This window comes from Streptoverticillium reticulum (assembly GCF_047456005.1).
In the GTDB taxonomy this organism is placed as follows: domain Bacteria; phylum Actinomycetota; class Actinomycetes; order Streptomycetales; family Streptomycetaceae; genus Streptomyces; species Streptomyces reticulum.
This window is the reverse complement of record NZ_CP179755.1, coordinates 6,319,810-6,415,000: the sequence shown is the minus strand read 5'-3', so window position 1 is coordinate 6,415,000 and position 95,191 is coordinate 6,319,810. Positions and strand designations below refer to the sequence as shown.

General features: G+C 71.3%; 95 protein-coding genes, 1 pseudogene and 1 riboswitch (1 of these 97 cut by a window edge). Of the genes and pseudogenes, 39 read left to right on the top strand and 57 right to left on the bottom strand.

Annotated elements, in window-relative coordinates; translation table 11 throughout:
* Positions 1 to 380: 380 nt before the first annotated feature.
* The 3 genes from ACMATS_RS29570 to ACMATS_RS29560 all read right to left on the bottom strand — a co-directional run bounded on the left by ACMATS_RS29570 (position 381) and on the right by ACMATS_RS29560 (position 2,041).
* The gene (locus tag ACMATS_RS29570; RefSeq protein WP_414169625.1) at positions 381 to 1,079 is read right to left on the bottom strand and encodes a DNA-3-methyladenine glycosylase; all 699 of its coding nucleotides are present in this window, start codon (positions 1,077 to 1,079) and stop codon (positions 381 to 383) included.
* Positions 1,080 to 1,175: 96 nt separating this feature from the next.
* Positions 1,176 to 1,607, bottom strand: a complete 432-nt coding sequence (locus tag ACMATS_RS29565; protein ID WP_414169624.1) for a barstar family protein — start codon at positions 1,605 to 1,607, stop codon at positions 1,176 to 1,178.
* Positions 1,604 to 2,041: a ribonuclease domain-containing protein gene (locus ACMATS_RS29560; RefSeq protein ID WP_390777404.1), complete on the bottom strand. Its 438-nt coding sequence runs from the start codon at positions 2,039 to 2,041 to the stop codon at positions 1,604 to 1,606. The genes ACMATS_RS29565 and ACMATS_RS29560 overlap by 4 nt, the downstream gene beginning before the upstream one ends.
* A 110-nt stretch (positions 2,042 to 2,151) precedes the next feature.
* Between ACMATS_RS29560 and ACMATS_RS29555 the strand changes: the two genes are divergently transcribed.
* Positions 2,152 to 2,700 (top strand): YbhB/YbcL family Raf kinase inhibitor-like protein, encoded by a 549-nt coding sequence (locus ACMATS_RS29555; RefSeq protein ID WP_414169623.1) that lies wholly within the window; start codon positions 2,152 to 2,154, stop codon positions 2,698 to 2,700.
* 409 nt (positions 2,701 to 3,109) lie between these two features.
* On the top strand, positions 3,110 to 3,601 hold the full coding sequence (locus tag ACMATS_RS29550) for an HNH endonuclease (RefSeq protein WP_390777406.1): 492 nt from the start codon (positions 3,110 to 3,112) through the stop codon (positions 3,599 to 3,601).
* Positions 3,602 to 3,667: 66 nt separating this feature from the next.
* Here ACMATS_RS29550 and ACMATS_RS29545 read toward each other — a convergent pair whose 3' ends face one another.
* From ACMATS_RS29545 to ACMATS_RS29530, 4 genes are all read right to left on the bottom strand, one after another.
* Positions 3,668 to 4,435, bottom strand: coding sequence for a sulfite exporter TauE/SafE family protein (locus tag ACMATS_RS29545; RefSeq protein WP_414169622.1), 768 nt, complete (start codon positions 4,433 to 4,435; stop codon positions 3,668 to 3,670).
* Between the two features lie 103 nt (positions 4,436 to 4,538).
* Positions 4,539 to 5,471: an SPFH domain-containing protein gene (locus tag ACMATS_RS29540; protein WP_336412347.1), complete on the bottom strand. Its 933-nt coding sequence runs from the start codon at positions 5,469 to 5,471 to the stop codon at positions 4,539 to 4,541.
* A gap of 100 nt (positions 5,472 to 5,571) precedes the next feature.
* Positions 5,572 to 5,994, bottom strand: coding sequence for an NfeD family protein (locus tag ACMATS_RS29535; protein ID WP_390777408.1), 423 nt, complete (start codon positions 5,992 to 5,994; stop codon positions 5,572 to 5,574).
* A gap of 67 nt (positions 5,995 to 6,061) precedes the next feature.
* Entirely contained in the window at positions 6,062 to 6,853 is a 792-nt protein-coding gene (locus ACMATS_RS29530; RefSeq protein WP_390777409.1) for an ABC transporter ATP-binding protein, read from the bottom strand.
* Positions 6,854 to 6,962: 109 nt separating this feature from the next.
* Between ACMATS_RS29530 and ACMATS_RS29525 the strand changes: the two genes are divergently transcribed.
* Positions 6,963 to 7,769, top strand: a complete 807-nt coding sequence (locus ACMATS_RS29525; protein ID WP_390777410.1) for a hypothetical protein — start codon at positions 6,963 to 6,965, stop codon at positions 7,767 to 7,769.
* Between the two features lie 79 nt (positions 7,770 to 7,848).
* Here the strand turns inward: ACMATS_RS29525 and ACMATS_RS29520 are convergent, their stop codons facing one another.
* From ACMATS_RS29520 to ACMATS_RS29505, 4 genes are all read right to left on the bottom strand, one after another.
* A complete protein-coding gene (locus ACMATS_RS29520; RefSeq protein WP_390777411.1) occupies positions 7,849 to 8,205 on the bottom strand; it encodes a chaplin in 357 nt (118 codons plus the stop codon).
* Positions 8,206 to 8,406: 201 nt separating this feature from the next.
* Positions 8,407 to 8,658 (bottom strand): chaplin, encoded by a 252-nt coding sequence (locus ACMATS_RS29515; RefSeq protein ID WP_390777412.1) that lies wholly within the window; start codon positions 8,656 to 8,658, stop codon positions 8,407 to 8,409.
* Between the two features lie 155 nt (positions 8,659 to 8,813).
* Positions 8,814 to 9,434, bottom strand: coding sequence for a response regulator (locus tag ACMATS_RS29510; protein WP_391155573.1), 621 nt, complete (start codon positions 9,432 to 9,434; stop codon positions 8,814 to 8,816).
* Positions 9,435 to 9,495: 61 nt separating this feature from the next.
* Entirely contained in the window at positions 9,496 to 10,641 is a 1,146-nt protein-coding gene (locus tag ACMATS_RS29505) for a GAF domain-containing sensor histidine kinase (protein ID WP_390777414.1), read from the bottom strand.
* Positions 10,642 to 10,747: 106 nt separating this feature from the next.
* Here ACMATS_RS29505 and ACMATS_RS29500 point away from each other — a divergent pair, with 106 nt between their 5' ends.
* Entirely contained in the window at positions 10,748 to 11,446 is a 699-nt protein-coding gene (locus ACMATS_RS29500) for a nitroreductase family protein (protein ID WP_390777415.1), read from the top strand.
* Between the two features lie 339 nt (positions 11,447 to 11,785).
* A complete protein-coding gene (locus tag ACMATS_RS29495) occupies positions 11,786 to 12,487 on the top strand; it encodes a transglycosylase SLT domain-containing protein (RefSeq protein ID WP_414169621.1) in 702 nt (233 codons plus the stop codon).
* 91 nt (positions 12,488 to 12,578) lie between these two features.
* Here the strand turns inward: ACMATS_RS29495 and ACMATS_RS29490 are convergent, their stop codons facing one another.
* Positions 12,579 to 15,155: an FHA domain-containing protein gene (locus ACMATS_RS29490; RefSeq protein ID WP_390777417.1), complete on the bottom strand. Its 2,577-nt coding sequence runs from the start codon at positions 15,153 to 15,155 to the stop codon at positions 12,579 to 12,581.
* A gap of 284 nt (positions 15,156 to 15,439) precedes the next feature.
* On the opposite strand from ACMATS_RS29490, the gene ACMATS_RS29485 reads away from it, so the two are divergent.
* The gene (locus tag ACMATS_RS29485; protein ID WP_414169620.1) at positions 15,440 to 16,966 is read left to right on the top strand and encodes a streptophobe family protein; all 1,527 of its coding nucleotides are present in this window, start codon (positions 15,440 to 15,442) and stop codon (positions 16,964 to 16,966) included.
* Positions 16,967 to 17,110: 144 nt separating this feature from the next.
* Complete coding sequence (serB, locus tag ACMATS_RS29480; protein ID WP_414169619.1) at positions 17,111 to 18,343, top strand: phosphoserine phosphatase SerB; 1,233 nt, start codon at positions 17,111 to 17,113, stop codon at positions 18,341 to 18,343.
* A 40-nt stretch (positions 18,344 to 18,383) separates the two neighbouring features.
* Here serB and ACMATS_RS29475 read toward each other — a convergent pair whose 3' ends face one another.
* The 6 genes from ACMATS_RS29475 to fabG form a co-directional block, all read right to left on the bottom strand.
* Positions 18,384 to 18,905 (bottom strand): SixA phosphatase family protein, encoded by a 522-nt coding sequence (locus tag ACMATS_RS29475; RefSeq protein ID WP_414169618.1) that lies wholly within the window; start codon positions 18,903 to 18,905, stop codon positions 18,384 to 18,386.
* Positions 18,906 to 18,997: 92 nt separating this feature from the next.
* Positions 18,998 to 19,216, bottom strand: coding sequence for a hypothetical protein (locus ACMATS_RS29470; protein ID WP_414169617.1), 219 nt, complete (start codon positions 19,214 to 19,216; stop codon positions 18,998 to 19,000).
* A 182-nt stretch (positions 19,217 to 19,398) separates the two neighbouring features.
* Entirely contained in the window at positions 19,399 to 19,515 is a 117-nt protein-coding gene (locus ACMATS_RS29465) for an SGM_5486 family transporter-associated protein (RefSeq protein ID WP_336412363.1), read from the bottom strand.
* Between the two features lie 33 nt (positions 19,516 to 19,548).
* The gene (locus tag ACMATS_RS29460) at positions 19,549 to 19,956 is read right to left on the bottom strand and encodes a hypothetical protein (protein ID WP_414169616.1); all 408 of its coding nucleotides are present in this window, start codon (positions 19,954 to 19,956) and stop codon (positions 19,549 to 19,551) included.
* Positions 19,957 to 20,148: 192 nt separating this feature from the next.
* Positions 20,149 to 20,919: an enoyl-ACP reductase FabI gene (gene fabI / locus ACMATS_RS29455; protein WP_390777422.1), complete on the bottom strand. Its 771-nt coding sequence runs from the start codon at positions 20,917 to 20,919 to the stop codon at positions 20,149 to 20,151.
* Positions 20,920 to 20,924: 5 nt separating this feature from the next.
* On the bottom strand, positions 20,925 to 21,644 hold the full coding sequence (gene fabG, locus ACMATS_RS29450; RefSeq protein WP_390777423.1) for a 3-oxoacyl-[acyl-carrier-protein] reductase: 720 nt from the start codon (positions 21,642 to 21,644) through the stop codon (positions 20,925 to 20,927).
* 290 nt (positions 21,645 to 21,934) lie between these two features.
* On the opposite strand from fabG, the gene ACMATS_RS29445 reads away from it, so the two are divergent.
* From ACMATS_RS29445 to ACMATS_RS29430, 4 genes are read left to right on the top strand one after another with little or no spacing between them, the layout of a single operon-like run.
* Positions 21,935 to 22,354, top strand: a complete 420-nt coding sequence (locus ACMATS_RS29445; RefSeq protein ID WP_391155538.1) for an SseB family protein — start codon at positions 21,935 to 21,937, stop codon at positions 22,352 to 22,354.
* Positions 22,351 to 22,938, top strand: a complete 588-nt coding sequence (locus ACMATS_RS29440; RefSeq protein WP_390777425.1) for a hypothetical protein — start codon at positions 22,351 to 22,353, stop codon at positions 22,936 to 22,938. The genes ACMATS_RS29445 and ACMATS_RS29440 overlap by 4 nt, the downstream gene beginning before the upstream one ends.
* Positions 22,938 to 27,677 (top strand): putative T7SS-secreted protein, encoded by a 4,740-nt coding sequence (locus ACMATS_RS29435; RefSeq protein ID WP_414169615.1) that lies wholly within the window; start codon positions 22,938 to 22,940, stop codon positions 27,675 to 27,677. Before ACMATS_RS29440 ends, ACMATS_RS29435 begins: the two co-directional genes overlap by 1 nt.
* 1 nt (position 27,678) lies before the next feature.
* The gene (locus ACMATS_RS29430) at positions 27,679 to 28,038 is read left to right on the top strand and encodes a hypothetical protein (protein WP_336412370.1); all 360 of its coding nucleotides are present in this window, start codon (positions 27,679 to 27,681) and stop codon (positions 28,036 to 28,038) included.
* Positions 28,039 to 28,082: 44 nt separating this feature from the next.
* On the opposite strand, the gene mycP is transcribed toward ACMATS_RS29430, so the two are convergent.
* The 4 genes from mycP to ACMATS_RS29410 are packed head-to-tail and all read right to left on the bottom strand — an operon-like array spanning position 28,083 to position 31,818.
* Positions 28,083 to 29,240 (bottom strand): type VII secretion-associated serine protease mycosin, encoded by a 1,158-nt coding sequence (gene mycP, locus ACMATS_RS29425; RefSeq protein ID WP_414169614.1) that lies wholly within the window; start codon positions 29,238 to 29,240, stop codon positions 28,083 to 28,085.
* A gap of 45 nt (positions 29,241 to 29,285) precedes the next feature.
* The gene (locus tag ACMATS_RS29420) at positions 29,286 to 30,872 is read right to left on the bottom strand and encodes a hypothetical protein (RefSeq protein WP_414169613.1); all 1,587 of its coding nucleotides are present in this window, start codon (positions 30,870 to 30,872) and stop codon (positions 29,286 to 29,288) included.
* On the bottom strand, positions 30,872 to 31,339 hold the full coding sequence (locus ACMATS_RS29415; protein ID WP_414169612.1) for a hypothetical protein: 468 nt from the start codon (positions 31,337 to 31,339) through the stop codon (positions 30,872 to 30,874). The genes ACMATS_RS29420 and ACMATS_RS29415 overlap by 1 nt, the downstream gene beginning before the upstream one ends.
* 53 nt (positions 31,340 to 31,392) lie before the next feature.
* Positions 31,393 to 31,818 (bottom strand): DUF6415 family natural product biosynthesis protein, encoded by a 426-nt coding sequence (locus tag ACMATS_RS29410; RefSeq protein ID WP_414169611.1) that lies wholly within the window; start codon positions 31,816 to 31,818, stop codon positions 31,393 to 31,395.
* A gap of 145 nt (positions 31,819 to 31,963) precedes the next feature.
* Here ACMATS_RS29410 and ACMATS_RS29405 point away from each other — a divergent pair, with 145 nt between their 5' ends.
* The 7 genes from ACMATS_RS29405 (at position 31,964) to ACMATS_RS29375 (ending at position 38,906) form a co-directional block, all read left to right on the top strand.
* Positions 31,964 to 32,956 carry a helix-turn-helix domain-containing protein gene (locus tag ACMATS_RS29405; protein ID WP_414169610.1) on the top strand — a complete coding sequence of 331 codons (993 nt, stop codon included), beginning with the start codon at positions 31,964 to 31,966 and terminating at the stop codon, positions 32,954 to 32,956.
* Between the two features lie 30 nt (positions 32,957 to 32,986).
* On the top strand, positions 32,987 to 33,181 hold the full coding sequence (locus ACMATS_RS29400) for a DUF397 domain-containing protein (protein ID WP_414169609.1): 195 nt from the start codon (positions 32,987 to 32,989) through the stop codon (positions 33,179 to 33,181).
* Between the two features lie 157 nt (positions 33,182 to 33,338).
* Positions 33,339 to 34,862: a TldD/PmbA family protein gene (locus ACMATS_RS29395; RefSeq protein WP_414169608.1), complete on the top strand. Its 1,524-nt coding sequence runs from the start codon at positions 33,339 to 33,341 to the stop codon at positions 34,860 to 34,862.
* An 82-nt stretch (positions 34,863 to 34,944) separates the two neighbouring features.
* Positions 34,945 to 36,348, top strand: coding sequence for a metallopeptidase TldD-related protein (locus ACMATS_RS29390; protein WP_390777434.1), 1,404 nt, complete (start codon positions 34,945 to 34,947; stop codon positions 36,346 to 36,348).
* Positions 36,349 to 36,446: 98 nt separating this feature from the next.
* Positions 36,447 to 37,847: a tyrosine--tRNA ligase gene (gene tyrS / locus ACMATS_RS29385; protein WP_390777435.1), complete on the top strand. Its 1,401-nt coding sequence runs from the start codon at positions 36,447 to 36,449 to the stop codon at positions 37,845 to 37,847.
* 235 nt (positions 37,848 to 38,082) lie between these two features.
* Entirely contained in the window at positions 38,083 to 38,466 is a 384-nt protein-coding gene (locus ACMATS_RS29380) for a DUF3099 domain-containing protein (RefSeq protein ID WP_390777436.1), read from the top strand.
* Positions 38,467 to 38,681: 215 nt separating this feature from the next.
* A complete protein-coding gene (locus ACMATS_RS29375) occupies positions 38,682 to 38,906 on the top strand; it encodes a hypothetical protein (protein WP_414169607.1) in 225 nt (74 codons plus the stop codon).
* A 4-nt stretch (positions 38,907 to 38,910) separates the two neighbouring features.
* Here the strand turns inward: ACMATS_RS29375 and moaA are convergent, their stop codons facing one another.
* The 3 genes from moaA to ACMATS_RS29360 form a co-directional block, all read right to left on the bottom strand.
* Positions 38,911 to 39,900, bottom strand: a complete 990-nt coding sequence (moaA, locus tag ACMATS_RS29370) for a GTP 3',8-cyclase MoaA (protein WP_390777438.1) — start codon at positions 39,898 to 39,900, stop codon at positions 38,911 to 38,913.
* 115 nt (positions 39,901 to 40,015) lie between these two features.
* The gene (locus ACMATS_RS29365; protein ID WP_390777439.1) at positions 40,016 to 41,644 is read right to left on the bottom strand and encodes a cation acetate symporter; all 1,629 of its coding nucleotides are present in this window, start codon (positions 41,642 to 41,644) and stop codon (positions 40,016 to 40,018) included.
* Positions 41,641 to 41,958, bottom strand: coding sequence for a DUF485 domain-containing protein (locus tag ACMATS_RS29360; protein WP_390777945.1), 318 nt, complete (start codon positions 41,956 to 41,958; stop codon positions 41,641 to 41,643). The genes ACMATS_RS29365 and ACMATS_RS29360 overlap by 4 nt, the downstream gene beginning before the upstream one ends.
* 338 nt (positions 41,959 to 42,296) lie before the next feature.
* Between ACMATS_RS29360 and ACMATS_RS29355 the strand changes: the two genes are divergently transcribed.
* Positions 42,297 to 42,431 carry a hypothetical protein gene (locus tag ACMATS_RS29355; RefSeq protein WP_391155517.1) on the top strand — a complete coding sequence of 45 codons (135 nt, stop codon included), beginning with the start codon at positions 42,297 to 42,299 and terminating at the stop codon, positions 42,429 to 42,431.
* Between the two features lie 89 nt (positions 42,432 to 42,520).
* Positions 42,521 to 44,056, top strand: a complete 1,536-nt coding sequence (locus ACMATS_RS29350) for a S8 family peptidase (protein ID WP_414169606.1) — start codon at positions 42,521 to 42,523, stop codon at positions 44,054 to 44,056.
* A 55-nt stretch (positions 44,057 to 44,111) separates the two neighbouring features.
* Here the strand turns inward: ACMATS_RS29350 and ACMATS_RS29345 are convergent, their stop codons facing one another.
* The 5 genes from ACMATS_RS29345 to ACMATS_RS29325 form a co-directional block, all read right to left on the bottom strand.
* Positions 44,112 to 44,693, bottom strand: coding sequence for a lysoplasmalogenase (locus ACMATS_RS29345; protein ID WP_390777442.1), 582 nt, complete (start codon positions 44,691 to 44,693; stop codon positions 44,112 to 44,114).
* Positions 44,690 to 45,571, bottom strand: coding sequence for a sterol desaturase family protein (locus ACMATS_RS29340; RefSeq protein ID WP_391155511.1), 882 nt, complete (start codon positions 45,569 to 45,571; stop codon positions 44,690 to 44,692). Before ACMATS_RS29340 ends, ACMATS_RS29345 begins: the two co-directional genes overlap by 4 nt.
* Positions 45,572 to 45,667: 96 nt before the next feature.
* Positions 45,668 to 46,894, bottom strand: a complete 1,227-nt coding sequence (locus ACMATS_RS29335; protein WP_414169605.1) for an amidohydrolase family protein — start codon at positions 46,892 to 46,894, stop codon at positions 45,668 to 45,670.
* Positions 46,887 to 48,170, bottom strand: coding sequence for an amidohydrolase family protein (locus ACMATS_RS29330; RefSeq protein WP_414169604.1), 1,284 nt, complete (start codon positions 48,168 to 48,170; stop codon positions 46,887 to 46,889). Before ACMATS_RS29330 ends, ACMATS_RS29335 begins: the two co-directional genes overlap by 8 nt.
* Positions 48,167 to 48,967 (bottom strand): acetoacetate decarboxylase family protein, encoded by an 801-nt coding sequence (locus ACMATS_RS29325; RefSeq protein ID WP_414169603.1) that lies wholly within the window; start codon positions 48,965 to 48,967, stop codon positions 48,167 to 48,169. Before ACMATS_RS29325 ends, ACMATS_RS29330 begins: the two co-directional genes overlap by 4 nt.
* A gap of 111 nt (positions 48,968 to 49,078) precedes the next feature.
* Between ACMATS_RS29325 and ACMATS_RS29320 the strand changes: the two genes are divergently transcribed.
* The 4 genes from ACMATS_RS29320 (at position 49,079) to ACMATS_RS29305 (ending at position 52,455) form a co-directional block, all read left to right on the top strand.
* Entirely contained in the window at positions 49,079 to 49,690 is a 612-nt protein-coding gene (locus ACMATS_RS29320; RefSeq protein ID WP_414169602.1) for a TetR/AcrR family transcriptional regulator, read from the top strand.
* A 146-nt stretch (positions 49,691 to 49,836) separates the two neighbouring features.
* The gene (locus ACMATS_RS29315) at positions 49,837 to 50,844 is read left to right on the top strand and encodes a DEDDh family exonuclease (protein WP_414169601.1); all 1,008 of its coding nucleotides are present in this window, start codon (positions 49,837 to 49,839) and stop codon (positions 50,842 to 50,844) included.
* Positions 50,845 to 50,865: 21 nt separating this feature from the next.
* Positions 50,866 to 51,651 carry an SURF1 family protein gene (locus ACMATS_RS29310; RefSeq protein ID WP_414169600.1) on the top strand — a complete coding sequence of 262 codons (786 nt, stop codon included), beginning with the start codon at positions 50,866 to 50,868 and terminating at the stop codon, positions 51,649 to 51,651.
* A gap of 48 nt (positions 51,652 to 51,699) precedes the next feature.
* The gene (locus ACMATS_RS29305) at positions 51,700 to 52,455 is read left to right on the top strand and encodes an SDR family oxidoreductase (protein ID WP_414169599.1); all 756 of its coding nucleotides are present in this window, start codon (positions 51,700 to 51,702) and stop codon (positions 52,453 to 52,455) included.
* A 33-nt stretch (positions 52,456 to 52,488) separates the two neighbouring features.
* On the opposite strand, the gene amaP is transcribed toward ACMATS_RS29305, so the two are convergent.
* From amaP to abc-f, 8 genes are all read right to left on the bottom strand, one after another.
* Positions 52,489 to 53,028, bottom strand: a complete 540-nt coding sequence (amaP, locus tag ACMATS_RS29300; protein ID WP_414169598.1) for an alkaline shock response membrane anchor protein AmaP — start codon at positions 53,026 to 53,028, stop codon at positions 52,489 to 52,491.
* Complete coding sequence (locus ACMATS_RS29295; protein ID WP_390777451.1) at positions 53,022 to 53,618, bottom strand: DUF6286 domain-containing protein; 597 nt, start codon at positions 53,616 to 53,618, stop codon at positions 53,022 to 53,024. Before ACMATS_RS29295 ends, amaP begins: the two co-directional genes overlap by 7 nt.
* Entirely contained in the window at positions 53,615 to 53,947 is a 333-nt protein-coding gene (locus tag ACMATS_RS29290; protein WP_414169597.1) for an Asp23/Gls24 family envelope stress response protein, read from the bottom strand. Before ACMATS_RS29290 ends, ACMATS_RS29295 begins: the two co-directional genes overlap by 4 nt.
* Positions 53,948 to 53,949: 2 nt before the next feature.
* Positions 53,950 to 54,141: a hypothetical protein gene (locus ACMATS_RS29285; RefSeq protein WP_414169596.1), complete on the bottom strand. Its 192-nt coding sequence runs from the start codon at positions 54,139 to 54,141 to the stop codon at positions 53,950 to 53,952.
* Between the two features lie 10 nt (positions 54,142 to 54,151).
* A complete protein-coding gene (locus ACMATS_RS29280) occupies positions 54,152 to 54,589 on the bottom strand; it encodes an Asp23/Gls24 family envelope stress response protein (RefSeq protein ID WP_414169595.1) in 438 nt (145 codons plus the stop codon).
* Between the two features lie 207 nt (positions 54,590 to 54,796).
* On the bottom strand, positions 54,797 to 55,594 hold the full coding sequence (locus ACMATS_RS29275) for an enoyl-CoA hydratase/isomerase family protein (protein ID WP_390777455.1): 798 nt from the start codon (positions 55,592 to 55,594) through the stop codon (positions 54,797 to 54,799).
* 109 nt (positions 55,595 to 55,703) lie between these two features.
* A complete protein-coding gene (locus ACMATS_RS29270) occupies positions 55,704 to 55,925 on the bottom strand; it encodes a helix-turn-helix domain-containing protein (RefSeq protein ID WP_043263790.1) in 222 nt (73 codons plus the stop codon).
* Between the two features lie 369 nt (positions 55,926 to 56,294).
* Positions 56,295 to 57,893, bottom strand: a complete 1,599-nt coding sequence (gene abc-f / locus ACMATS_RS29265; RefSeq protein ID WP_414169594.1) for a ribosomal protection-like ABC-F family protein — start codon at positions 57,891 to 57,893, stop codon at positions 56,295 to 56,297.
* 188 nt (positions 57,894 to 58,081) lie between these two features.
* Between abc-f and ACMATS_RS29260 the strand changes: the two genes are divergently transcribed.
* On the top strand, positions 58,082 to 58,972 hold the full coding sequence (locus ACMATS_RS29260; RefSeq protein WP_414169593.1) for a neutral zinc metallopeptidase: 891 nt from the start codon (positions 58,082 to 58,084) through the stop codon (positions 58,970 to 58,972).
* A 266-nt stretch (positions 58,973 to 59,238) separates the two neighbouring features.
* Here ACMATS_RS29260 and ACMATS_RS29255 read toward each other — a convergent pair whose 3' ends face one another.
* The 3 genes from ACMATS_RS29255 to ACMATS_RS29245 all read right to left on the bottom strand — a co-directional run bounded on the left by ACMATS_RS29255 (position 59,239) and on the right by ACMATS_RS29245 (position 62,740).
* Positions 59,239 to 60,627 carry a hypothetical protein gene (locus ACMATS_RS29255; RefSeq protein ID WP_390777458.1) on the bottom strand — a complete coding sequence of 463 codons (1,389 nt, stop codon included), beginning with the start codon at positions 60,625 to 60,627 and terminating at the stop codon, positions 59,239 to 59,241.
* Positions 60,628 to 60,726: 99 nt separating this feature from the next.
* Positions 60,727 to 61,848 carry an alpha/beta hydrolase gene (locus tag ACMATS_RS29250; protein WP_414169592.1) on the bottom strand — a complete coding sequence of 374 codons (1,122 nt, stop codon included), beginning with the start codon at positions 61,846 to 61,848 and terminating at the stop codon, positions 60,727 to 60,729.
* 208 nt (positions 61,849 to 62,056) lie between these two features.
* A complete protein-coding gene (locus ACMATS_RS29245; protein ID WP_390777460.1) occupies positions 62,057 to 62,740 on the bottom strand; it encodes a class II aldolase/adducin family protein in 684 nt (227 codons plus the stop codon).
* A 113-nt stretch (positions 62,741 to 62,853) separates the two neighbouring features.
* On the opposite strand from ACMATS_RS29245, the gene ACMATS_RS29240 reads away from it, so the two are divergent.
* The 8 genes from ACMATS_RS29240 to cobC all read left to right on the top strand — a co-directional run bounded on the left by ACMATS_RS29240 (position 62,854) and on the right by cobC (position 72,827).
* Entirely contained in the window at positions 62,854 to 64,116 is a 1,263-nt protein-coding gene (locus tag ACMATS_RS29240; protein WP_390777461.1) for an inorganic phosphate transporter, read from the top strand.
* Positions 64,117 to 64,129: 13 nt separating this feature from the next.
* Complete coding sequence (locus ACMATS_RS29235; protein ID WP_390777462.1) at positions 64,130 to 64,327, top strand: hypothetical protein; 198 nt, start codon at positions 64,130 to 64,132, stop codon at positions 64,325 to 64,327.
* A 115-nt stretch (positions 64,328 to 64,442) separates the two neighbouring features.
* Positions 64,443 to 64,531: riboswitch (cobalamin riboswitch) on the top strand.
* A gap of 116 nt (positions 64,532 to 64,647) precedes the next feature.
* Positions 64,648 to 65,625 carry a cobalamin biosynthesis protein gene (locus ACMATS_RS29230; protein ID WP_414169591.1) on the top strand — a complete coding sequence of 326 codons (978 nt, stop codon included), beginning with the start codon at positions 64,648 to 64,650 and terminating at the stop codon, positions 65,623 to 65,625.
* Entirely contained in the window at positions 65,618 to 67,171 is a 1,554-nt protein-coding gene (locus ACMATS_RS29225; protein WP_414169590.1) for a cobyric acid synthase, read from the top strand. Before ACMATS_RS29230 ends, ACMATS_RS29225 begins: the two co-directional genes overlap by 8 nt.
* Before the next feature lie 52 nt (positions 67,172 to 67,223).
* A complete protein-coding gene (locus ACMATS_RS29220) occupies positions 67,224 to 69,317 on the top strand; it encodes a putative cobaltochelatase (RefSeq protein ID WP_414169589.1) in 2,094 nt (697 codons plus the stop codon).
* Positions 69,317 to 69,913 carry a cob(I)yrinic acid a,c-diamide adenosyltransferase gene (cobO, locus tag ACMATS_RS29215; RefSeq protein ID WP_414169588.1) on the top strand — a complete coding sequence of 199 codons (597 nt, stop codon included), beginning with the start codon at positions 69,317 to 69,319 and terminating at the stop codon, positions 69,911 to 69,913. Before ACMATS_RS29220 ends, cobO begins: the two co-directional genes overlap by 1 nt.
* A 2-nt stretch (positions 69,914 to 69,915) precedes the next feature.
* Positions 69,916 to 71,382, top strand: coding sequence for a cobyrinate a,c-diamide synthase (locus tag ACMATS_RS29210; protein ID WP_414169587.1), 1,467 nt, complete (start codon positions 69,916 to 69,918; stop codon positions 71,380 to 71,382).
* A complete protein-coding gene (gene cobC, locus ACMATS_RS29205) occupies positions 71,379 to 72,827 on the top strand; it encodes an Rv2231c family pyridoxal phosphate-dependent protein CobC (RefSeq protein ID WP_414169586.1) in 1,449 nt (482 codons plus the stop codon). The genes ACMATS_RS29210 and cobC overlap by 4 nt, the downstream gene beginning before the upstream one ends.
* A 97-nt stretch (positions 72,828 to 72,924) precedes the next feature.
* Here cobC and ACMATS_RS29200 read toward each other — a convergent pair whose 3' ends face one another.
* Positions 72,925 to 74,025, bottom strand: coding sequence for an amidohydrolase family protein (locus ACMATS_RS29200; protein ID WP_414169585.1), 1,101 nt, complete (start codon positions 74,023 to 74,025; stop codon positions 72,925 to 72,927).
* A 344-nt stretch (positions 74,026 to 74,369) separates the two neighbouring features.
* Between ACMATS_RS29200 and ACMATS_RS29195 the strand changes: the two genes are divergently transcribed.
* A complete protein-coding gene (locus ACMATS_RS29195) occupies positions 74,370 to 75,599 on the top strand; it encodes a sensor histidine kinase (protein ID WP_414169584.1) in 1,230 nt (409 codons plus the stop codon).
* Between the two features lie 28 nt (positions 75,600 to 75,627).
* Complete coding sequence (locus tag ACMATS_RS29190) at positions 75,628 to 76,290, top strand: response regulator (RefSeq protein WP_414169583.1); 663 nt, start codon at positions 75,628 to 75,630, stop codon at positions 76,288 to 76,290.
* On the opposite strand, the gene ACMATS_RS29185 is transcribed toward ACMATS_RS29190, so the two are convergent.
* Entirely contained in the window at positions 76,277 to 77,470 is a 1,194-nt protein-coding gene (locus ACMATS_RS29185) for a serine hydrolase domain-containing protein (protein ID WP_390777471.1), read from the bottom strand. The two genes, ACMATS_RS29190 and ACMATS_RS29185, sit on opposite strands and share 14 nt — an antisense overlap.
* Positions 77,471 to 77,609: 139 nt before the next feature.
* Between ACMATS_RS29185 and ACMATS_RS29180 the strand changes: the two genes are divergently transcribed.
* A complete protein-coding gene (locus tag ACMATS_RS29180; RefSeq protein WP_414170818.1) occupies positions 77,610 to 78,809 on the top strand; it encodes a TerD family protein in 1,200 nt (399 codons plus the stop codon).
* Positions 78,810 to 78,893: 84 nt separating this feature from the next.
* On the opposite strand, the gene ACMATS_RS29175 is transcribed toward ACMATS_RS29180, so the two are convergent.
* Positions 78,894 to 80,381 carry a hypothetical protein gene (locus tag ACMATS_RS29175; protein ID WP_414169582.1) on the bottom strand — a complete coding sequence of 496 codons (1,488 nt, stop codon included), beginning with the start codon at positions 80,379 to 80,381 and terminating at the stop codon, positions 78,894 to 78,896.
* Positions 80,382 to 80,593: 212 nt separating this feature from the next.
* Between ACMATS_RS29175 and dapA the strand changes: the two genes are divergently transcribed.
* Entirely contained in the window at positions 80,594 to 81,505 is a 912-nt protein-coding gene (dapA, locus tag ACMATS_RS29170) for a 4-hydroxy-tetrahydrodipicolinate synthase (RefSeq protein ID WP_414169581.1), read from the top strand.
* A 149-nt stretch (positions 81,506 to 81,654) separates the two neighbouring features.
* Here dapA and ACMATS_RS29165 read toward each other — a convergent pair whose 3' ends face one another.
* The 5 genes and pseudogenes from ACMATS_RS29165 to dapD all read right to left on the bottom strand — a co-directional run bounded on the left by ACMATS_RS29165 (position 81,655) and on the right by dapD (position 87,060).
* Positions 81,655 to 82,311: a hypothetical protein gene (locus tag ACMATS_RS29165; protein ID WP_414169580.1), complete on the bottom strand. Its 657-nt coding sequence runs from the start codon at positions 82,309 to 82,311 to the stop codon at positions 81,655 to 81,657.
* Complete coding sequence (locus tag ACMATS_RS29160) at positions 82,308 to 82,472, bottom strand: hypothetical protein (protein WP_414169579.1); 165 nt, start codon at positions 82,470 to 82,472, stop codon at positions 82,308 to 82,310. The genes ACMATS_RS29165 and ACMATS_RS29160 overlap by 4 nt, the downstream gene beginning before the upstream one ends.
* A 182-nt stretch (positions 82,473 to 82,654) precedes the next feature.
* Positions 82,655 to 82,891: pseudogene (locus ACMATS_RS29155) on the bottom strand (tyrosine-type recombinase/integrase); the annotation flags it as partial.
* Positions 82,892 to 83,461: 570 nt separating this feature from the next.
* A complete protein-coding gene (locus tag ACMATS_RS29150) occupies positions 83,462 to 85,444 on the bottom strand; it encodes a hypothetical protein (protein WP_414169578.1) in 1,983 nt (660 codons plus the stop codon).
* A gap of 626 nt (positions 85,445 to 86,070) precedes the next feature.
* Positions 86,071 to 87,060 carry a 2,3,4,5-tetrahydropyridine-2,6-dicarboxylate N-succinyltransferase gene (gene dapD / locus ACMATS_RS29145; protein WP_414169577.1) on the bottom strand — a complete coding sequence of 330 codons (990 nt, stop codon included), beginning with the start codon at positions 87,058 to 87,060 and terminating at the stop codon, positions 86,071 to 86,073.
* 114 nt (positions 87,061 to 87,174) lie between these two features.
* On the opposite strand from dapD, the gene ACMATS_RS29140 reads away from it, so the two are divergent.
* Both ACMATS_RS29140 and ACMATS_RS29135 read left to right on the top strand, forming a co-directional pair.
* Complete coding sequence (locus ACMATS_RS29140) at positions 87,175 to 88,104, top strand: winged helix-turn-helix transcriptional regulator (RefSeq protein WP_414169576.1); 930 nt, start codon at positions 87,175 to 87,177, stop codon at positions 88,102 to 88,104.
* 59 nt (positions 88,105 to 88,163) lie between these two features.
* The gene (locus ACMATS_RS29135; RefSeq protein WP_414169575.1) at positions 88,164 to 88,826 is read left to right on the top strand and encodes a DUF6445 family protein; all 663 of its coding nucleotides are present in this window, start codon (positions 88,164 to 88,166) and stop codon (positions 88,824 to 88,826) included.
* A 67-nt stretch (positions 88,827 to 88,893) separates the two neighbouring features.
* Here ACMATS_RS29135 and ACMATS_RS29130 read toward each other — a convergent pair whose 3' ends face one another.
* The 8 genes from ACMATS_RS29130 to ACMATS_RS29095 form a co-directional block, all read right to left on the bottom strand.
* Entirely contained in the window at positions 88,894 to 89,256 is a 363-nt protein-coding gene (locus ACMATS_RS29130; RefSeq protein ID WP_390777478.1) for a metal-sulfur cluster assembly factor, read from the bottom strand.
* Positions 89,253 to 89,708, bottom strand: coding sequence for a Fe-S cluster assembly sulfur transfer protein SufU (sufU, locus tag ACMATS_RS29125; protein WP_336412424.1), 456 nt, complete (start codon positions 89,706 to 89,708; stop codon positions 89,253 to 89,255). Before sufU ends, ACMATS_RS29130 begins: the two co-directional genes overlap by 4 nt.
* A 14-nt stretch (positions 89,709 to 89,722) precedes the next feature.
* Positions 89,723 to 90,976: a cysteine desulfurase gene (locus ACMATS_RS29120; RefSeq protein ID WP_414170817.1), complete on the bottom strand. Its 1,254-nt coding sequence runs from the start codon at positions 90,974 to 90,976 to the stop codon at positions 89,723 to 89,725.
* A 2-nt stretch (positions 90,977 to 90,978) separates the two neighbouring features.
* Positions 90,979 to 91,743 (bottom strand): Fe-S cluster assembly ATPase SufC, encoded by a 765-nt coding sequence (gene sufC / locus ACMATS_RS29115; protein ID WP_390777479.1) that lies wholly within the window; start codon positions 91,741 to 91,743, stop codon positions 90,979 to 90,981.
* Between the two features lie 7 nt (positions 91,744 to 91,750).
* Positions 91,751 to 92,071, bottom strand: a complete 321-nt coding sequence (locus ACMATS_RS29110; protein ID WP_171080254.1) for a non-heme iron oxygenase ferredoxin subunit — start codon at positions 92,069 to 92,071, stop codon at positions 91,751 to 91,753.
* The gene (sufD, locus tag ACMATS_RS29105) at positions 92,068 to 93,246 is read right to left on the bottom strand and encodes a Fe-S cluster assembly protein SufD (RefSeq protein ID WP_414169573.1); all 1,179 of its coding nucleotides are present in this window, start codon (positions 93,244 to 93,246) and stop codon (positions 92,068 to 92,070) included. The genes ACMATS_RS29110 and sufD overlap by 4 nt, the downstream gene beginning before the upstream one ends.
* Positions 93,247 to 93,307: 61 nt before the next feature.
* Positions 93,308 to 94,729, bottom strand: a complete 1,422-nt coding sequence (sufB, locus tag ACMATS_RS29100) for a Fe-S cluster assembly protein SufB (protein WP_390777481.1) — start codon at positions 94,727 to 94,729, stop codon at positions 93,308 to 93,310.
* A protein-coding gene (locus tag ACMATS_RS29095) for a helix-turn-helix transcriptional regulator (RefSeq protein WP_390777482.1) crosses the window boundary here: on the bottom strand, positions 94,726 to 95,191 show its 3' portion. 338 nt of this gene lie beyond the right edge of the window; 466 of the gene's 804 nt are visible here — the last part of the coding sequence; the start codon falls outside the window, past its right edge; the stop codon is at positions 94,726 to 94,728. The genes sufB and ACMATS_RS29095 overlap by 4 nt, the downstream gene beginning before the upstream one ends.

Below are 95,191 nucleotides of genomic sequence, written 5' to 3'. Positions count from 1 at the left end.
ATAGTCTGGCGTTGACTTTTGGCACGCTGTTGAGTTCTCAAGGAACGGACGCTTCCTTTGTACTCACCCTCTCGGGCTTTCCTCCGGGCGCTTCCCTTCGTTGTTTCCGACTCTATCAGATCCTTTTCCGTGCCGTTCCCGGCTCGAATTCGTTTCCGATTCCCCGTCGGAGGGGGGTGGCCACTACGTTAGCGGATTTCCCGTCCCGCTCATAATCGAGCCGATCGAATCCCCATTTCGGCACAGCGAAACAGGACCCCGATCCGGGGAGTTCCTCGTGAGTAGTGATTGTGCCGCTCATCGGACACGCACGACGGCGCAGCCCGGCTCAAGCGGCTCGGGCTACGTTAGGCCCTCGTGGCCGCGGAGTCAAGCACCGCTCAAGCGCGGCTCGTCCGTGGCGTCTTCTCCGTCCTCTGCTCCGTCCCCTGCTCTGCCTTCTGGCCGCGGTTGCGCGGCACATGGGCCCGGTAGGGGCTGACCGTCGGGTCGCCGTCGGCCCAGAAGCGCCAGGGGTGTGCCGCGCCGTCGCCGCCGACCCCGGTGCGGGGACCGCTGCGGATGCGGGGGCGGGGAACGAGGTGGCCGGCGAGGATGCGGAGCGGGGCTCCCGGGCCTGCGCAGACGTCGGTGCCGTTGAGGGAGCGGTCGATGTCGAGTGCCGTGGCGAGGCGGGCCGGGCCCTGGGCGAGTTCTCGGTCGGCCCTGGCCTTGGGGCGGTGCTTGCGGGCGAGGTCCGCGCCCCGGATCACCTCGCCCCCGCGCAGCAGGACGCCGCTCGCAGTGCCCTCGGGGCCGCAGACGAGGTTGAGACTGAACCACATGCCGTAGATGAAGTAGACGTACGCATGGCCCGGGGGTCCGAACATCGATGCATTCCGCTCGGTACGGCCGCGGTAGGCGTGCGAGCCCGGGTCGGCCTCTCCCGCGTAGGCCTCGACCTCCGTGATGCGGAGCTCGATCGGCCCCTCGGGGGTCGTACGGACCAGAGTGCGGCCGAGCAGTTCCGGGGCGACCTCCAGGACGGGGCGGTCGAAGAAGTCCCGGTCGAGCGGCGTGCGGTCAGGCGCGGGGATCATGCCGCTCGAGCGTAGTGGACTCCGGTGACCCGGCGGGGCGCGCACGGCATCTGGATGCCGCGGAGGGCGCGCCCCGCCGGGTCGTCGTCGGAGCCGTCACGACAGGAGGACGGTCAGGGGCGCCTCCCGGTCCGCCCAGAAGTCCACCGCGTCGGCGAGCACCGATTCCGCCGTGCGGGCGGCGCCGGGGGCGGCCTTGGCGAAGGCGTCCCAGTCCTCGGCGATCAGCAGGTAGCCGCGGAACTTGCCGGTCTCGCGCCACCAGGACAGGTCCATCAGACAGTCGGCGAGGGCGTCCCAGTTGCGGCCGAACCATTCGGGGAGGTCGAGTTCGGCCGCGCACCGCTCGAGGAAGGCCGTCTTGTCCTGGACTCCTTCGAGGCGCAGGCGGGCCACCCGCCAGTCGGCCTCGGCGGCCGCCGCGGCGACGTGGGCGGGGGAATCGGAGGGCGGGAGCCGGTAGACGCCCGGCCGGGTGGGTCCGTTGAGGAGTGCGGGGAGCCCTGGAGCGGGCAGGGGGCCGGTCATTGCACCACCGCCTCGAAGGTTTTGTAGTGGTCGTCGGTGTAGTAGCGCTCGTCGTGGCTGCCGGTGATGATGCGGCGGGCACCGCGGTTGCCGGCGCCCGGGGTGGGGACCGTGTACTCGTGGTAGTAGCCGCGGGTCTGCTTGGGCAGCTGGTTCTCGTAGTTGCCGAAGACGATGCCGTCCCTGTCGTACGGGAAAGGGCCGCCCTTCTTGATGAGTTCGAGGGTACGGCGTGCCTCGGGGGGCAGCTTGTCCTCGGTGACGGTCTTCATGCCCTTGGCCCACGACGGCGTTCCGCCGGACGGCTGCTGAGGCGCCGTCGTACGGGAGTGGGACGCGGACGAGGACTTGTCCGCCTGGTGGCCGCTGTGGGAGGAGCAGGCGGGCAGGAGCAGCAGCACGGCTCCGGCGAGGAGCGCGGTCAGTGCGCGCATGACACTTCTATACACACTTCGATGCACACCTCGTATGGTCGCAGCCGTTACCGACATGCCCTCGTTAGGCTGGCACTCTCATCTACCCGCGCGTACAGGAGGTGTCCTGCGTGTCAGGCGTATCCGAGCAGAACCGGCGGCCGCTGCCCCACGATTTCCATCCGCCGGTGCCGTCGTTCACGGTGGTCAGTGATGACGTGAGCCCGGGGGCGACGCTCAGGAGCGATCAGGTCTTCAGCGGGGGCAACGTCTCGCCGCACCTGCGCTGGGAGGGCTTCCCGGAGGGCACGAAGAGCTTTGCGGTGACGTGTTTCGACCCGGACGCGCCGACCGGGAGCGGCTTCTGGCACTGGGTGCTCTTCGACGTCCCGGCGGACGTGACCGAACTGCCGGCGGGCGCCGGGAGCGGGGAGATGAAGGGGCTGCCGGCGGGCGCGGTGCACGTGCGGAACGACTACGGGACGCGGGACTTCGGCGGTGCCGCGCCGCCGCCCGGGGACGGTTCGCACCGCTATGTCTTCACGGTGTACGCGGTCGACAAGGAGAAGCTGGGGCCGGACGAGGCCGCCTCGCCGGCGGTCGTGGGCTTCAACCTGCGGTTCCATGCGCTGGCCCGGGCGCAGCTGATCGGCGAGTACGAGAACCCCGCGAACGGCTGACGGCCGTTCGCGGGCTGCGGCGACCGGAAATTCCGTTGCGCCCCGCTGCTCCGGATCGCACAGTGGTGCATGGCTGACGGCTTCTTTCCGGGCCGTCGGGCAGCGGACACCGCAGTGGCGGGGGCGGCGGGGCGCGCGCGTGCCGTGCGTCGGCCGTCTGCCGGAGGCCGGTTCTCCGGGACCGGGTGGCCGCGTCCGCTGCCGTGCGCTCCGGGCCCGCGTTTCGCACGGGGGAAGGGCCCGGAGCGTTCCCCCGTTTCCCCATGCGTCGCCGCCTCTTCACGTCGGCGTCCCGTGACGATCAACTTCCCTTTCCCGTAACGAAATTGCGTTGTTCCCGTCCCACTGCCCCGGCAGAGTTGAGCCATCTTTGCCGCGGGGGTGAAGAGCGGTCCGGGAGGTGGACGGGATGCGGGAGACGCTGGTGCTCAATGCGAGCTTCGAGCCGTTGGCGACGGTTTCACTGCGGCGTGCGGTGGTGCTCGTCCTGCAGGGCAAGGCCGTTGTGGAGCGGGCGCACCCCGGGCTGCGGGTGCGGGGGTCGGCGGTGGAGATACCGGTGCCCCAAGTGATCAGACTCTGCCGGTACGTACGAGTGCCGTTCCGACAACGGGCGCCGTGGTCGCGGCGCGGGGTGCTGGTGCGTGACCGGCACCGGTGCGCGTACTGCGGGCAGCGTGCGACCACGGTCGACCATGTGGTGCCGCGGTCGCACGGGGGCCAGGACACCTGGCTGAATACGGTCGCCGCCTGTGCGGCGGACAACCACCGCAAGGCGGACCGCACTCCGGAGCAGGCGGGGATGCGGCTGCTGAGCCGTCCGTTCGAGCCGACGCCCGCCGATGCGTTGGTGCTGGCGCTCGGCCTGCAGGAGGGGGACTGGCTTCCGGCCGTGGCGTGAGTGCTTCGGCTGCGGGCCGGTGGGGGTTTCTCGCGCAGTTCCCCGCGCCCCATCGGGGCGCTGCCCCTACCTGAGCAGCATCTGGGCGATTGCCACGATGCCCACCGCGACGATGACTCCGCGCAGCGCGGTGGGCGGGAGGCGGCGGCCGATCCTGGCGCCGAGCTGGCCGCCGAGCGTGGAGCCGGCGGCGATGAGCAGGACGGCCTGCCAGTCGAAGTGGGCGACGCAGAGGAAGAACAGCGCGGCCACGCCGTTGACGATGAGCGCGAGGACGTTCTTGAGGGCGTTGATGCGCTGCAGGTGGTCGCTGAGCAGCAGGCCCATGAGCGAGAGGTGCATGACGCCCTGGGCGGCCCCGAAGTAGCCGCCGTAGGCGCCGGCCAGCAGGAGGCCTATGAGCAGGGCGGGCCCGCCGTCGGTGGGGGCGGCGGTGCCGTTGCGCTCGTGGCGGCGGGCGAGGGCGCGGGCGAGGCGGGGCTGCAGGACGACGAGCACGAGGGCGAGGCCGATGAGGGCCGGCACGATGGTGTCGAAGGCCTTCGACGGCAGCGCGAGCAGCAGGACGGCGCCGGTGAGGCCGCCGACGAGTGCGGTGGTGCCGAAGAGCGCGATGCGGCGGCCCTGTCCGCGCAGTTCACGGCGGTAGCCGACGACGCCGCTGATGTTGCCGGTGACGAGGCCGAGGGTGTTGGAGACGTTGGCGGTGACCGGCGGCAGTCCGGTGGCGAGGAGCACCGGGAAGGTGAGGAGGGTGCCCGAGCCGACGATGACGTTGATGGTGCCCGCGCCGATACCGGCGGCGAAGACCGCGAGTGCTTCCCAGATGGACAAGGCCATCTCCTTCTGATCAGTGTGTCGCCTCCCCGCCGTGAGAGGTCGGGGGGCCGCACTGATCATGGATCAGGAAGGAGGCCGGGGGAAGCGCCTGCGCTGGTCAGTCGATCGGCGGCTCTTCGCGGCGCGGGGTCTCCTTGGTCAGCTTCGCGCCGCCCATCGGGCCGAAGTTGCCGACGGCGCCGCTGAGGCCCTTGAGGGCGTCGCCGATCTCGCTGGGCACGATCCAGAGCTTGTTGGCGTCGCCCTCGGCGATCTTGGGGAGCATCTGGAGGTACTGGTAGGAGAGCAGCTTCTCGTCGGGGTCGCCCGCGTGGATGGACTCGAAGACGGTGCGGATCGCCTGGGCCTCGCCCTCGGCGCGGAGTGCTGCGGCGCGGGCCTCGCCCTCGGCGCGCAGGATGGCGGACTGCTTCTCGCCCTCCGCGGTGAGGATCTGGGACTGGCGGATGCCCTCGGCGGTGAGGATGGCGGCGCGCTTGTCACGGTCGGCGCGCATCTGCTTCTCCATCGAGTCCTGGATGGAGGTGGGCGGCTCGATGGCCTTGAGCTCGACGCGGTTGACGCGGATGCCCCACTTGCCGGTGGCCTCGTCGAGGACGCCGCGCAGGGCGGCGTTGATCTCCTCGCGGGAGGTGAGGGTGCGCTCCAGGTCCATGCCGCCGATGATGTTGCGCAGGGTGGTGACGGTGAGCTGCTCGATGGCCTGGATGAAGCTGGAGACCTCGTAGGTGGCGGCCCGGGCGTCGGTCACCTGGTAGTAGATGACGGTGTCGATGTTGACGACCAGGTTGTCCTGGGTGATCACCGGCTGCGGGGGGAACGGGACGACCTGCTCGCGGAGGTCGATCCGGTTGCGGATGGAGTCGATGAAGGGGACGACGATGTTCAGGCCGGCGTTGAGGGTGCGCGTGTAGCGGCCGAAGCGCTCGACGATGGCGGCGCTGGCCTGCGGGATGACCTGGACCGTCTTCATGAGGGCGATGAAGACGAGCACCACCAGGATGATCAGGACGATGATGATCGGTTCCATCGAGGCTCCCCACGCCTTGGTCGTTGATCGCGGTCTTTGATCGTGATGCGGAGTCTTTCAGATCCGGTGCCCGTGTGCAGGCGTTGGGCTCACATCCCGGTCACATCACCACGGCTGTCGCACCGTCGATCTCGATGACGTCGACCTGCTGGCCCACCTCGTAGCTCCGCTCGGTGTCGAAGGAGCGGGCGGACCAGATCTCGCCCGCGAGCTTGATGCGGCCCCCGGCGCCGTCGACCCTTTCCAGCACGGTCGCCTGACGGCCCTTCAGGGCCTCGATGCCGGTCGCCAGCTCGGGCCGCCGGTCGCGGTGCCGGTTGGCGATGGGGCGGACGACGGCGATGAGGGCGACGGAGACGACCGCGAAGACCACGAACTGGATCACGGTGCCGCCGCCCAGCTTCGAGGTGACGGCGGCGGCGACGGCCCCGGCGGCCAGCATGCCGAACTCGGGCAGCGCGGTCACGATCAGCGGAATGCCCAGTCCGACGGCGGCCACGAGCCACCACACCCATGTGTCCACGTGGTCATGGTAGGCGTGCGGCCCGCGCCCGGGACAGAGCGCGGGCCGGTGGCCGGGCGGACGGGGGTCAGGAGAGCGGCAGGCCCCGGGCGGTCCAGCGGTCTCCGTTGCGCTCGACGACCAGCGGGAGGCCGAAGCAGTGGGAGAGGTTGCGGGAGGTGAGCTCGAGCTCGATGGGGCCGGCGGCGAGCACCTTGCCCTGACGGATCATCAGGACGTGGGTGAAGCCGGGGGCGATCTCCTCGACGTGGTGGGTGACCATGAGCATCGAGGGCGCGAGGGGGTCGCGGGCGAGGCGGCCGAGGCGGCGGACGAGGTCCTCGCGGCCGCCGAGGTCGAGGCCCGCGGCGGGCTCGTCGAGCATCAGCAGCTCGGGGTCGGTCATCATCGCGCGGGCGATCAGGGTGCGCTTGCGCTCGCCCTCGGAGAGGGTGCCGAACTTCCGGTCCAGGTGGTCCGTCATGCCGAGCACGTCGAGGAACGCGCGGGCGCGCCGCTCGTCGACCTCCTCGTAGTCCTCCTGCCAGGTGGCGGTCATGCCGTAGGCGGCGGTGAGGACCGTCTGCAGCACGGTCTGGCTGCGCGGCAGCTTGTCGGCGAGGGCGATGCCGGCCACGCCGATGCGCGGGCGCAGCTCGAAGACGTCGACGGAGCCGAGCCTCTCGCCGAGGATCGTGGCCGTGCCCTTGGTCGGGAAGAGGTAGCTGGAGGCGACATTGAGGAGGGTGGTCTTGCCGGCGCCGTTGGGGCCGAGGATGACCCAGCGCTCGCCCTCCTTGACCGACCAGGAGACCTGGTCCACCAGAGCCCGGCCCTCGCGGACCACGGATACGTCCACCAGTTCCAGCACTTCGCTCATGAGCGCGTTGTCTCCCATTGCAGTCTCGATCGTCGCTTGCGCCTGTGGACGCAGCCCCCGAGGAAAACCTACGCCACCGGTCGAGGGTGCCAGTCCTTAGGCTGGGGGCATGCTCGTCGAACATCGCTCAGGGCGGCTCGCCGCGTGGGGAAACGCCCTCCTTGCCGGGTTTGTCGCGCCCGATGATGCGGCACACCACATCACCGGGGACGACTCCGTCCACCGCGTCGCCGGACTGCCCGGGGAATCCGGCCCGGTCGGCCTGACCCTCGCGCTCGGCCGGCTGCGGGCGCTCGGCGCCACCGGGCTGCGCCTGGCGCTGCCGGTGCCGGGGCACCCGCTGGGGCTCAGCGGGCCGCCGGAGTTCAATGCCCGTGCCATGGAGGCCGAGGAGGCCGTCGTCGTCTCGGGCGTGGCGCTCGGGCTCGTGCCGGAGGTGTCCGAGGCCGGGCCCGCGGGCGATGTGCACGTGGAGGTGGTCTGGCACTGCCTGCCCGTGCGGGAGGCGCCCCCCGCGGACGTGCCCTCGCTCGGGGAGGCCGAGCGCGAGCTGGCCGAGGCGCTGCGCGAGGCGACCGAGGTGCTCACCCGGCTCGACGTCGCGGGCTCGGGGCCGGTCGCACAGGCCGCCCTGGAGGCCTACCGGGCGCGGGCGGAGGCGGGCCGCGAGGTGCTCGCCCCGGGCTATCCGCCGCGGGCGGTACGGGTGCTGGAGCTGGCGCAGCGGGTGAGCGCGCTGGTGTCCATCGCGTACGAGCCCGGCGACCGCGAGGGCCGGGAGCACGGCGGCGCGGTGAGCGCCTCGGAGATCGCGGCACGCGCCGCGGCGCTGCGACCGGTGGAGCGCACGGCCCGGCGGGCCCAGGTGGCCGCGTACAACGCGCCGGTGGAGGAGCGGGAGCGCGGGAGGCACTGACCACCCCGGAGACAGCGGAAGGCCCCGCGGACCGATGTCCGCGGGGCCTCTCCTGTGTGCCGACGGAGTGACGCGAGGGTCAGTCCTCGTGGTCCTCGCCCTCGTGGTGACGGCCCTCATGGTGATGGCCCTCGTGGTGGACGTGGATGTGGCGCACCTCGTGGTGCTCCTCCTCCATCTCCGCGTTGACGCACGTGTTGCCGAAGGTCGGGTTGAGCAGCCCCACGATGTCGATGCTGTTGCCGCACAGGTTGATCGGGATCTGGATCGGAAGCTGGATGACGTTGCCCGAGATGACACCGGGCGAGCCCTTCGCGACCCCGACTGCGCCCGCACCGCCGGGCCCGCCGCCGGTGGCAAAGGCTGCGCCGACGGAAGCGGTGACGGCAGCGCCTGCTGCGGCCAGAACGAGGGCGGCCTTCGTGGCTCTGTTCATAAGGTGTCTTCCTTTTGCTGAGACCTGTCGACCCCAGCCATGGGGGCCGTGCACTGATGAACGCCACTGTGCCGCCGACGGCACGGCCGTCGGCGGTATTTGCCCTCGTTCGGACGATTGACTCACCTCAGAATCCGCCGGTCGGCCCCGCCCTGGGAGGGAGCGGGGACGACCGGCGGACGAGCCGGGCCTCGGGGGGCCTTACTCGTTGACGCAGAGGTTGCCGTGCGCCGGGTTCAGCAGGCCGACCACGTTGATCGTGTTGCCGCAGACGTTCACCGGGACCTCGACGGGGGCCTGGAGGACGTTGCCCGAGACGACACCGGGGGAGTCCTTCGCCACGGCCTCGGCACCGACGTGCCCGGCGCCGTGGGCGGAGGCGATACCGGCACCCATGAGGGCAAGGCCGCCAGCAGCGATGGTGACAGCAGCGGCCTTCTTCATGTTCTTCACTCTTCCTGTGACCTTCCTGGAGCTTTCGCCACGGCCAGCCGCCGCGGTTACGCCATGGAGAACGGGCCGCCGCCGGTCGAGTTGCGCCCCCGGACGGGTTATCACACGACCGCATGAACCGCCGATCAGAACGTGACGTTCCGCTACGACCCCCGTCAGGCGCCCAGCCCCTGGCGGACGGCCCAGAGGGCCGCCTGTGTGCGGTCGGCGAGGTCGAGTTTCATGAGGATGTTGGAGACGTGCGTCTTGACGGTCTTCTCCGACAGCACCAGGGCCCGGGCGATCTCCCGGTTGGACCGGCCGTCCGCGATCAGGGCCAGCACCTCGCGCTCCCGTTCGGTGAGCGCATTGCCTCTCCCCTGCCCGTTGCCGCCCTCGTCCTGCGACAGCAGGGCCCCGGCCACCTCGGGCTGCAGCAGGACGTGCCCGGCGTGCACGGACCGGATGGCGCCGGCGAGCGCGTCGGGGTCCACGTCCTTGTAGACGTAGCCCGCCGCCCCGGCCCGCAGGGCGGGGATCACGGTGCGCTGCTCGGTGAAGCTGGTGACGACCAGCACCCGGGCCGGGTGCTCCAGCTCCCGCAGCCTGCGCAGCGCCTCGATGCCGTCCATGCCCGGCATCTTCACGTCCATGAGGACGACGTCGGGGCGCAGTTCCTCGGCGCGCTCCACACCCTCGGCGCCGTCGGCGGCCTCTCCGACCACCTCGATGTCGTCCTGGACCTCCAGGAACGTCCGCAGCCCCCGGCGGACCACCTGGTGGTCGTCCACCAGCAGTACACGGATGCTGCTTTTCTCCGGGGGGCAACCCCCGGACCCCCAGCCGGATGCACGGTCCTCAGCCACCGGGCACCTCCATTTCGATCGTGGTGCCCTTGCCGGGCTCCGAGACAACGGTCAGCCGGCCGCCGACCCCGCCCGCCCGGTCCCGCATGGAGACCAGGCCCAGGTGCCGTCCGGCCCGGCGGACGGCGGACGGGTCGAAGCCCTGCCCGTCGTCCGCCACCCGCAGGGCCGCGCCCTGGCCGCAGCGGGCCAGGGTGACCTCGACGGTGCCGGCGCCGGAGTGGCGCAGCGCGTTGTGCAGGGCCTCCTGGGCCACGCGCAGCAGTGCCTCCTCCTGGGCGGCCGGCAGGGCCCGTACGCCGCGGGAGGTGAAGGTGACGCGGGCGGTGTGGGCCCGGTCGAGGACCTTGATCTGGGTGCGCAGGGTGGCGACGAGTCCGTCCTCGTCCAGCCCGGCGGGGCGCAGTTCCACGACGGCGGCGCGCAGTTCGTCGGCCGCCTCGGCGGCGAGCCGGGCGACCTCGTGCAGCTCCTCCTTGGCACGGGCCGGGTCGCGGTCCACGAGGGCGGTGGCGGCCTGGGCGGTCAGCCGCAGGGAGAAGAGCTTCTGGGAGACGGCGTCGTGCAGCTCGTGCGCGAGGCGGGACCGTTCCCCGGCGATGGTCAGTTCGCGGCTGCGCTCGTAGAGGCGGGCGTTGGTGAGGGCTATGGCGGCGTGCTGGGCGAGGACGCGCAGCAGTTCCTCGTCCTCGGCGGTGAAGCCGCAGCCGCCGGCCGGCTTGGGGCAGCGCTTGTTCGCCAGGAAGATCGCGCCCAGGATCTCGTCGCCGTCGGCGACGGGCATGCCGAGGAAGTCGGACATGTCGGGGTGGGCGGCGGGCCAGCCCTCGAAGCGGGGGTCGAGGCGGACGTCCGCCAGGCGCTGCGGGGTGGCCTCCTGGAGCATGGCGGCGAGGATGCCGTGCTGGCGGGGCAGCGGGCCGATGGCCTTCCACTGCTCGTCGCTGATGCCGTCCACGACGAACTGGGCGAAGCCGCCGTGGTCGTCGGGGACGCCGAGCGCCGCGTACTCGGCGTCGAGGAGTTCGCGGGCCGAGGCGACGATCGTGTGCAGGACGTCGCGCACCTCCAGATGCCGGCTCATGGCGAGGAGGGCGCTGCTCACGGCGGTCAGTCCGGAGCGTGGGCCAGTGGTCATGGCCTCACCGTACCCACGGGTCACTCACGGCGGATCGGCCCGGCGGCGGCCTGCGGCCGGGACCCGGGGCCTAGGCCGAAAGGCCCGCGCGGGCCAGACTCGGGCCATGACGTCACCGATGCAGTGGACACCCATCCATGGCGAGCCCTACCGGCCGGTGCCCTACCGGCCCGCGCGGATGCCCGCCGCCGAGTCCCTCGTGCGGGCCGCGGAGCTGCGCGAGCGGATGGACCGGCGCAGGACCGTCCGGCGGTTCTCCGCCGACCCCGTGCCCGATCAGGTCGTGCGGGACGCGATCGCGTGCGCGGCCACGGCGCCGTCCGGAGCGCACCAGCAGCCGTGGACGTTCGTGCTGGTGAAGGACCCGGAGGTGCGGCGGCGGATCCGGGCGGCCGCCGAGGAGGAGGAACGCGTCTCCTACGAGGGGCGGCTGGGCGAGGAGTGGCTGGCGGCGCTGCGCCCGCTGGGCACGGACGAGGTCAAGCCGCACCTGACGGACGCCCCGGCGCTGATCGTGGTCTTCCAGCAGCGCTACTGGCTCGGCGCGGACGGCGAGCGGCGCAAGCACTACTACGTGGACGAGTCGGTCGGCATCGCGGTCGGGATGCTGCTCTCGGCGCTGCACCTGTCGGGGCTGGCGGCGCTGGTGCACACGCCGAGCCCGATGCGGTTCCTGGCGGAGGTGCTGGGGCGGCCGGTGAACGAGAAGGCCTTCGCGGTGATCCCCGTCGGCTATCCGGCGGCGGACTGCGAGGTGCCGGACCTGGTGCGCAAGAGCCTGGACCAGGTGCTGGTGGAGGTCTGAGCCCGTCCCCACGGAGTGCACCGCGGCGCTCACACCGGGTGATCCCCCAGGGGTCCCGGTGTGAGCCCGCTCATGGGACGCAGATCACTTACGAACCTGCCTAGTGGAGGCATAAGCCCGCCGTAAGCGGCGGCGCACACAGGGGCCGGACAGGTTTGCCGGGGCGTCGGCAGCCCCCTCTGCAACGAAGCGGGATAGTACGTCACACCTTTGCCACAGCATTTTGCGAGCGCTAAGAATTTCCCCCGTCGCACGGCGCCGTCGAGAGACGCGGCGCTGTTTTTTCAGCCCAAAAAACGGCCGCTGCGGCTCACGCGATCGGAAGAGGTTCAGCTCACTATGCGCTCCCCCATCTCTGGTTATACCCGCCTGACCAAGGTCCACAAGTTCTCCGCCGCCGGCGTCGCCGCCGCGGGCGCCGCCGCTCTGGCCTTCGCGCTCGTGCCGACCGCCGACGCCAAGAGCGACGCGCAGTCGATCGGCGTCAAGCAGGTCGCCTGGAACACCTCGGCCTTCGGCGAGACCCAGCAGGACGAGCTGAACAAGCAGTCGGACTCCGCCGCCGCGCAGGCCAAGACCGCCGCCGAGGCCAAGAAGAAGGCCGACGACGAGGCGAAGGCCAAGGCCGACAAGGAGCACGCCGAGCAGCAGGCCGCGAGCCGTTCCGAGGAGCGCAAGCCGGTCCAGGCCACGCCCGTCGCCCCGGCCCCCAAGGCCTACGCCAACAACCTGGACGGCTGGATCCGCGAGGCCCTGGACATCATGGCCGCCAAGGGCATCCCCGGCACCTACAACGGCATCTACCGCAATGTCATGCGGGAGTCGACGGGCAACCCCAACGCCGTCAACAACTGGGACTCCAACGCTGTCGCCGGCACCCCCTCGAAGGGCCTGCTGCAGGTGATCGACCCGACCTTCAAGGCGTACCACGTCGACGGCACGTCCTGGAACATCTACGACCCGGTCGCCAACATCACCGCCGCCTGCAATTACGCGGCCAAGGTCTACGGTTCGATGGACAACGTGAACTCGGCCTACTGATCCTTTTCTTCGGCACGGCCGCAGAAACGCCGGAGGGCGGTGTTCCCGATATTCGGGAACACCGCCCTCCGGCGTTATACGTGAGCAATCGTCACTTGCGCATGACTTCCGGCTCGTGACGGCGCAGCAGGCGCGAGACCGCGAATCCGCAGATCACTCCGAGCGCGATGAGCACGACCACGTCGATGCCCCACTGCGCGGCGCTGTGCGTCCAGAGCGGGTCGAGGTTGTCGTGGTTGCTCTTGTCCATCGGCGCCATGATGTGCGACAGGTCCAGCGTCGCGGCGGCGGCGCCGATCGCCCAGCGGGAGGGCATCAGCCAGGCGACCTGCTCGACGCCCGGCGAGTCGTAGATCTTGAACATGATGCCGGTGAACACCACCTGGACGATGGCGAACATGACCAGCAGCGGCATGGTCTTCTCGGCGGTCTTCACCAGCGAGGAGATCACGAGGCCGATCATCATCGACGTGAAGCCGAGCGCGATGATCACCAGGCACAGCTCGACGGCCGGAAGGCTCTTGAGGATCACGCCCTCCTTCGGCATCTTGCGGATCGAGAAGCCGATGGCGGAGATGATGACGCCCTGCAGGGCGGTGATCAGTCCGAGGACGATGACCTTGGACATCAGGTACGCGGAGCGGGAGAGGCCGACGGCCCGTTCCCGTTCGTAGATCACCCGTTCCTTGATCAGTTCTCGGACGGAGTTGGCGGCGCCCGAGAAGCACATGCCGACCGCGAGGATCAGCATGATCGTGCCGGCGTCCTGGTTGAAGTGCCGTGGGTCCGGGGCGCCGAGGCCGTAGTCGGAGGGGATCACACAGCTCACGCCGCCGAGCACCGCGGGGAGCACGAGCATCAGGCCGATGAAGCCGCGGTCGGAGGCGATGACCGAGACGTAGCGGCGCATCAGCGTCCACAGCTGCGAGCCCCAGCTCTGCGCCTTCGGCGGGCTCTGCGGCTGGACGTGCACGGACTGCGGGGCGACGGCGTCGATGTCGGCCGCGTACATCTGGTAGTGCTGCGAGCCCTTCCAGCGGCCCGCCCAGTCGTAGTCGCGGTAGTTCTCGAAGGCCGAGAAGACGTCGGCCCAGGTCTCGTAGCCGAAGAAGTTGAGCGCCTCCTCCGGCGGGCCGAAGTAGGCGACCGAACCGCCGGGCGCCATGACCAGCAGCTTGTCGCAGAGCGCCAGCTCCGCCACGGAGTGCGTGACCACCAGGACGGTGCGGCCGTCGTCGGCCAGGCCGCGCAGCAGCTGCATGACGTCGCGGTCCATGCCCGGGTCGAGGCCGGAGGTCGGCTCGTCCAGGAAGATCAGCGACGGCTTGGTCAGCAACTCCAGGGCGACCGAGACGCGCTTGCGCTGGCCGCCGGAGAGGGCGGTGACCTTCTTGTCCTTGTGGATGTCGAGCTTGAGCTCGCGCAGCACCTCGTCGATGCGGGCCTCGCGCTCGGCGGGCGCGGTGTCGCCGGGGAAGCGGAGCTTGGCCGCGTAGCGCAGCGCCTTCCGGACGGTGAGCTCCTTGTGCAGGATGTCGTCCTGCGGGACCAGACCGATGCGCTGGCGCAGCTCGGCGAACTGCTTGTAGAGGTTCCGGTTGTCGTAGAGGACGTCGCCCTGGTTGGCGGGGCGGTAGCCCGTGAGCGCCTTGAGCAGGGTGGACTTGCCGGAGCCGGACGGGCCGATGACGGCGATCAGCGACTTCTCCGGGACGCCGAAGGAGACGTCCTTGAGGATCTGCTTGCCGCCGTCGACCGTGACGGTCAGGTGGCGCGCGGAGAAGGAGACGTCGCCGGTGTCGACGAACTCCTCCAGCCGGTCGCCGACGAGGCGGAAGGTGGAGTGGCCGACGCCGACGGTGTCGTGGGGGCCGATGATCTGCCGGCTGACCGGCTGACCGTTGACGAAGGTGCCGTTGTGGCTGCCGAGGTCGACGATCTCGAAGCGGCCGTCGCTGGTGGCCCGGAACTCCGCGTGGTGGCGGGAGACCTGGAGGTCGGAGACGACCAGCTCGTTGTCCAGGGCACGACCGATGCGCATGACCCGGCCGACCGCCATCTGGTGGAAGCTGGTCGGGCTGCGGTCGCCGCCCTGCGCGGGCGCCGCGCCCGCGGCACCGGCGGACGGCTGCTGCGGCTGCACGGCCGGGGCCGCCTGCTGCTGCGGAACGTAGGCCTGCGGCTGCTGGTGCTGCTGGGCCTGCGGCTGCACCCAGCCGGACTGCTGCGGGTGCTGCGCCTGGTGGGACTGGGCGGCCCAGTCGTGACCCGGCTGCTGCACCGGCGTCTGGTACGCCTGGTGCTGCTGCGGCGCGGCCATGGCCGTCTGCGCGTTGTAGAGGTCCGCGGCCGGGGCCGCGGCCACTGCCGCGCTCAGGTGCATCACCGGACCGTCGGTGGCGTTGCCGAGGTGCACGGCGGAGCCGGGGCCGATCTCCATGTGATGGATGCGCTGGCCCTGCACATAGGTGCCGTTGGTGCTGCCCTGGTCCTCGATGACCCAACTGTGGCCGCCCCAGCGCACGGTGGCGTGCCGCCACGACACCCGGGCGTCCTCCAGCACCATGTCACCCTGCGGATCACGACCCAGGGTGTACGACCTGGACGGATCGAGCGTCCAGGTCTGTCCATTCAATTCCAGTACGAGTTCCGGCACTCCATGCCCCACTACTTGTCCCCCGATGAGCCCCCTGCACAGGGAGTCTAGGGATGGCGAACATCGGGAGGAACTATTTCAGGCACAGTCCCCCGACCGAAAGTCGGGGACTGAAGCAGCCGTGTAACAGGCACCGTTGACCGATCCGAAAGTCGCCCGGAGAGTAGTAACAGCCCATGGATGGTACGGATCACCAGCATCCGGGCAACTGGTATGGACCGGGGGGCGCAATGACCATCACCAGTGGCAGGCGCGCAGCTTTCGGCGCAGATCTGCTCCTTACTTCCATAGCGGCTGTGAGCTGGGCTTTTCTCGCCATGGCGGGAATTGCGGCACTCGGTCTGCATCTGCTCGGGGCGGACGCCGCGGGACGGCTGGGGCCGATGACCGCCGCCGTGGTCGTGCTGGCGGTCGGCGGCTCGGTCACTCCGTCGGGCTCGGTCGAGGCCTTCGGGCTGACCGGCACCGGTGCGCACACCACCATCGATTTCGCGCCACTGGGCGTGAGTCTGGTGGGGGCACTGCTGCTCGGCGGCATCTTCGCCCGCTCCCTGCGCCCGGCCGGGGCCGCCCTGCGCGGCACGGAACTGGCCGCGCGGGCGGGCGCGGTCGCCCTGCTGTTCGTCCTGCTGCTGGGCGGGCTGGCCTGGGCCGGATCGTCCACGGTCACCTTCGACGGCAGCAGCATGGGGCTGGGCTCCACGGGCGGCAGCGGGGGCCTGCAGATCCCGGGCCTGGGGGACATCGGGAACATCGGCGGCGGGCTGGCCGACCGCATCTCCGGGCTCGCCAAGGCCAAGGCCTCGGTCGGCTTCTCGGTGCGCACCGGGCCCTCGCTGCTCGGCGGTGCGGTGTGGGTGCTGGCCGTCCTGCTGATCGCCGTGCTGGCCTCCCGCCGGGCCCGGCTCCCGGTGGCCTGGTCCGCGCTGCACCGCAGCGTCCGCCCGGCGGCCTCGGCGGTGTGCACGGTGCTGGTGCTGGCGGTCGTGGCGGGCCTGGCCGCGGCGGTGGCCGCGGCCGCGGCCGACGGCCACCCCCGGCGGGTGCTGGGGGCCGCGCTGCTGGGGGCGCCGAACGGGGTGTGGACCGGGGTGCCCCTGGGCCTGCTCGTGCCCTGGCGCGGCACGGCGAGCGGATCGCTGCTGCAGCTGCTGCCCGACCCGCTGGACAAACTACTGAAGGGGCAGGCCGACGCGGCGATTTCGGTCGGCCGGCTCGCGGATCTGGATCCGCTGGTGTGGCTGCTGACCGTGGGGAGCGTGCTTCTGATGCTGACGGCCGGGGTGCTCACGGCCGTCCGCACCCCGCGCGACGGTGCACGGACCGCCGCCTTCGCGGGACGGTGCGCGCTGTCGCTCGGGGCGGCCACAGCCGTGGCCCTGCCGCTGCTGGTGCTGGCGACCCGGCTGACGGCGGACGCCGGTCTGTCGGTGCTGGGCATCGACGCCGCCGGGGCCGGCCTGGAGCTGGCCGGAAGTGTGCCGTCGGCGCTGCTGCTGGGGGCGTTCTGGGGGTGCGCCGCGGGGGCGGTCGGGGCGCTGCTGGCCTGCGTGACGGGCACGGCGGGCCGCAGGGCCGTACGTTCCGCGCCCGGGAGCCGTGCTGCACGGACGTACCCCGATCTGGCCCATCTGCCGGGCCCGTACCACCCGTCCTCGTCGTACCGCCCCTCAAGCGGCGACACCAACCCGTACCTGCATCCGCCCGGCGAGGCCCCGTCCGACCTCCCGACCCGCACGGGGCAGCCGATGCCCCCGCCCCGCAGGCCCCGCCGCCCACCGGGCGAAACCCCGCCGCCGTCGCCTCCACCGGGCGCCCCGTAAAACCGGGCCCCGTAAGGGCCGCGGGGCTGTCAGATGATGCGGCTCCGCCGCGTGGGCGCGAGCAACCACAGCCGACCTGCAGACGCAGTACAGGCGCTCCCGCTGCGCGGGGCCCGCTGGGGGCCGGATACCGTAGGGGGCACCATGAGCGCATCGCAGACACCGCCTGCCAACGCCGTCCCCGGTGACGACGCCCCCACTCTGCTCGTCAAGATCTTCGGCAAGGACCGGCCGGGCATCACCGCCGGCCTCTTCGACACCCTCGCCGCCTTCGCGGTGGACGTCGTCGACATCGAGCAGGTCGTGACCCGGGGCCGGATCACCCTGTGCGCCCTGGTCACCGCGCCGACGGCAGAGGGGGCGACGGAGGGCGAACTCCGTTCCACCGTGCACAGTTGGGCGGACTCGATGCGGCTGCAGACCGAGATCATCTCGGGCCGGGGCGACAACCGGCCGCGCGGCGTGGGCCGTTCCCACGTCACCGTGCTCGGGCACCCGCTCACCGCCGAGTCGACGGCCGCCATCGCGGCCTGCATCACCGGCACCGGCGGCAACATCGACCGTATCTTCCGGCTCGCCAAGTACCCGGTGACGGCCGTGGAGTTCGCGGTGTCCGGCACCGAGACCGAGGCCCTGCGCACCGTCCTGGCCCTGGAGGCCGCCAAGCTGGGCGTGGACGTGGCGGTCGTCGCGGCCGGGCTGCAGCGGCGCGCGCAGCGGCTGGTGGTGATGGACGTCGACTCGACGCTCATCCAGGACGAGGTCATCGAGCTGTTCGCGGCGCACGCGGGCTGCGAGGCCGAGGTCGCGGAGGTCACCGCGCGGGCGATGCGCGGCGAGCTGGACTTCGAGGAGTCGCTGCACGCCCGGGTGGCGCTGCTGGCCGGGCTGGACGAGTCGGTCGTGGACAAGGTGCGCGCCGAGGTGCGGCTCACCCCCGGCGCCCGGACGCTGATCCGCACGCTGAAGAAGCTCGGCTTCCAGGTGGGCGTGGTCTCGGGCGGCTTCACCCAGGTCACCGACGATCTGCGGGAGCGGCTGGGGCTGGACTTCGCGTCCGCCAACACCCTGGAGATAGTGGACGGGAAGCTGACCGGCCGGGTCACCGGGGAGATCGTGGACCGGGCCGGCAAGGCCCGGCTGCTGCGCCGGTTCGCGGCGGAGGCCGGGGTGCCGCTCGATCAGACCGTGGCCGTCGGCGACGGTGCGAACGACCTGGACATGCTCAACGCGGCAGGCCTGGGCGTGGCGTTCAACGCCAAGCCCGTGGTGCGGGAGGCGGCGCACACCGCGGTGAACGTGCCCTTCCTGGACACGGTGCTCTATCTGCTCGGCGTCACCCGCGAAGAGGTCGAGGCGGCCAACACCCACGAGTGAGGCCGCACGCGCAGCCGGGGCAGCGTCCTGCGGCGACGTCCTACTTGGGGTGCGGCGTCCAGAAGGAGACCAGGCGGGCGCTGCTGTGCTCCACGGACTTCCAGGAGCCGGTGACCGCGAGCACCGCGATGGCGGAGGTGGGGAAGCCCGAACGGTTCATCCGGGCCAGGGCGTCGCCCTCCGCGCTGCCGGCCAGGGCGTCGGCCACCGCGTGCATGCCGGGGTTGTGCCCGATGAGCAGGACGTCGCCGACCTCGTCGGGAATCTCGTTGACCAGGGCGATGAGCTCGCCCGCCGAGGCCTCGTAGATCCGCTCCTCGTAGACCGTGCGGGGGCGGCGCTCCAGCTCGTGGGCGGCGAGCTTCCAGGTCTCGCGGGTGCGGGCGGCGGTCGAACAGAGGGCCAGGTCGAGGGGGATGCCGGAACCGGCGAGCCAGCGTCCGGCGGCCGGGGCGTCCTTGCGGCCGCGCTCCGCGAGGGGGCGGTCGTGGTCGTCGACATCGGGCCAGTCGGCCTTGGCATGCCGGAGAAGGACGATCCTGCGGGTCGGTTCGGCGCTCATGGCGTCCAGCTTCGCACGAAACGGGCGGCGAGGCGCGGGGTGTTGGGAGGCTTGCCCCCACAGGGTGGCGAAGCGCCGCTGAGCGCCGGAGCTCACGGCGCGCGGTGTTCGACTGCGTGCTGTACGAGCTGGACGACGCGTATGAGCGAGCCGCTGCCCGGCCGGCCCGCCCCCTCCCCGGTGTTCGCCGAGGCGCTCGGGGCGAGCAGGGAGAACAGCGCCAGGAAGGCGACCGCGGGCAGCACCAGGGCCCACCACGGCAGTCCGGCCTGCGTCGTGCCGGGGGTGTGCGCCTGCCGTCCGGCAGCCATGGGATCGCCTCCGTGTGTTCGGTCCACCGCCGTGTCGCGGTGTACTACGAACCTACGGAGCGCCGCCTCGGTCTCCCATCCGGTACCCCACCCACTCGACCCTGGGGCTGTCCCCACCATCCCCTAGGGGATCAGGGCGACCGGGTCGGGGTCGGGGGCTCGGGGCCGGGCCGGCACCGGGGTCAGGGAGAGGCGAGCGTCGCGACGATGGCGATGACCACGGTGATGCCGAGCATCACGCCGAGGATGGTCAGCAGGGCCTTCTGGCCGTTCTGGGGATTGGGCTCGAGCACGGGCATGCGCACAGTGTCCCATCCCTTCGCGCGGGGTCCTCACCCGGGCAGGTGACTCACCCAGGCCTGGCGTATCTCCAGCCAGCACCGCTGTGCGAGGGAGACGTGCCGGGCGGGCTCCACGGTGACGGTGGCGGTGTCCATGCCGGGGTCCCACCACCGGGCGCACTGGACGTGCAGCTGGACCCGGTCGGGGGTGGCGTTGGCGTTGAAGCAGTCGGCGACGGCGCGGGAGCCGTCGATGCGTGCGCTGCACTCCGCCTCAAGTGGTTGCCCGGCCCGTACGGAGCGGTGCGGGGCGACGGGCACGGCGGCCGCGGCGCCGGAGCCGGCCACGGCCCAGGCCGCCAGCAGGAGCGCCGCCGTCCGGCGGAAGGGGAATGCGCAGGGGGATGCGGAGCGCGATGCGGAACGGGATGCGGAACGGGATGCGGAACGGGATGCCATGCCGCACCTCCTCGCCACGGATGCCCGTCGGAACCTTCCGGTCCCCCCAGTGTGCGGGCCGCGGGCGCAGTTCTCGACTCGAACGGCTCTCGAATCGAACACACGCAGCGGCAGCACGGTCTGCAACGGCCGCGGGGCCGTCCACCGAGCGGTGGACGGCCCCGCGGCCGTTGCAGACCTCCCCGGAGGGGGTCAGGCGCCCATCATGTGCACGCCGCCGTCGACGTGCACGATCTCGCCCGTCGTGCGCGGGAAGAAGTCGGACAGCATGCCGACCACGCCGCGGCCCGCCGGCTCCGGGTCGGCCAGGTCCCAGCCGATCGGGGCGCGGTGGTTCCACACGTCCGCGAGCTCCTCGAAGCCCGGGATGGACTTGGCGGCCATCGACTTGATCGGGCCGGCCGAGACCAGGTTGCAGCGGATGCCCTTGGGGCCGAGGTCGCGGGCCAGGTAGCGGTTGGTGGACTCCAGGGCCGCCTTGGCCACGCCCATCCAGTCGTACTTCGGCCAGGCGATCTGCGCGTCGAAGGTCAGGCCCACGATGGAGGCGCCCTCGCCCATCAGCGGCAGCAGGGCCATGGCCAGCGACTTGTAGGAGTACGCCGAGACCTGCACGGCCGTGGAGACGTCCTCCCAGGTGCCCTCGAGGAAGTTGAAGGCGCCCTGCGGGCCGAAGGCGATCGAGTGCACGATGCCGTCGAGGCGGGCGTCCTCGCCCAGGTGCTCGCGGACCTTGTCCGCCAGCCCGTCGAGGTGCTCCTGGTTGGTGACGTCCAGCTCGATCACCGGGGCCTCCTTGGGGAGGCGCTTGGCGATGCGCTCGACCAGGGAGAGCCGGCCGAAGCCGGTGAGGACGACCTCGGCGCCCTCGTTCTGGGCCACCTTGGCGGCCTGGAAGGCGATCGAGGACTCGGTGAGGACACCCGTGACGAGGATGCGCTTGCCTGCGAGGATTCCACTCATGTCGATCAGTGACCCATGCCCAATCCGCCGTCGACGGGAACGACGGCTCCGGTGATGTATGCGGCGTCCTCGGAGGCGAGGAAGCGGACCGAGGCGGCGATCTCCTCGGGCTGCGCGTAGCGCGCGAGCGGCACCTTGCTCGTGATGCTCTCCCGCTGCTCGTCGGTCAGCACACGGGTCATGTCCGTGTCGACGAAACCGGGGGCGACCACGTTGACGGTGATGTTGCGGGAGCCCAGCTCGCGCGCGAGCGAACGGGCGAAGCCGACCAGGCCGGCCTTGGAGGCGGCGTAGTTGGCCTGGCCCGCGGAGCCCATCAGGCCCACGACGGACGAGATCAGCACCACGCGTCCCTTGCGGGCCCGCAGCATGCCCTTCGACGCACGCTTGACGACCCGGAAGGTGCCGGTCAGGTTGGTCTCCAGCACCGAGGTGAAGTCCTCCTCGGACATCCGCAGCAGCAGCTGGTCGCGGGTGACGCCGGCGTTGGCCACCAGCACCTCGACCGCGCCCTGCTTCTCCTCGATCTCCTTGTAGGCCTGCTCGACCTGCTCGGGGTCGGTGATGTCGCACTTCACGGCGAGGCATCCCAGCTCCGTCAGGGCGGCCGGGGGCTCTCCCGAGCGGTACGTGAAGGCGACCTTGTCGCCCGCCTCGGCGAAGGCGCGGGCGATGGCGAGGCCGATGCCCCGGTTTCCTCCTGTGACGAGAACCGAGCGGCTCAAGGGATCACCCTTCCGTTTCGTTCGATCGGTAGTGCTGGATACAACGAATACAACGAAACGTATCGGGTGAGATCGCCGGAGAGACAATCGAGCAGCGACAGGGGCGCGCGGGGGATGCTGTTGGATCTCTACAGAAGCGCACCGGTCCACGCGCCGGTCCGGGGGAAGCGCCCCGCACACGACGGCCGCCGCTGCCTCGTTGTGTACGGTGCCGTGAGGCCGGAACGGGGGAAACGGGGGGAGAGCCGAACGTGTTGCCGTCACAGTCGCCGTCGCCACCGCGGACAGGGGTGCCGGCAGGGGCGCTCGTCGAGCAGGTTGCCGCAGTCCACGCCGGGCAGGGCCATCCGGCCGCCATGATCGGGGAGCTGCGGCGCACGGCCGTTCTCGTGCCGCTGGACGAGGCGGGCGGTCTGTGGTCCGTGGAGTTCGGCGGCATCCGCTGGATCTGCGCGTTCACGGACGAGACCGCCCTGGCACGCTTTGCCGCCGCACACGGCGCGGCTGCCGCGGGCACGCCCGCGGACCGGGAGTACCGCTCCGTCCTCGGCGCCCGCCTGCTCGACGTCGTCGTACCGGCGGTGGACGGCCCGGCCGGTGTGGCCTTGGACGTCGCCGGCGAACGCCCGATGCTGTTCCCGCCCGTGGCGGGCATCGTCCCCGAGCACGCGGCAGTGGACGGCGTGGACAGCCCGGAGGGCGCGCAGTGAGCGGGGACCTGGAAGCGAACAAGGAAGCTCTCGACGGCATCACACGCGGCATCAACGCGACGATCGGCGAGCTGAAGTCCATCGGCACGCCGGGCGAGGCGGCAGTGGGGCGCGGCTTCTCCGAACTCTCCCTGTCCGGTCTGGAGTCCGGCCACGAAGGTCTGACCTCCGCCCTCGACGACTTCTGCGACCGCTGGGAGTGGGGCATCCGGGCTCTGCTGCAGGACGCAAACGCATTCGCCGAGCGCGTGCACCTGTCGGCGGGCTATTACCACGAGGTCGACTCGTACCTCTCCGGCACGATGAAGGTCGTCGCCAACGCCGGTATGGGCAACCCCCACTTGAGCGAGGAGCAGGTGGAGAACATGTCCTGGGGCCAGGTGGCCTCGGACAACGCCTTCACGCAGGCCCGCGACGCCGACTTCAGTGCCGGTTCCGTCAAGCAACAGGCGCAGAACGCCGAACGGGTCTGGTCGCGCACGGCCGACGACCTCATGGACAGCGCCGAGACGGGCGGCGCGACGCCCATGGGCGTGGCGTTCCGCACGGCGAGGAAGCTGAACGGCGGCGGGGAACAGGGCTGATGGGCGTTTTCGACGGCATCGAGCACGGCATCGGGCACAGCGTCGACAAGGCGGGCGACTGGCTCGAGGACAAGTGGGACCGGGGCGGGAAGAAGGCCGGTGAGGCCGTCGAGTGGACCACCGACCATGCCGCCGAGGTCCTCGACAAGGCGGGCGCGCACTCCATGGCGCGCAAGGTCGAGAGCCTCGGCGATCACGTGGCCTCCGACCTGGGAGCGACGGTCGGCGAACAGGAGCTCGGCCGCACCGAGGACCCCAGACAACTCGTCCACGGCGACACGGCGAAGATCAACGCCACCGCGAAGCACCTGCGTTCGTTCCACACGTCCCTGGACTCCGTCCACGGAGGCCTGCAGAAGATCCGTGCCACGGGGTGGAAGGGCGAGGGCTCCGAGGCGTTCACGGCGAAGTTCGTGGAGCACTCCCAGCAGTGGGCGCACGCGGCCGACGCCTGCGAGACGGCGGCGGGGGCGCTGGAGGCGTACGCGCACACGGTCGAGTGGGCGCAGCGCCAGGCCGAGGAGGCGATTCGCCTCCACAAGAAGGGCCGCGAAGCGAACAAGAAGGCCGTTGACGACTACAACGCCAAGGCCGATGCGTACAACGCGAAGCTCGACGCGCACCAGGACCCCGGCCCCCGCCCGTCCGACCCCGGCAAGCCGGGCAAAGCGGACATGGCGGAGGCTCAGCGCATCCTGACCGAGGCGCGCAAGCAGCGCAATACGGCGGGTGCGGAGGCGCAGGCGAAGGTCCACGCCGCTGTCGGGCAGGCGCCGCGGAAGCCGGCTTTCACCCAGCGCATGAATGCGGATGCGCTGGATCTGAAGGACGGCGGTGCCATCGAGTACATGCACCTCGCAGGGGGCGTCGTGCGCTCGGGCACGGACATGGTGAAGTTCGCCCGTAGCCTCAACCCCACCGACCCCTATAACATCACCCACCCCGCGGAATTCCTGGGCACCGTCTCCAACGCAGCTGCGGGCATCCTCTCGTTGGCCTCCCATCCGGAACGCCTGCCTGCCACGCTCGTCGGGGACGGCTGGGGCAAGGACTCCTCAGAGGCCGGTGGCCGCCTGGTCGGCAACGTGGCCATGGCTTTCCTCAGCGGCGGCGGCAGCGCGGGCGCCTCGGCAGGCGAACGCGTCGCGATCAGCGCGGCCAAGCACGGAGGCGAGGAAGCGGCGGAGGCCGGTGCCCGGAAGGCCGCGCAGAACGCGGGGCGCGAGGGCGCGGAGAGCGGGGCGGCGCGCGGGCACGTATCGGACGGCCCGCACGGCGCGCGCGATGCCGGGCGCGAGGAGAAGGCCAAGTGCACCGACGGCACCGACCCGGTGGATCTCGCCACGGGCCGGATGTTCCTGCCGCAGACGGACGTCACGCTTCCGGGCGCGCTTCCCCTGCGTTTCCACCGCAGGGTCCAGTCCGGCTACCGGGCAGGCGTGTGGTTCGGCCCGAGCTGGTCGAGCACGGCGGACCAGCGGCTGGAGACCGACTCCGAGGGCGTCGTCTTCGTGGGCGAGGACGGCATGCTGCTGTCCTACCCGCACCCGGCGCCGGGCGTACCGGTGTTGCCGACGGCAGGCCCCCGCTGGCCGCTCACCCGGGAGGCGGACGGCAGCTCCGCCATCACCGACCCCTTGCGGGGTCTGACGTGGCACTTCATGCCGTACGACGACGAACTCGCGCTCCTGGAACAGATCTCGGACCGCAACGGCCACTGGATCTCCTTCGAGTACGCGGCGGACGGCACGCCGCTGGCCATCGCCCACGAGGCGGGCTACCGGATCCGCATCACGACGGACCGAGGCCGCATCACCGCCCTGCACTTGGTGGGCGGTGAGCCTGGTGGCGGCGGCGATGCCGAACTGATCCGCTACGAGTACACCGACGGCAACCTCACCGGAGTCGTCAACTCCTCGGGCGAGCCCCTGCGTTTCGCCTACGACGATCGCGGCCGCGTCGTGTCCTGGACCGACCGCAACGGCAGCCGTTACGACTACGCGTACGACGACCGCGACCGCTGCGTGTACGAGTCCGGCGTCGACAGCCACATGCGCTGCAGTATCGACTACGCCGAGCCGGACCCGGCAACGGGCCTGCGGGTCACCACCGTCACCGACGCGTTGGGTCACGCGACGCGCCACGTCTTCAACGACGCCCTGCAACTCGTCGGTCAGACCGACCCGTTGGGCGCCGTCACCCGCCTGCGCTGGGACCGTCACGACCGGCTGCTGTCCCGCACCGACGCGCTGGGCCGCACGACGGAGTACCGCTATGACGGCGACGGGCGGACAACGGCCGTCGTCCGCCCGGACGGCCGCGAGGCACAGGCGTCGTACAACGCGCTCGGCCTGCCGGAGACGGTGACGAATCCGGACGGATCGGTCTGGCGGCAGACGTACGACGAGGCGGGCCGCCGCACGACGGTGACGGACCCGGCGGGGGCCGTCACCCACTACGCGTACGACGACCGCGGCCGGCCGGCTGCTGTCACCGACGCGCTGGGCAACACGACGCGGCTGCGGTGCAACGCGGCGGGCCTGGTCATGGAGGTGACCGACCCGCTGGGCGGGGTGACCAGCTACCGCCGGGATCCGTGGGGCCGCGTGACGGCCGTCGTCGACCCGCTGGGCGCGACGACCCGCATGAAGTGGTCGGTGGAGGGCCGGCTGCTGCGCCGCGTCGCCCCCGACGGCGCGGAGGAGTCGTGGACGTACGACGGCGAGGGCAACTGCACTACGCACACCGATGCCATCGGCGGCGTGACGCGGTACGAATACACCCACTTCGACCTGCTCAGCGCCCGGACGGGCCCCGACGGCGTGCGCCACGAGTTCACGCACGATGCGCAACTCCGGCTCACGCGGGTCACCAACCCGCAGGGGCTGACGTGGTCGTACGCGTACGACCCGGCGGGACACCTCGCCTCCGAGACGGACTTCGACGGCCGCACGCTGACGTACGGGCGTGACGCGGCGGGCCAACTCACGGCCCGGACGAACGGGCTCGGTCAGACGACGACATACGAACACGACGTGCTGGGCCGCGTGGTGGCGAAGACCGCCGACGGTGCGGTGACGACGTACGTGCACGACGCGGCCGGGCGCCTGTTGGAGGCGACGGGCCCGGACGCGACCCTGGTCCACCGCCGCGACCGCCTGGGCCGCATCAAGTCGGAGACGACCAACGGCCGCACGCTCACGTTCACTTATGACGAGCTGGGCCGCCGCGCCCGACGTATCACGCCGAGCGGCGCAGTGAGCAGGTGGACGTATGACGCAGCAGGCCGCCCCACGTCCCTGACAGCGTCGGGCCACACCTTCGACATCGAACACGACGCGGCGGGCCGCGAGGTCGCTCGCCACTTCGGCGCGAACGTCACACTCACGCACTCGTGGGATGCGGCGGGCCGCGTGACGACGCAATCGCTGACGGCGGGGCTTCACCGCGCGTACACCTACCGCCGTGACGGCTACCTGACGACGGAGAACGACCGCCACTTCGAGCTGGACGCGGTGGGCCGGGTGACGTCGGTCGACGAGCCGGGCTGGCAGGAACGTTATGCGTACGATGCGGCGGGCAACCAGACGCAGGCGAGCTGGCCGGCCGCACACCCGGGCGCGGAGGCGCAGGGTACGCGCGCGTACTCCGGCACGCTCATCAAGCGCGCGGGAACGGTGCGCTACGAACACGACGCGCAGGGGCGGGTGATCCTGCGCCAGAAGGTCCGCCTGTCACGCAGGCCGGACACGTGGCGCTACGAGTGGGACGCGGAGGACCGCCTCCGCGCGGTGACCACACCGGACGGCACGCGCTGGCGCTACCTGTACGACCCGCTGGGCCGCCGAATATCGAAGCAGCGCCTGACGGATACGGGCGAGGTGGCGGAACAGGTGGACTTCACCTGGGACGGCCCGACGCTGACGGAACAGACTACGGTCTCCCGCGACTTCCCCAACCCGGTCACGCTGACGTGGGACCACGACGGCCTGCGCCCCGTCGCGCAGACGGAACGCATATCGGCTGCCGACGCCCCGCAACGCGAAATCGACAGCCGTTTCTTCGCGATCGTCACCGACTTGGTGGGCACCCCGAGCGAACTCGTCGACGAATCGGGCACGATCGCCTGGCACACCCGCACCACCCTCTGGGGCACGACGACTTGGGCCCGCGACAGCACGGCATACACGCCCCTGCGCTTCCCGGGCCAATACTTCGACCCGGAGACGGGACTCCACTACAACTTCCACCGCCACTACGACCCGGAGACGGGGCGGTATACGTCTCCGGATCCACTGGGGTTGGTGGCGGCGCCGAATCCGGTGTGGTATGTACACAATCCGCATACTTGGGCGGATCCGCTGGGGCTCTCGGCATGCCCACAAAACGTTGCGCTCGGAATCCGCGAGGAGGGCCTTCGCGATTTTGCCGACAGTAACGGATTCACACACTACCTCGACGACTGGCAGGGATTCGAGTCGCAGGTACGGGCTGCCGCACATGATCCGAACGTGCACCTGCACATCGTCATGGACGGATTCTCTGGGTCGACCCCTGCAGAGCGATTCATGAACGCTTACAAACAAGGCATGGGAGATAATTGGTTTGCAACAGAGCGAGAAATGTACCATGTCGGAAAGGCGGTACGCCTCCAAGACCGCACATGGGATAGCATCACGTTCTACGAGAACGGAAAACCGGTGAAGGTACCAGAGCCTGATCACTGGCCGAGGAGATAACATGCAAGAAATTGCTTCATGGAATCGAAAGTTTCAGGTGTGGCAGTACTCGGTGAGCCACTCCGTTCTCCTGCTGAGGAGCTACCACTCGCAACGCTATTCGACACGAATCGATGTCGCATTCCCTGCCGTCGACTTGATGCACCTCAAACCTAGCTACGAGCGACTGAGCATCCGTCATGCAACACAAGGGGAGCGCGACGAAATCCTGGGATCCGACGCCTCGCAACTTAAGCATGGTTCCCTGTTCCTGCTAAACGACGGTGAAGGATACGTACTCGCAGCACAATGCCTTTGGCACGAAGACACAGGAGACCATCACTCTCCCTCGCAGTTCGGACCGCTGCGCGGCACCAACTAGCTATTGAATCGGTCCGAGTCCAGTGGTTTCGACACATCTGGAGGTTATGATCGAGGTTTTCGGTTCCGTGCGATGAGTACGGAACCAGCAATGGCCAAGGCAGCCGCTACAGCGATTCCTGCCGCCAGGAGGTTTCGCCGCGACAACAGGCCATCATCCTCTGAACCGTTGGCCGCGGCGGACCGCTCATGCTTCGCACCGCCAGCACTGGTGCCGGGAATCACCGCGGAGGCGTCCGGCAACGGGCTCACATCGGGTGGTCCCGGGTCGCCCGGGTTTTGGAGGGCGATGCGGGGGCGGACTACGCCGTAGCCCAGGGTGTCGCTGCGCTTTTCGCCGCTCTTGGGGCCGCCGGCCGTGTTGATGAGGACACGGAGGACCTGGTTGCCGGTCCAGTTCGGGTGGGCGGACCAGATGAGGGCGGCGGAGGCGGCGGCGATGGCGCTGGCGCCGCTGGTGCCCTTGACGATGCAGACATCAGATGTCCCGTCAGCGCAGGGGGCCACCATTTCCGTGCCGGGAGCGGCAAGATCGACCTCCGGCCCGCTCTGCGACCATGACGCGGCTTTGATCTCTCGATCGACCGCGGCCACACCCACGACGCCGGGGTAGGCAGCCGGGTATTCTACAAGATTGCCCTTGTCCCCTGTGTTACCGACAGAGGCGAAAAGGAGCTTGCCCTTACCCAGAGCGTATTTAACGGCTTCCGCCACTGCAGGGTTGTAAGTCGGGCTCCCAAGGGACATGTTGATGATCTTTGCGTCCGAGTCGGCAGCGTAGCGGATGGAAGAAGCAAGCGCGGAATCTGTCTTGAAGATGTCGGAGCCCAGGGCGCGCACTGGAAGGATCCTTGCACCGGGTGCCAGACCGAGCGTCCCCGCACCCTTACCCGTACCCGCAACGAACAAGGCCATCTGCGAGCCGTGGCCGCTGGTATCGGTGTGTGCGTTGCCTGGCAGACCCGAAAAATCCTTACCGTCAAGGACTTGACCTCGTAGGTCGGGCAGATCAGCGTCGACGCCAGAATCGATCACTGCAACAGTGACTCCGGACCCCGTGCTTGTTTTCCACATCTCTTCCGCGTGCATCGCGTCGAGGTACCACTCCTTGGAGCGAATCGTGTCGGCCTGAGCTTGTGCACCAACTACGCCGACAAACAGCAGAGCCGTTCCCGCGACGAGCCAACTCCTGGTGTGCCTCATGGTGATGCTAAGCATGCAAGTCCTCATGGTGGCCCGTATTCAGGCTCAATCGATGACCGGTGGAACCGAGCGCCGGTCACCGCTCGCCCAAGTCTCTTCGTCTTCGACCAGGTAGTCAGGGCGTCGGCCTGTCCGCCCTTGCTGCTGTTTAGGCCGCCGGTCTCCTATCAAGCCCGTCCCGCCCGGAGTGAAGGCGCGGTTGTCGCCCTGGGCACGTTGCTGTTGCGGGCGACCGCCCACGATCCCGCCGGGCTCGCTTGCCAAACGCCTGCCCTCACGATTGGCAGCCCGGTTGCCCGCACTTCCTGATGCTGGAACCCCACCTGGTGCGTGCGGCACGGGGCCACGAGCCTGGCCTTTCCCTGCTCCCGGCACCGGTTCAGTACCGATGACCGTGCCTTTCGGCAGCGCTCCGCCCTGTTGCCCCGTCCCCCGAGGAGACGGACGGCCTCCGATGATGCCGTCGGCAGAGCCACCGGGAATACGGCTGATCGGTGCGCTGGGCAACGGCTGGCTTGGAGAAACACGTCCCAATGCACCACCCGGTTCAGCAATTGCTTTGCCCAGTGGCCCCGCCGCACCTTGGCCTGGTCGAACAGCTTCTGTCCCGCGGGCCCCTACGGGCGGCGGGGCAACTATGGGAGGCAACGGCGCCGTCCTGGGGGCAACGCCGCCAGGCAGTGGCGCCAGCACGGTGTCAGGAACGCCCGTTGGGGCGTGGGGCAAACTCGCTACGCTGTCGATACGACTAGAGCTCGGCTGATCAGGCATGCTGACGGCTGGCAGGGTCGCCCCGGCCTCATATCCCACGTGAGCTGGAGATGCATACCCCTGGCGCGCGGCAGGCATGTGCCCTCCTGTACTGGACAAGTCCCGGGTACCCATGGCCGAAGCCGCTGTCACCGTGCCCGCGCCTGTTTGAGCCGTGGCCGCCTCACCCTCACCCGATGGGATGCGTTGGACGTCGAAATTCCTCGACCATTCCCCCGGCATCGGCGGAAACGTAACCCCCGGCAACGACTGGATCTGGTGCGCCGACCACGCATACGACCCCGCCAGCTGTCGCATCAGCCGGGCCGCCTCCGCGCGGTCCGCGTCCAGGCGCTGCTGGGCCTGGTAGGCCTGCTGCTGGGTGGGGCCGCCGCGGTCCAGGCCGCCGGTCTGGTCGGACTGCGTCGGCACAGCGACACGATTGCCCGGCCCGGCCGGATTGCAGGTGAGGAAGGCGTCGAGAGTGGTGCGGGAGTCGGTCGAGACTGCCGGCATGGCCGAGTGGACGTGGCTCAGCGTGTCCGCTGCATGCCCCATCCATTCGCCCGACCCCCGGCTGAAGTTGCCCAGGCGCATGGTCGCGTTGCCCAGGTCGGCCATCCAGGTACGGAAGGCCTCGCCGCCCTCTCCCTCCCACGTCATGCTCAGGGCCTCGGTCTGCAGAAGCGTGCCGAATTCCTCGATGGCGGCGGCTGCCGTCTTCAGCTTCTCGGCCACTTCGGCAGCCCTCGCCGGCTGCGCGTGTTCGACCATGGCGCGCAGTTCTACGTGGGACTTCGCCTCGAAGTCGGACATGACCGTGAGGCCGCTCACCGGCTGGTTGACGAGCGGGGCAGGCAGAGCCGGAGGAGGAGTGGTCATCAGATGGCTCCTTCGCTGCTGCTGTCCGAACCGTGGGCCCCATGGGCTTCGTTGGACGTCGTCCCCTGCTGTTGGACGACCCGCTTCGGATGCGGGTCCAGTGCCGGGTTGTACAGCTCCTGCGTGCGGCGCTGGATCGCCACCAGACGGTCACGCAGGTCGGCGTCGACGTTCTCGTATCCGACGCCCGCGCCCAGAACGGCCGTCCCCAGGGCCTCGATCTGGTCGGCGAAGAGCTGGGAGAGGGCCTTCAGGCGTTCGTGGGCAGCGTTGTACGCGCCGTAGAGGGCAGTCACCTCGGCGAAGTTCTGCCCCATGTGTCCGGTTCCGGGAGTGGCCTCGGCGATGCGGCCAGGGGCGCCTTCCGAGTCCAGGTAGTTGGCGAGAATGGCGTCGGCACGACGCTTGAACGCCTTCAGCACCTCCGCTTCGGCATGCAGCTTCCCGCCCGGAGACTCCCCGCCCACGGCTCCCTCTCCCCCACCCTCGTTTCACCCTGCTTTGTCTTGGCCAAGATTACTCAGCGGGCCCGACCGCGTGTGGAACTGTCCTGGGCGAGCAGAATGAGCTGCTCCTCAAGGCCGCGCAGCTGCTGCGCGGCCTGGGCGAGGCTCCGGCAGTAAGCGAACGCGCTCAGCAATCCGCTGCCGGGATCGCCGTGCTCGGCCAAGTACAGGGCTTCGTCAACGGCCTTCGCTACAACGCATCGGCGTGCGTCGCCCTCGGGGAGCTGCTTGGCAGCGGCTCTGACGGCGCGAGCCGTCTTGCCGATGAAGCTTCTGAGCTTGTCGGTCGAGGAGCTGACCTGCCCAGGCGGCGGTGGGACGCGTCCGGCTTCCAGGATCACGCTGATGACATCCGCGATCTCGGACTCACCCTCCTTGCGCCGGTGCAGGGGAGAGCGGAGCCCTCCGTCGGTCATGCCGGTGTAAGGCCATACGGGCATGAAACAGCTCCTGGGGATGAGCAATGGGCGGCGGTCGGCTTGCAGTTCAACCACCGTCTTGCAGCGGCGACTTCCTTCGCAAGCTCAATAGACAGGTCGACAGAAATTGGCATATGACAAACATCGGCAGAGCTTGCCAGGAGATGTGCAAGCGGTGGAAGACTGCCGACATGCGAGCTCCGATCATCAACAAGGGCTTGCCAAGGGCCAACAGGGATGCGCCGACGGTGTACACACACGCATCAGCGGGGAACAAAGCTTCGAGGAGGGGTCAGTGGCAGCACGACGCGGTCCGACGTTCCGGCGGCGAGAGTTGGGCAAGGAACTCCGGCGCCTGCGGGAGAAGAGGGGTTACAGCGTCAAACAAGCCGCTGCTGCCATCGAAAGCTCCGAGTCGAAGCTCAACCGCGTCGAGACGGGTCACAACCAACTGCCCCGGGTCCGCGACCTGGAGGACCTGCTGGAGCTGTACGGCGTCACCGACAAGATCGACCGGGAACTCCTGCTGGCGCTCCACCGCGAGTCGCTCAGTCACGACTGGTACAGGCCCTACCGGAACGTGATGCCGTCAGGGGCGACGATGTACGCCGGGCTGGAGACCGACGCCCGCACGATGCGCGCCTGGCACTCGCAGGTTGTTTTCGGTCTCCTGCAGACCGAGGCATACGCCCGGGCGCTGTTCACGACTGCCAAACCAGTAGAGGAACGGACGACTGAGTTCGTCGACGAATCCGTCGCACTCCGCATGGAACGCAAGGGCATCCTCGAAGGAGACGACCCCATCGAACTGCGCGTGATCATGTGTGAGGCCGCGCTGCGCCGCATGATCGGCAACTCGGACATCATGCGTGACCAGTACCTGGAGATCGAGCGGATCGCGGAACTCGACCACGTGACCGTCCAGATCCTGCCGCTGAACATCGCCACCTTCAGAGCAAACGCAAACTTCGTACTCCTGGACTTCGACGACCGCCTCGACTCCGTGGCCATGGAAGACGGCCCACAGGTCATGACCGTGTCCGACAAACCCCGCGAGGTGGCGAAGTACGGCCGCCGGTTCGACGCGATGCGCGACGGCGCCTTGCGCCCGGCCAAAACACCAGAGTTTCTGCACCGGCTGACGAGAGAGATCGAATAACCCCCAGCCTCCACCCGGAAGGTCTTTGAAATGCCCGATGCCAAGCCCTGGTTCAAATCCTCCTACAGCGGTGACAACAACGGAGCCGGCTGCATCTCGATAGCAGCCCTCACCAGTCACGTCGGCATACGTGACTCCAAGGACACGGCCCGCCCCCCGTTCGCGGTGCCGATACCGTCCTGGGCCGCGTTCCTCACCGAGGTGAAGGCCGGCCGGCTGGACTGACAACGGCCATCCCCGGACCGCGACTGCGCCGCGCTGCTTCGCCAAGCACCCCGAAACGAGAAACCCCCTTCACCCACCGCGCCCCATGATTGACTTCCCCGTGGCGGTCATCACTCCTCGGTTACGAGGAAGCACACGGCAGAAGGGGAGGCCACTCGTGGCCCACGAAGTGGATCAATCGTTTCTTGCGCTGCCGCTGCGGGCGCTCGCCGACGCGGCGTTGGCCCGTGCCCGGGCGCTGGGCGCCGAGCACGCGGATTTCCGCCTCGAACGGGTGCGCAGCGCCTCGTGGCGGCTGCGCGACGCCCGTCCCTCGGGGTCGGCGGACACCACCGAGCTGGGGTACGCGGTGCGGGTCGTGCACGGCGGGACATGGGGCTTCGCCTCCGGAGTCGACCTGACGATGGACGCCGCCGCGCGGGTGGCCTCGCAGGCCGTCGCGATGGCGAAGCTCTCCGCCAAGGTGATTGCCGCCGCCGGGTCCGACGAGAGGGTCGAGCTCGCGGACGAGCCCGTGCACGCCGACCGCACCTGGGTGTCCGCCTACGACATCAATCCCTTCGACGTGCCCGACGCCGACAAGACCGCCCTGCTCACCGACTGGAGCGAACGCCTGCTGCAGGCAGCGGGCGTGGCGCATGTCGACGCCTCGCTGATGACCGTGCAGGAGAACAAGTTCTACGCGGACACCGCGGGCACCACGACCACCCAGCAGCGGGTGCGCGTGTACCCGCAGCTGACGGCCGTCGCCGTGGACGAGGGCACCGGCACCTTCGACTCGATGCGCACGCTCGCACCCCCCGCCGGCCGCGGCTGGGAGTACCTGACGGGCACCGGCTGGGACTGGGACGCCGAACTGGCGGAGATCCCCGCCCTGCTGGCGGAGAAGATGCGCGCGCCGAGCGTGCAGGCGGGCGCGTACGACCTGGTGGTCGACCCCTCCAACCTCTGGCTGACGATCCACGAGTCGATCGGCCACGCCACCGAACTGGACCGCGCGCTGGGCTACGAGGCCGCCTACGCGGGCACGTCCTTCGCCACCCCCGATCTGCTGGGCACCCTGAAGTACGGCTCGGAGATCATGAACGTGACCGGCGACCGCACGGCCGAGCACGGCCTGGCGACCGTGGGCTACGACGACGAGGGGGTGGCCGCCCAGTCCTGGGACCTGGTCCGGGACGGCGTGCTCGTCGGCTACCAACTGGACCGGCGCATGGCCCGGTTGACGGGCCGGGACCGCTCCAACGGCTGCGCCTTCGCGGACTCCCCCGACCACGTGCCGGTGCAGCGGATGGCGAACGTCTCGCTGCAGCCGGCCGCGGACGGCCCGTCCACCGAGGAGCTCATCTCGGGCGTGGAGCGCGGGATTTACGTGGTCGGCGACCGGTCGTGGTCGATCGACATGCAGCGCTATAACTTCCAGTTCACGGGTCAGCGCTTCTATCGCATCGAGAACGGCCGACTCGCCGGGCAGTTGCGCGATGTCGCCTACCAGGCGACCACGACGGACTTCTGGGGCTCGATGCGGGCCGTGGGCGGCCCGCAGACGTACGTGCTGGGCGGGGCGTTCAACTGCGGCAAGGCGCAGCCGGGGCAGATCGCGGCCGTTTCGCACGGGTGCCCGTCCGCGCTCTTCGAAGGGGTCAACATTCTGAACACGACGCAGGAGGCGGGGCGATGAGCGGTACGCACGCAACCGGCCGGGGGTCCGGGGGTTGTCCCCCGGGAAAGCACAGCCTGAACACGACGCAGGAGGCCGGGCGATGAGCTCTCGTACGACCAAGCCCTACGAGATCGTCGAGCGCGCCCTGGAGCTGTCCCGGGCCGACGGGTGTGTGGTGATCGCGGGTGAGCGGTCGACCGCCAATCTGCGCTGGGCCGGCAATGCGCTCACCACCAACGGTGTCACCCGGGGGCGCAGCGTCACCGTCGTCGCGACGGTGGACGGGGCCGAGGGGACGGCGTCCGGGGTCGTGTCGCGGTCGGCCGTGACGGCCGACGAGCTGGAGCCGCTGGTGCGGGCCGCCGAGGCCGCGGCCCGGGAGGCGGGGCCCGCCGAGGACGCGCAGCCGCTGGTGACGGGGGTGCCGCACTCCCCCGGGTTCGAGGGCGCCCCCGCCGAGACCTCGCCCGCGGTCTTCGACGCGTTCGCCCCCGCGCTGGGCGAGGCCTTCGCGCGGGCCCGTGCCGCGGGCCGGGAGCTGTACGGGTTCGCGCAGCACGAGGTGCTGTCGAGCTATCTGGGGACCTCCGCCGGGCTGCGGCTGCGGCACGACCAGCCCACCGGCACGCTGGAGATGAACGCCAAGTCCCCGGACCGCACGCGGTCCGCCTGGGCGGGGCGGGCCACCCGGGACTTCACCGACGTGGACCCGGGGGCGCTGGACGCGGAGCTGGCCGAGCGGCTCGGCTGGGCGGAGCGCAGGATCGAGCTGCCGGCGGGGCGGTACGAGACGCTGCTGCCGCCGACCGCGGTGGCGGACCTGCTGATCTACCAGCAGTGGTCGGCCACGGCGCGGGACGCGGCGGAGGGCCGTACGGTCTTCTCCCGGACGGGCGGCGGCACGCGGCTGGGCGAGAAGCTCTCGCAGCTGCCGCTGACGCTGCGCAGCGACCCGCACGCGCCGGGCCTGGAGTGCGCGCCGTTCGTGCTGGCGGGCAGCTCCGGCGACGACGCGTCGGTCTTCGACAACGGTCTGCCGCTGGCGGCCACGGACTGGATCCGCGAGGGCGTGCTGGAGCACCTGCTCACCACGCGGCACACCGCGGGGCTGACGGGCCTGCCGGTCGCCCCGTTCACGGACAACCTGATCCTGGAGGGCGGCGGCACCCGGTCGCTCGCGGAGATGGTGGCCGCGAGCGGGCACGACGGTCCCGTCCTGCTGCTGACGTGCCTGTGGTACATCCGCGAGGTGGACCCGGCGTCGCTGCTGCTGACCGGGCTGACCCGGGACGGCGTCTACCTGGTGGAGAAGGGCGAGGTCGTCGGCGAGGTCAACAACTTCCGCTTCAACGAGTCCCCGGTGGACCTGCTCTCCCGGGCCACCGAGGCGGGGCGCACCGAGCGCACCCTGCCGCGGGAGTGGAACGAGTACTTCACCCGGACCGCGATGCCGGCCCTGCGCATCCCGGACTTCAACATGAGTTCCGTGAGCCAGGGGGTCTGACCGGGCGGGATCGGGAGGGACGGACAGCGTGGGCGCGGGAGCAGGCCGAATAGACTGGTCGCGTCCATGTTGTCCGTCTCTCTTCCGTCAGGAACGCCATGACACGCCTCGGCGAATCCGTCGCCCGCGCCAGCGAGCTCCTCGCACAGGATCTCTCCTCCGACTCGACCGTGCAGCAGTTGCTCACCGAGACCAAGGCGCGTCGCTATCTGGACCTGTCGGACCTGGCGGCGAAGGAGCAGGCGGAGCTGATCGCCTCGCGCACGGTCGAGGTGCTGCCGGGCGTCGCCAAGCTGGCCGAGCGGATCGAGGCGCGGGCCGCCGAGGGCAAGGGCCTGCACATCAAGCTGGGCATCGACCCGACGGCCACGGACGTGCACCTCGGGCACGCCGTGCCGCTGATCATCCTCAGCCGGTTCCAGCGGCTGGGCCACGACGTCACGCTGATCATCGGCGACTTCACGGCCAAGATCGGCGACCCGTCGGGCCGCACGGCCGAGCGCCCGCCGCTGACCGACGAGGACATCGCGCAGAACCTGGCCACCTACCGCGAGCAGGTGCGCCCGTTCTTCGACTTCGAGAAGGTCAGCTTCCGGCAGAACAGCGAGTGGCTGGCGCCGTACACCTTCCCCGAGCTGCTGGGGCTGCTGTCCCAGGTGCCGGTCTCGCAGCTGCTGCAGCGCGACGACTTCCGCAACCGCCTCGCCTCCGGCTCCGGTCTGACCATGACGGAGCTGCTCTACCCGATCGCGCAGGGCCTGGACTCCGTGGCCCTGGAGTGCGACGTGGAGCTCGGCGGCGCGGACCAGCTGCTCAACCTGCAGATGGGCCGCAAGCTGATGGAGGTCCACCGGCAGAAGCCGCAGCTCGTGGTCACCATGCCGCTGATCGAGGGCACGGACGGCACGGGCGCGAAGATGTCCAAGTCCAAGGGCAACTACGTCGGCCTGTCGGCCCCGGCCGACGACGTCTTCGGCAAGATCATGTCGGTTCCGGACCGGCTGATGGAGCCGTACCTCAAGGCGTGGACGGAGTGGACGGACGCGGAGATCGCGCTCGTCGCCTCCCGCGTCGAGGACCGGTCGCTGCACCCGATGGACCTGAAGAAGGTGCTGGCGGGCGAGGTCGTGGCCGCGCTGTACGGCGTCGAGGCCGCGATGGCGGCGCGGGCCGGGTTCATCGCCCAGTTCTCCAAGAAGAACTTCACCGACGTCGAGACGCCGGTGGTGGAACTGTCCGAGCACGGTGCGGAGCCGGCCACGGCCGTGCTGAGCAAGGTGCTGGGCTTCCAGCCGAGCGCCTCGGCGGCGCGCCGGGTCGCCAAGCAGAACGGGCTGCGGCTCGTCATCGAGTCGGATGGCGGGCAGGAGGCCGTGGTTCTGCCGGAGGCGGAGGCGATCCGCCCGTTGGGCGAGGTCGTTGCCGAGGCGGTGGCCAAGGTGGACGGGGCCGCGCGGGTGTACCTGAAGGCCGGGCGCAAGCTCGCCGAGTTGCGCTGAGCTCGTTTGGCGGCTGCGGGTTCGTCCTGGGCTGATCGCGCAGTTCCCCGCGCCCCTGACGGGGCGCGGGTACGGCGCTCGGCGCAGCCTCGCGTACGCCGTTTACGCACGTCGGGCGCCTCTCCACGGACCACCCCGAGGGTGCCCCGGTCTCGTGCGGGGCCGGAGCCCGGCGTAACGTGGAATACGTCCCGGGGTACGGGGTTTCGGCTCGGCTGTCGGGTGGTGGAATGTGATGCGGAAGCACGGCGGTACGGAGACCTTCCGGATCACGGGGGCCCGGCATGGGCTGACCGAGGACGTGCGGGGGCGGCAGCGCCGGTACGTCATCTCGATGGGCATCCGCACGATCTCCGTGGTGCTGACCGTGGTGCTGTGGAACGTCGAGCGCTACGTGGCGATCGGCACGCTGATCCTGGGTGCGCTGCTGCCGTACGTGGCCGTCGTGATCGCCAACGCGGGCCGGGAGAACGCCCCTTCGCTGCCGGGGACCATCATTCCGCGGCCGATGCGGCCGATGCTGACGGAGGGTCACCACGGGCAGGGTCCGGGGATGGCGGAATCCTTCCCGGAAGCCGGGCAGCCCGAATCCGGCGATCAGCGCCGTGACCACGGCTGATGCACTGCTTCCGGCCAACGGGGGCGTCGGCAATCCGACAAGCTCAAGAAAACCTCAGATCAATCATGTGGTTCGGTGCCGCGCGCCGGGCCCCCCGTGACATACTTCGTAGGCGCTCCGCATCCCCCGTCGGAGCGACAGACCGACGCCGGGCGGCTCCCCCCGTGGCTGCCCGGCGTCGCCGTGTCTGCGGGCGCCTCCCGTAGGGTTCGGGTGTGAACTCCCCCGAAAATTCCGTGATCTGTTCCGCGAAGGGCTGCCGCGCGGCGGCCGTGTGGGTACTCGCCTGGAACAACCCGAAGTTGCACACCCCCGATCGCCGCAAGACGTGGCTCGCCTGCGGCGAGCATCGGGATCATCTGTCCAACTTCCTTGCGTTGCGGGGGTTTCTGAAGGAAGTGGTGACGCTGGAGGAGTGGGAGGGGCGCGACGCCCTGTAAGGGGCTAGCCGCCGATCGCCGACATCGGCCGGGCCGGCTGAAGGAACTCCGGGGCGTCCAGCCCCGACCCCGCCTTCTTGCCCCGCATCGCCGCGCGCCACAGGTGCGCCAGTTCCTCGTCGGACGCCCCGTCCCGCAGCGCGCCGCGCAGGTCCGTCTCCTCCGTCGCGAACAGGCACGTGCGCACCTGGCCGTCCGCCGTCAGGCGGGTGCGGTCGCAGGCCCGGCAGAAGGGGCGGGTGACGGAGGCGATGACGCCCACCCGGGCCGGGCCGCCGTCGACGAGCCAGCGTTCGGCGGGGGCCGAGCCCCGCTCCGCCGCCCCTTCCGGGGTGAGGGTGAAGCGCGTGCGCAGGCTCTCCAGGATCTGCTCGGCGGTGATCATTCCGTCCCGGCGCCAGCCGTGCTGCGCGTCGAGCGGCATCTGCTCGATGAAGCGCAGCTCGTAGTCGTTCGCCACGGCCCAGGCCAGCAGGTCGGGCGCCTCGTCCGCGTTGTGCCCGGGCATCAGCACGGAGTTGACCTTGACGGGCGCGAGTCCGGCGGCACGGGCCGCGGCCAGGCCGTCGAGGACGTCCTGGTGGCGGCGGCGCCGGGTGAGGGCCGCGAAGACCTCGGGGCGCAGGGTGTCCAGGGAGACGTTGACGCGGTCCAGGCCGGCGGCCTGCAGCGCCTGTGCCGTGCGGGCCAGGCCGATGCCGTTGGTGGTCAGCGAGAGGCGCGGGCGCGGCTCCAGGGCGGCGCAGCGCTCGACGACGGAGACGAGGCCGGGGCGCAGCAGCGGCTCGCCGCCCGTGAAGCGGACCTCGGTGACGCCGAGCAAGGTGACCGCGACCCGGACGAGGCGGACGATCTCGTCGTCCGTCAGCAACTCCGGCTTGGCGAGCCACTGGAGGCCCTCTTCGGGCATGCAGTAGGTGCAGCGGAGGTTGCAGCGGTCGGTGAGGGAGACGCGGAGGTCCGTGGCGACCCGGCCGTAGGTGTCGATGAGCACGGTGGGGCCCCCTCGCGGAACTGGAACGCTCGTTCGTTCACTCGTTTCGCAGCGTACGCGATGCCCGGAGGCTTCAACACTTCGTCGAAGAAGCCCCCGGGCTGCGGGGAGGGCCTCAGTGGGCCCCGTATCCGGTGAGGGCGCGGACCTCGAGCTCCGCGTACTTCCTGGCCACCGGCTCCTCGGCGGACAGCACCGAGCCGAGCCAGCCGAGGACGAAGCCCAGCGGGATGGAGACCAGACCGGGGTTGCCCAGCGGGAACCAGTCGAAGCTCATTCCGGGGAAGAGCGCCTTGGGGTTGCCGGAGACCACCGGCGAGAGGATCACCAGGGTGACGGACGAGATCAGGCCGCCGTAGATCGACCACAGCGCGCCACGGGTGGTGAAGCGCTTCCAGAAGAGGCTGTAGAGGATGGTCGGGAGGTTGGCCGAGGCGGCCACGGCGAAGGCGAGGGCCACCAGGGCGGCGGCGTTGAGGCGGTGGGCGAAGATGCCCAGCGCGATGGAGACCACGCCGATGACGACGGCCGCGATCTTGGCGGTGAGGACCTCCTCCTTCTCGGTCGTGCCGCCCTTCTTGATCACATTGGCCCACAGGTCGTGGGCGAAGGACGCGGAGGAGGCGAGGGTGAGGCCCGCGACCACGGCGAGGATCGTCGCGAAGGCCACGGCCGAGATCACCGCGAGGAGCACGGCCCCGCCCGTGGAGCCCGCTCCGCCGCCGACCTCCTGGGCGAGCAGCGGGGCCGCGGTGTTGCCGGACTCGTTCGACGCGATGATCGCCTTGGGCCCGACCAGGGCCGCGGCGCCGAAGCCCAGCGCGATGGTCATCAGGTAGAAGGCGCCGATGATGCCGATGGCCCAGTTCACGGACGTCCGGGCGGCCTTGGCGGTCGGCACGGTGTAGAAGCGGATCAGGATGTGCGGCAGGCCGGCCGTGCCGAGGACGAGCGCCAGGCCGAGCGAGACGAAGTTGAGCTTGGAGGTGCTGTCCTTGCCGTACTGCAGCCCGGGCTCCAGGAAGGCCCTGCCCTTGCCGCTCTTGTCGGCGGCGTGGCCGAGCAGGCCGGAGAGGCTCCAGCCGAACTTGTTCAGCACCAGGACGGTGATCAGCAGGGTGCCGGCGATGAGCAGCACGGCCTTGACGATCTGCACCCAGGTGGTGCCCTTCATCCCGCCGATGGTCACGTACAGCACCATCACCAGGCCGACCAGGACGATGATCCAGCGCCGGGAGGACTCGCCGCTCGCGCCGAGCAGCAGGGCGACGAGCGCGCCGGCGCCGACCATCTGCGCCAGCAGGTAGAAGATCGAGACGACGATGGTGGACGTGCCGGCCGCGGTCCGCACCGGCCGCTGCTGCAGGCGGTGGGCGAGGACGTCCGCCATGGTGAAGCGGCCGGAGTTGCGCAGGGGTTCGGCGACGAGCAGCAGGGCGACCAGCCAGGCGACGAGGAAGCCGATGGAGTAGAGGAAGCCGTCGTAGCCGAAGAGCGCGATGGCGCCCGCGATGCCCAGGAAGGACGCGGCGGACATGTAGTCGCCGGAGATGGCCAGGCCGTTCTGGAAGCCGGAGAACGAGCGGCCTCCGGCGTAGAAGTCGGTGGCGTCCTTGGTCTGCCGCCCGGCCCAGACGGTGATGCCGAGGGTGATGGCGACGAAGACCGAGAACAAGGTGATGATCAGGGTGCGGTGTTCGCCCGCACCGCCGGCGGCCAGGAAGGGGTGTGCTGCGATGTTCATTCCCCGGCCTCCAGCTGGGCCTTGAGGGCCTCCGCCCTGGGGTCGAGCTGCGCGGCGGCGTGCCGCGAGTACCACCAGGCGATGAGGAACGTGGTCAGGAACTGGGCCAGGCCGAGGACGAGGGCGACGTTGACGTTGCCCGCGACACGGGTGCCCATGAAGCCGCCCGCATAGTTGGACAGCAGGACGTACAGCAGGTACCAGGCGACGAAGGCCAGGGTGAGCGGGAAGGCGAAGGAGCGGTGGGCCCGGCGCAGTTCGCCGAACTCGGGGCTCTCCTGCACCTGGGTGAAGCGTTCGGCCTGGGCGGGGATGGCGGGGCGGGCGGCCTCGCCCTGTACCTTGCTCTTGGGCTTGGCCTCCTCCTGTGACTCGGGCGGCCTCTTGGGGGTGGTCGATGCCGCGTCGACGGCTTCTTCTGAGTCCACTGCCTCTCCTGTACGGGTGCGTGCGGTGGCGCGAACCGCATCTGTGACGCAGGTCACGCGCGTAGAGGGACACCGCAGTATGCGACAGAAAGCGGTTCTCCGAATGACGCAGCTCGGGCCCGAGGTGCACTACCGCCCGACCGCGGCCTCGTTGACCTGGTGTGAGCATCGAGCCACCGCTTTCACCGCCGTCCCCCGGCCGACGACCGTTCGGGGTCGTCAGGTTGACGGCGCCCGTCATCGCCGAGCGCACGGGGCGCCCGGCGGCCCTGCTCGCGGCGGGCCGCTGGTACGGGCCCAGGATCCCGCTGCAGCCGCTGAGCATCGACGCCCTGCGCCGGCCCGAAGTGCCCTCCTGAGAAGCTTTCTTGGGGAATTCATTGCCCGATTCCGGTGAACGGCGCTAGTTTCACTCGCCCGTGCGTTTTCCGGATGATGTGGAGACCCCATGGATCGTCTGCGTTCCAGACGTCGGCACGCCCTGCTGGCCGTGCCCGTCGGACTTGCGCTCACCGCCTCCCTCGGCCTGCTGCCCGCCGCCGCCTCGGCCGCGCCGCAGGGCCCCGGCGCGGCGAAGGCAGCGGCCGCTGAGGACGGCCCGCTGCTGTCGTACGTGGTCAACACCGACCGGGAGCGGGGCACGCTCGCCCGGGTGAAGAAGGCGATCACCGAGGCGCGTGGCACCGTCGTGGTCGCCTACGAGCAGATAGGCGTCGTCGTCGCCCACTCCGCGAACCCGGGCTTCGGCGCGGCCCTGCGCGCGGTGCCCGGGGTGCAGTCGGCCGGCGCCACCCGCACCGCGCCGATCACGCCCGCGGCCACCACGGACGTCGGCAAGCCCGAGAAGCTCAAGCTGTCCGGTCCCGCCGCGCTGGCCGCCGCCCGCTCGGCCGAGCCCGGCCAGGAGCCGCTGGAGGGCCTGCAGTGGGACCTCCGCGCCATCAAGGCCGACCAGGCCGCGAAGGTGAACCCGGGCAGCAGGGACGTCACGGTCGGCGTCATCGACACCGGTGTGGACGACACCCACCCGGACCTCGCCCCGAACTTCTCCCGCAGCCAGTCCGCGAGCTGTGTCACCGGCAAGGCCGACACCAGCCCCGGCGCCTGGCGCCCCTTCGACCCCGCGCAGGACTACCACGGCACGCACGTGGCCGGCACGATCGCGGCCGCCCGCAACGGCACCGGCATCGCCGGGGTGGCCCCGGAGGCGAAGGTCTCGGCCATCAAGGTCTCGACCGCGAAGGGCGCCTTCTTCTACGCCGAGAGCGTCGTCTGCGCGTTCGTCTTCGCCGCCGACCACCACATAGCCGTGACGAACAACAGCTACTACGTCGACCCGTGGCTGTTCAACTGCTCCGACGACCCCGACCAGAAGGCGATAGCCGACGCGGTCGGCCGGGCGGCCTCGTACGCCCAGCGCAGGGGCACGCTCAACATCGCCGCGGCCGGCAACTCGAGCATGGACCTGTCGGCCAAGCAGCTTCCCGACGCCTCCAGCCCCAACGACACCACGCCGAAGAACCGCACGATCGACCCGGCCAAGTGCCTGGACATCCCTGCGGAACTGCCCGGCGTGGTCGCCGTCTCCGCGACCGGCGTGAAGTCGCTGAAGTCGTTCTACTCCAACTACGGCCTCGGCCGCATCGACGTGGCCGCCCCCGGCGGCGACAACCGCCAGGTGCCCGACCTGCCCGCCAAGGACGGCCGCATCCTCTCCACGCTGCCCGGCGGCGACTACGGCTATCTGCAGGGCACGTCGATGGCGAGTCCGCATGTGGCCGGTGTGGCGGCGCTGTTGAAGAGCGCGCACCCCGACGCCAGTCCGCAAGAGCTGCGGTGGCTCTTGCGGGCGCAGGCGAGCAATCCGGGGTGCCCGGTGGCTCCCGCCGATGCCGCATGTACCGGTACGCAGCACGTCAACAGCTTCTACGGGTACGGCATCGTCGATGCGTTGGCTGCGGTGCAGGACTCCGACGACGACTGAGCGGTCTTTTCGGCTGCGGGTTCGTTGTGGCTGATCGCGCAGTTCCCCGCGCCCCTTACGGGGCGCGGGTTTCCGTAGCGTGCAACACGCCTTCTGCCAGCAGGTATTGGGCCGTCAGGTACGTGAGCATGATCCAGAACTGCTGTTGCGGCCGACTCGCGATGAGCGTGTCCGACAGGAGGAACAGCGCGCCGCCCACTGCCGGCCGCACCCCGGCGCGCGTCGCGCCCAGCGCCATCGTCGTCAGCAACAGGCTGTAGAGCGCCACCGGAACACGGAGTTCCGCGTCCAGGCCCGGCCATAGCAGGGCCAGCGTGCCTGCCCACGCCGTGCCGTAGACGGCGGTCAGGCGGCGGCTCGGTCTGCCGTGCTTCGCGAACTGGGCGAGGTAGCACAGGTGTCCGGCGGCGAACGCGCCCATGCCGAGCAGGAACGGCACGTCCCCGCCGGCCTGCAGCAGCGTGTCCCCCGCACACCCGAAGAGCAGCGCCAGCGCGAGCGGACGGGGGCCGCCGCGCAGCAGCACGTACTCGGCGAGCAGCGGCATCAGCACCGGCTTGGTGGCCCGTTCGATACGCGTCCGGCCGGTCAGCAGTGCGCCGAGGTGGACGCCTGCGGCCGCGGCGAACGCTCTCATGCGACCCGCTCCGGGGCCCTGCGCCGGCGTGCCGGTTTCACGGCCGCGGGGCCCGGCTGCCACCCCGGCCCGCGGAAGACCCGCCCGGCCCGTTCCCGCCAGCTGTGCGCGGCACGGATGTCGCGGGCGATGGCCGCGTACTCGTGGGTGGCCACGCGCAGCGGGTTGAAGGTGTCGATGTTCTTCGTCAGTCCGTAGACCGGGCGTTCGCCCTCCGGGACGAACGAGCCGAACATCCGGTCCCAGACGATCAGGATGCCGCCGAAGTTGCGGTCCAGGTATCCGCCCTGCGATGCGTGGTGCACCCGGTGATGGGAGGGGGTGTTGAGGACGTACTCCAGCGGCCGGGGCAGCCGGCGGACGCGCTCGGTGTGCACCCAGAACTGGTAGACGAGGTTCGTCCCCGAGCAGAAGGCCACCGCCGCCGGGTGCACGCCGGCCAGGATCATCGGGACGTAGAACGGCCAGACGGTCCAGGTGGTCCAGGGCTGGCGCAGCGCGGTGGTGAAGTTGAACTTGCGGCTGGAGTGGTGCACCACGTGGCAGGCCCACAGGATCCTGACGACGTGGTGGCCGCGGTGGGACCAGTAGTAGAAGAAGTCCTGGGCGAGCAGCATCAGCGGCAGCGTCCACCACAGCACGGGCACGCGCAGGGGCGTGAGTGCGTAGAGCGCGGCGTAGACCGCCACGATCGGTATCTTCCACAGCGCGTCGAAGACCAGGCTGCCCAGCCCCATGCCGATGCTGGTCGCCGCGTCCCGGGTCTCGTACCCCTCGGATTCCTCGTCGGGGTGCAGCCGGTAGCTCACCAGCTCCAGCACGGTGAGCACGGCGAAGGCCGGTACGGACCACAACACGACATCCGGAAGGTGCGGCATGGCGGCACCATAAACGCGGCAACCCGGCCGCGGCTAGGGGTTGTTACCGTCGGGTACTCGCCTGGGGTTACCTGGGGTTCCAAGGTCACCGGAGAGTCACCACGCCCGCACCGGTGCGTCGCGGACGAAGACGGGGCTGGTGGCGTCCGGCGGTACGGCCTCCAGGGGCTCGGCGATCTCCGCCGCCTCCGGGCCCACGCGGGCGGCGATCGTAGCGAGGAAGGCGAGGTCGAAGCCGTACACGCGGGCGGCGTTGCCGCCGAGCATGGCGGCGGTCTCCTCGGCGGGCAGCCCCGCGTAGGCCAGGCGCAGGGCCTCGCGGGAGTGGGGGTGGGTGCCCTCGTCGTGCGGGTAGTCGCTGCCCCACATGATCTTGTCGATGCCGATGCGGTGGCGCAGCGGCACCTCGTGCGGGCGCATGAAGCTGGCGCCCGCCGCGCAGTTGGCGTGCCAGTACGCGCTCGGGCGGCGGCGCACCGAAGTGGCCAGCCCGGCACCGAACTTGGCCTCGGCGGTGTCCGTGCGGCCGTCGCCGGAGACCAGGCGGGCGTAGTAGTGGTCGAGAGTGTCCAGGACGCCCGGGATCCAGGCCGTGCCCTGTTCGGTGAGGACGAGCCGCAGGTCCGGGTGGCGGTCGAAGGCTCCGCCGAGGATCAGGTGCCACAGGGCACGGTGGGAGAACCAGGTGGTCTCCACCATGAACACCGCGCGGGCCGCCGGGTCCTCGCCGAGCGGCGGCGAGGCGGAGCCGGCGTGGTGGTTGACGGGGACGCCGAGTTCGGCGCAGACGGCCCAGAGCGGGTCGTAGCAGGCGGAGTGGAGTTCGGGCAGGCCCGAGCCGGGCGGGGTGCCGGGCAGCAGGACGCCGCCGGTGAGTCCGGCCTCCTTGGTGCGGCGCACTTCGCGCACGGCCTCGTCCACGTCGTTCAGGAGGATCTGCGCGACGCCCGCGCGGCGGCCGGGGGCCGCGGCGCAGAAGTCGGCGAGCCAGCGGTTGTGGGCGCGCAGGCCGGCCCAGCGGAGCTCGTACTCCTCGCGGGTGGGAGCGGGGGCGACGAGGGAGGCGCTGGGGAAGAAGGGCGGGATGGTGTTGGGGAAGACGACTTCGGCGACGATGCCGTCGGCCTCCAGCTCGGCGAGCCGGAGGCCGGAGTTCCAGTTGCGTTCGGCGGCGTCGGCGAGCAGGTCCTCGTGCGGGTTGACGTACGCGGCCGCCCAGGCGTCGAAGGCCCCGTGGTGCCGGCGCTCCAAGTACGGCCGGTAGTCGAGGAGATCGGCGCCGGCGTGGCAGTCGGCCGAGACGACGGTGTGGCGGTCAGGCATCGTTCACCCCGGTGCGCGGGAAGTCCTCGCCGGTCAGCCAGTGCCGGCCGGTCTCCCGGGACCGGGCCCAGGAGGCCTCGACGGCCCGCTGGTCGGCGGGCTGGCCCAGGTCGTCCGGGGTGGGGCCGATGCGGGCGGCGAGCGGGGCGAGGGCGCGGGCGTCGAAGCCGAACGCCTCGGCGGCGGACAGGCCGAGCATCCGGCGGGTCTCGGCGACGGGGATGTCGTGGAAGGTGGTGCGCAGCCAGGCGCGAGTGTCGGGCCAGGTGCCCTCGGGGTGGGGGAAGTCGGAGCCCCACAGGATGTTGCCGACGCCGATCTCGTAGCGCTGGGCGAGCTCGCGGCGCTTGGTGTTGGTGGCGCAGACGAAGACGTTGCGGTCGAGGTACTCGTGGGGCGGGCGGGTCAGCCCGGCGAAGGGCGAGAGCTTCTTGCCGCCGTGGGCGCCGAAGTAGAGGCGGTCCATGAACCACAGCAGGTTGGGCAGCCACCAGCAGCCGGACTCGGCGATGCCGAAGCGCAGGTGCGGGTGGCGCTCGAAGACGCCGGACCACAGCAGGAACCACAGCGGGCGCGCGGGCCACCAGGTCACCTCGGTGACGAAGATCCCGAGATGGTCGCCGTACTCGTGGCGGGGCGTGGCCCCGGAGTGGGTGAGCACGGGCATCCCGGCCGCGGCGGCCGCCGCCCAGACGGGGTCGTAACTCCGGTCGTGGTACGGCTTCCCCTCCCCCCACATCGCCGGGATCATCAGCGCGCCCAGCCCGGACTCCTTCGCCCGGCCGATCTCCTCGACGACGCGCCCCACGGGGGCGGTGACGGGCAACAGGGCGACGCCGCAGTGCCGTTCGGGGTGCGCGGAGCAGAACTCGGCGAGCCAGCGGTTGTGGGCGCGGGCGCCCGCCATGCCGAGTTCGGGGTCGTGGTCGCCGGACAGGCCGAGGCCGACGCCGAAGGGCGCGGCGGTGCGGCTGTCCACGGCGTCCGCGTCGGGGAAGACGACCTCGGCCGCCACCCCGTCGCCGTCGAGCTCCTTGATCCGCTGCGCCGCGTCCCAGCCGCCGCGCAGCCCCTCCTCGTGCTCCTCGAACCACCGGGCGGCGAAGGTCTCGTTGCGCACGCCCAGGCGCGTCATCTCCTCCCGGCGCGCGGTGCGCTGGGCGAGGAAGTCGTCGAAGGCGCGGTGGAAGCGCCGTTCCAGGTACGGGCGGTACTCCTCGGTGGGGAGTCCGGCGTGGCAGTCGGAGGAGATGATCAGGTACGGGTCGCCGCTCATTGCGTACTCCCTTCCGGGGGGCCGTCGAGGATCTGGTGCGCGTCGTCGTAGCGCTGGTGGATGTACGGCAGCAGGGCCTCCGCGGGGACGCGGGCGACGACGCGGCCGTGCTGGGTGCCGGCCCGCTCCCCGAACGTGATCCCCGCCGGGCGCAGCACGGGCAGGTCGGCGACCGGGTCGTACGCCGACTCGCGCAGCACCACCTCGCCGGTGACCGCCTCCAGCCTGCGCACCCGCTCCGTGCGGGTGCAGTGCACCAGGACGGGGGCGGCGTCGAAGCCGGTGCCGTCCACGCCCGGCAGGAACTTGAAGTAGAAGTCCAGCCGCTCGCTCTCCGGCGGCAGCGGCAGGGCGCCGGAGACCGTGCCGCGCACGGCGAGGAAGTCGATGCCGTGCCGGGAGAGGCGGGCGCGGAGCGTCGCGCCCTCGCGCTCGATCACGACCTCGCCCAGCTTCTTCGGCTCGCCGAACACCTCGCGCCCGCCGGTCAGGGCGCGCTCGTGCGTCATCGGCATCACCAGCGGATACCAGCCGTCGCGCCCGTCGTGCCGCGCGGCGACCGCCACCGAGCCGGCGCCCAGGGGGTAGCCGCGCAGGGCGACGGTGCTGACGGCGGCCCGGACCAGCGGGCGGGCCGGCGGTTCGAGCGGGGGCGGCAGGACGGCCGCGACCGCGTCCGGGTCGGTCTCCCACAGGGCGGTGACCCCCGTGGACCAGATGTCGGGCAGCCGCGCCGCCGCCTCGCGGGCCGCTTTGATCTCCGTGTCGCTGCGGGGGCCGTAGCGGATGCGTGCCATGCCGTGCCGCCTCTCGGTCTGAGGAGCAGGTGCGTCAGCAGATCTGTAACAGGGTTACAGCGCGGGCGCCGCCGGGTAAAGGCCCCTGCACGGACGGGAGTTGGGGGGCATATGACGCAGAAGCTCACCCGCGAGCAGGTGCTGGGGACCGCGGCGCGGCTGGTGCGGGAGCGCGGCCCGCGGGCGCTGACGATGCGCGCCCTGGCCGCCGAGCTGGGCACGGCCGTCACGTCGATCTACTGGCACGTCGGCAGGCGCGAGGCGCTCGTGGACGCCCTCGTCGAGCGGACGCTGCACGAGTTCGCCGCGATCCGGCCGGCCGGGCGGACCCCGCGGACGCGCATCGTCTCCATCGCACGGGCGCTGCGCCGGGAGCTGCTCGCCCGGCCGCACCTGATCGCGATGGTGCACGAACGCGGGCTGTCGGAGCGGATGTTCCTGCCGGCCCAGCGGGCGCTGGTGCACGAGGTGCACGCGGCCGGGTTGCGCGGGGCGCGGGCGGCGGAGGCGGTGCAGGCCGTGCAGTTCCAGGTGGTGGGGCACGTGCTGGTGGAGCGGAGCCGGGAACGGGCGCCGGCGCCCGCTTCGGGCTCGGGCGAGGAACCGGGTTCGGGGCAGCCCCTCGACCGGGCCCTTGAGCGGGCCCTGGCTCGGCAGCCGGATACGGAGCGGTTGTTCGAGGTGGCGGTGCAGGCGCTGGTGGAGGGGTTGCTGCCCGGGTAGTCGGTCGGGTGCGGGTTTCGCCGTGGCTGGCCGCGCAGTTCCCCGCGCCCCTTCGGGGCGCACGTCCCACGTACGGGTGGCCGGATCATGTCCCCCCTGACGACCGGATCCCTCGTTGTCAGTGCGGGCCCGTATCCTCTGTGACCATGCTCGAAGACCGATCCGCCGCCGCACCGCCCAGCCCGTGGCCGGCCGCCTATCCGCAGGGATACGCGGTCGTCGACGTGGAGACCACGGGGCTCGCCCGCGACGACCGGATAGTGTCGGCCGCCGTCTACCAGCTGGACGCCCGGGGCGAGGTCGAGGACCAGTGGTACACGCTGGTCAACCCGCAGCGCGATCCCGGCCCGGTGTGGATCCACGGGCTCACGTCCGAAGTCCTCGCGGACGCACCGCTGTTCAAGGACATCGCGGAGCCCTTCGCCGAGCGGCTGGCCGGCCGGGTCCTCGTCGCGCACAACGCCGCCTTCGACTGGTCGATGATCTCCCGCGAGTACGCCCGCGCCCGGGCGGAGGTCCCCGTGCGGCAGCGGCTGTGCACGATCGCGCTCTCCAAGGAGCTGCGGCTGCCGCTGCCCAACCACAAGCTGGAGTCGCTCGCCGCGCACTACGGCGTCGTGCAGCAGCGCGCCCACCATGCGCTCGACGACGCCCGGGTGCTGGCCGAGGCGTTCCGGCCCAGCCTGCACCTGGCGGCCGAGGCGGGGGTGCGGCTGCCGCTGCTGGCCTGCCAGCCGCTGACGGAGTGGTCGGACGGCCCGGCGGCGGGCACCCGGTCGGCGACCATCGGATATCAGCCGTCCTCCTCCTACGGGTACCGGCCGCAGACCTGGCGGCCCAGCCGCAAGCGCCCGGCCTGCCCGTATCCGAACCCGGGGCGTTACGAACCGGGCGAACAGCTCATTCAGGGCATGCGGGTGGCGTTCTCCGGCGACACCTCCGTGGACCGCGAGCTCCTGGAGGACCGGGCCGTGGACGCCGGGCTGCACGTGGCCACCAGCGTCTCCCGGCTCACCAGCCTGCTGGTCACCAACGATCCCGGCTCCCCCACCTCCAAGACGGCCAAGGCCCGCTCCTTCGGCACCCCGGTCGTCGACGAGGCCGCCTTCATGCAGCTGCTGCTGCACGTGACCCCGGCGCAGAGCAGGGCCTAGCCACCGGGTACCGTCGAAGGCGTGTACCGCTTCCTGTTGTCCCGGCAGTGGGTGATCCTCACCCTCGTGGGGATCGTCCTCGTCCCGGTGATGGTGCGGCTGGGTTTCTGGCAGCTCCATCGTCACGAGCACAAGGTCGCGCAGAACAACCAGATCGCCCGCAGCCTGGCCGCCGACCCCGTGCCCGTGACCGGGCTCACGGCCCCCGGCCGTGAGGTGGCCGGCTCCGACGTGTGGCGCCGGGTCACCGCGAGCGGTACGTACGACACCAAGGACGAGGTCGTGGTCCGGCGCCGGACCGACGACAACGGCCACCAGGGCTACTTCGTCCTCACCCCGCTGCTGCTGGAGGACGGCCGGGCCGTCCTCGTCAACCGCGGCTGGGTCCCGGCCGGCGACGATCCGATGCGCTACCCGGACGTCCCCGCCGCCGACTCCGGCAAGGTCACCGTCACCGGCCGGCTCAAGCAGGACGAGACGACGGCCGCCAGCGGCATCAAGGACACCGCGGGCCTGCCGCCCCGCCAGGTGATGCTGATCAACAGCGAGCAGCGGTCCAAGGCCATGAACCGCCCGGTGCTGGCCGGCTACATCGAGCTCGTCGTCGACCCGGCCCCCAAGGGCGGGCCCAAGCCCGTGGCCGCCCCCGACCACAGCGACATCGGCCCGCACCTGGCGTACGCCATCCAGTGGTGGCTGTTCGCCGGAGGCGTCCCCGTCGGCTGGTTCATCCTGGTCCGCCGGGAACGCCGCGACCGCCTGGCGGCGGCAGCCGCCCCGGAGCCCGCCGCCGCAGGCGCCCCGTAGGCACCGCGCTCTGCTGCTGACGGGCCGGGGCACGGCAGACTGACGTCCATGGATCTCGGACTCAAGGACAAGGTGTACGTGCTCACCGGCGCAAGCCGCGGGCTGGGGTTCGCCGCCGCCCGTGAGCTCGCCGCCGACGGTGCCCGGCTGGTCGTCTCCGGCCGGGACGGCGATGCCGCGGCACGGGCGGCCGCGTCACTGGGCACGGACGCGGTCGGCGTCGCCGCCGACAATGCCGACCCCGCGGCGGCGGAGCGGCTCGTCGCCACCGCCCGCGAACGCTTCGGCCGCCTCGACGGCGTCCTCGTCAGCGTGGGCGGCCCGCCGCCCGGTTCGGCGGACGGCAACGACGACGACCAGTGGCGGGCGGCCTTCGAATCGGTCTTCCTCGGCGCGGTGCGGCTGGCGCGGACGGCGGCGGAGGCGCTGACCGAGGGCGGGGTGATCGGCTTCGTGCTGTCCTCGTCGGTGTACGAGCCGATCCCCGGGCTGACGATCTCCAACGGGCTGCGGCCCGGCCTCGCCGGGTTCGCCAAGTCCCTCTCCGTGGAGCTGGGGCCGCGCGGCATCCGCGTGATCGGGCTGCTGCCGGGGCGGATCGAGACGGACCGGCTGCGCGAACTCGACACGCTGTCCGGTGACGCGGAGGCGGCCCGTGCCCGGCACACGGCGCGGATTCCGCTGGGGCGGTACGGCACGCCGGAGGAGTTCGGCAAGGCGGCGGCCTTTCTGCTGTCGCCTGCGGCGTCGTACGTCACCGGTGTGATGGTGCCGGTGGATGGCGGGGCGCTGCACGGGATTTGAGACGGGGTGCGCCCCCGCGCCCCTTCCGGGGCGCTACTCCACCCGTTCCGCCCGGTGGCGTACCACGCGGAGTCTGATCTCCGCGCGGAAGTCGGTCAGGCCGGTCGACGTGCGCGCCGGGGCCAGCACCGCCTCGTGCAGCCGCTGCAGGGCCGTGACGGGTGTGGCGTGCGGGGCCAGGATCAGGGTGATCCTGGCCCCGGGGGCCGTGCGGTGGCCGGTGAGGGTCACCCGGGCCCGGTCCACCCCGTCCAGGGCCCCCGCCTCGGCCTCCAGCACCGCCTCCAGCGCCCGTCCCCGCACCACCGCCGTCCCGCCGTCGCCGCAGTCCACGACCACCTCGCGCAGCCGGCGCCGGTGCAGCTGTGCGAGCAGCCACCACAGCGCGAGCAGGACGAGTACGGACAGCACGGCGATGACCGTCGGCCACCACCAGCCGTGGGCACGCCACTTGTGGCGGTCGGCGGTGCTCAGCAGCACGCCGTGCGGGCGGCCGGCCAGGACGGCGGTGCCGAGGGCCAGCAGCACGAGGCCGGCCAGCCCGACCAGCACCCGGTTGACGGCGCTCAGCACCGGGCCCTCACCACCCGCACCGACAGTGCGGGCTGCCGGGCCAGGCCCAACTCCCGCACGCCGTCGGCCAGTACGGCGTCCATGTCCGCACGCACCTCGTCCAGGTCCCTGAAGTGCGCACGGGCGCGGGCCCGGACCCTGCGACGGCCGACGTCGACCCGTGCCCACTGCACGCCGGAGACCGCCATCGCCCGGTCGCGCAGCACCAGTTCGGCGGCCGTGCGGTCCAGCCCGGCCCGCATGTCCGGGATGTCGCGGCGCAGGGGAAGCAGCCCGCGCAGCCCGGGCGTGACGGCCAGGGCGATCAGCCAGCAGCCCGCCAGGACGGCGGCGGCCGCGCACCAGGTCGCCCAGGTGCCGTCGAGGGGGCGGGTGGCCAGCTCGTGCGCGAGCCGGCGGCGCCAGGGCACCGCGGGGCGGGACGCGCGGACGGCGACGATGTCGTGGAGCAGGATTCCCGAAGCCCCCAGCACGACGGCCGCGACGAGAGCGGCGGGCACCCGGCGGGCGGACCGGAAGCGCCGGGCGCGGTGGGGGTACCTCTGGGGGCACCACCAGCGGTAGCCGGGGGAGGTAGCTGGGGGAGTCATCGCACCCGCTCCCGGCCCTCGTCCAGGTGCGGCGAGCGCAGCCGCTCCACGGTGACCGCCACCTCCGGGACCTCCAGGCCGGCCAGCTCCGCGACCCGCTCGGCGATCCGGGTCCGCACGGCACGGCAGCGGGCGCCGATGTCCGTCGGGTACTCCAGCTCGACGGCCACCCGGACGCGGGCCGTCCGCCCGTGCACCGTCACCGTGGTGTGCGGAAGTGTGCCGTCGACGGCCTCGCGGGCCGCCTGTGCGGCGATCTTCGCGACGACACCGTCGGCGATGCGCGTCGCGCCGCGCTCGCCGGGTGCCACCGGCTGCCCGTCCCGCATGTCTACCGCCGCCGTCCGCCGCGGTCCCGGGTGCGGAAGAGGTCGCCCGGCTCCAGGTCGCCGTCCAGGAGCCGGCCCGCCACGAAGCCGACGGCGCCCAGGGCCGCCACCAGCAGAAAGGCCCCGAAACCGCCGAAGTATCCGGCGAATCCGAGCGCCATGCCGGCGATCAGGCCGGCCACGGCCATGCTCATCGTGCGCTCCCTACTGGATCCTGGGCTCCGGCTCTTCCTCGTCCTCGCGCTCGTCCGGCAGCTTGACGTCCGTCACGGCGATGTTGACCTCGACGACCTCCAGGCCCGTCATCCGCTCCACCGCTGCAATGACGTTTTCCCGCACCGAGCGGGCCACATCCGCGATGGCGACCCCGTAATCGACGACGATCTCCAGATCCAGCGCGGTCTGGACCTCGCCGACCTCCGCCTTCACCCCCCGGGTGAGGGACCGGCTGCTCCCGGGCACCCGGTCCCGCACCGCGCCGAAGGTGCGGGACAGCCCGCTGCCCATGGCGTGCACCCCGAGCACGTCCCGGGCGGCGAGCCCGGCGATCTTCTCGACGACGCCGTCCGCAATGGTGGTCCGGCCGCGCTCTGCGGGGTCGGCCGGCGCCTTGGCCTTGGCCTGGGGTGGTGTGTCGGCCATCACCGACCGCCTCTCGTCCGGGGGACGTCCAGCTGCCACCCTAGGGCGTGTCCGGTGGATCTGCGCCCCGTAAGGGGCACGGGGAACTGCGCGATCAGCCACCGCCGATCTGCAGTCGACGCACCACCCCGGGGTCCGGGGCAACTGCGGGCGCGTCGTGGTTGCTCGCGCAGTTCCCCGCGCCCCTTACGGGGCGCTGCGGCGCGGCTACTCCCCCAGCCCCGCCAGATCCCGCAAACGGCGCCCCTGCGCCGCCCGTTCGGCCGCGCGCTGCTGGTCGTACGTACGGCCGGCAGCGCCCCGCAGCAGGGCCTTGGTCTCGATGACCGCATCCCGCGGTGCGGCCAGCAGCGCTGCCGCCAAGTCGGCCGCGGCGGCGTCGAGTTCCGAGCCCGGGACGACGAGATTGGCCAGGCCGGTGCGCTCCGCCTCCTCCGCGTGGACGAAGCGGCCCGTGGCGCAGATCTCCAGCGCCCGGGCGTAGCCGACCAGTTCGACGAGCGGCTGCGTGCCGCCCAGGTCGGGGACCAGTCCCAGGCTGGTCTCGCGCATGGCGAACTGCACGTCGTCCGCGCAGACTCGCAGGTCGCAGGCGAGGGCGAGCTGGAAGCCCGCACCGATCGCATGGCCCTGCACGGCCGCTATGGAGACGAGGTCGGTGCGCCGCCACCAGGTGAACGCCTCCTGGTAGGAGGCGATTTCGGTGTCGAGCGCCTCGTCGGTGCCGTGCGCGAGGTCCAGGAAGGACGGCTCGCCGTCGAAGCCCTCGGGCGTGAACGCCTGCCGGTCGAGGCCCGCGGAGAAGGACTTGCCCTCGCCGCGGAGCAGCACGACGCGCACGCTGCCGGGCAGCTGCCGGCCCGCCGCGGTCAGGGCCCGCCACAGGGCGGGCGACTGGGCATTGCGCTTGGCGGGACGGTCGAGCGTGACCGTGGCAACGGCACCGGTGTCGTCGACGTCGAGCCGGACGCCGTCCTGGTCGAGCAGGGTCTTGCGAGCAGTCATGGGGGCCTCCGAGTGGCCGCAGTCGCATGGAAACGTACTGCACAGTAACCACCCGGCCGACGGGTCGGCCGACCGGGTGGGCTGCCCACAACTGACGTGTCGCGCGACCTCAGACCGAGGCGGCCTTCTTGCCGCGCGTGGCTCCGCCGCGGCCTCGCAGGACCACGCCGGATTCGCTGAGCATCCGGTGCACGAAGCCGTAGGAGCGACCGGTCTCTTCGGCCAGCGCCCTGATACTCGCACCAGCGTCGTACTTCTTCTTCAGGTCTGCCGCGAGCTTTTCGCGCGCGGCGCCGGTCACCCGGCTGCCCTTCTTCAGAGTCTCGGCCACCCGTGCCTCCTCAGGGGGAGATGCTCCTCTTGTCTCTCATGATCACCCCTAGGCGGCGTCCTGGCCACCCATTCGGCAAGGTCCATGGGAACTCCGCAGGAAACGGAACCCAAGATTCCCGCCCGTACCAGGGCCCGGAGCAGGCGATTCCGTCCGGATCCGGTCGTACGGCCGTCCGGGTGGCGGAGTGAAGAAGCAGGTCAGAGGGGGCACTGGAAGCACTCCCGGGGCGGGGGTCCGGGAGCCGGGGCGGCGCGTGCGCCGGAGCGCACCGCGACACCCCGGTACGAGCCGTCCTCACTCAGATGATGGATCACGCATCGGCCGAATGATCGGGACGGCCCCGATCACGGCCGGCGGGGCCCCGCGTCAGGCCAGGGCGACCAGGTCGGCGTAGTCGGGGCCCCAGAGGTCCTCGACGCCGTCCGGCAGCAGAATGATGCGCTCCGGCTGGAGGGCGTCGACGGCGCCCTCGTCGTGGGTGACCAGCACGACCGCGCCCTTGTAGGTGCGCAGGGCGCCGAGGATCTCCTCGCGGCTGGCGGGGTCGAGGTTGTTGGTGGGCTCGTCGAGCAGCAGCACGTTCGCCGAGGAGACCACCAGGGTGGCCAGGGCGAGACGGGTCTTCTCGCCGCCGGAGAGGACGCCCGCGGGCTTGTCCACGTCGTCGCCGGAGAACAGGAACGAGCCCAGCACCTTGCGCACCTCGACCAGGTCGAGGTCGGGCGCGGAGGACCGCATGTTCTCCAGGACCGTGCGGTCCGGGTCGAGCGTCTCGTGTTCCTGGGCGTAGTAGCCCAGCTTGAGGCCGTGGCCCTCGACGACCTCGCCGGTGTCGGCCTTCTCGACGCCCCCGAGCAGGCGCAGCAGGGTCGTCTTGCCGGCGCCGTTGAGGCCGAGGATGACGACGCGGGAGCCCTTGTCGATGGCCAGGTCGACGTCGGTGAAGATCTCCAGCGAGCCGTACGACTTCGACAGGCCCTCGGCCGTCAGCGGCGTCTTGCCGCAGGGCGCGGGCTCGGGGAAGCGCAGCTTGGCGACCTTGTCGGAGACCCGCTCGGCCTCCAGCCCGGCGAGCAGCTTCTCGGCGCGGCGGGCCATGTTCTGCGCGGCGACGGTCTTGGTGGCCTTCGCACGCATCTTGTCGGCCTGGGAGTTCAGGGCGGCGGCCTTCTTCTCCGCGTTCTGCCGCTCGCGCTTGCGGCGCTTCTCGTCGGCCTCGCGCTGCTGCTGGTAGAGCTTCCAGCCCATGTTGTAGACGTCGATGACCGAGCGGTTGGCGTCGAGGTAGAAGACCTTGTTGACGACGGTCTCGACGAGGTCGACGTCGTGGGAGATGACGATGAAGCCGCCGCGGTAGGTCTTGAGGTAGTCGCGCAGCCAGGCGATCGAGTCGGCGTCGAGGTGGTTCGTGGGCTCGTCGAGCAGCAGGGTGTCGGCGTCGGAGAACAGGATCCGGGCCAGCTCGACGCGGCGGCGCTGACCGCCGGAGAGGGTGTGCAGCGGCTGGCCGAGCACCCGGTCGGGCAGGCTGAGCGCGGCGGCGATGGTGGAGGCCTCGGACTCGGCGGCGTACCCGCCCTTGGTGAGGAACTCCGTCTCCAGGCGCTCGTACTTCTTCATCGCCTTCTCGCGGGTGGCGCCCTTGCCGTTCGCCATCCGGTCCTCGTTCTCCCGCATCTTGCGCAGCAGGACGTCGAGGCCGCGGGCGGAGAGGATGCGGTCGCGGGCCAGCACCTCGAGGTCGCCGGTGCGGGGGTCCTGCGGGAGGTAGCCGACCTCACCGGAGCGGGTGATGGTGCCGGCCGCCGGGATGCCCTCGCCCGCGAGGCACTTGGTGAGGGTGGTCTTGCCGGCGCCGTTGCGGCCGACGAGGCCGATGCGGTCGCCCTTGGCGATGCGGAAGGAGGCGGACTCGATGAGGATGCGCGCGCCGGCGCGCAGCTCGATACCGGAGGCGGTGATCACGGAAGGACTGCTCCTGGGCAGGTCGGACGGCGGACGGGACGGACTGCGGTCGTGCGACGCCGTCTAATGCACAGGGAGATATGCCATAGGGAGAAGTCTAGCGGTGACGGGCAAGTCGATTTCCGGGCCGCCGACCGCCGCTTCACGGATACTCGGGGTGACGGACCGGGTACGGAAGGCGGCGGGGCATGCAGTTCGACGACGACGCGGAGCTGGACACCTCCCAGGTGCAGGACCGGCGGGGCGGCGGGATCCCCGGCGGCGGGCTCACCATCGGCGGCGGGATCGTGGGCCTGCTGGCCCTGGTGCTGGGGCTGTTCTTCGGCATCGGCCCGCAGGAGCTGGGGCTGTCCTCGGGCGGCCAGTCCCCGACGGCCACGTCCAGTACGGACGCGCAGGTCGCGCAGCACTGCCGCACGGGCAAGGACGCCAACGCCCGCCAGGACTGCCGGATCGTCGCGGTCGTCAACAGCGCCCAGTCCTTCTGGAGCCAGGAGCTGGCGCGGCGGGGGAAGACCTACACCCCGGCGTCGACGGTCTTCTTCACGGGCCAGGTGCAGACCGCGTGCGGGGCCGCGACCTCGGCGGTCGGCCCGTTCTACTGCCCCGGCGACCGGAAGGTCTACCTGGACCTGGGCTTCTTCGACGAGCTCAAGACCAAGTTCGGGGCGAGCGGCGGCCCCTTCGCCCAGGCCTACGTCGTGGCGCACGAGTACGGGCACCACATCCAGAACCTGCAGGGCACCCTGGCCCGCACCCAGGGCGGCGAAAAGGGCGCCAACAGCGCGTCCGTGAAGGTCGAGCTGCAGGCCGACTGCTACGCCGGGGTGTGGGCGAAGCACGCGACGACGACACCGGAGAAGTCCACCGGCAAGCCGCTTGTCACTCAGCTGACGCAGAGTGACATCAAGGACGGGCTCTCGGCGGCCGCGGCGGTCGGGGACGACCGCATCCAGGAGAGGTTCCAGGGCCGGGTCACACCGGAGAGCTGGACGCACGGGTCTGCTGCGCAGCGGCAGCAGTGGTTCACGACGGGGTACTCGACGGGCGACATGGGGCGGTGCGACACGTTCCGGTGACAGTGCGCCCCGTAAGGGGCGCGGGGCTGTTCACTCCCCCAGCTACCGCTGGGAGGTACCCCCAGCGGCTCCGCCGCGTGGGCGCGACCAGGCGCCCCGTAAGGGGCGCGGGGAACTGCGCGACCAGCCCCCACCGGCCTGCAGCCGACGCACCACCCTGGGGTCCGGGGCGAAGCCCCGGGTCTTTCGACTGCAGGCGCGTCGTGGCCGGTCGCGCCCACGCGGCGGAGCCGCAAATCGATACAGCCCCGCGCCCCTTACGGGGCCTACGCCCCTCCCCGGTGCACCTGGAACGCCGCCCGCCGCACCGCCTTCGCCAAGGCAGGATCCGGATGCGCCGCAGCCAGTGCCACCAGCACCTGGACGGTGCGGGGATGCCCGACGGCGCGGACCTCCTCCAGAAGCCCCGGCACGGTCCCCTGTACCGCCGAGTCCAGGTGACGAACCAGCAGGCGGCTCTCGCCGTGGTCGGCGACGGCCGCCGCCGTGTCCACCCACAGCCAGGTGGCCTCCTCGCGGGTGAGCACCCCGGCCGCCTCCTCGGGGTCGCTGCCCTCGTGCTCGGCGATCCACAGCAGCGCATACGGGCGCAGGCACGGCTCCTCCGCCACCGTGCGCACCGCGCTCTCCGCGGGGGCACCGACGGCACGCAGGGCCTCGAAGGCCAGGCCCCGGACCATGGCGTCGTCGCCGCGGGCCGCATCGAGGAGCTCGGCGACCGCGCTGCGCACCGGCCTGGCGGCGAGCCAGGCCCGGTACTCGGCGCGGGCCGGGCCCGGGGTGAGGTCGGCGCAGCCGCGCAGCATGGCCTCGGCGCCCAGCTCGATGTTGCCCGCGGGACTCTGGGCGGCCACGCAGATCTGTTCGAGCTTGACCCACACCGCCCAGTTGCCGAGCGGGGTGAGCACGGCGGCGCCGTCGCGCACGACGAGCGCGCCGACCGAGGCGAGGGCCTCCAGGGCCCAGCCGAGCAGCCCGGGCAGCGGGTCGGGCCCGCCGGGGGCGGGGGCGGCGGGGACGGGCCGGCCGCCGTCGTAGGGGATCTCGCAGCGCTCGGCGCGGATCTCGGCGACGCGCTGCTGGAGCAGGTCGAGCAGCATCGCCTCGGCGACCGGTCCGGCCGACAGGTGCATGACGGACAGCAGTTGCGGCACCGCCTCGACGACCTCGGCGGCCACGGCCAGGTCGGTGCCGGCGGGCTCGGGGTGGGCCAGGGACCAGGCGTCGAAGAGCGCGACCCAGCCGCGCAGCACGGCGCTGTCGTCGCGGTCCCAGGCGGTCAGCCGCCAGCCGGGGCGGGCGGTGCCGCCGTGCAGCTCCAGGAGCCCGGCGAGCCGGGCCCGGTCCCAGTCGGAGCGCACCTGCCCGGCCGTCAGTCCCAGGGCGTCCGCGGCCTGCCCGGCGGCGTCGGCGAGTCCGCCGGGGCCCGCCACCGAGGCGCCGCGCAGGCACGCGTCGGCGGCCCAGCGGGCCAGCCGGACCGCGCCGGTGAGGCCGGCTCTGGCCTGCTGGGCGAGTTCCGCCCGGGCCGGTGTGCCCGCGGGCGGGCGGGGCGCCGGTCGGGAGCCTCGGTTCGCCACTGCCCGGCGGGCGGCGGCGATCGGCTGTCGGGGAACGAGTCTGAGCCGGGAGTCGCGCGGAGTACGGGACGTCACAGGAGCAGTCTTGCCGTTCACGCTCCGAAAACCCAATCGGAATCAACTATCCGGCCGCGCACGCCTGCTGACGGGAGGCTCCGGGCGCACGCGCGGAAGCTACATCAGGGGTGTCAGGAAGCGCCGCAGGGCCTCCTCGCAGCCCTGCGGGTCGGCGTTCCACGCCCCGGCGTGCCCGGCCCCGCGGACGGTGTGCAAGTGCATCAGATCGGGTCGGCGCGCGACGAGTTCGCGGGAGTGCCGCAGGGGTGCGACGGTGTCGTCGGTGCCGTGCAGGACAAGCGCCGGAACGGCGAGCCGGGTGGTGTCGGCGGCGGCGAAGAGCCCGTCGGCGGTCAGGCCCGTCCTGCCCTCGGCGGCACGCACGGCGAGGCCGAGGAGGGCGCCGCGGGCGCGGTGCCGGGCCAGGGAGCGCAGGGCGGCCTGCCAGTCCAGGACCGGGGAGTCGAGGACGAGGCCGCTGACGCGGTCGCCCACGGCGGAGTCGAGGGCGGTGAGCAGGGCCATGGTGGCGCCGGTCGACCAGCCGTAGAGCACCGTGCGCCGGGCGCCGCTGCGCACGGCGTGCCGGACGGCGGCATCGAGATCCCGCCATTCGACGGCGCCGAAGTGGCCGATTCCGTGCGGCGGCCGCGGGGCGCCCAGGTCACCGCGACAGGAGACGGAGAGCACGGGGAACCGCAGGCGCTGCAGGAACGGCAGCAGGTTCAGGGGGTGCGAGCGGGTCGTGCCCAGGCCGTGCGCGGCGATCACCCAGGTGTCGCGGACGCCGGGGACGAACCAGGCGGGCAGCGGCCCGAGCTCGCCCGCCACGTCCAGGTCGGTGTGGTGCATGCCGAGGGCCTCCTGCGGGCCGCCCGTGTAGAGCTGCGGGGTGAGCCAGACCCGGGCGCCGGGCTCCAGGGCGCCGTGCGCGACGCTCTCCAGGTGTCGTACGACGCAGTCGTGCGGGTGCGAGACGTCGGCGACGACGGGGCCGACGACGGCGTGCAGCCCGGGCCCGGCGAGTCCGTAGGTGCCGGGGCGGAGCGTGGCGGGGGTGCGGGTGAGGGTGACCGTCACCGCGTCGGCGGCGTGGACGGCCACGTGCTGCTCACCGGGCAGGGGGCCCGCGGAGACCTTGAGGGCAGCGTCGCCCGCGTACCGCCCGGCCGCCACCGCGGCCGCTCCGGCACCGATCAGGGTCGTGACGGCCGCGGCCGTCGCTCTGCGCAGGAGCATCCCTTCCAGTGTCGGCCGGGGCGACCGAAGCGGCCAGCGGGCCGGACGCGCCCCGTCAGGGGCGCGGGGAACTGCGCGACCAGCCACCCACGGCCCGCGGCCGAAGCACCACATCGGGGTCCGGGGCGAAGCCCCGGGGCAGCACGTCGACTGCGGGCGCGTCGTGGCTGGTCGCGCAGTTCCCCGCGCCCCTTATTGGGCGCCGTGCTCAGCCGGGCTGCCCGTACCCGGCGAGCCGACCACTGGCGGCAGCGAGCTGTTCCGGGTCCAGCAGCGTGGGGGTGCGGCCGGGGACGGAGGCGGCGGCGAGCCAGACGCGGCACATCCACTCCAGCTGGGCGGTGCGGTCGTAGGCCTGGTCGAGCGTGGCGCCGTGGGTGAGCGTGCCGTGGTTGCGCAGCAGGCAGCCGGTGCGGCCGTCGAGCGCCTGCAGTACGCCGCGGGCGAGTTCCTCGCTGCCGTAGAGGGCGTAGGGGGCGACCCGGGGCGGTCCGCCGAGGGCCCCGGCCATGTAGTGGACCGGGGGCAGTTCGTCGACGAGCGTGGAGACGGCCGTGGCGTGGACGGCGTGGGTGTGCACGATCGCGGCGGCGTCGGTGGCGCGGTAGACGGCGAGGTGCATGGGGAGTTCGCTCGTGGGTCTCAGCTCGCCGAGGACCTGTCGGCCGTCGAGGTCCACGCCCACGGCATCTTCGGGGCGAAGCCGGTCGTAAGGGACGCCCGTCGGCGTGACGAGCACCACATTTCCCACCCGCGCAGAGACGTTTCCGGACGTGCCCACAACCAGTCCGTCAGCAACGGTGCGCAGGGCCGCGGTCACCACGGCGGCCCAGGTCTCGGGGATTCCTGGGGGAATCCGGGTCGAACGGGCGTACTCCTCGCGATGCGTCATCGACATCACCCTCCGGTTGTGGCCGACACCCGTCCCTGTCCAGTTCACCTTCCGTTCACCCAGGATCCCTACGGTCCACCGCGTACTGACCATCGAGCTGATTGCCTGGGTGAATGGAACACATCACGCTTCTCATCGGGATCGTGATCGTCACGGCCTTGGTGTTCGACTTTACGAACGGTTTCCACGACACGGCCAACGCCATGGCCACCACCATCTCCACCGGGGCGCTCAAGCCCAAGGTGGCGGTGGCGATGTCGGCAGTGCTGAACCTCGTCGGCGCGTTCCTGTCCGTGGAGGTCGCCAAGACCATCTCCGGCGGCATCATCGACGAGAAGGCCGGAGTCAGGCCCGAGATCATATTCGCCGGCCTCGTCGGCGCGATCGTCTGGAACCTCCTGACCTGGCTGGCAGGTCTGCCCTCCAGCTCCTCGCACGCCCTCTTCGGCGGCCTGATCGGCGCCACGCTGGTCTCGGTCGGCTCCCACGGCGTCCACGCGGACGCCGTCGTCATGAAGGTCGTCATCCCGGCGGTCGCCGCACCGGTCGTGGCGGGCGTCGCGGCCATGGCCGCAACCCGGCTCACCTACCGCCTGGCGCGCGGCCGCGACGAGCAGGAGACCGCCAAGGGCTACCGCGCCGGGCAGATCGCCTCGGCCGCGCTGGTCTCCCTCGCCCACGGCACCAACGACGCCCAGAAGACGATGGGTGTCATCACCCTCGCGCTGGTCACCGGCGGCGTCGTCGCCCCGCACTCCGACCCGCCGCTGTGGGTCATCGTCTCGGCGGGCGTGGCCATCGCGCTCGGTACGTACCTGGGCGGCTGGCGCATCATCCAGACGCTCGGCAAGGGCCTCACCGACATCAAGCCGGCGCAGGGCTTCGCCGCCCAGACCGGCGCCGCGACGGTGATCCTCGCCTCCTCGCACATCGGCTTCGCCCTCTCCACCACCCAGGTCTGCTCCGGCTCGATCATGGGCGCGGGCCTCGGCCGCAAGGGCGCCGTGGTGCGCTGGTCGACCGCCGGGCGCATGGTCGCCGCCTGGTGCCTGACGCTGCCCGCCGCGGGCATCGTCGCCGGCGGCGCCGCGTTCCTCGCGGACCAGGGCGACTGGGGCATCACCGCGGTCGCGGTCCTGGCGCTGGCCGCCTGCGGCGCCATCTGGCTGGCCTCGCGCCGCAAGCCGGTCACCCACGACACCGTGGACGCGACCGCCACCGCGCCGCACGTCGGCCCCGCGGCGCCCGCCGCCTCCGAGCCGGCCGGTGTGGTCACCGCCGCCCTCCAGGCCGTCGCCCCGCCGCCGGCCGGACCGATCGCCCCGACCCCCGACGCCGGACGGCCCGCCGCCGCCCCGGCCGCTGCCGCGAGCTGAAGGACGACACACCATGCACATCGACTGGGCAGCTCTCGGCCAGGTCTTCGGCGTCAGCCTCGTGGTGACGGTGGCTCTGGTGGGCTTCTTCACCCTGGGTATCGTCGGCACGACGTCCCGCGCCACGGCGGCCGCACGCAGCGGCGCCTACGCCTGCTACGCACTGTGCGCGGCGGCCGTGGGGTACGGCATCTACCTGATCGTGGGATAGCACCCCCGTTCCGCGGACGGCGGGCGGACTGACAACGTCAGTCCGCCCGCCGTTTGTTCGAATTGACGCCCCTTCCCCGGGCGTGGTGGACTGCCCAACGCCAAACGGCGACAGCTACAGAGGAAGCCGGTGCGAATCCGGCGCGGTCCCGCCACTGTCACCGGAGAGCGCGCCGCGCAGCGCGCGCCCGGGAGCCAGGAACTCTGGTCGCCGGTCACGTCGAGCCAGGGCGCGGACCCTGAGTGAGGACACATCGCCATGCCCGGCTGCCGCCCACCTCGTCGTCCCGGACTCAGGTACCTCACCACGGCGGTCTGACCGTGCCCGTCGAAAGCCTCGGACTCGCGCTCGGCTGCCTCGGTGACCTCCTGTTCGGCGATCCGCAACGGGGCCATCCCGTGGCCGCGTTCGGCCGTGCCGCGCACGCCGTCGAACAGCGCCTGTGGCGCGACCACCGCGGCCGCGGAGCCCTGCACACCGTGCTCTGCGCGGGCGGCGCCGCAGCCGGTGCCGGACTGCTCGCCCGTACCGCCCGCCGCTCCCGTCACCACCGCACCGCCGGCGTCGCCCTGACCGCGGCCGCCACCTGGGCCGTCCTGGGCGGCACGTCGCTCGGCCGCGAGGCGCGGGCCGTCGGCGCCGCGCTCGATGCGGGCGATCTGGCCGCCGCCCGGGCGCGGTTGCCGCACCTGTGCGGGCGCGACCCGCAGGCCCTGGACGAGCAGCAGATCGCGCGGGCGGTCGTGGAGTCCGTCGCCGAGAACACCTCCGACGCGGTCGTCGGCGCCCTGGTGTGGGGTGCCCTCGCCGGGGTGCCCGGGCTGGTGGGCTTCCGTGCCGTGAACACCCTGGACGCCATGGTCGGCCACAAGTCCCCGCGGTACCGCCGCTTCGGCTGGGCCGCGGCCCGGCTCGACGACGTCGCCGGCTGGCCGGGCGCCCGGCTGACCGCCGCGCTCGCCGTCCTCGCCGGGCCCGACCCGCGCGGCGCCTGGCGGGTGGCCCGGCGCGACGCGTCCCGGCACCCGAGCCCCAACGCGGGCCCGGTGGAGGCCTCGTTCGCCGGGGCCCTCGGGGTGCGCCTCGGCGGCACCCTCGCCTATGCGGGACGCGTCGAGCACCGGCCGGTGCTGGGCGCGGAGAACCGCCCGGTGGAGACCGCCGACATCGAACGGGCCGTCCGGCTCTCGCGCCGGGTGTCGCTGCTGGCCCTCGCCATGGCTGTCGCCGGGCGCCACGTGGGCAGTGTGTTCGTGAACAGGACCGGGACCGTCAAGAGGAGCAGCACGGGTGGGTAAGCGGGGTGGGGGCCTGCTGGTCGCGGGGACGACCTCCGACGCGGGCAAGAGCGTGGTGACGGCCGGGATCTGCCGCTGGCTGGTCCGCAAGGGCGTCAAGGTCGCGCCGTTCAAGGCGCAGAACATGTCGCTCAACTCGTATGTGACGCGCGAGGGCGCCGAGATAGGCCGGGCGCAGGCCATGCAGGCGGCCGCGGCGCGCGTCGAGCCGAGCGCGCTGATGAATCCGGTGCTGCTCAAGCCCGGTGGCGACCGCAGCAGCCAAGTGGTGCTGATGGGAAAGCCGGTGGGCGAGCTGAGCGCCCGCGGGTACTTCGGGGGGTCTGGGGGGTCGTCCCCCGGGGAAAAGCAGTACCAGGGCCGCCAGGAGCAGCTGTTCGGCACCGTGACGGAGTGCCTGGAGGAGTTGCGCCGCACCCATGACGCGGTGATCTGCGAGGGCGCCGGCAGCCCCGCCGAGATCAACCTGCGCCGCACGGACATCGTCAACATGGGCATCGCGCGGGCCGCCCGGCTGCCCGTGGTGATCGTCGGCGACATCGACCGGGGCGGGGTGTTCGCCTCGTTCTTCGGCACGACGGCCCTGCTGTCCCCGGAGGACCAGCAGCTCGTGGCGGGCTACCTGGTCAACAAGTTCCGCGGCGACGTGTCGCTGCTGGAGCCCGGGCTGGAGATGCTGCGCGGCCTGACCGGCCGGGCCACGGTGGGCGTGCTGCCGTTCGCGCACGGCCTGGGCATCGACGAGGAGGACGGCCTGAGGGTCTCCCTGCGGGGGACGGTGCGGGAGTCGGTGGTGGCCCCGCCGCACGGGCGCGACGTGCTGCGGGTCGCGGTGTGCGCGGTCCCGCTGATGTCCAACTTCACGGACGTGGACGCGCTGACGGCCGAGCCGGGTGTGATCGTCCGCTTCGTCGACCGCCCGGAGGAACTCGCCGACGCCGACCTGGCCGTGGTGCCCGGCACCCGCGGCACGGTGCGCGCGCTGGCCTGGCTGCGCGAGCGCGGCCTGGCCGACGCCCTCGCACGGCGGGCGGCGGAGGGCCGCCCGGTGCTGGGGGTCTGCGGCGGCTTCCAGGCGCTGGGCGAACGCATCGAGGACGAGGTCGAGTCGAAGGCCGGCACGGTCGAGGGCCTGGGCCTGCTGCCGGTGCGGGTGCGGTTCGCCGTCGAGAAGACGCTGGCCCGCCCGGTGGGCGAGGCGCTGGGCGAACGGGTGGAGGGCTACGAGATCCACCACGGTGTCGCCGAAGTCCTCGACGGCGAACCCTTCCTGGACGGCTGCCGGGTGGGCTCGGTGTGGGGCACGCACTGGCACGGCTCGCTGGAGAGTGACGGCTTCCGCCGCGCGTTCCTCCGCGAGGTCGCCCGCGCGGCCGGACGGGACTTCGTCCCGGCACCGGACACGAGTTTCGCCGCGCTGCGCGAGGAACAGCTGGACCGCCTGGGCGACTTGATCGAACAGCACGCCGACACGGATGCGCTGCTGCGCCTCATCGAGGACGGCGCACCGGTGGGCGTGCCCTTCATACCGCCGGGGGCGCCGTGAGCGCCCCGCACCCGCAGCACCACCCGATCCATGCCCTTGAAGGGGGTACCTGATGGCCTCGCCCACCTACCCGTTCACCGCCATCGTCGGCATGGACGACATGCGACTCGGCCTCCTGCTCAACGCGATCTCGCCGTCCATCGGCGGCGTGCTCGTCCGCGGCGAGAAGGGCTCCGCCAAGTCCACGGCCGTGCGCGGCGTCGCGGCCCTGATGCCGTCGATCGACGTCGTCGCCGGCTGCCGCTTCTCGTGCGACCCGGCCGCGCCCGACACCGAGTGCCCGGACGGCCCGCACGGGACCGGGCCCGCGGGCACCCGCCCCGCCCGGGTGGTCGAGCTGCCCGTCGGCGCCTCCGAGGACCGTCTCGTCGGCGCGCTCGACATCGAACGCGCGCTGTCCGACGGCGTGAAGTCCTTCGAGCCCGGCCTGCTGGCCGACGCACACCGCGGCGTGCTGTACGTGGACGAGGTCAACCTCCTCCACGACCACCTGGTCGACCTCCTCCTCGACGCCGCCGCCATGGGCGCCTCCTACGTCGAGCGCGAGGGCGTCTCCGTACGCCACGCGTCCCGCTTCCTGCTCGTCGGCACCATGAACCCCGAAGAGGGCGAACTGCGCCCGCAGTTGCTCGACCGCTTCGGGCTGACGGTCGAGGTCGCGGCCTCCCGGGAGACCGACGAGCGCGTCGAGGTCGTGCGCCGCCGCCTCGCGTACGACGAGGACCCGGCGGCCTTCGCCGCCAAGTGGGCCGCGGAGGAGCACGCCCTGCGCGAGCGCATCGCCGCCGCGCGGGCGCTGCTGCCGGACGTACGGCTCGGGGACGGCGCCCTGCGCCGGATCGCGGCCGTGTGCGCCGGGTTCGAGGTGGACGGCATGCGCGCGGACATCGTGACCGCGCGGACCGCGACGGCGCTGGCCGCCTGGGCGGGGCGCACGGACGTGACGACCGAGGACGTGCGCCGGGCCGCGCTGCTGTCGCTGCCGCACCGCAGGCGGCGCAACCCGTTCGACGCGCCGGGCCTGGACGAGGACAAACTCGACGAGATCCTGCGGCAGTTCGAGGACGAGGACCCCGATCCGGAACCGGAGCCGGAGCCGGACCCGTCGGGCCCGGACGACGACCCGGACGGCAGCGGTCCGGACGGTGGCGGCCGCCCGGACGACGGCGGACAGCCCCCGCAGGACGTGCCGCCCCAGCGGCAGGACCCGGCGGCGGACGGCACCCCGCAGCCGCAGAACTCCCCGGCCGCACAGGAGGGTTCGGCACCGGAACCGGCACCCGGTGACGGCGGCGACACCGCCGAGGCCCCCGCCGTCGCCGCGGCGGAGCCGTTCCGCACCCGCCGGTTCGACGTGCCCGGCCTCGGCGAGGGCGCCGACGGGCGCCGTTCGCGCGCGCTCACCGCGCACGGCCGGACGACGGGGGCGCGCCGCCCGCGCGGCGCGCTGTCCCGGCTGCACCTGGCCGCGACCGTGCAGGCGGCCGCCCCGCACCAGCGGGCGCGCGGGCGCAGCGGCCCGGGTCTGGTGATCCGCCGCGACGACCTGCGGGAGGCGGTGCGCGAGGGGCGCGAGGGCAACCTGGTGCTGTTCGTGGTGGACGCCTCCGGCTCGATGGCGGCCCGGAAGCGGATGGGCGCGGTCAAGGGCGCGGTGCTGTCGCTGCTGATGGACGCCTACCAGCGCCGCGACAAGATCGGCATGATCACCTTCCGCGGCACGGAGGCGACGCTGGCGCTGCCCCCGACGTCGTCGGTGGAGGCGGGCGCCGCCCGGCTGGAGAAGCTGCCCACCGGTGGCCGCACCCCGCTGGCCGCGGGCCTGCTGCAGGCCCACGAGGTGCTGCGCGTGGAGCGGATGCGCGACCCGTCGCGGCGCCCGCTGCTGGTCGTGGTGACCGACGGCCGCGCGACGGGCGGCCCGGAACCGCTGCCGCGGGCGCGGCGCGCGGCCGGGCTGCTGGCGGCCGGGGGCACGGCCTCGGTGGTCGTGGACTGCGAGTCCGGGCCCGTACGGCTCGGTCTGGCGGGCGAGTTGGGCCGGGCCCTGTGCGGCCCGGTGGTCACCCTCGACGAGCTGCGCGCGGACAATGTCTCCGCACTCGTGCGGACCGTACGTACCGACAACAGCAGGAGGGCCGCGTAATGCCTCAGGGACAGCCGACCGTCGTGCCCGACGACGGGCTCACCACGCGCCAGCGCCGCAACCGGCCGCTGGTGTTCGTCCACACCGGCGTCGGCAAGGGCAAGTCCACCGCCGCCTTCGGGCTCGCGCTGCGCGCGTGGAACCAGGGGTGGCCCATCGGGGTGTTCCAGTTCGTGAAGTCCGCGAAGTGGCGCGTCGGCGAGGAGCGGGCGCTGCGCGTGCTCGGCGACTCGGGCGAGGGCGGCACCGTGGCCTGGCACAAGATGGGCGAGGGCTGGTCCTGGGTGCAGCGCGACCTCGCCGCCGGCGAGGAGGCGGCGCGCGAGGGCTGGGAGCAGGTCAAGCGGGACCTGGCGGCGGAGACGTACAAGCTGTACGTGCTCGACGAGTTCGCCTACCCGATGCACTGGGGCTGGGTCGACACCGACGAGGTGGTCTCCGTGCTGCGCGACCGCCCCGGCACCCAGCACGTGGTGATCACCGGGCGCAACGCCCCGCAGCAGCTGGTCGACTTCGCCGACCTCGTCACCGACATGTCCAAGGTCAAGCACCCGATGGACACGGGCCAGAAGGGCCAGAGGGGCATCGAGTGGTAAGTGTGAACGTCCCCCGGCTCGTCATCGCCGCCCCGGCGTCCGGCAGCGGCAAGACGACCGTGGCCACCGGCCTGATGCGGGCCTTCGCGGACGCCGGGCTCGCGGTGTCCCCGCACAAGGTGGGGCCGGACTACATCGACCCCGGCTACCACGCCCTGGCCACGGGCCGGCCAGGCCGCAACCTGGACGCGTACATGTGCGGCCCGGAGCGGATCGCCCCGCTGTTCCTGCACGGGGCCGCGGGCTGCGATCTCGCCCTCGTCGAGGGCGTGATGGGCCTGTACGACGGGGCGAGCGGGCAGGGCGAGCTGGCGTCGACGGCGCATGTGGCGAAGCTGCTGAAGGCGCCGGTGGTGCTGGTGGTGGACGCGTCGTCGCAGTCGCGGTCGGTGGCGGCGCTGGTGCACGGCTTCGCGTCCTGGGACCCGGAGGTCCGGGTGGCCGGGGTGATCCTCAACAAGGTCGGCTCGGACCGCCACGAGGCCGTTTTGCGCGAGGCGCTGGCGGAGTCGGGGGTGCCGGTGCTGGGTGCTCTGCGGCGGGTTGCGGGGTTGAACACCCCGAGCCGGCATCTGGGGCTGATCCCGGTGGCGGAGCGGCGCACGGAAGCGGTGGCCGCTGTCGCGGCTCAGGCGGCCCAGGTGCGGGAGGGGTGCGACCTGGAGGGGTTGCTGGCCTTGGCGCGGAGCGCGCCGCCGGTGCCGGGGGAGGCGTGGTCCGCCGACTGCGGGCCGTCCGTGGCTGATCGCGCAGTTCCCCGCGCCCCTTCGGGGCGCGTACCCGCACCCGGGTTGTGGGCAGGCGTTCCGCAGGGCGGAACGGGTGGGCACAACCCGACCACCGGCAGCAACCCGAACCGGCGCCCCGTGATCGCGATCGCCGGCGGTGCCGCGTTCACGTTCTCGTACACGGAGCACGCCGAGCTCCTCACCGCGGCCGGTGCCGACGTCGTCACGTTCGACCCGCTGCGGGACGAGTCCCTGCCCCCCGGCACCGACGGCCTGGTGATCGGCGGTGGCTTCCCCGAGGTCCACGTGGCGGACCTCTCCGCCAACGCCCCCCTCCGCAAGGAGGTCGCCGCCCTCGCGGCGACCGGCGCGCCCGTCGTCGCCGAATGCGCCGGCCTCCTCTACCTCTGCCGCACCCTCGACGGCAAGGAGATGTGCGGCGTCCTGCCCGCCGACGCCCGGATGTCCGAGCGCCTCGCGCTCGGCTACCGCGAGGCCGTGGCCCTCGCGGACAACTCCCTGGCCGCCGCGGGCACCCGCGTCCGCGGTCACGAGTTCCACCGCACGGTGGTCGAACCGGCGGCCTCGGCCGACACCCCGGCGTGGGGCATCACCCACCCCGCCCGCCGCCTCGAAGGATTCGTCCACGGCGGCGTCCACGCCTCGTACCTGCACACCCACTGGGCAGGCGCCCCGGCCATGGCCCACCGCCTCGTCGCACAGGCGGCGGCCCGCGCATGACCGCCGCCCTCTACCTCGGCGTCGGCGCCCGCCGCGGCACGACGGCCGACGAGATCCTCGCGCTCGCCGGGCGTACCCTGGCCGAGGCCGGCGACGGCGCCGGCACCGTCGCGGCCCTGGCCACCGTCGAGGCCAAGGCGGACGAGCCCGCCGTGCTCGCCGCCGCCGAGCGGCTCGGCGTGCCGCTCCGCGTCTACTCCCCCGACGAACTCGCCGCGCAGGCGACCCCGCACCCCTCGCGGACCGTCCTCTCCGCGGCCGGGACACCGTCCGTGGCCGAGGCCGCCGCGCTGCTGGGCGCAGGGCCCGGCGGCGTCCTGCTGGTCGGCAAGCGGAAGTCGGCGCGGGCGACCTGCGCCGTGGCCGTCGCCGCCCCCCGTACCGTCTCTCCGAAGGCCCCCATGCACGAACCCGACCTGCGGCACCACGGCGACGCGGAAGTACGCGGCGCGGGCGCCGAGTTGACCGACCTCGCGGTCAACGTGCGCTCCGGCACGCCCCCGCAGTGGCTGCGCGAGCGCATAGCCGACTCGCTCACGGGCCTGGCCTCCTACCCCGACGGGCGTGCCGCGCGGCGCGCCGTGGCCGCGCGGCACGGGCTGCCGGAGGAGCGGGTGCTGCTCACGGCGGGCGCCGCCGAGGCGTTCGTGCTGCTGGCCCGGGCGCTCGGCGTGCGCCGGGCCGTCGTCGTGCACCCGCAGTTCACCGAGCCGGAGGCGGCGCTGCGGGACGCCGGGCACGCGGTGGAGCGGGTGGTGCTCGACGCGGCGGACGGCTTCCGCCTGGACCCGCGGGCGGTGCCGGGGGACGCGGACCTGGTGGTCGTGGGCAACCCCACCAACCCCACCTCCGTGCTCCACCCGGCCGCGCTCCTGGCCCGGCTGGCCCGGCCGGGCCGGACCCTGGTCGTGGACGAGGCGTTCATGGACGCGGTGCCGGGCGAGCGTGAGTCGCTGGCGGCGCGGACGGATCTGCCCGGGCTGGTCGTGCTGCGCAGCCTCACGAAGACGTGGGGGCTGGCGGGCCTGCGCATCGGCTACGTGCTGGCCGCGCCGGACACGGTGGCCGCGCTGGAGCGGGCGCAGCCGTTGTGGCCGGTGTCGTCGCCGGCGTTGGTGGCGGCGGAGGCGTGTTGCCTGCCGGCGGCCGTGGCGGAATCGGGTCGGGCGGCGTGCGGGGTCGCCGCGGACCGGGCCTATCTGGAGGCCCGGTTGACCGAGTTCCCGACCGTGACGGTGTGCGGCCCGGCGGCGGGGCCGTTCCTGCTGCTTCGCCTGCCGGGCGCCTCGGCGGTACGGAACCGCCTGCGCAGTCTGGGTTTTGCCGTACGACGCGGGGACACGTTCCCGGGCCTGGGCCCGGAGTATCTCCGGATCGCGGTCCGCGACCGCGAGACGTCGGACCGTTTTGCGGAGGCGCTTGCGTTGGCCCTGGCAAAGGGGTGACCGCGCCCCGTCAGGGGCGCTGGGGGCACCTCTGGGGGTCCCCCCAGCGGTAGCTGGGGGAGGAACTGCGCGAGCAACCACAGCGGACCCGCACCCTCTAACCCACCACCCGCCCCCGCAGCACCACCCGGCGCGGAGCGCCCAACACCCGTACATCCGCGCGGGGATCCTCCTCGTACACGACGAAGTCGGCCGGCGCACCCTCCTCCAGCCCCGGCCGCCCCAGCCACTCCCGCGCCCCCCACGACGCCGCCGCCAAGGCGGCCCCCGCAGGGAGCCCCGCCTTCACCAGTTCCGCAACCTCCTGGGCCACCAGCCCGTGCGGCAGCGAACCGCCCGCGTCCGTGCCCACGTACACCGGGATCCCCGCGTCGTACGCCGCACCCACCGTCGCGTAGCGGCGCGCGTGCAGGGCCCGCATGTGCTCCGCCCAGCGCGGGAACTTCTGCTCGCCGCCCTCCGCCAGCCGCGGGAACGTCGCGATGTTGACCAGCGTGGGGACGATCGCCACGCCCCTCTCCGCGAAGAGCGGGATCGTCTCCTCGGTCAGCCCGGTGGCGTGCTCGATGCAGTCGATCCCGGCCTCGACCAGCGGCGCGAGCGTCTCCTCCGCGAAGCAGTGCGCGGTGACGCGCGCGCCCAGCCGGTGCGCCTCCGCGATCGCCGCCTCGACCGCCCCGCGCGGCCAGCAGGCGCCCAGGTCGCCGGTCTCGCGGTCGATCCAGTCGCCGACGAGCTTGACCCAGCCGTCCCCGCGCCGCGCCTCGTGCGCCACGTAGGCCACGAGGTCCTCCGGCTCGATCTCGTGGGCGTAGTTGCGGATGTAGCGGCGGGTACGGGCGATGTGGCGGCCGGCGCGGATGATGCGCGGGAGGTCCTCGCGGTCGTCGATCCAGCGGGTGTCGGAGGGCGAGCCGGCGTCGCGCAGCAGCAGCGCCCCGGCGTGCCGTTCGGTCAACGCCTGCTTCTCGGTGGTCGATTCGTCGACCGCGCCGTGCGCGTCGAGCCCCACGTGGCAGTGCGCGTCCACCAGCCCGGGCAGCACCCACCCGGTGATCGTCGTGACGTCCGCCGTCCCCGTCGGCCGGTCGAAGGTGATCCGTCCGCCGACCACCCACATCTCGTCGCGCACCCCGCTCAGGGGGTCCGGGCCGACCAGTATCCGTCCCTTGATGTGCAGCACCGCACTCGCGTCCATGCATGCACTGTACGAGGCGTGCGTCACCTGTCGGCGATCACCATCGATTCGGCCCCGGCCAGGTGCGCGACGCGGGGGACCGTTCAGTCCCACCCGGCCCGGCCCACGCCGACGCGGCTGGTGGGAGCGCCGGCGCCGAATGGTTGCGCGCCGGAGGGCGGATTCGGCGCTCCGCCCTGAGGACGGGGCACGGCAGGGGCGTCTCGGCCCTGCGGCCGAGAGGCTCCGCCGTCCAGGCCGACGCGCAGAAGCATGGAGCAGAGCAATTCTGTATGTATGAACTCGATTCAGGACGACCACGGCACCAAATGACGTGCCGAGCACGGCGGTTCTACGCTGTGATCATGAATTCACTGACCGGCAGGAGGGCGCGGCTGCGCTGGGCCCACCTGCTGCTCGGCGGTGCCCTGCTGATGCCGTACTACCTGCTGGCCAACGTCCTGGTGTCGTTCTTCGTCACCGGGCACGGGTTCTTCGCCTCGACCGGCACCACGTTTCTGACCTTCGCCGTGGCACTGCCCCTGGCCGCCGCCTCGACGGCGGTGTTCGCCCAGCTCCGCCCGCTGGAGTGCGCGGCGGCGCGCACCCTGCTCGGGGTGCCGGAGGCCGAACTGGCCACCGGTACGGCCGGGTCCTGGGGCTCGCGCGGGCGCACGGCCGCCTACTACGGCCTGCACCTCGCGGCCGGTGGCGTCGTCAGCGGCATGTCGCTGGCCACGCCGCCGTTCGCCGTGTTCCTGATGGCCCTGCCGTTCATCGGCGTGCACGCGCCGTGGGCCTGGCTCGGCACGTTCCGGCACACGCCGTGGATATGGCTGGCCCCGCTGGCCGGAGCGGCGCTGTTCCTGCTGATCCTCGTCACCTCGTGGGGCGCCGGCGCCCTGCTGACGCGCTGCGCGCCCGCATTGCTGGGCCCGTCGGCGGCCGAGCGGATCGCGGCGGCCGAGGAGCGGGCACTGCGCCTCGCGCTGCGCAACCGGCTCGCCCGCGAGCTGCACGACTCGGTCGGTCACGCGCTGAGCGCGGTGACCCTCCAGGCGGGCGCCGCCCGCAGGGTCTTCGACTCCGACCCCGGGTTCGCCCGGCAGGCGCTCGTCGCGATCGAGGAGACGGCACGGGACGCGGTCGGCGAACTGGACGCCGTCCTGGGCCTGCTGCGCGAGGACGGCCCCACGCCGACGGCACCGGCGCCCACGCTCGCCGGCCTCGGCGCACTCGTGGAACGCACCCGCGCGACGGGCGGCACGGTGACCCTCACCGCACCGGATACACCGACGCTGGAAGCGGTGCCGGCGACGGTCTCGCGGGAGGCGTACCGCATGGTGCAGGAGGGGCTGACGAATGCGGTGCGGCACGCGGGAGGTGTGCCGGTGAGGCTGCACCTCGCCCTGGACGAGGGGGCGTTGTGCGTCACGGTGGAGAACCCGGTGCCGGGGGGCACGACGCGGCGCACCGGGGGCGGCCGCGGCCTGCCGGGCATCGCCGAACGGGCCCGGCTGCTGCGGGGGCGTGCCGAGTGGGGCGAACGGGACGGGGTGTGGCGGCTGGTGGTGCGGCTGCCGCTGGGAGGCTGAGGTGGGACCGGCACCCTACCCTGACCCCATGTCATCCATACGCATCGTCCTCGCCGACGACGAACGCCTGGTCCGTACCGCCCTCCGTGCCGTCCTCGGCGCGGAACCCGGCATGGAGGTCGTCGGGGAGGCCGCCACGGGGGCCGAGGCCGTGCCCCTGGTACGGGAGTTGCGTCCCGACGTCGTCCTCATGGACGTCCGCATGCCCGAGATCGACGGGCTCCGCGCCACCGAGCAGATCCTGGCCGGCATGGAAGAGCCGCCCCGGATCGTCGTCCTCACCACCTTCGAGAACGACAGCTACGTCTACGACGCGCTCCGCGTCGGAGCCTCCGGCTTCCTCCTCAAGCGCTCCGGCGCCGACGAACTCGTCCAGGCCGTGCGGATGGTGGCGCGCAGCGACTCGCTGCTCTTCCCCGCCGCCGTCCGCGCCCTGGCCGCGGCCCACGCGGACGGCCGGGCCGGGCGCGGCACCGCGGACCGGCTGCGCGAGCGGCTGTCCGAGCGGGAGGCCGAGGTGCTGCGGCTGATGGCGGCCGGCCTGTCGAACGCCGAGATCGCCGAACGGCTGACCGTGGGCGCGGCGACGGTCAAGTCGCATGTGGCGGCGGTTCTGGCCAAGTTGGGGGTGCGGGACCGCACCCAGGCCGTCATCGCCGCCTACGAGTGCGGTTTCGTCAGCCCGCGCTGACGGCGGCCCGGCGCACCGCCTCGGCCAGCCGCCTCGACTGGGTCCGCGACGTCTCCGGGTAGCCGAAGCGGCGGCGCGTGTAGCCGAAGCCGAGGCCGGCGCTCGGGTCGGCGAAGGCCTGTGAACCGGCGGCGCCCCCGTGCCCGAAGGACCGCGACCCGAGGAACGGCATCGCGTCCGCGACGGCGATGAAGCCCACGCCGAAGGCGTAGTGCTCGCGGAAGACCAGGTCGTGGCCCTGCGAGTGGATCTGTGCGAACTCGGCGGCGGTCTCCGGTGTGAGCAGCGGTGCACGGCCGTCGACCTCGCCGATGGCGGCCGCGTACATCCGGGCCAGGCCACGGGCGGAGCCCACACCGGCCGCGGAGGCGTTCCCGCCCGCGCGCACGGCACGGGAGTTGGGGAAGGTCTCGAGGTCGGTGGGGTGCACGGGGTGGTTGCGGTTGAGGGCGATGCCGGGCAGGCTGTCCGGCCCGGCCGCCGCCTGCCGCATCAGCGCCTTCTGCTCCGGGGTCGGGTCCATGGGCTGGGTGCTGAGGAAGCGGTGCTCCTGCTCCTCGGGCAGGCCCATGTAGAGGTCGAGGCCGTACGGCGCGCGGATCCGGGACTCGTAGAGCTCGTGCATGGTCTGCCCGGTCGCGCGCAGGACGACCTCGCCGGTCAGGGCGGCGATCACGAGGCCGTGGTAGCCGAAGGCGCTGCCCGGGCGCCAGAAGGGGCGCTGTCCGGCGAGCCGGGCGGCGAGCGCGCGGTCGTCCGCCATCTCCTCCGGCGTGAAACCGCCCTCGACGCCGATCACGCCGGCGCGGTGGGACATCAGCTCGCGCAGCGTGATGTCCTCCTTGCCCGCGCTGCCGAACTCGGGCCAGTAGCGGGCGACTTTCTCGTCCAGCTTCAGGACGCCCTCCTGGACGAGGAGCGCGACGACGAGGTGGGCGGCGCCCTTCGTGGAGGAGTAGACGCCCACGAGCGAGTCCCCGGCGATGCCGGGCCCGCCCCACAGGTCCACGACCCGGCGGCCGTCGACGTAGGCCGCGAGCTGGGCGGAGTGCCCGGAGCGCTCCTCGGCGAGCGTCTCCTCGAACACCTCGCGCACCGCCTCGTAGCCCTCGGCCACGGTGCCCTGCGCGAGGGTCTCCGGCGATTCCGGCGTCTCGGGCGAGTTCGTCCCGCTGGACATGCGTCTTCCCCCTGTTCAAGATCACGTCTTGTGACGGGAGCTGCAGCAGCAATCCTCGGTTCGAATATTCCCGGCCACCTTCGGAAGTCAGGTCATGGAACCGTAAAGCCCGGCTGGTCGTTCATGGTGCATGACCGCTATGACACCCGGCTCGAACATCCCGCTCTCCGTCCCGCGCGTGACAGTGGACGTCACCGCTCCGGTGCGGCTCGACGTTTCGGGCCTGCTGCTCACCGCCGACGGCAAGGTGCGCTCGGACGCCGACTTCGTCTTCTACAACCAGCCCGCGGGACCGGGCGTCACCCACCGCGCCGCGGCCGCCGGCACGCCCGATGCCATCACGGTCGACACCGCCGCCGTCCCGGCGGACATCGACAAGGTCGTCGTCACCGCGAGCCTCGACGCGCAGGGCGCCACCTTCGCCGGCACCGAGCCGACCGCGACGGTGCGCGGCGCGGACGACGGCTGCGTGCTGGCCGTGTTCACGCCGCCGCAGCTGGGCGCGGAGACGGCGCTGATCGTCGTGGAGGTCTACCGGCGCAACGGCGCCTGGAAGGTCCGGGCGGTGGGCCAGGGGTATGCGGACGGACTGGCGGGCATCGCCACGGACTTCGGGGTGAGCGTGGAGGAGCCGGCGCAGCCCGCTCAGCCTGCGGCGCCGGCGCCCGTGATGGCCCCGCCGCCGGTGCCCCCGGTGCAGACGATGCCCCCGGCGCCCGTACCGCCCGTACCGGCGGTGCCGCCCGCCCCGCCCGCGGCCGGCAAGGTCAGCCTGGACAAGGGCCGGGTGAGCCTGCAGAAGAACCAGTCGGTGTCCCTCGTCAAGGGCGGGCAGCCGCTGCAGCATTCGGTGGTCATGGGCCTCGGCTGGGAGCCCGCCTTCCACCGCCGGGCGATCGACCTGGACGCCTCGGTCATCGCCTACGGTCCCGACCGCAGCATGGTCGACGCCTGCTACTTCGGCCGTCTGATGATCCTGAACGGCGCCGTCCAGCACTCCGGCGACAACCTCACCGGCGAGGGCTCCGGCGACGACGAGAGCATCACGGTGCACCTGGGCGGGCTGCCGCCGGAGGTCACCGGCCTTGTCTTCACGGTGAGTTCGTACAACGGCCAGAAGTTCACCGACGTCGCGAAGGCGTACTGCCGACTGCTCGACGCGCAGACCGGCGAGGAGCTGGTCCGCTTCGACCTGACCGGCTCGGAGCCGAAGACCGGTGTCCTGATGTGCAAGTTCGTCCGGCAGTACTCGGGCGAGTGGGAGATGACGGCCATCGGCGAGTACGTGAAGGCCAAGACGGTGCGGGACATGGTCAAGCCGGCGGCCGCTGCGCTGTAGCGCTTGTGCGGTTCTTCGGCTGCGGGTCGGCCGTGGCTGAGCGCGCAGTTCCCCGCGCCCCTTCGGGGCGCGGGGACACCAACCTCAGTGGCGTGAACGCGCCTTGAAGGCCGCCTTGCGGGCCTCCTTCGCCGCCTTCTTGTCCGGGTGCAGCCGGCCCATCGCCTCCAGGACCTCCGCCGTCGCCGGGTGGTCCACCCGCCACGCCGCGTCGAAGAAGCCGCTGTGCCCGCCGACCAGACCCTCGACGAGCGCGCGCAGCTCCTCGGAGTCGCCGTCGGCGGCCAGTTGCGCCGCGATCGTGTCGATCGTCAGCCAGAAGACCATCTCCTCGCCCGGCTCCGGAACGTCCGTCGCGCCGTGCTCGGCGAGCCAGACGCGGGCCAGGCCACCCAGCTGCGGGTCGTCGAGGACCTCGCGCAGCGCGGGCTCCGCCTCGGCGCCCAGCAGGGCGAGGGTCTGCTGGCAGGCCAGCCGCCGGGACGGCGCGTCCGCGTCGTTCCCGTGGGCGGCGGCGAGCAGTTCGCGGGCCGCGCCCGCCGGTTCCCGTCGGGCGAGCCAGAGTTCGGCCTCCGTGCGGGTGGTGTGCGCGGGGTGGCCGGGAAGGGCGGCGAGCAGGGTGGCCGCGTCCTCCTCGGCGAGGTCGCCGACGGCCGGGGCGTCGACCCCGGCGTCCAGCATCCGGGCCCGCACGCCGAAGAGGCCGAGCGGGGTGAGGGCGACCATGCCGTAGCGCGTGACGTCCTCCTCCTCGGGCAGCTCGGAGGCGAGGCCGTCGACGGACTCACGGATGCGGCCCTCGCCGTCGACCTCCTCGATGAGCGCCTCGTCGACGGGCTGGTACGCGACGAGCCCGGTCGGCGCGAGCATCCGGAACTGGTCGTCGAGCCGCATCATCGCGTCGGAGACCTCTTCGAGGATGTCGTCCGTGGGCTCGTCCATGTCGTCCGGGACGATCATGGAGGCGGCGAGCGCCGGCAGCGGCACGGGCCGGTCGGCCGCGCCCTCGCCGAGCGCGGTCAGCAGGTAGAGGTTGCCGAGGACGCCGTCGAGGAAGTCGGCCTCGTCCTCCGGGTTCCAGTCGAGCGCGTCCAGGTCGATCTCGCCGTCCTCGGAGAGCTGGTCGACGAGGTCGGCCAGGTCGGGCGCGGCGGCGTCGGCCAGGACGGTCTCCAGACCGCCGAGCCACAGGTCGAGGACGTCCTGCGGGCTGCCGGAGGTGACCGTGGCGAGCTCCTCGCCCGCGACGGCGGTGCCGGAGGGCTCGTCGGAGCCGCCCTCCTCCGCGTCCTCGCTCTCGGTGAACTCCACGAGCCCCGTGTCCAGCGCCAGCTGCCAGGCCTCGGCGGCGTAGGCGGGCCCGTCCTCCTCGTCCGCCATCCCCAGCAGCCCGGCGGCGTCGGCGAGTTGACCGGACAGCAGCTCCCCGCCCGCACCGACCGGCGTGCCCTCCCCTGCCCAGCGTGCGAGCTGCACGGCGCGGGAGAACAGCGGCGCGGACAACGCGTCCCGCGCGAGCTCCGCGTCGGAGGGGAGCCGCACCGGCGGCATGGTCGGGCGGTCTCCGGACATCAGGGGGCTGTCTCCTCGCTCGTGCGGAACAGCGTCACGGGCCGTCGTGGACCGGACGCACGGTGCCCCAGCCTAGACGGGTTTCGCCCTGCTCCGCCCGCTGTAGCGTCGCTAAGCAATCAGTGGAGAACATTTCAATGGACCTGCACGGCCGGGGTACCCAGAATCGAGCGCACCGCCCTCGATTTCTCCCGTGCCAGGAGTGTGCTGCGATGACCGCACCGACCGCCCTTCCCGCCCTTCCCTTCGGCCGCACCGTCTGTGCCATGGTCACCCCCTTCACCGCGGACGGAGCCCTCGACCTCGACGGAGCACAGCGCCTCGCCGACCGTCTCGTCGGAGAGGGCGGCTGCGACGGGCTCGTCCTCAGCGGCACCACGGGTGAGTCGCCGACCACCACCGACGCGGAGAAGAACGCGCTGATCCGCGCCGTCGCCGAGGCCGTCGGCGACCGGGCGCGCATCACGGCCGGGGTCGGCTCGCCCGACACCCGCCACACCGTGGAGCTCGCGCGGGCGGCCGAAGCGGCAGGGGCGCACGGGGTGCTGGTGGTGACCCCGTACTACAGCCGCCCGCCGCAGGAGGACATCGCGGAGCACTTCCTGACGGTGGCCGACGCGGTCGGCGTGCCGGTGATGCTGTACGACATCCCGGGACGCACGGGCACCCGCATCGAGCCCGCGACGATGCTGCGGCTGGCGGAGCACCCGCGGATCGCAGGCGTGAAGGACTGCGCGTACGACCTGCTGGGCAGCTCGAAGGTGATCGCGCAGACCGGCCTGGCGTACTACTCGGGCTGCGAGGAACTGAACCTCCCGCTGCGCTCGGTGGGCGGCGCCGGCTACGTGAGCACGGTCGCCAACGTGGCGGGCCCGCTGCTGGCGGCGGCGCTCGACGCGTACGACCGCGGTGCGCCCGAGGAAGCGCTGCACTGCCACCAGCGGGCGCTGCCGCTGGTGGAGGCGATGATGGCGGCGGGCCTGCCGGGCACGGTGACGGCGAAGGCCCTGCTGAACACACTGGGCCTGCCGGCGGGCCCGGTCCGGGCACCGCTGCGGGGGGCGGCGAAGGAGCGGGTGGCGGGGCTGGTGAGGACGTACGAGGAGGCCGTCGGCGCCCCGTAAGGGGCGCAGGGAACTGCGCGACCAGCCACCGGCGGCCTGCAGCCGACGCACCACCCCGGGGGTCCGGGGCGAAGCCCCGAGAACCTCGACTGCAGGCGCGTCGTGGCCGATCGCGCAGTTCCCCGCGCCCCTTACGGGGCACGAAAAAATCAGTCCCCCCACTCCTCCACCCGCGCCAACCGCCCCTGGAACCAGTCCAGTCGCGCCTGCAGCATGGCGGCCTCCGCCATCAGTTCGGTGACGCTCGCCGGCGCCGCACTCCGGCCCCCCGGTTCGGTGACCACCGTCACCGAACCGGCCCGTTCGGCGAACTCCGCGAACGTCACGCCCGGCCGCCCCAGCCCGGCCCCGCACCCGCCGCAGTCGGCGGCGACCGTCCACCAGCCGGGCCGCCCCCATCCCGCGTCGGAGAACCGGGTGGCGGTCCGGCCGCAGCCGCACGGTCCCACGCGCACGGTGCGCACGCGCTGGCGCGCGTAGCGCATTCCGCGCTCGTGGCGGATGTAGGCGCCCAGCACGGTGACTTCGAGCAGCACGGCCCGCCGGTGCGCCCCGGTGCACGTCAGGCCGAGCGCCTCGGCCGGGGAGTGCAGGCAGTGGAAGCCGCAGTCGCAGAAGCGCGCGGGGCTGCGGTGCCGTCGCCCGTACGCACAACGGGCGTCGTCCAGCACGCCGTACGGGGAACCGCCGCCGAGGGAGACCCCCGTGAAGCCGGCCCGGGTGCCGTCGTGCGAGAGCACCGGGTAGGCGATCTTGTAGCCGGTGGGCGGCGCGGCGGGACGTTCCTGCGGAAGCCGCAGCCTCATCGCCCGGCGAGCACCACGGGAGCCGGGACCTCGGCGGCGGCCTTCTCGGGCCCCTCGGCCGCCGGCCGCACCGCCGCGCGGGGCTCCTCCGCGACCGTCGCCGCGGGCTCCTCCACGGGCTCTTCAGCGAACCCGACGGCGAGTGCCTTGCCGAGCCTCATGACGCCTCCCGTTTGTCCGGTTACGGCACCCGCTTCCGGTGGATGCCGAACCCGTCCATGGTGGCGCAGTACGCCCGGTAAACGCCAGAGTGGCCGACCGGCGGAAACCCCGCCGGCCAGCCACCCCGGGACAGCTCTGCACGTCAGTTGTGGCTGTTCTGATGGAGTTGCAGGTCAGACGCTCAGGCAGCCGTGTGGGCCGTATCGGGGCCGTCGTCAGCATCACCTTGGTTCTTGAAGACCCGATCCACAGCGGCCCGAGTACGCGTCTCACTTGTCGGCATCAGGTGCGTGTACTTGCGGAGCGTGAAGCTCGGATCGTGGTGGCCGAGGTACTCACTCAGAGCCTTGATGCTCTCGCCCGCGTCCAGGAGCGCGGAGGCGTAGAAGTGCCTCAGCGCGTGCATGCCGTTCTCACGACCGCGAGGCACTTCAGCATCCTGAAGCGATTGACGTGGCGCGAGCTCATGCGCAGCGGCGACACGTCGGGGAAGCCGTAGCCGCCCTCCTCGAAGGTGAGCAGCTAACCCCGGAGCAGGTTCACTCCCATCACCATGCCCGAGACGTAGTCCGAGACTTGGTCCAGCTCTCAAGTCCCCGAGTCCCCCAGGCCCTAGCCGAGTTGGCCGAGCGGACTGCCATCTCCTAGCCCACCGCGTCCGGGACGGCCTGTTACGGGTTTCTCTACCTCATTCAAGGCCCGCGCACGGCGCGGGCGCGGGCCGCCTCAGCAGCCCGGCCTGCATCATGTCTCCGCCCCGGCTGGCCGGGCCCGGCGGCCCGCTGCGTGCATGCGGGCGAAGGTCAGGGAACACCCTCTATGGCTGGGGCGGTCGGCTCCACGGCTTTAGGCAGCCACTTTGGGGCGAGCCTCTAAGATCATGGCCCAACGTCGTGCTTTAACGGGCAGGTCCACAGACTGCCCGACTCGCCATCAGCTTAACGGGCCATGATCACTCGCCCCAAAGCCGCTCCACTGACCTGTCCACTCATGACCCGTCCGCATCCTTTCGAACCTTTGGCGACTCAATCATAAACCCGCGATTCTTTCGGAGGGAGACTGGCCACCTAACAGGCAACCCCTTTTGCGCCTCACCAAACAATACCCAAAGGCGCCCTTCGATTGGGGCTCCAATCTCCATGAAGAATCTTCCCACCTCCTCCCACTTATCGGGGGAGAAATAAGACGCAGCCTCGAAGATCGGCGAATCACGCTCCGTCAGATTCGCTTCGTCCTCTGCCAAACTATAAAAGCCGCTAACTGCTACGATCTGAGATTCAGTTGGGCGCACATGGGCATCTTTGGAGATCGTGCTAAATTCATCAAGGAGCACCTTGAGTACGGCCCTCATCTCCAACTTAAGAGTGCTGACATGACAGGGGATACACAAGCTGGCCTCAACGCATGATCGTACGAAATTCAACAGAACGCCCGGATCATGCATTTCCTCTGGCGCCATCGCGCCTTTCTCAACAAGAACTTCGTAGCGCATCAGCAGTCCGGGGTGAAACGACAGAGACGACGTCGCCACACAGCTCATATAGCTGGGATCATCAAATGAGATTCGATCTTGAATCTCATGCCAAATTATGTCAGGTATCGTCTTAAGTATCCTGGCAGGACCATTTCGACTAATTCGATTCTCGCCAGCTTCTTCCTCTTGCGTGTGGTCTACAAGATAGTCAAATGGAGAAAAGAGTCGGTCTCCTGCCACTTCCAGACAGGAACTCGCACCGCGCAGTGGTTCCGTTGCCCACGAAATCGCGTCACCCAATTGAACGGGTCCCACTCTCTTCGCTGCGCGAGGGTCCAAGTATGCGCTGAAAGCGGCCTCAATCCACTCTTGAGGAATTGGCGAGAAATATCCGGCGCGCCTAAAGTCGATCGCAGCAGATATCAGTGCCGCCCCCACTTCACTGGCACCATCCTGCCCATCTCGCCAGCGTTCAAGCGCGGCCGGTCCGGCGGCAAGGAACTCTGCGAGGCCGGCATGCCCCGATTTATCGAGGGCCATACTTATGCGACGGTCAGACCTCTGCCGTCCAATCGACCTGATCTCTTCATCTTTTAGGGTTCGGTCTATGCGAATTCTAGTAGCACCCGCCATGACCGCTTTAGATATGGTTGAAAGTGAGCGTCCCGGAGTACCCGCCGTGGCCGATGCCATGGCCCCCTTCGCGGCAGAACGAAGTGTCGCCACAAAAAGAACACCACTTCCGCTAAATAGGCGGATAAGGCCCTCGTCCAAGCCGTCAGCCCCGACGAACTTTTCGAGATCGTCTAGCCATACGACAGTGTTCTCCAGCCTGAAACCGGCTGAAATAAGCGCTCGCAAGGATATTCCATCCTTGGCGACTACGATTGCGCGCTCTCCGCCTACTTCTACGCTCCTCGCCAGGGCCTCATATGCCGTTCTCGTCTTACCGGAAGCCGAGTTCCCCTCTAGGACCACAAAGCCGCTTCCCTGGCTCAGCAAGGCATCCAGGTCATCATCCACGGAGCGCCGAACGTATGGGGTTATCCCAACCCACTCATCCAACTGCATGGGAGGATGAACTCCGAGATCTCGAATAGGGTCCAGCTCAAAGAGTGATCGTACGACCACAGAGCCGGTTCTCAGAATTCGATCCACGGGGCCTGATTCGTGCATGCCATTTACGAGCTCAGTCGAGACATTGAGGTACTCTCGTGCGATCCAGAGCAGCTCGGGTTCGGAAAGCATTTCGGCTATAGAGTTACCATCGATAATCTCTAGCCTTACGCCATGCTGCGCTAGAACTTCTTGAGTGATTTCATGCCTGCGACTTACACTTATATCCGCCTCTGTAAAGTAAAAGATGGCATCTACGGGAGGCATGGAGGTCGGCTGCAAGACGGTGGAGACGTCTGTCAGTATCTTCCGTCGAACGTTTGATGCCTGAAGGGTGCAGCAGAATACCACCACCTGATCGCTCTCAAGGCCAAAGAACACTCCCGCATCCTGTACATTTCCCTTGCTGTAACTCAGAAATGTTTCGAAGTCACGACCTTGATCCCCTCCGGCCGAGACCGGACCTGTGGCCGCCAGAATGTTCCGCGTGATTCGTTGGCGCGCTAGAGCTCGGCAAACATCCTCAAATTTGTGATGCTCATTCAATGAACTCATCCGCCCAAGCTGGTAGCGAATGAATGAGTTCAGCTCACCTCTGCGAATATCCGCATCCGGTGGCACATGATCCGAACCGACCCTATTTCCGCTCCGCGGATCACTGGTCAAAGCCCCCCCTAGATTTAGTGCCAGTTACAACCGATTCTGCCCCTCACTTAGGTTGGCCGCCACTAGTTCGAGCAGTTTCGTGGCGTCAGCCATGGGTGGCATCGCCAGATGCCTCCCCTGAGACAAGACATCAGCCAGAACGGATCATCGCAACCGGCTCTGTCTAACAAGGCAGGTCAGTTGAAACCTCTTGTGCGGTGCTCACGCACGAGCGCCCCTCCGGGCCGTCCTGGGGCCGTGGAAGGGCACTCGTTGGTGACCAGCGCTGACAACTGGCGACAGCTTCGCCGCAGTTCAGAGCGGTGGTCCAGTAGACGGCCGCAGGTCACGGCCGCCGACGATCAGTTGTGGCTGTGCAGAACCTCGTTGAGGCCGCCCCAGGTGGACTTGTAGGGGCGCGCCTCGACGGCGCCGCTGGTGGAGTTGCGGCGGAAGAGGATGTTGTCGGCGCCGGAGAGCTCCAGCGCCTTGACGACCTCGCCGTCGGGCATGGTCACGCGGGTGCCCGCGGTGACGTAGAGGCCCGCCTCGACGACGCACTCGTTGCCGAGGGCGATGCCGATGCCGGACTCGGCGCCGAGCAGGCAGCGCTCGCCGATGGAGATGATCTGCTTGCCGCCGCCGGAGAGGGTGCCCATGGTGGAGGCGCCGCCGCCGATGTCGGAGCCGTCGCCGACGACGACGCCCGCGCTGATGCGGCCCTCGACCATGGAGGTGCCCAGGGTGCCGGCGTTGAAGTTGACGAAGCCCTCGTGCATGACGGTGGTGCCCGGGGCGAGGTGGGCGCCGAGGCGGACGCGGTCGGCGTCGGCGATGCGGACGCCGGACGGGGCCACGTAGTCCGTCATGCGCGGGAACTTGTCGATGCTGGTGACCTGCAGGTGCTGCCCCGCGGCGCGGGCCTTCAGGCGGACGGCCTCGACCTGGTCGACGGCGACGGGGCCGAGCGAGGTCCAGGCGACGTTGGCGAGCAGGCCGAAGACGCCGTCGAGGTTCTGGCCGTGCGGCTTGACCAGGCGGTGCGAGAGCAGGTGCAGCCGCAGGTAGGCGTCGTGCGCGTCCAGGGGCTTGTCGTCGAGCGAGGCGATGACCGTCCTGACGGCCACGACCTTGACGCCGCGGCGCGGGTCGGGACCGACGGCGGCGAGGGCCTCCTCGCCCAGCAGCTCCGCGGCGAGGTCGGCGGTCAGCACCGTGGTGCCGGCCGGGCCGGGGGCGTCGAGCAGTTCGGGGGCCGGGTACCAGGTGTCGAGGACGGTCCCGTCGTCGGTGATCGTGGCGAGGCCGGCGGCGGAGGCGCCGGTGGTGCGGGAGGCAACAGCATCGGTCATGTCCGAAAACCTAACCGGACGGGGCGGCTCAAGGCGAACTCGAAGGCATCTCGAAGGCATCCGGACGCAGTAAGTGGGTTCCCTTACGGAACCCACTCTGTCATGATCACGGTCATGCCCCGCCGCACCGGCCCGCCCGCGGGCGACGAGAACTGCGCCATCGCCCAGGCCCTGGACGTGGTCGGCGACTGGTGGACCCTGCTGATCGTCCGCGACATCGCGCGCGGACTGTGCCGCTTCGACACCCTGCACGCCTCGCTCGGCCTGTCGCGCAAGGTGCTCGCCGAGCGGCTGAGGCTGCTGACGGAGGCGGGTGTCCTGGCCCGCGAGCCGTACCAGCAGCGCCCGCCGCGGTTCGAGTACCGCCTCACGCCGCGCGGCCGGGCGCTGCTGCCGACCCTGGTCGCCCTGCAGGACTGGGGCGACACCTGGCTGCTGGGAGAAGGAGACCCCGGGATGACCCCCGACACGGAGCGGACCACGGCCACGACCGCCGACGGCTCGCGCGAGGCCGAGCGCGTCCACGCACTGCTCGGCACCACGCTGCCCCCGCTCGCGCTCCCGGGCCCGGCGGGCACGCCCGTGGATCCCGTCGCCGGCACCCCGTTCACCGTGCTCTACTGCTTCCCCGGCGCCTACGCCTCCCGTGCCTCCTACCCGCCGGGCTGGGCGGACATCCCCGGTGCCACGGGATGCACCCTGGAGTCGTGCACCTACCGCGACCAGCTCGCCGGGTTCACCGCGGCGGGCGCCACCGTCCACGGTGTCAGCACCCAACGCCCCGACGAACAGCGCGCGTTCGCCGCGAAGGAACGACTGCGTTTCCCGCTCCTGTCGGACGCGGACCTCGCGCTGGCCGCCGCCCTCCGCCTGCCCACCTTCCGCACCGTCGGCACGACGCGCCTCAAGCGACTCACCCTGGTGACCGACGCGGACCGGGTCGTCCGGCACGTCCAGTACCCGGTCACGGACGTCACGGCGAGCGTGGAGGCGGCCCTGGCCGCGGTGCGGTCCATGGCGGGAACATCAACAACCCCGAGTTGACGCAAGGTTGACCAATTCACCGGACAACCCTGACGGACCCCGAATGTATGGTCGCCCGCATGGCACCCGCACTCCCCGTCCTCCCCTACCGCAAGCCCACCCGCGGCCGGGACTACTGGATCCTGGACGACGTCCTGCCCGACCCGGACGCCGTGCGGGCCCGCTGCCTGGCCAAGGACGACTGGGTCGAGGGCTACCCGCACAAGCCCGAGAGCTGGCCGGGCCTGCGGGCCATGCCGGGGCTGGAGCCGGACGAACTGGCCTGCGTCGAACGGCAGGTGCGGAAGGCGACCGGGGCGCGGAAGCTGTGGGTGGAGAGCACGCCCGGCGGCGGCACCCTCAACCACAACTGCATCCAGGTCGTCGGCCAGGGCGAGTCCGAGCTGCGCCCGCACACCGACTCGCGGGCGCTGTGCCGCTACGCCGCCGTGCTCTACCTCAACCCGCACGTGCCCAAGGACTGCGGCACCAGCTTCTACCGCCAGAGCCTGCCCGGCGGCCGGCTCGGCGGCAACATGGTCACGGCGCCCCACAACAACCTGGTCGACGCCCTGGGCACCCGCTTCGTCCCGCCGGACTCCTTCACGGAGGACGTGCGCGTGCCGCACCGCTACAACCGGCTGCTGCTCTACACCGCCAACATGATGCACAGCGCGACGGGTTACTGGGGCAGCGCCCTGGAGGAGAAGCGGATGACGGCGGTCTTCTTCTGGATGGCATGAACCGCAACGGCCCGCCTCCTGGGACAGGAGGCGGGCCGTTGCGACAGGCCGAAGAACTCGGAAGAACTCAGACGTTGAACCCGAGCGCCCGCAGCTGCTCGCGGCCGTCGTCGGTGATCTTGTCGGGGCCCCACGGCGGCATCCACACCCAGTTGATGCGGAGCTCGTTGACGATGCCGTCGGTGGCCGACTTCGCCTGGTCCTCGATGACGTCGGTCAGCGGGCAGGCCGCGGACGTCAGGGTCATGTCGAGGGTGGCGATGTTGGCGTCGTCGATGTGGATGCCGTAGATCAGGCCGAGGTTGACGACGTCGATGCCCAGCTCGGGGTCGACCACGTCGTAGAGGGCCTCGCGGACCTCCTCCTCCGTGGCCGGCTTGGTCGTCGCCGGGACGGACTCCGCCGCGGCGTCGGTCACGTTCTCGCTCATGCGGTCTTCCCTTCGGACAGCGCCTTCGCCGTCGCGTCCTTCCACGCCATCCAGCTCAGCAGCGCACACTTCACCCGCGCGGGGTACTTGGAGACGCCGGCGAACGCGACCGCGTCCTCCAGGACCTCCTCCATCGCGTCGTCCGGCTCGAGGCGGCCCTTGGACTGCATCAGCTCCAGGAACGTCTCCTGGATCCGCCGGGCCTCGGCGAGCTCCTTGCCCACGAGCAGCTCGTTGAGCACGGAGGCGCTGGCCTGGCTGATGGAGCAGCCCTGGCCCTCGTACGAGACGTCCTCGATCTTCTCGCCGGCCAGCCGGACGCGCAGCGTGATCTCGTCGCCGCAGGTCGGGTTGACGTGGTGCACCTCGGCGTCGCCATCCCGCAAGCCCCGGCCGTGCGGGTTCTTGTAGTGGTCCAGGATGACGTCCTGGTACATCGAATCAAGCTTCACAGTGGGCGCCCATCTCAGCCGAAGAAGTTCCGGACGTGCTCCAGGCCCTCGATCAGCGCGTCGACCTCGGCGGGCGTGGAGTACAGGTAGAACGACGCCCGCGTGGTCGCAGGAATTCCGTACCGCAGGCAGACGGGGCGGGCGCAGTGGTGGCCGACCCGGACCGCGATGCCCTGCTCGTCGAGGACCTGGCCCACGTCGTGCGGGTGGATGTCGCCGAGCGTGAAGGAGATCGCGGCACCGCGGTCCTCGGCCGTGACGGGGCCGATGATCCGCAGGTCGGGGACCTCCTGCAGGCGCTGGATGGCGTACTCGGTGATCGCGTGCTCGTGGCGCGCGATGCGCTCCATGCCGATCGAGGTGAGGTAGTCCACCGCGGCGCCGAGGCCGACGGCCTGGGCGATCGGGGGCGTACCGGCCTCGAACTTGTGCGGCGCGGGGGCATAGGTGGAGGAGTGCATCGAGACGGTCTCGATCATCTCGCCGCCGCCGAGGAACGGCGGGAGGTCCTCCAGCAGCTCCTGGCGGCCCCACAGGACGCCGATGCCGTCCGGGCCGCACATCTTGTGGCCGGTGAAGGCCACGAAGTCGGCCTGGAGCGCCTGGACGTCCAGCGGCATGTGCGGGGCGGCCTGCGAGGCGTCGATGACGACGAGCGCGCCGACCTGCTGGGCGCGGCGCACGATGGCCTCGACCGGGTTGAGCGTGCCCAGGATGTTGGAGACCAGCACGAAGGAAACGACCTTGGTCTTCTCCGTGATGATCTCGTCGATGTCGGACAGGTCGAGGCGGCCGTCGTCGGTGAGGCCGAACCACTTCAGCTTCGCGCCCGTGCGCTGCGAGAGCAGCTGCCAGGGAACGATGTTGGAGTGGTGCTCCATCTCGGTGATGACGATCTCGGTGTCGTGGTCGACCCGGTAGGGCTCGTCGGCCCAGCCGAGCATGTTGGCCACGAGGTTGAGCGACTCCGAGGCGTTCTTGGTGAAGATCACCTCGTCGCGGCTGGGCGCGTTGATGAAGGCCGCGACCTTGTCGCGCGCGCCCTCGTACAGCGCCGTGGCCTCCTCGGCGAGGACGTGCACGCCGCGGTGGACGTTGGCGTTGTGCTGCTCGTAGTGCTCGTTGAGCACGTCGAGCACCTGGCGCGGCTTCTGGGAGGTGGCCGCGTTGTCCAGGTAGACGAGCTTCTTCCCGCCGTGGACCGTGCGGTCCAGGATCGGGAAGTCCTTGCGGATCGCGTCGGTGTCGAGCAGGCCCGGCAGCAGTATGGTCACGCCGTTACGCCACCCTTCACGTACGCCTCGTAGCCCTCGTTCTCCAGCTTGTCGGCGAGCTCGGCGCCGCCGGACTCGACGATCTTGCCGCCCGCGAAGACGTGCACGAAGTCGGGCTTGATGTAGCGCAGGATGCGCGTGTAGTGGGTGATCAGCAGGGTGCCGACCTCGCCGGTCTCGCGGACCCGGTTGACGCCCTCGGAGACGATGCGCAGCGCGTCGACGTCCAGGCCGGAGTCGGTCTCGTCGAGGATCGCGATCTTCGGCTTGAGGAGCTCCAGCTGGAGGATCTCGTGGCGCTTCTTCTCACCGCCGGAGAAGCCCTCGTTGACGTTGCGCTCGGCGAAGGCGGGGTCCATCTGGAGCTGCTCCATGGCGGACTTGACCTCCTTCACCCAGGTGCGCAGCTTGGGGGCCTCGCCGCGGACGGCGGTGGCGGAGGTGCGCAGGAAGTTGGAGACCGAGACGCCGGGGACCTCGACCGGGTACTGCATGGCGAGGAAGACGCCGGCGCGGGCGCGCTCGTCGACGGACATCTCCAGGACGTCCTCGCCGTCGAGGGTGACGGTGCCGCCGGTGATCGTGTACTTGGGGTGACCGGCCAGCGAGTAGGCCAGGGTGGACTTGCCGGAGCCGTTGGGGCCCATGATGGCGTGGGTCTCGCCCTGCTTCACGGTCAGGTCGACGCCACGCAGGATCTCCCGGGGGCCGTTTTCGGCGTCGACGGAGACGTGCAGGTCGTGAATCTCAAGCGTTGCCATGGGGAACTCAGGACTCCTGGGTGACGGAGACGAGCACGTCGTCCCCTTCGATCTTGACGGGGTATACGGGGATGGGCTGCGTCGCGGGGAGGCAATCGGGCTTGCCGGTGCGCAGGTCGAAGCTGGAGCCGTGCAGCCAGCACTCGATGTGGCAGTTCTCCACCTCGCCCTCGGAGAGGGAGACGTTCGCGTGCGAGCAGATGTCGTTGACCGCGAACACCTCGCCCTCGGTGCGGACGACGGCGACCGGGGTGCCGCCGAGCTCGACCCGCTTCGGAGTGTCCTCCTCGAGCTCGCTCAGACCGCAGGCGCGGACGAAGTCGTTCATGCGACCGACGCCTCCAGCTCCGTCTCGATCTTGGCGAGGAGGCGCTCCTCCAGGTCGGCGATGCCGATCTGCTGCACGAGCTCGGCGAAGAAGCCGCGGACCACCAGACGGCGGGCCTCGTCGGCGGGGATGCCGCGGGCCATCAGGTAGAACAGCTGCTCGTCGTCGAAGCGGCCGGTGGCCGAGGCGTGGCCGGCCCCGACGATCTCGCCGGTCTCGATCTCCAGGTTGGGGACGGAGTCGACGCGGGCGCCGTCGGTGAGGACCAGGTTCCGGTTGAGCTCGTAGGTGTCGGTGCCCTCGGCCTCGGCGCGGATGAGCACGTCGCCGATCCAGACCGCGTGGGCGTCCTTGCCCTGCAGCGCGCCCTTGTAGGCGACGTTGCTGCGGCAGTGCGGGGTGTCGTGGTCGACGAAGAGGCGGTGCTCCTGGTGCTGGCCCTGGTCGGTGAAGTACAGACCGTAGAGCTCGGCCTCGCCGCCCGGGGCGCCGTAGACGACGCGGGGGTGCAGCCGGACCAGGTCGCCGCCGAAGGTGACGATCACGGACTTGAAGGAGGCGTCGCGGCCGACGAGCGCGGTGTGCTGGCCGGCGTGCACCGCGGTGCCGTCCCAGTCCTGGACGGAGACGACGGTGAGCTTGGCGCCGTCGCCGATCAGGAACTCGACGTTGGCGGCGAGGGTGGCGTCACCGGTGTGGTCGATGACGACGACGGCCTCGGCGAACGCGCCGACCTCGACGACCTGGTGGCCGAAGGCGACCCCGCCCTCTCCGTGCACGGAGATGCGGACGGGCTCGGTGAGCACCGTCTCCTTGGGGATGGAGACGACCGAGGCCTTCTCGAAGGAGCTGTAGGCCTGGGCGGCGACCCGGTCGACCGGCTTGCCGGCCTTGCCGAGGCGGGCGTCGTCCCGGCCGACGGTCTCGACGGTGACGCCCTCGGGGGCCTCCACCTCGACCTTGACGCCGCCGTCGGCCACAGCGGTGCCGTCGTGCAGACCGCGCAGGCGCTCCAGCGGGGTGAACCGCCACTCCTCCTCGCGGCCGTGCGGCACGGGGAAGTCCGCGACGTCGTACGAGGCGGGGGCGCTGACCCGGGCGTCGATGGGCTGGCGGGGGCCGCCCACCTGGATGGCGCCGTCGGTCGTGCTGCCGGCGGGAGTGTTGTCAGCCATGGCTGTCGTCGTGCTCTCTTCCTGTCACAAAGGGTTCGCTGCGGTCCGGGAGGGCGTCGGGCTAGCCGACGGCGCCTTCCATCTGCAGCTCGATCAGCCGGTTGAGCTCCAGCGCGTACTCCATGGGCAGCTCGCGGGCGATCGGCTCGACGAAGCCGCGCACGATCATCGCCATCGCCTCGTCCTCGGACAGACCGCGGCTCATCAGGTAGAAGAGCTGGTCCTCGCTGACCTTGGAGACGGTCGCCTCGTGGCCCATGGAGACGTCGTCCTCGCGGACGTCGACGTAGGGGTAGGTGTCCGAGCGGGAGATGGTGTCCACCAGCAGGGCGTCGCAGAGGACGTTGGACTTGGCGCCCTTGGCGCCCTCGCCGATCTCGATCAGACCGCGGTAGGAGGTGCGGCCGCCGCCTCGCGCCACCGACTTGGAGACGATGTTGGAGGAGGTGTTGGGCGCCATGTGGACCATCTTGGCGCCGGCGTCCTGGTGCTGGCCCTCGCCGGAGAAGGCGATGGACAGGGTCTCGCCCTTGGCGTGCTCGCCCATCAGGTAGACCGCGGGGTACTTCATCGTCACCTTGGAGCCGATGTTGCCGTCGACCCACTCCATGGTCGCGCCCTCGTAGGCGACGGCGCGCTTGGTGACCAGGTTGTAGACGTTGTTCGACCAGTTCTGGATGGTCGTGTAGCGGCAGCGGCCGCCCTTCTTGACGATGATCTCGACGACGGCGCTGTGCAGCGAGTCCGAGGAATAGATCGGGGCGGTGCAGCCCTCGACGTAGTGCACGTAGGCGTTCTCGTCGACGATGATCAGGGTCCGCTCGAACTGGCCCATGTTCTCCGTGTTGATGCGGAAGTAGGCCTGGAGCGGGATGTCGACGTGGACGCCCGGCGGGACGTAGATGAAGGAGCCGCCGGACCACACGGCGGAGTTCAGCGAGGCGAACTTGTTGTCACCGACAGGGATGACGGTGCCGAAGTACTCCTGGAAGAGCTCCGGGTGCTCCTTCAGAGCGGTGTCGGTGTCCAGGAAGATGACGCCCTGCTCCTCCAGGTCCTCGCGGATCTGGTGGTAGACGACCTCGGACTCGTACTGCGCGGCGACACCGGCGACCAGACGCTGCTTCTCCGCCTCGGGGATGCCCAGCTTGTCGTAGGTGTTCTTGATGTCCTCGGGCAGGTCCTCCCAGGTGGCGGCCTGCTTCTCCGTGGAGCGCACGAAGTACTTGATGTTGTCGAAGTCGATGCCGGAGAGGTCGGAGCCCCAGGTCGGCATGGGCTTCTTGTCGAAGAGCCGCAGGCCCTTGAGACGGAGCTTGAGCATCCACTCGGGCTCGGACTTCTTCGCCGAGATGTCGCGGACGACCTCCTCGGAAAGGCCGCGCTTCGCCGCGGCACCGGCCTCGTCGGAGTCGGCCCAGCCGTATTCGTAGGTGCCCAGACCCTCGAGTTCGGGGTGGGCAGTCTCCGTGGGGAGAGTCATGCGGGGTTCCTCCCGGCCGTGCTGGTGGATGCTTCGGTGGTCTTGGGGGTGCTGCTCTTGGGGATGAACGTCGTGCACACTCCGTCGCCGTGGGCGATGGTGGCCAGACGCTGCACATGAGACCCGAGCAGGCGGGAGAAGACCTCGGTCTCCGCCTCGCACAGCTGCGGGTACTGCTCGGCGACATGGGCGACCGGGCAGTGGTGCTGGCAGAGCTGTTCGCCGACCGGTGCGCTGCGCGCCGTAGCAGCGTACCCGTCCGTGGTCAATGCCCCGGCCAGCACCTGTGTGCGGTCCTCGGGGGCGGCCGCCGCCAGGGCGGCCTGCCATTTCTCGGCCTGCGCGGCCAGCCGCGCGCGGGCGAAGGCGGCCACGGCGGCCTCGCCCTTCGCTCCGCCGCCCGCGGACTGGGCGATCCAGCGCAGGGCGTCCTGCGCGAGCTTGTCGTAGGCCTGGTCGAAG

What these genes read in the sequence shown, in the direction of transcription:
- ACMATS_RS29570 (WP_414169625.1), bottom strand. Translation starts at nt 1,079, where the DNA reads ATGATCCCCGCGCCTGACCGCACGCCGCTCGACCGGGACTTCTTCGAC.
- ACMATS_RS29565 (WP_414169624.1), bottom strand. Translation starts at nt 1,607, where the DNA reads ATGACCGGCCCCCTGCCCGCTCCAGGGCTCCCCGCACTCCTCAACGGA.
- ACMATS_RS29560 (WP_390777404.1), bottom strand. Translation starts at nt 2,041, where the DNA reads ATGCGCGCACTGACCGCGCTCCTCGCCGGAGCCGTGCTGCTGCTCCTG.
- ACMATS_RS29550 (WP_390777406.1), top strand. Translation starts at nt 3,110, where the DNA reads ATGCGGGAGACGCTGGTGCTCAATGCGAGCTTCGAGCCGTTGGCGACG.
- ACMATS_RS29540 (WP_336412347.1), bottom strand. Translation starts at nt 5,471, where the DNA reads ATGGAACCGATCATCATCGTCCTGATCATCCTGGTGGTGCTCGTCTTC.
- ACMATS_RS29530 (WP_390777409.1), bottom strand. Translation starts at nt 6,853, where the DNA reads ATGAGCGAAGTGCTGGAACTGGTGGACGTATCCGTGGTCCGCGAGGGC.
- ACMATS_RS29525 (WP_390777410.1), top strand. Translation starts at nt 6,963, where the DNA reads ATGCTCGTCGAACATCGCTCAGGGCGGCTCGCCGCGTGGGGAAACGCC.
- ACMATS_RS29520 (WP_390777411.1), bottom strand. Translation starts at nt 8,205, where the DNA reads ATGAACAGAGCCACGAAGGCCGCCCTCGTTCTGGCCGCAGCAGGCGCT.
- ACMATS_RS29505 (WP_390777414.1), bottom strand. Translation starts at nt 10,641, where the DNA reads ATGACCACTGGCCCACGCTCCGGACTGACCGCCGTGAGCAGCGCCCTC.
- ACMATS_RS29500 (WP_390777415.1), top strand. Translation starts at nt 10,748, where the DNA reads ATGACGTCACCGATGCAGTGGACACCCATCCATGGCGAGCCCTACCGG.
- ACMATS_RS29495 (WP_414169621.1), top strand. Translation starts at nt 11,786, where the DNA reads ATGCGCTCCCCCATCTCTGGTTATACCCGCCTGACCAAGGTCCACAAG.
- serB (WP_414169619.1), top strand. Translation starts at nt 17,111, where the DNA reads ATGAGCGCATCGCAGACACCGCCTGCCAACGCCGTCCCCGGTGACGAC.
- ACMATS_RS29475 (WP_414169618.1), bottom strand. Translation starts at nt 18,905, where the DNA reads ATGAGCGCCGAACCGACCCGCAGGATCGTCCTTCTCCGGCATGCCAAG.
- ACMATS_RS29470 (WP_414169617.1), bottom strand. Translation starts at nt 19,216, where the DNA reads ATGGCTGCCGGACGGCAGGCGCACACCCCCGGCACGACGCAGGCCGGA.
- ACMATS_RS29465 (WP_336412363.1), bottom strand. Translation starts at nt 19,515, where the DNA reads ATGCCCGTGCTCGAGCCCAATCCCCAGAACGGCCAGAAGGCCCTGCTG.
- ACMATS_RS29460 (WP_414169616.1), bottom strand. Translation starts at nt 19,956, where the DNA reads ATGGCATCCCGTTCCGCATCCCGTTCCGCATCCCGTTCCGCATCGCGC.
- fabI (WP_390777422.1), bottom strand. Translation starts at nt 20,919, where the DNA reads ATGAGTGGAATCCTCGCAGGCAAGCGCATCCTCGTCACGGGTGTCCTC.
- ACMATS_RS29435 (WP_414169615.1), top strand. Translation starts at nt 22,938, where the DNA reads ATGGGCGTTTTCGACGGCATCGAGCACGGCATCGGGCACAGCGTCGAC.
- ACMATS_RS29430 (WP_336412370.1), top strand. Translation starts at nt 27,679, where the DNA reads ATGCAAGAAATTGCTTCATGGAATCGAAAGTTTCAGGTGTGGCAGTAC.
- mycP (WP_414169614.1), bottom strand. Translation starts at nt 29,240, where the DNA reads ATGAGGCACACCAGGAGTTGGCTCGTCGCGGGAACGGCTCTGCTGTTT.
- ACMATS_RS29420 (WP_414169613.1), bottom strand. Translation starts at nt 30,872, where the DNA reads ATGACCACTCCTCCTCCGGCTCTGCCTGCCCCGCTCGTCAACCAGCCG.
- ACMATS_RS29410 (WP_414169611.1), bottom strand. Translation starts at nt 31,818, where the DNA reads ATGCCCGTATGGCCTTACACCGGCATGACCGACGGAGGGCTCCGCTCT.
- ACMATS_RS29400 (WP_414169609.1), top strand. Translation starts at nt 32,987, where the DNA reads ATGCCCGATGCCAAGCCCTGGTTCAAATCCTCCTACAGCGGTGACAAC.
- ACMATS_RS29390 (WP_390777434.1), top strand. Translation starts at nt 34,945, where the DNA reads ATGAGCTCTCGTACGACCAAGCCCTACGAGATCGTCGAGCGCGCCCTG.
- tyrS (WP_390777435.1), top strand. Translation starts at nt 36,447, where the DNA reads ATGACACGCCTCGGCGAATCCGTCGCCCGCGCCAGCGAGCTCCTCGCA.
- ACMATS_RS29380 (WP_390777436.1), top strand. Translation starts at nt 38,083, where the DNA reads ATGCGGAAGCACGGCGGTACGGAGACCTTCCGGATCACGGGGGCCCGG.
- ACMATS_RS29365 (WP_390777439.1), bottom strand. Translation starts at nt 41,644, where the DNA reads ATGAACATCGCAGCACACCCCTTCCTGGCCGCCGGCGGTGCGGGCGAA.
- ACMATS_RS29350 (WP_414169606.1), top strand. Translation starts at nt 42,521, where the DNA reads ATGGATCGTCTGCGTTCCAGACGTCGGCACGCCCTGCTGGCCGTGCCC.
- ACMATS_RS29345 (WP_390777442.1), bottom strand. Translation starts at nt 44,693, where the DNA reads ATGAGAGCGTTCGCCGCGGCCGCAGGCGTCCACCTCGGCGCACTGCTG.
- ACMATS_RS29340 (WP_391155511.1), bottom strand. Translation starts at nt 45,571, where the DNA reads ATGCCGCACCTTCCGGATGTCGTGTTGTGGTCCGTACCGGCCTTCGCC.
- ACMATS_RS29335 (WP_414169605.1), bottom strand. Translation starts at nt 46,894, where the DNA reads ATGCCTGACCGCCACACCGTCGTCTCGGCCGACTGCCACGCCGGCGCC.
- ACMATS_RS29330 (WP_414169604.1), bottom strand. Translation starts at nt 48,170, where the DNA reads ATGAGCGGCGACCCGTACCTGATCATCTCCTCCGACTGCCACGCCGGA.
- ACMATS_RS29325 (WP_414169603.1), bottom strand. Translation starts at nt 48,967, where the DNA reads ATGGCACGCATCCGCTACGGCCCCCGCAGCGACACGGAGATCAAAGCG.
- ACMATS_RS29320 (WP_414169602.1), top strand. Translation starts at nt 49,079, where the DNA reads ATGACGCAGAAGCTCACCCGCGAGCAGGTGCTGGGGACCGCGGCGCGG.
- ACMATS_RS29315 (WP_414169601.1), top strand. Translation starts at nt 49,837, where the DNA reads ATGCTCGAAGACCGATCCGCCGCCGCACCGCCCAGCCCGTGGCCGGCC.
- ACMATS_RS29305 (WP_414169599.1), top strand. Translation starts at nt 51,700, where the DNA reads ATGGATCTCGGACTCAAGGACAAGGTGTACGTGCTCACCGGCGCAAGC.
- ACMATS_RS29295 (WP_390777451.1), bottom strand. Translation starts at nt 53,618, where the DNA reads ATGACTCCCCCAGCTACCTCCCCCGGCTACCGCTGGTGGTGCCCCCAG.
- ACMATS_RS29290 (WP_414169597.1), bottom strand. Translation starts at nt 53,947, where the DNA reads ATGCGGGACGGGCAGCCGGTGGCACCCGGCGAGCGCGGCGCGACGCGC.
- ACMATS_RS29285 (WP_414169596.1), bottom strand. Translation starts at nt 54,141, where the DNA reads ATGAGCATGGCCGTGGCCGGCCTGATCGCCGGCATGGCGCTCGGATTC.
- ACMATS_RS29280 (WP_414169595.1), bottom strand. Translation starts at nt 54,589, where the DNA reads ATGGCCGACACACCACCCCAGGCCAAGGCCAAGGCGCCGGCCGACCCC.
- ACMATS_RS29275 (WP_390777455.1), bottom strand. Translation starts at nt 55,594, where the DNA reads ATGACTGCTCGCAAGACCCTGCTCGACCAGGACGGCGTCCGGCTCGAC.
- ACMATS_RS29260 (WP_414169593.1), top strand. Translation starts at nt 58,082, where the DNA reads ATGCAGTTCGACGACGACGCGGAGCTGGACACCTCCCAGGTGCAGGAC.
- ACMATS_RS29250 (WP_414169592.1), bottom strand. Translation starts at nt 61,848, where the DNA reads ATGCTCCTGCGCAGAGCGACGGCCGCGGCCGTCACGACCCTGATCGGT.
- ACMATS_RS29245 (WP_390777460.1), bottom strand. Translation starts at nt 62,740, where the DNA reads ATGACGCATCGCGAGGAGTACGCCCGTTCGACCCGGATTCCCCCAGGA.
- ACMATS_RS29240 (WP_390777461.1), top strand. Translation starts at nt 62,854, where the DNA reads ATGGAACACATCACGCTTCTCATCGGGATCGTGATCGTCACGGCCTTG.
- ACMATS_RS29235 (WP_390777462.1), top strand. Translation starts at nt 64,130, where the DNA reads ATGCACATCGACTGGGCAGCTCTCGGCCAGGTCTTCGGCGTCAGCCTC.
- ACMATS_RS29220 (WP_414169589.1), top strand. Translation starts at nt 67,224, where the DNA reads ATGGCCTCGCCCACCTACCCGTTCACCGCCATCGTCGGCATGGACGAC.
- cobO (WP_414169588.1), top strand. Translation starts at nt 69,317, where the DNA reads ATGCCTCAGGGACAGCCGACCGTCGTGCCCGACGACGGGCTCACCACG.
- cobC (WP_414169586.1), top strand. Translation starts at nt 71,379, where the DNA reads ATGACCGCCGCCCTCTACCTCGGCGTCGGCGCCCGCCGCGGCACGACG.
- ACMATS_RS29200 (WP_414169585.1), bottom strand. Translation starts at nt 74,025, where the DNA reads ATGGACGCGAGTGCGGTGCTGCACATCAAGGGACGGATACTGGTCGGC.
- ACMATS_RS29195 (WP_414169584.1), top strand. Translation starts at nt 74,370, where the DNA reads ATGAATTCACTGACCGGCAGGAGGGCGCGGCTGCGCTGGGCCCACCTG.
- ACMATS_RS29190 (WP_414169583.1), top strand. Translation starts at nt 75,628, where the DNA reads ATGTCATCCATACGCATCGTCCTCGCCGACGACGAACGCCTGGTCCGT.
- ACMATS_RS29185 (WP_390777471.1), bottom strand. Translation starts at nt 77,470, where the DNA reads ATGTCCAGCGGGACGAACTCGCCCGAGACGCCGGAATCGCCGGAGACC.
- ACMATS_RS29180 (WP_414170818.1), top strand. Translation starts at nt 77,610, where the DNA reads ATGACACCCGGCTCGAACATCCCGCTCTCCGTCCCGCGCGTGACAGTG.
- ACMATS_RS29175 (WP_414169582.1), bottom strand. Translation starts at nt 80,381, where the DNA reads ATGTCCGGAGACCGCCCGACCATGCCGCCGGTGCGGCTCCCCTCCGAC.
- dapA (WP_414169581.1), top strand. Translation starts at nt 80,594, where the DNA reads ATGACCGCACCGACCGCCCTTCCCGCCCTTCCCTTCGGCCGCACCGTC.
- ACMATS_RS29165 (WP_414169580.1), bottom strand. Translation starts at nt 82,311, where the DNA reads ATGAGGCTGCGGCTTCCGCAGGAACGTCCCGCCGCGCCGCCCACCGGC.
- ACMATS_RS29160 (WP_414169579.1), bottom strand. Translation starts at nt 82,472, where the DNA reads ATGAGGCTCGGCAAGGCACTCGCCGTCGGGTTCGCTGAAGAGCCCGTG.
- dapD (WP_414169577.1), bottom strand. Translation starts at nt 87,060, where the DNA reads ATGACCGATGCTGTTGCCTCCCGCACCACCGGCGCCTCCGCCGCCGGC.
- ACMATS_RS29140 (WP_414169576.1), top strand. Translation starts at nt 87,175, where the DNA reads ATGCCCCGCCGCACCGGCCCGCCCGCGGGCGACGAGAACTGCGCCATC.
- ACMATS_RS29135 (WP_414169575.1), top strand. Translation starts at nt 88,164, where the DNA reads ATGGCACCCGCACTCCCCGTCCTCCCCTACCGCAAGCCCACCCGCGGC.
- ACMATS_RS29130 (WP_390777478.1), bottom strand. Translation starts at nt 89,256, where the DNA reads ATGAGCGAGAACGTGACCGACGCCGCGGCGGAGTCCGTCCCGGCGACG.
- sufC (WP_390777479.1), bottom strand. Translation starts at nt 91,743, where the DNA reads ATGGCAACGCTTGAGATTCACGACCTGCACGTCTCCGTCGACGCCGAA.
- ACMATS_RS29110 (WP_171080254.1), bottom strand. Translation starts at nt 92,071, where the DNA reads ATGAACGACTTCGTCCGCGCCTGCGGTCTGAGCGAGCTCGAGGAGGAC.
- sufD (WP_414169573.1), bottom strand. Translation starts at nt 93,246, where the DNA reads ATGGCTGACAACACTCCCGCCGGCAGCACGACCGACGGCGCCATCCAG.
- sufB (WP_390777481.1), bottom strand. Translation starts at nt 94,729, where the DNA reads ATGACTCTCCCCACGGAGACTGCCCACCCCGAACTCGAGGGTCTGGGC.